A 115,343-nucleotide genomic window follows, 5' to 3' on the forward strand; every position below is an offset into this window, starting at 1 on the left:
TGCCCAGCGCCCCGCTGACCATCCGTCCGTCGAAGGCCAGACAGCCGCCCTGCGGCATTTCCTGCTCGATGAACTGCGGGAAGTCGATCACGCCTTCCTGCCCCATCTTATATAAAGTAATCCCCGAACCGGCCAGCTGCCGTTCCGCCTGAATAAAGTAACGGCCGTCAGTCCACAATCCCGCCTGATCGCGCGTGACGACCAATGTCCCCGCCGAACCGGTAAAGCCCGACATCCACGCCCGGGCCTTGAAATAATCGCCGATGTATTCGCTGCCGTGAAAATCAGACGACGGAATCAGCACGATATCCACATGTTTCTGTTCCATCACCTGCCGCAGCTGTATTAATGTTTCTCTCATATCCACCCTCCTAGACGTCCCTTATTGTAGCTCAAATAGCGGAAAAATACAGCCTTCTTCCAACAACTTCACCGCTTTTGCGATAACTTTGAGCCTTTCATCCTCTCTGTTCGAGGATCCTCCTTGAAAATCCTATTTCTATCCAAACGCTGCATCCGCCTCGTTTTCCATACCTGCAGTATTCCTGCTTTGACATTCGCAGACTTTCGGGAAGCGCAGCTTTTCATGATCTTCCAGCAAGCCGGCATTTTCTCGCTTTGTGAATTATGGTATAGTGATGATAACAATTTCGGAGGTTTTCATGAAAAAAATCATACTTGGATTGGTTATCAGCGGCCTGATCTTAGGCGGCTGTTCATCGAAAATGGATCAGTTTGTCGAACCGCAGGGTACGCCGCGGCCGAGCATTGAACCGCTGCCGACCGACGCTTCGTTTGCGGGCGAGGAATGGTACGATCAGATGGAGGTCTGGCAGCTTCACCGGGAACCGGCCCGGGCTGCCCTGACGCCTTATCCTTCATCCCAGCAGGCGCTTCTGGCAGAGACCAGCGCTCTGGATGAAATCAATGCCGCCTCGTCCTCGCGGATTCAGTCGCTCAATGGCCGCTGGGCGTTTTACTATGCCGCCAAACCGACGGACCGTTTAAAAAACCTGGCGGGCTACGACGCGCAATGGTATTGGGAAGATTGGGACACGTCGGATTGGGATCAGATCGACGTACCGTCCAATATTCAGACTCAGTGGAAGGAAGACGGCAGCTTCCGCTATGAGCCTCCGATTTACATCAATCAGATTTATCCGTGGCTGAACTATGAAGCGATCCAATACGGCGCACAGGGGCAGCCCGTCGCCGCGACCGCCGTCAACAGCGTCGGTCACTACAAGCGCGAGTTTACGCTGGATGAAGGGCTGCAGAACAAGCATGTCTTCCTGCGCTTTGAAGGTGTGGAGTCGGCGTTTTATGTTTATATCAATGGTCAGCCGATCGGCTACAGCGAAGACAGCTACACACCCGCGGAGTTCAATATCACGCCTTACTTAAAGGAAGGCGTCAATACGATCGCAGTCGAGGTCTACCGCTGGTCGGACGGCAGCTACTTTGAAAATCAGGATTTTATCCGGCTGTCCGGAATTTTCCGCGATGTAACCTTGATCGGGCGGGAAGCGGTGGAAATCCGCGATCTGTTTGTACAGAGCGATCTCGCTGAGGACTACGCCCAGGCGCAGGTTCAGGTTGACGTCGATCTGCGTAATCTTTCGCAGCAGCCGCAGGCAGGCTGGACGCTGGAAATGGAGCTGGTCGATCAGGGCCACGCCGTGTTCAATCAGCCCCTGAACCTCGAAAGTCCGGAATTACCCGTACTGGAAACAACTGAAAATCAGACGGGAACTACGCTGAGCGCTCATTTCACGATTGATCAGCCGAAGCTGTGGACACCCGATCAGCCGCATCTTTACTCGCTTGTCCTCACGCTGAAAAACGCAGCGGGCGAGGTTATGGAAAGCGTTTGCCAGCGGATCGGGCTGCGCGGAATCGAAGTTCAGACCGTCGACGGTGTCCAGCAGATGCTTCTCAACGGGAAACCCTTGATGCTCAAAGGCGTCAACCGCCATGAAACCGATCCAGTCAAGGGCCGGGCCTTGGGCGCGCAGGAAATCATCACCGATCTGAAGCTGATGAAGGCCTACAACATCAACGCCTTCCGCACCTCGCATTATCCGAATCATCCGCTGACCTGCGACGTTGCGGATGAGCTGGGGCTGATCGTCGTGGATGAAGCCAACATTGAATCGCATATCGGAGAGAAGGAGCTGGGCGTTCCCGGCAACAATCCGCTCTACAACGGATTGATCATGGACCGGACCGTCAGCATGGTCGAACGGGATAAAAACCACGCCAGCGTGCTGTTCTGGTCGCTGGGCAACGAAGCGACGTATCACGAATATGAAATGAATGAAAATTATCCGTTTTACAACACTTCGATGTGGATCCTTCAGCGGGATCCGAAGCGTCTGCGTGTGTATGAGCGCGACAACCGGATCGGCGATACCCGCGAAACGTCGATGGTCGATGTGGCCAGCAGTCAGTATTGGACGCTGGATCAGCTCAAAGATTACGCTAAGAAAAACAAGCACGCGTTTTTCCAGTCTGAATATATTCACGCGATGGGCAACGGCGTCGCGAATTTAGCGGAGTATTTCGCGTTGTTTAAAACCTATCCGCAGCTGCAGGGGGGCTTCATCTGGGATTTCATCGACCAGACGATTCTGACCGGCGATCCGGTCACAGGCCAATTCTATTACGGCTACGGCAGCGACTGGGGAACGCCGCTCAACGACGGTGATTTCTGCGGCAATGGCTTAGTCAATGCCGACCGCACCCCGAGCGCAGAGCTGGAGGAAGTGAAGAAGGTCCAGCAGGACGTCAGCTTCACCTATGATTCCAAAAAGCGCCGGTTAACGATAACCAACGAATTCCTGGCGACCGATCTGAATGCTTTTGCGGTCGAGCTGAACTTCTACCAGAACGGTACGCTGTTCCATACGGCAGCCTTAAGCGAAGCAGAAAAAGCACTGCCGCCCGGGATGTCCAAAACGATCGACGTCGCGCTGCCGGATTATGATTCCGACGCGGAAGTGATTCTGGAGATCGACGTGAAATACAGCCAGGATCAAAGCTGGGCCAATGCTTATGGCGGAAAACAGGGCGATATCCTGGCGTTTGAACAGTTTGTTCTGCAGGAAGGCAAGCCAGCGGCATTCGTGTCCCCGGATCTTTCGCTGACCGTAAGCGAGCAGGAGGGCAAATGGACGATTCAGGGCCGGACTGAACAAAATGAGGACTTTGAAATGATTCTGAATCCCGCAAAAATGGAAATTGAAGCTTACCGGCTCGGCGATCAGACCTTCCTGACCGGCGGTCCGCAGCCGTCGTTCTACCGTGCCGAAACCTCCGGCGATCCGCAGTTCTCCGAAGCTGTCCGGCAGGCTGGCAAAGCGGTTGAGTACAAATCGCCTTCAATTCAGCGCAAAGAAGAAAACGGTGAAGTAAAACAGCTGACGATCAAGGCTTCCGGGACGATCAACGAATTCAACACCAGTCTGGAAACGGAGATTACCATTCAAGGCAATGGTCAGGTCGCGGTGGCGATGACGATGAAAGTGCCGTCGAAAGAGAAGGTCGGTCCACTCGCCCGGGCAGGGCTGACGCTCAGTCTGGACGCTTCGTTAAACGAGATCCGCTACAATGGCCGCGGACCCGAAGAGAATTACATCGACCGCCATACCGGTTCCCGGTTGGGACAATGGACGGCAAAGATTAATGATTTCTATAACGATCAGCTGCTGAAACCGCAGGACAGCGGCAACCGGACAGAGGTCCGCAGCCTGACGCTCAACGGTGAAACGAACGCGCTGACCCTGACGTTTGACGAACCTGTCGGCATGAACATCATGACCTGGGATGAACTTTCACTCGCCTCCGCCGCGCATATGAAGGACGCGCAAAAGTTAGATCAGCCGCTGCTGCATCTGGACGCTGCCCAGCGTGGATTGGGCAACGGCAGCTGGGGCGCAGAGCCGTTAAAAGAATATCAGATTAAGCAGAATCAAACCTATACGGTTTCGTTTCAAATCAAACCCGGTCAATAATCCCAATCGCAGGATTTCAGTCTGAAACACCCCGGCCGCCAGCTCTGTGGAAAACAGACCGGCGCCTGATGGATCGTTCAGGCAATCCGGTCTTGCGAAAGAAAAGATAGGGAATCCCGGTTTACAATCGGATTTCCCTGTGAGTTCAATAAATCTTGCGAAAAGCCGCCCGATTTCGATTGTGAAATCCGACGGCTTTTCTTTCTTCATATCTGCGTAAGCAAGCTAAAGTTTCTGATAAAACACCAACGTCATCCGGGGATTCACCGCCGCGGTTTTTCCTGTCTTCCGATATCCCATTTTCTCATAGAGATGGACCAGACGTTCCTCCTGTAAAATCGTATCCAGCTCCCATCCTCGCTCGCCATGGATTTTCTCAGCCTGTCGAATCGCTTCCTGCGCATAGCCCCGGCCCTGAAACTGCGGGAGAATGAACATCGGGGAAAGGCGCTTACGACTTCCATCCTGCTTGTCGGTGACGCTCAGTGCGCCAACCGGATTCCCATCTACGTCAATGAAATAATAATAACGGTCTTTTTGCGAACAGCGAAGCCGCAGTTGGTCCAGCGATTGATTGGCGGGACTGGTATCGTAATCCTGATATCGTTCCAACAGCTCGAGAAAAGCAATTTTCTGCATTTCCCAGATGACCGGCGCATCCTCCGCGGACGCTAAGCGTAACAGCAGCCGCATGATCAAGCCTCGCGCTTGGCCGCGGATTTCCAGCACAGCCAGCCTGAGCCGCACGAATAGGCGATCAACAGCATCCCCGCCGGCCACTCCTTCACGATCTGCCCGGTTTCCCGCAGCCCCATTCCGATCAACAGAGCACCGACCGCAATCCCAAACAGACAACCCAACGCGATTTTCCTGGCCATCAGGACAGCGCCAGCCGCCAGAAGTGCGGTACACACCCAAGCCAGGGGATTGATCGCTCCAAAATCACCGAGCACTCCTCCGCAAAAACCGTAGAACAAGCCGGCCAGCACAGCCGGGATAAAATAGAAAAGCTTCGCCATCCGCCGATCCTCCATTTTTAAATAACGTAAATCATTCCCTGCATCATTGGTCTTATTCTATCATAAATTCCAGAGCTGCCGGAGGATTCCTGTACAAAAAGCGCTGAGGAGCGGAATTTTCCGTTTCTCAGCGCTTTACTTTCGCTTATTTATTGCCAGCGCCCGCGCGGATCGTAATCCTGCGGATCCTTGCTTGACGCGTTGACGCATTCTTTTTTGTTTACCTTGTACTCCGGCTTCATTTCCAGCTCACCGTGAAGGATCGGATCCTGCGTCCGGATCTGGAATGCTCTGAGTTTTTCACGCAGGTCTTCCAGAATTTCCTGATAGCGCGGATCCTGCGCCAGATTCTTCCGCTCGTCCGGATCGTAGTAACAATCGTACAACGCTTCCGTATCTTTTGTCTGCGTAGCTAAATCGTTGCGCATGTAGAAATCCTTGGATGCCGACGAGTCCATATTCGACAGGTTCAGCTTCGTCCAGCTTTCGTCATAGTAGCGGATATATTTATACCGGCGTGTGCGCACACAGCGGATCGGTTCATAGCTGGTATGGAAATTCACCTCGGCAAAGATCTCAGAAACCGGCTCCGCGCTGATGTTCTCGAAGACTTCCGCAAACGAGGTGCCTTCCAGATAGTCTGGTTTTTCCAGCTGAAGCAGATCGCACAGCGTCGGCATCACGTCGACATGCGAAACCAAAGCGTCGATGACCTGACCGTTGGCCTTCGCCCCCGGCACCCGCATGATCAGCGATACGCCGATCCCGCTGTCGGTCAGATTGCATTTATTAAACGGCAGCGCTACGCCGTGATCGGTCGTGAACATCACGATTGTCTTCTCCATCAGTCCCGTTTCCTTCAGCTTGGCGATGACCTTGCCGAAATTCTGATCCATGTAATAGGCTGAAGTCAGAAACTGCGCCTGATCGTGCCGGGTTTCCCCATTGTCGTCGATCGGAAACGGCGGGCGTACATAGCGCTCGTCCACCGCCTCGCAGATCTCAACCGGATAAGGCCGGTGCGTGCTGTGCATGCCATAGCTGAGGAAAAACGGTTCGTCCGCTTTCGCCTGATCCAGCCACTGACAGACATGATCGGCATTGACGGCGTCCCACAGATGCAGGTCTTCCTTTTTATAAGGATCTGCGGAAGCGGTCAGCACCTCATTGTAGCCCAGCTTGCCGGGGGCGTCGGCGTCCAGATACCAGCCAGATTCGTGCTGGATGCCGCACAGGACAGTATGATAGCCATGACGCCCCAGAAACTGCGCCAGATGGCGGCGGTAGTCGGTCAGTCCAAACCCCCGCTGAGCCAGACCAAGCATCCCGTTTTGATGCGGATAGGTCCCTGTCAGCAGCGCCGCGCGGCTGGGCGAACAGGTCGGCCCCGCGCAGTATGCCTGGGTGAACACAGCGGCATCCCGGGCAAACGCCAACAGATTGTCCGTCGGTGCGTTCACGCCGTAGGGGCTTACCATCCGCCCGCTGTCATGGGTGTGAATATACAGAATATTCATGGTTATTCCCCTTTCTTTTCAACAAAGACCGGGCTTGTCCAGGCGCATCCTCCGTTTCTTTCCCAGATTCGTAAGCGCAGATGCTTGACGTCGCTCAGATCCAGCGTTCTTTCCAGCTGGACATGATAGCCGTTTTCCACAACGGCCTGGCCGATTTTGAATTTATACGCGTTATGCCACCACGGATCAGTCCGGTAATAATCTGTGAAGTTAAAGCGATCTTTCACCAGCTGACGCGCTTCCTCTTCCAGCTCCACGACCCGCGAGGTCTTTAACAGATCCCCGACTGCCAGCGGATATTCAACGCCGTCGACGCTCAGCAGCACCGTGCCTTCCCGATCGGTTTCCACTTCAAAGATAAAGCCTTCCGTCGTGACAGCCGACGGTCCCATCCACTTGCCAGTGGCCGTTGTCTTGTACGTTGTCAGATCAAATTCGCAGCGGTTATCCGTCACGTCGTGCAGATCCTGTCCGAAGTTGCTCCAGCATTTTTCGATGCTGAGGAGTTTTCCACCTGGAACTTCCAGCGCGCCTTTCCATTGACGCGAAGCGATGTCCGGGAAAATCCGGCGGTCCGGTCCCCAGCCGAATTCCACTTTAAATTTGAAACGGATCGTCTCACCCAGCGGCTTGCGCTCCCAGGTGGAGGTATGCGGAATCATCTCCACAACCTGATTGTCTTCAATGACTTCAATCCGGTCGATCGCGTCGCTGCCGATCACGTCCAGCGTCAGTTTCGCTTTCGGATTTGGTTCGATGACATCGCCCATCAGCTTGCCGTCGACCTGCATCCTGACCTGAATCCGATCCTTCGATACGCCGTAGGTATGACGCTTCTGCATCGCGTCCCAGATCGCTTCCTTCGTGTTGCCCTCGGCTAAGCAGGCCATGTAGCCAAAGCCATAGACGCAAGGAGCGGAATGGTTGTCGCCCGAGGCGATGACGCCGAATTTGTAGCCATCTTCCCACCCCCGTTCAACACAGGTTTCGCCCGTCCGCGGTCCCATGTGGACATGGCGCGTCATTTCAATCGGGCCGTTGTCGTTTTCACTGCTGCCGTGGGAAGAATAGATTTCCACAAACGGCGAGAAGGCTTCGTTATGCGTGGCCCAGTTCTTGCCGCGGTTTTCCAGCTGATAAGCCAGATGATGCGGAATCCCGATCACGTCCTTACCCGCATAGGCTTGGACCAGATCCGCATAGCGCAGCGGATATTCCATCTTCTGCCGGTTATCCTTGCAGAAAACATTGTGATCGCCATCCTGTCCGGCGCCCTGCCACTCGTAGCCCATAAACATCGGGAATCCGGCGGCGTTGACTTTCTCCGTAAACTCGCGCAGTGCTTCCCAGTCTTTTTCAATTACGTCTAATGGATAACGGTCTTCCACGCCCAGCCCCGTTTCATCCTTGCGCATGGTATAAGGATAATAGGCGATTGGCCAGAAATCCATCATCTTCTGTACCTGGTCAAACCATTGCGGCAGTTCGTTCATCTGTTCGTGGTGGATGTTGCTGTGCATATCCGTCCAAAGAATTTTATAATCCATACGTCTATTTCCTCCCTTTATCGTTATTGTTTACACTCATTTCTGTTTCATCAGAGAATGAAGATTCATTTTCTGATGAAACAGACAGGCGCAATCAGCGCCTGACTGTCGTGAATTACATAATGCCTAACAGAACCATGACGGCAGCCAGACCCAGGATGCCAAGGATCAGCTTGTTGCTGTTCCAGCCCTTTTTGTCCGCCAGCAGCCAGCAGCCCACGGTGACTAACATCGGGACCAAAGTCGGCATGATCTTGTTCAGGATTTCCTGAATCGAAACGGTCATTTCTCCTGCCGTGAAGACAAACTTGATCGGCGCAGCCACGGTCGTCGAAGCGACGCCGCCGATAACGATCAGACCGACCATCGTCAGTGCAGTCGTGATCTTGTCTTTGATTTCCTTGTTCATCAACAGCTTGACGGCATCCATGCCTAAATCATAGCCCTTCATGAACATGAAGTATTTTAACGGAATGACGGTACCCAGCCAGGCGATCACAAAAAAGATCGCGCCGATCGGCGAACCGCCGGCAGACAAACCGATCGCGATCGAAAGCAGGATCGGGCTGTAGGTTCCCATTAAGATGGAATCGCCGATGCCGGCAAACGGACCCATCAGGGCGTTCTTGGTGCCCATGATCAGTTCCGCGTCGACTTCGCCGCCGTTGGCCCGCGCTTCTTCCAGAGCGATCGTGATGCCCGGGATGACGCTGCCCAACTGCGGTTCCGTATTGAAGAACTGCATGTGGCGGGTCAGCGCCGCTTCCAGTTCCTCCGGATTATCGCCGTATAACTTTTCCAGAGGTTTCGACATCGTATGACAGAAGGCCAAACCCTGCATACGTTCAAAGTTCTGCGCGCAGTGGTGGAAGAACATCCAAGTCCATGCGGCGTTCTTAACGTCCTTGCGGTCCAGTTTCTTACTCATCGTAATCTCCTCCTTCATCAGCGGCAGCCGCGTTGCCGGCGCCGTTATATTTCGCCATAACGAACAGCAGCGCGACGCCGACGGCCATAATGGTTAACGCGGTAGTCGTCATGCCGGTCGCCTGAGTGATGATCCAGCCCATTAAGAACAGCACGATCATCCACTTTTCGGCAACGATCTGCTTCAGCAGCAGCGCGAAGCCCAGCGCCGGAAGCATCTTGCCGGCAACCTGCAAAAACTGTAAGACGATCGGCGGCAGCGCGTGCAGAATCGCTTCCGCAGCCGGAGCGCCGAAGTAGCAGGCGATCGTTACGACGCTGACGCGTTCAACTAAATGCAGAATTGTGCCGCACAGGTTGTTGCGGGCGATTCCCGAAACATTGCCCTGTTCCGCACATTTATCGCCCCGGTGAACCCAATACGAGTTGACCGTCATCGTGAAGTTGTGCATCGCGGTGCCTAACGCGCCTAACGGAATGGCTAACGCGATCGCTGCTTCCGCGCCGCCGCCCGCAACCATCGCTAACGGAATACCGATGAACGCCGCGTAGTTCACGTCAGACGGCATTGCGCCGCCCGCGACGATCTGGCCCAGATACATGGCCTGAACCGCCACGCCGCACAATACGCCGGTGGTGACGTCCCCCAGAATCAAACCGACGATAGCGCCCGCTACCAACGGTCTGCCGACACAGTAGAATCCGCCAGTCGTACCAAACAGCCATGGTACCTGGTTTCGGCCGAGATAAGCGAATACGCCTATCAGGAGTGCCTGAATTAAAGACATAAAGTTTTTCCTCCCTATTTCTCATAAACCCCTCAAGGTTTATCTCCGAGTCCATTGTATTATCAATATCATAATTTATCAATACAAATTTTGTAATTTATTGTCAATTCAAGTCACATTTTCTCAATTTGTATTACTATTAACCCCTTTCTTTCTTGTCATAATAATACAAATATGCTATGATTGGCACAGAAGGTGAAACCATGGCAAGCTCAAAGCAAGCGCGGATTCCGCGATATAAACAAATTGAAAATGATCTGATTGATAAAATCAACAGCGGCGTATACGTCACGGACGACCTGCTTCCCACCGAGGCTGAGCTGTCCAGGGAATACGGCGTCTCGCGCGTAACCGTCCGTCAGGCCCTGGGCAATCTGACCACCCGGGGCTACATCTACCGCAATCAGGGCAGCGGCTCGTTCGTCGCCAAGCCCAACGTCATCCAACGCACCCCGCTGATCAAAAGCTTCAGCGACGATATGCGGGACATGGGAAAAGTGCCGACCTCCATCGTCAATACCTTTTCCGTGACCACCGCCGGCAAGACCGTCGCGCGGATTCTCGGCATCCGGCCGGAGGATCGGATTTACTACATCGAGCGGACGCGGATGGCCGACGACGTACCGATCATGTTTGAACGTACCTACATGGCCGTCGATCTGCATCCCGACATGTCGATTAAAATTCTGGAATCCTCAAAATACGACTATGCCGAAAAAAACGGCTACGACATCGACTGTGACTATCAGAATATCTCGGCGATTTTCCCGCCCGAATACATTGCGGAAATCCTGCGCTGCGATCCCAAGATGCCGATCATCAAGATCGCAAATACAGTTTATATGAAAAACGGGAAGATTTTCGATTTCGACGAATTGTATATGCATCCCGAATTGTACCAGCTGAATATCGTCAAACGCCGGGAATAATCCCGGTTTTCTTTTGGCGTTCCCGCTTTTTGTCTTCGCAGAAAGTAACGCAGGCCAGCCATCAGGCTGAACAATACCCTCGGATTCAGACTTGATCAGAACAAGGAAACAACCAACGCTTTCCTTCAACGGTCTTGTAAAACGGTCAGACTGTTTTCAATGCTTCAGAATTGTTTTTTTGAATAAGGGGAGAGGGACGATCCGTATTTGGAGGTTTGAAGGAAGTTGCAAACAGAAATCAGTCTGGAACAGGGAAATCGTCCCTCTAGTATTAATATTGCGCAAAATTGAAAAAAGCCCCTCTTTTTTTTGATTTTTTTAAAATTTTTACTATTTCGATGATTTCGCCCCTGTTTTTCATTCAATTCGATGATTTTCCTCGCGCGATCCTTTACAATAGGATCAAGGTCCCAATTCAGATTTGACACTGGAAAAAGAACGCAAAAAGGAGGTTCAATCATGGAATTGGAAGAAGTAATCGCACAGCGGCGAAGTATCCGCAAGTTTGAAACAAAACCTGTGGAAAAAGCCAAACTGGAAAAGCTGATCGAAGCCGCGCGGCTGTGTCAGTCGGCGAAAAACCGCCAGCCCTGGCAATTTATGATTTTAGAGGATGGCCGGAAAGATCAGGTCGCCGGGATTATGCTTCAGCTGTTTGAAAGTCACGATGAAGAACTGCCCGGCTATGTCAACAGTTCCAGGCACACCGCTCAGATTATACAAAACGCGCCTGTCCTGATGCTTGTCTTCAGAGAACCGGACGAGCTGTGGATCCCCGGTGATCTGTTATCCATCGGCGCCGCAATCGAGCATGTTTGTCTGGAAGCGGTGAACCTCGGCTTAGGCGCTTTGTGGATCCGCGATACCGAATATACGGAAAAGGAAATCTGCGCCTATGTAGGTTATCCTCAGCTGCAGTTAGTCTCCGCTATTGCGCTGGGCTACCCGGCCGAACAGCCCGCTCCGCGCCCGCGGAAAACTCCCGAAGCGCTTCTGCTTCCATTTCAGGGACGTTAACGCGTCCTTTTTCTTTTTCTCATCCTGACCGGGTATGATTTGACCCGGCCGGTTTATCCTATATAAAGGATCGGGGACCGCAAAGGAATTTAAGTTATGAAAAAGCAAGGAATTTAAGTCCTGAAAAGATAAGGAATTCGAGTCTTGAAAAAGCATTGCGATTGACAGAAAAAACGATGTGCGTTATGCTACTTCCATACACCCCCTAGGGGTGGGGTACTCGAGGTGATGAAATGAAGAAAACTTATGATGTTACAGGCATGAGCTGCTCCGCCTGCAGCGCTGCGATCGAGCGCGGCGTGCGCAAGCTGGACGGCGTCGAACAATGCGACGTCAATCTGTTGGCGAACAAGATGACCGTCAGCTTCGATGAAAATCAGCTGACCAGCGATAAGATTCTGCAGGCTGTCGAACAGGCCGGCTATCACGCCGAGGAGCACGGCGCACCCGCGGCGGCTTCCAAAGCGTCAGCCGCGGAAAATCCGATGGAGAAGCAGATCAAAACGATGAAGACCCATTTTATCATCTCCGTCGTCTTCATGCTTCCGCTGTTCTATCTGTCGATGGGCCACATGATGGGCTGGCCGCTTCCGGCGTTTTTCCTCGGTCATGAAAACACGATGAACTTTGCGCTGACGCAGTTTCTGTTGTGTCTGCCGGTTGTGATCGTCAACGGCCACTACTTTACCAACGGTTTCAAGAACCTGTTCCGGCGCTCGCCGAACATGGATTCGCTGATCGCCATCGGTTCCGCCGCCGCGATCGTCTACGGCGTGATCGCGCTGTATGAAATCGGCATGGGACTGGGCGCGCAGGATATGGTCAAGGTTCACAGCTGGGCGATGGACATGTATTTTGAGACTTCGGCGATGATTCTGACCTTGATCACGCTGGGCAAATATCTGGAAACCCGCTCCAAGGGCAAAACCTCGGAAGCGATCGCCAAGCTGATGGATCTCGCGCCGAAAACTGCCTGGGTCCGCCGCGGTGAAGAGTTCGTGGAAATTCCCGTCGAGGATGTCCGCCCGGGCGACCGCCTCCGCGTCAAGCCGGGCCAGAGCGTACCGGTCGACGGCGTGATCGTACAGGGCAGCGCGGCCTTTGACGAATCGGCGATCACCGGCGAAAGCATTCCGGTCGAACGCACCGTCGGTGAAAAGATCATCGGCGCAACCGTCAACAAAAGCGGCGCGGTGGAAATGGAAGCGACGCTGGTCGGTGAGGACACCACGCTCTCGCAGATCATCCGGCTGGTAGAAGAAGCGTCAGCCTCCAAAGCGCCGATCGCCAAGCTGGCCGACAAGGTCAGCGGCGTCTTCGTTCCCGTTGTAATCACGATCGCCCTGGCGGCCGCCGTCATCTGGCTGCTTCTGGGCGAATCAATCAGCTTCGCGGTATCGATCGGAATCGCCGTCCTGGTCATTTCCTGTCCGTGCGCGCTGGGGCTGGCAACACCGACCGCGATCATGGTCGGCACCGGCAAGGGTGCGGAGAACGGTATTCTGATTAAATCCGGCGAAGCGCTGGAAACAGCGCATTCCTTACAAACCGTCATTCTGGATAAAACCGGCACGGTCACAACCGGCAAGCCGGAAGTCACCGAGGTCACGGTTCTGGGCGAAAGCGAAGCCGCGCTGCTGGACGCCGCCGTTTCCTTGGAAGCGGTGTCCGAGCATCCGCTGGCGGAAGCGATCGTGCGCTATGGTCAGAAACAAAATGCCAAGATCCAATCCGTTGATCAATTCGAGAACATCGCCGGCCAGGGTGTTCGGGCGTTGATCGACGGCCAGCCGACCGCTGCCGGCAATCTCAGAATGATGCAGGCGATGGGACTGGCGGACAAGCAGATCGAACAGCTGCATCACAACGCCGCATCGCAGGGCCGCACGCCGTTGTTCATCGCCCAGAGCGGAGTGGTTCTGGGAATGATCGCCGTCGCTGATACGATCAAACCGACCAGCCGCGCCGCGGTCGCTGAATTCAAACGGATGGGAATCGACGTGATCCTGCTGACCGGCGACAACCCGCAGGTGGCCCAGGCGATCGCCGCCCAGGCCGGGATCGACAACGTGATCGCCGAGGTTCTGCCGTCCGATAAGCAGCGGGTCGTCAGCCAGGTTCAGGCCGAAGGCCGCAAGGTCGCCATGATTGGCGACGGCATCAACGACGCCCCGGCGCTGGCCCAGGCGGACGTCGGCATCGCGATCGGCGCGGGAACAGACGTGGCGATTGAATCCGCCGATATCGTCTTGATGAAAAGCGATCTGTGGGACGCCGTCACGGCCATCAAGCTCTCCAAAGCTGTCCTGCGCAACATCAAGCAGAATCTGTTCTGGGCTTTGATCTACAACAGCATCGGGATTCCGCTGGCCGCCGGCGTGTTCATTCCGCTGTTAGGCTGGAAGCTGAATCCGATGTTCGGCGCGGCGGCGATGAGCTTAAGCTCCGTCAGCGTCGTTTCCAACGCGCTGCGGCTGAAATTATTCTCCAGTCCGCGCCCGGCCGGACTCCCGGAGTCTTCCTCGGCGCCTGCCGCGCAGGTTGCCGTCCAGCATATTGAATTTAAAAATAAAGGAGAAAAGAACATGACAAAAACTATGATCGTAAACGGAATGGCCTGCGCTCATTGCAAGGCCCGCGTCGAAGCCGCGCTCAACGCCGTCGCCGGCGTCGAAAAAGCAGAGGTCACGCTGGACGAAAAGAAAGCGGTCGTCAGCTGCAGCCAGCCGGTGGAAGACAGCGCGCTGATCCAGGCCGTTACCGATGCGGGATACGAAGTCGTTTCCGTCGCGTAAATGAAAGCCGACGCCGCCCGCACCCTGCAGCTGTTAAAAACAGCGCGGGGACAGATCGACGGCGTGATCCGGATGGTCGAGGACGACCGCTACTGCATCGACATCTCCAACCAGATCCAGGCCGCCTCGGCGATTCTGGCAAAGGTCAATCAGGAGATTTTAAGCGCCCACATTCACGGCTGCGTGAAGGACGCGATGCATGGCCAACCGGAAGACGCCGAAGCGAAGATTGAAGAAGTGCTGGAGATTCTGGACCGCTGCTTATAGCGTCGGATCTCTTTACTTAGAAAGCCCGGAATTTTCCGGGTTTTTTTCTGCTTCTTAAGCGTTATCCCTGATCCATTCCGTTTTCATCCTTTTTCTACCACTTTCGTTTTCCCGAAATCAGAAACAGTCCGGTAGAGAACAGATCCGCATGCTATAATGAAGAAAAGAACAACCTCACGGACTGCCCGCCAGCTTGTCCGAAGCGGGAAGCCCTCCGATCAATCAGGAGGAACGCTTATGAATATCATTATTTCCGGCTGCGGCAACGTCGGCTATCATCTGGCCCGCACCTTGATGAAAGAAGGGCATAACGTCACCGTTATCGACGCGGATCCCGAAGTCTGCCAGCGCGTCAGCCGCCAGCTCGACGTTTTATGCCTGCAGGGATCCGCGCTGGACCTCGACGTTCAAAATGCCGCCGGGGCAGATCATGCCTATCTGTTTATCGCCGTAACCCGCGATGAAAAAGCCAACATGCTCAGCGCGTTAATGGCCCGGCATTCAGGCTGTCGGATCGCCTTAATCCGGATGCAGGAATCCACCGCTTTAAAATCTCTGTCCTTACTCAGTCAGGATTTAAACTTATCGCTGTCGCTGAATCCGGACGAACTGGCAGCCCGGGAGCTGGTCAGAATTCTGGAATTTCCGGCGTCGGTCAATGTCGACAGCTTTTCTGCCGGGCGCGTGGAACTGATGGAATTCGAGGTTCAGCCCGGTTCAGCGCTGATCGGAAAGAATCTGACGGCAATCCGCAAAGCCTATCCCGGCCGCTATTTGTTCAGCTTGTGTCTGCGCGGCGATCAGGCTTCGATCCCCCGCGGCGATTTCATCGTCCAGGCCCGGGATCATTTAACCCTGACCGCTTCGCGTTCCCAAGCGCTGGCATTGTTCAGCCGCTTAAAACTGCGGACAACCGGAATCCGGCAGCTTCTTATTCTGGGCGGCGGCGATCTCGGCTTATCCCTCTGCCAGCAGCTGGCGGATCAGCCGGTTCAGATCACGCTCGTGGAAAAGGATCCGGCCCGCTGCGCCCTCATCAGCACCTGGTTTCATAAAGTGGACGTCTGCCGGGGCGATGCGACCAATCATCCGTTTTTACAGACATTGAACTTTGATGCGATGGATGCTCTGATCGCCGTGATTGGCAGCGATGAAATCAACGCCATGCTTGCGCTGTATGGCAGAAGCCGGCAAATCGGCCTGGTCTTCTGCCGTCAGAATACGCATTCCTATCTGCCGATCCTGCACGAAGCCAAAATCCGTACCGTCATGCCCAAGGATCTGGCAACCGAACAGATTCTCGGCTATGTCCGTTCGATCGACAGCCGCGATGAAAATCCGATCATTACGCTGCACACGCTGGCCGGCGGTCAGATCGAAGCGCTTGAATTTGAAATCGGGCCGGATGCCCGGCGCATTGTCGCCGCGCCTTTACAGGCGCTGCCGTTGAAGAAAAACATTCTGATCACCGCGGTTCTGCGGCATGCCCAGATGATCATCCCGGGCGGCCGGGATCAGCTGCAAACCGGCGATTTCATCATTGTTTTAGCCCCGGCCGGGCAAGTTCACCGTCTCGCGGATCTGCTTGAAACTCCGCTGCGGTCGGTATGAACAGGAAGCTGGCCGGTTGGATCGCCGGCGCTTCACTGCTCGGATCCGCAGCCGCAATGGCCCTTCCCTTATGTTTCGCAGCAATTTCAGGGGAACGGCTCGACCTTTTTCTGATCCCGATGTTATGCTGCGCGCTGCCCGGCAGCCTGTTGCTTCGCTACGGCCGCGGCGAACGGGTGATTTCAGCCCGTGAGGGCTTGCTGAGCATCGGACTCTGCTGGCTGATTTTATCGCTGTGCTGAGCGCTGCCGCTGAGTTTGAGCGGACAGCTTTCGTTCATCGACAGCGTATTTGAAATTATTTCCGGCTATACGACCACCGGAGCGACAATCCTGACCGACGTGGAAGCGCTGCCCCGCTCACTTCTGTTGTGGCGGGCACTGACGCAGTGGATTGGAGGGGTGGGCTTCGTCGTATTTATGGTCATGCTTGTCCCCGCTTCCCAAGGCAGCACGATGAATCTGGCGGAAGCAGAAGCCAGTCCGGCGGCGGAGAAATTATTTCCCCGCTTCCGGCAGAGCGCGGCGGTCCTGTGTGGGGTATATGGCGGATTAACCCTTGTGGAAGCGATCCTCTTATGTTTTGCCAAAATGCCGTTGTGGGAAAGTGTCTGCCACGCTTTGGCAACCGCCGGCACCGGCGGATTTTCAACCCGGAATCTTGGGATTGCCGCCTATCAGTCCCCGGCCGTGGAATCCATCATCGCATTCTTCATGTTGATTTTCGGCGTCAATCTCAAGCTTGTGTGGCTGTTTGTCACCGGCCGGGCGGCGCAGGCTTTGAAAAACGAGGAGCTGCGCTGGTATGCCGGATTGTTTCTGGGATTCTGGCTGATCATTGCGGGCAGTCTGATTCTGGATGGAAAAGCGTTGGTGAATGCCTTGGGGCTGGCCTTCTTCCAAACCGCCAGCGCGATCAGCACCACCGGCTTCGCCAGCGCCGATTTTAACCGCTGGCCGCAGCTTTGCCGGCTGCTTCTGCCCTTGATCACAATGCTCGGCGCCTGCACCGGCTCCAGCGGCGGCGGTTTGAAGATCGCCCGGGTCATCGTGGCAGGAAAAGCCATGAAACGGGAGCTGCACCGCAGCCGTCAGCCGCAGATTGTCAAAATTGCGACGCTGGACGGACAGCCTGTTGCGGAAGCCACAATCCAGCGTACGTTAACGTTTATCCTCATTTATCTGTCGTTTTTCCTCGTCGGCTGGATTTTGTTAGCGGCGGCTGGCGCGGATCTGGAAACGGCCGGCAGCGCCGTGCTTACCTGCATGAATAATTCCGGCACCGGCTTGAACGGCGTTGGTCCGCTGGGCAGCTATGCCGCTTTCCCGCCGTTTTCCAAACTGGTATTGTGTCTGGTCATGTTAGCGGGAAGACTGGAATTCTATCCGCTGTTATTGATCTGCCTGCCTGAAACCTGGACCGCTCCGACGTTAAAAATCAACTCGGAAAAGCGCTCATCTTAGCATGATGCGTTTCCCCTTGGAAACACAGCGGCGCAAATCGCTGGTAAAAGACTTGAACAAACACGGAAAGTCGCATACAATTTTTCTATGAAACAGATTATTTTAGGCGCGCTGGCGCATGTCGACGCCGGCAAGACAACCTTGTCGGAAAGTCTTCTTTATCAATCCAATCAAATCCGGAAGCGCGGCCGCGTCGATCATCAGGATACCGTCCTCGATTATGACGATCAGGAACGCAGCCGGGGTATTACGATCTTTTTAAAGCAGGCGATGTTCCCGTGGAAGCAAACCGAATTCACACTGCTGGACACGCCCGGCCATATCGACTTCAGCGCGGAAATGGAGCGCACGCTGCAGGTGCTGGACTACGCGATCGTGCTGATCAGCGGCATCGACGGCGTGCAGGCGCATACGCATACGATCTGGAAGCTGTTGGAAACCTATCATGTCCCGGCGTTTGTGTTCGTCAACAAGATGGATATTGCTTACGATGACGCGGCGGCGCTGATGACTTCGCTGCAAACCCAGCTTGATCCGCGGATTATCGACTTTACGCAGGTGGACGGGCAGATGGAAAACATCGCGATGCAGCGCGACGATCTGCTGGAAAGCTATCTTAAGCAGGGGACGCTGACCCCTTCCCAGATCCAGAGCGCGGTCGCTGACCGCTCGCTTTTTCCCTGTTATTTCGGCTCCGCGCTGAAAGCGGACGGCGTGGAAGCGCTGTTGGACGGACTGGACGCCTACACCGCAATGAAAAGCTATCCGGAAACCTTCGGAGCCCGAGTTTACAAAGTTTCCCGCGACCGCCAGGGCACGCGCTTGACGCATGTCAAAGTTACCGGCGGTGTTTTAAAGGCCAAACAGGTGCTGGACAACGGTGAAAAGGTCGATCAGCTGCGGCTGTACTCCGGCGAGCAGTTCACCATGGTCAATGAGGTTCCGGCTGGTCAGGTTTGTTGCCTGAAAGGACCGATGAAATTAGGGATTCATGACGGATTGGGATTTGAGCAGCCCGCTCGGACGCCGGTGCTTTCCGCCTGTCTGAGCTACAGCCTGATCCCGCCGGCGGGCTGCGATCCGTTTGCGTTATATCGTCAGCTCAAGCAGCTAGAGGAAGAAGATCCCCAGCTGCATCTGCAATTTCACGCGCCGACGCAGGAAATCCGCATTCAGATCATGGGCAACGTTCAGATTGAGATCTTGAAACAGCTGATCGCCAGCCGGTTTCACCTGGACGTGGAGTTCGACGAAGGAAAAATCAATTACAAAGAAACGATCTGCACGCCGGTGGAAGGCGTCGGTCATTACGAGCCGCTGCGCCATTACGCCGAGGTGCATCTGTTGCTTGAACCGCTGCCGCCCGGCTCTGGGGTGCAGGTGACTTCCGACTGCCCGGTCGATTGGTTAGCGCTGCCGTGGCAGAAAATGGTGCTGAACTGTCTGGATGAAATCGAAGTTCCCGGCGTATTAACCGGCTCGCCGATCACCGATATCAAAATCACGCTGATCGCCGGGAAAGCGCACATCAAACATACCGAAGGCGGCGACTTCCGCCAGGCCACGCTTCGGGCGCTGCGTCAGGGTTTGCGCAGGACAACCTGCCAGCTGCTGGAGCCGGTCTATCAGTTCCGCATGGAGCTGCCCGCCGGTCAGCTGAGCCGTGCGCTGTTCGATCTGCAGCGGATGCAGGCGCAGTCGGCAATCACGCAGAATCAGACCGACACGGTAATTCTGGAAGGCACGGCCCCAGTTGCCAAAATGCGCAATTACCAAGCCGAGCTGACCGCTTATACCCATGGCTTAGGCCGGCTGGTCTGCACGTTTCAAGGTTATCAGCCCTGCGCCGATCAACAGGCACTGATCGAAGCGATCGGCTACGACTGCGACGGCGATCTCGACTTCCCTGCGGATTCCGTTTTCTGCAGCCACGGCGCAGGATTTCTTGTGCGCTACGACGAAGTTGAGGAACACATGCATATCGAAGCTCAATGGCATCCGCAGAAAGTGGAGACAGTCGATTCCGGTTATCATCATAACCGCTATACCGTCGACGACGCCGAGCTGAAACGTGTCATGGAACGTACGCACAAGCCGAAGGAAAAAGTGGCGGTACGCGCTCCGGTCAAGCGCAAGGAAATGCCGGAACATATTGAAATCCAGCGGCAGAAGCCCAAGACGAAATGTCTGTTAGTCGATGGTTACAATATGATTCATTCGTGGAGTGAGCTTGTTGTGCTGGCCCGGGAAGATCTGTCCGCAGCCCGCGATCAGCTGATCCAGCTGCTTTCCAGCTTCCAGGGAACCCGCACCGGAATTCTGATTCTGGTCTTCGACGCGTATCAGGTCAAGGATAATCCCGGCTCAATTCAGAAGCTGCATAACCTGTACGTCGTCTACACGAAAACCTCGCAGACGGCCGATTCCTACATCGAAAAAGCCACGCATCAGCTCGCCGACCAGTTTGAGGTTACCGTCGCAACTTCCGATGGGATGGAACAGCTGATCATCATGGGGCAGGGCGCGATGCGCCTCAGCTCACGCGAGCTGGAAGTCCAGGTCCAGCAGCTCCGTCATCAACATCGCAAACAGGAACGGGAAAATCTTGAACCCCACCGCCCGCTGAAAGAACTCAAAACCCTGCTTTCTGATCCCGAAGACGATCAGTAAACTCAATGTAAAAACTTCCGACACATAAAAAAAGCGCAGGCTCTAAAAGTCTGTGTTTTCTTTGTTTTTGATCGTTATTCCACGCTGTTCATCCAGTTCCTAAATTCTTCAATCCGAGCTTGTTCTTCGGCTTCCGTCAAAACAGCAGAGTTCTCATATTCTTCAATGTTATGCGATTTTATGAACTTCGCGCCTTTGTAATAGTGAATGGTTGGGATTTTTGTGATCGCATAACGATCCAGAAACGCCAGAAAATCCTGAATCGCCTGCTCAGCTGCCTTCGCGTCCTGCGTAGAACAGGCCGTGATGGAATCTTCAAGATCAAAGAAATAGTAAGCGGCCGGCTGACTCAGTTTCAGCTTTTGGGTATCTTCAACAATCGCCTGACAGGTAACATCCTTTCCCGCACAAAACAATATGAAATAGTTTTCTTCAGTATCCGCCAGACTTTCCAATTCTGCTTCTGTAATCGACTGGATCTTCGGACTGCGGCTGATCTGTGCGCCCAGGCTGGACTTTTTGTCAGAGGCACAGCCGCAAAGCAATAGACTTATGACAATAAAAGCTATTATTTTCTTCATCGTTAATTTCCTCTTTTCACACTACTCTTGCCGCTACGAAACTGTGCTGTTCACGAATGAAATAAAAGACGAAGCGTTTTCCCATTTTGGAATTCTTCGTCTTTTTCTCTTATTTTTACACCCTCGGTTAAGAATCAAGCTTTATCAATCGAAACTTCGTCTTTCGATTGGAAGCCTCGCTTCACTCTTCATTGACTATGGAATAAAAACCAAAGACTTAAATTATTGAATAAACTCTCCGTTATCCTTGTCCATTGGTATGCCCTCTCCAGACTCACTTTTTATTATTGATTCAAAGTCATCGTTTTCTTTTCAGTTTCCTCTCCCCGTTCTGGTAACGAAGAAGGAAACGGCTTAAAATTCGAGCAGCACCTGTTTCATGAGAACCTCCTGTGAGATCGTTGGATCTTTGTATTGATCCTCATCTCTTTCTTTATCTATATAATACAAGATATCCAAGAAGGAAACAGTCTGTTTTTTCACACTTTTTTCCTGTATAATTAAATTGTTGAGGGCAGCGATGAACGCTGCCCTTTATTGTTGGTTTTTCCGCAGCATTCTTCCCGCCGCGGCTTAGTTTTGACGCTTGTGCTCGATCGCCGTAACTATGAATCTGTGGTGGGCTTATCGCGATATTGTCTATCATTTTTTCAAACACACAGAAGTGTCAATCTATCCCTTTCTCGTCTTTGAACTACTGTACTTTATCCACATTGATTCTAAGAATCAGTCGTTCAATCAGAGCCTGGCTTATTCTCTGCTGAAGTCCGTTTTGCACTACTCTTTTTCAAACTCATAATTAAGTATCCGGTGAACGGCCTTAATTGTTTCTTCATCTGGTTGTGTAAATATAGTCGATGGATCTGAAAATAATCTCACGAGTTTATTATTCTGTCTTATATATATAGTATCAAATAGATTATAAACTTCCTCACATTGCCATAAATCCATATTGTCTAAAGGAAAATAGGATCTAATTTCTGATTCAGTCATCTCATGAGGCAAATAAATACAATCAACACAATTTGATTTTCTTTTAAACTCTGCTGTCTTTTCTAATAAATCAAGCATATTTTGGACGGCCGCCTCTTTAGAATCATAACTATATAAAGTTATAGAAACTGTTTTTTGAATAGTCTCTGTCTTTTGTGAAATAACATAAACATATCGATTCTCTTTCAAGCTGCATTCTTCCACTTTATAATCTTCCAGACCAAATACATCGCCATTAACAATCATAGGACCATCGACATCATATTTATTCAAACTACATGACACTAAGAAAAACAGTGTTAATATAAAAAATATCTTTCTGATAGTCTGCATAAAATCAGCGATGATCGCTGCCCTTTATTGTTGGTTTTTCCGCAGCATTCTTCCCGCGGCGGATTGGGTATGACGCTTGTGATCGATCGTCACAACGCCGTTGACCAGAACATAATCAATCCCTTCCGGATACTGGGACATGTTGGCATCACGGTCATAGCTGTGCAGGGCCTCCCGGTCGAAGACGACGATATCCGCGTAATTTCCAATCTGCAGCGAACCGCGTTTCTCGATGCCGAAGCGAACAGCCGGCTTCATCGTGACGTTATGAATCAATTCCTCCATTGCGATCTGGTTCTGATAGCGCGTCAGATAGCGGATGATAAAACTGTAATTCATCGGATTCGGCGTCATCTGAATATCCTCATTCAAGCCGAAATTCATTGATTTATCGCCGGTGAATCCGTCAGAGCATGGCATGGCCATGCGGTGAGTGCAGAGGATATCATTGGATTCGACCGCGCTGGGCATCGCCATATCCGCGCCCATGTCGCAATCCTCAGCAAACAGATCCATGACCAGATCAAGCGGATCTTTTTTCAGCTCCGTCGCGTAAGCATACAGATTTTTCCCAAGATGCGCCGGATTTTGATGGCGTGAAATGGTCAGGATCGGATACATGCTCATCATCAGATTCTTTTCATCGAGCAGCGGATACAGTCCCGCGTCGATCACCGCATGCACCATCTTGCGGAAATCCGGTACCTTGAAGCTCTCGGCAAGATGCTGACGGCTGCCGCACATCAAGACAAAGGGCCGCAGGAAGGTCGCAAAATACGGCACTGTCATATCCATGCTGTAAGGCGAAGGAATCACGTCGTAGCTCAGGTCGCAGCCCTGTTTTTCCATTTCTTCAAAATACGCCAGCGTCTTGCGTGCCGCTTCGGCGTTGGATTGTTCATCGACGCCCATTCCCAGCGTATGAACATGCGATACATTGGCCCGCACGCCCGCGGCCATCGCCTGTTTCAGCATATCCTGATAACCGCCCATCCGGTCCGGTTTGCCTTCCGCGTCATAATTCCGCGTATGCGAAGCAAATATCCCATCGTACTCCTTCACGATTTTCAACATCCGCACCGTTTCGTCAAAACTGGCAAACGGTCCCGGCACATATTGCGGATCGGTGCCTGTCGATAAGCCGAACGCGCCGTCTTCCAAACACTGCCGCGTCAGCTCTTCCATCTTCACGATTTCTTCTTCCGTGGCCGCCCGGCAGCAATCCATGCCCATGACCGTCCCGCGGATCGCGCTGTAGCCCGCCAATGAGGCGATATTGCCGTCTAACGGCTGTTGATCGCACTTGTCCAGATACTCTTTAAATGAATGCCAGTCCATATCAATTCCATACTGTTCCTTCAACGCTTTGACAGCTTTCTCTTTTGGCAAAAGCAACGATGTCATCGTAAAATAGGACGGATCGGCCTGAAACGCAACCTTCGGATCAATGATCGCGCTGCGGTACAATTCGTCGCCGACCGGACCGTAAGAATGACCACAGTTACCGCCGACCACCGTCGTCACGCCCTGCATCAGATAATTGGTCATCGACGGCTCGAACAAAACAGACAAATCTGAATGCGAATGCGGGTCGATGAATCCCGGAGTTACCACTTTCCCCCTGGCGTCGATCTCCTGCTTCGCGGATTCTCCGCTTAAATCGCCGATCGCGGCAATCTGATCGCCGACAATGCCCAGATCGGCCACCTTTCCCGGCGCAGCGGTCCCATCCAGAATCAAGCCCTGACGAATGATCATGTCAAACATAAATAAATCCTCCCTTTTGCCTTCATTATAGCCTCCATCCGGGGAAACAAGAATACCTTTCAGTCAAAAAAAGAGAACAGCCTGACCGCCATTCTCTTTGTTCCTACCTTATGTTTCTATAAACTCTAAGCTCTTTCCTTGGACATCGGACATGATCTTAAAGTGAAATCACGTTTACTTTCAGAATCTACAATTCTTTTTCATAGAAACAGCTTTGAATTTTTTTCATCTCTTTATTTTTCAAAATTCAGCTCATCACTTCTTTCTGAAATTCAAGTTATGAAATATTACTTTTCTCTGCCCATTGGTCTGTCCTCTCCAGACTCACTTTCTATTTTTGATTCTTTGTTTTCTGATATTTCAGATTCAGTTCCCTCTCCCTGTTCTGGTAACAAAGAAGGGAACGGCTTAATATTCGAGAAGTACCTTCTTCATGAGAACCTCCTTTAGAGATCATGGGATCTTTCTGCTTGATCCTCATCTCTTTCTACACCTATATAATACAAGATATAAAAGCAGGAAACAGTCTGTTTTTTTAATTTTTTTCGGAGTATAATTAAATTGTTGAGGGTTGGCATTTTGAGCCGCCCTTTTTCTGTGTTTTCACCACATTTTCCGCATAACAGGCATGGACAAGCAAAGCCTGTTCGTAAAGTGCTGAGGGCAAAAAAGCATTCCCAACAAAAAAGAGAACTGCCTGTTGTTTGCAGACAGTTCCCATTTCATTAAGCAGCTTAATCCAGATCAGCACCGTTGCTTCGGTAGATCTTTGCGATCCAGTCAAAGCTTTGTTTTTTCCAGCGCTGTAAGGTCCCCGATCCATCCTGATTGCGGTCGACATAGACGAAGCCATACCGCTTCGTCATTTCTGCCGATGCCGCGCTGACACAATCGATCGGCCCCCATGAAGTGTATCCGAACACCTCGACCCCATCGTCAATCGCCCGGGCCATCGCCTGAATATGTCCGCGGTGAAATTCGATCCGGGCCTGATCCTTAACCGTAAATCCGCCGTTTCCGTCAGGCGTCAGTTCTTCCTTCGACCCCAATCCATTCTCTGCGACAAACAACGGCTTGTGGAAATGATCGTATAAATAATTAAGAATGTAGCGCAGCCCTTCCGGATCGATCGGATAATCATAATCCGAGACCGGAACATAAGGATTTTTTAATCCCCGCATGATGTTACCGTTGGCCATCGCGTAGCGGCTTTCATCCGCCGCCACGACTTTGCTTGAATAATAGCTGAACGATATGAAATCCACGGTATGCTTCAACGCCTGCCGGTCTTCCTCCGTGATTTCCAGACACACGTTGTTTTCCCACCACAGCCGTTTTGCGTAATACGGATATTCGCCGGTGCAATGCACATGGATAAAATAATCCAGCTCCTGCTGACTGGTCATCATCGCGATCATATCCTGCGGATCGCAGGTCATCGGATACCGCGGTGCGGAAGCCGCCATGCAGCCGATCTGAATCGCAGGACAGAGCTGCTTCGCCAAGGCGGTCACTCTGGCGCTGGCGACCAGCTGGTGATGTGCCGTCTGGAAGCGGTCCTGCGCGCTCAGCTGGTCCTTGGGCGTCATCACCCCCGCGCCCAATAACGGTGAAATCAGTGTGACATTGATCTCGTTAAAGGTCAGCCAGTATTTTACCCGGTCATGATAACGGCGAAGCACGGTTTCCGCATAACGGAGGAAAAAGCCGATCATCTCCCGGCTGCGGAAGCCGTCGTAAGTCCGGCACAAATGCAGCGGTATCTCATAGTGCGACAGCGTGATCAGCGGCTCGATGCCATATTTCAGACATTCGTCAATCACCCGGTCATAGAACGCCAGTCCTGCTTCATTGGGTTCCACTTCATCACGCGGATAAATCCGGCTCCATGCGATCGAGAAACGAAATACCTTGAAGCCCATTTCCGCCATCAGCGCGATATCTTCCCGATAGCGGTGATAAAAATCCGTGCCGATCAGTTTCAAATTATCAGGAGTTGGCTGGTTGGTGACCGGTCCGCGCACGCCCTGCGGCATAACGTCCTGCTGGGACAGACCCTTACCATCCTCAAGATAAGCACCCTCGCACTGGTTGGCCGCCAGCGCGCCGCCCCATAAAAATCCTTTCGGAAAGGCCATCAGCGAATCACCGTTAAAATTTCATCGCCGGCTTCGACGTGTTCCCGGCTGTTTTCCACGACGTCCAGCACCTCTGCGGAATTTGTGATCAGCACTGGCGTTACCAGATCATAACCGGCATCCCGCACAGCTTTTAAATCCACCTGCACTAACGGCGTGCCGACTTCGACCGCATCACCGGTTTTGACCAGCGCCGTAAAATGTTCGCCGTTGAGCTTGACGGTATCCAGACCGATATGAATCAGCACTTCCGTGCCATCCTCGGCGACCAGTCCGATCGCATGCTTGGTTTCAAACAACATCGCAACCTTGCCTTTGACCGGCGAACCAAACTCGCCGCTTTCCGGAATCAAGGCGCAGCCCTGACCCAATGCGCCGCTGGCGAACGTATCATCCTTAACCTGTTCCAGCGGAATCAGCTGACCCGCGGCCGGAGAATGAATTACCAGCTTTTTATTCAGCACCGCCGGCTTGACTGCCGCTTCCGCCTTGCTGGAAGCCGGCGCCGGATCCTTATGCGTCAGATAGCTGAACACGAACGCCAATACCATCGAAATCGCGACGGCGATGCAGATATTGAGAAACGAGTTGTCGCTGCCCAAATAAACCGGGAGCGCAAAGATCGTCGACGTTCCGTAAGCCCACTGCTTAACCCCCGTCAGACCGGCATACAGACCGCCGATTGCACCAGCTGCCATCGCACTGTATAACGGCTGTTTCAATTTCATGCCAATGCCGTACAAGGTCGGTTCCGTAATGCCGCACAGCGCTGTGACGCCAACGGTGGACGCCAGTGATTTCAATTCCTTATCTTTCGTTTTCAGCGCCACGCCGAAGGTTGCCGCCGACTGCGCCATGTTGCTGCAAACCATTCCCGGCGCCAGAATTGTCGCATAGCCGACCGTCGCCCGCTGGATCGACTGCGCGCTGCCCAGCGCATAGTGCATCCCCGTCATGACTAACAGCGGACATAAGCCGCCCACCAGCATCGGAACCAGCCAGCCGACCTGAGTGTCCAGGAAGGTGAAGAACGATGCCAGATAATTACCGAAGATCGCGCCTAACGGCCCCAAAACGATAAATCCGACCGGAACGGTGACCAGGATCACAATCATCGGAACAAAGAAGGTTTTAATCGCTTTCGGCGTCCATTTCGTCACCCACTTTTCCACAATCGACTGGAAGTAGACGATCAGGATGATCGGAACGACGCTGGAGGTGTAGGTTGCCAGCGTGACCGGCAGGCCCAGCAGCGTCACCGGATCACCCGCGGTTTTTAAGCCCAGATAGGTCGGATGCACCAGCATCGCCGCAAAGATCAGCGATAAATAAGGGTTGCATTTGAATTTCTTTCCCGCTGAGAAGGCCAGGAAGAACGGCATATAATAGAAGACGCAGTCGGCGACCATATAGAAAATCTGATAAGTCTGCGTCGTGTTGTCGATCAGGCTGAACTGCACAAGAATGGACAGGATCGCTTTGATCATTCCAGCGCCGGCCAGCGGACCGATCATCGGCATGACGATGCTGGCCATCGTGTCAAATAAGGCGGAGATCAGGTTTTTCTTTTCCTTCTTCTCCTCCCCATCCGTCTGAATATGCGCAATCTGAATTAATTCATTGTAGACGTCGGCGACCTGCGTGCCGATGACGATCTGGAACTGACCGCCTTTGTTGACGCAGCCGACAACACCGGTAATGTTTTTCACATTTTCAATATTCGCTTTGGACTCATCCTTCAACGTAAACCGCAGCCGCGTCATGCAGTGGGTTACGGACGCGATGTTGTGTTCGCCGCCGATCTCATTGAGAATCGCGCGGACTAAGCTTTCGTATTTCATCTTCTCCTCCTTGGCCACAGGAAGCGGCCCTGTTTCTTCACTTTCTGAATCTGGTGAATTGTCCGGCATCGGGGTACAAAAAAGCCTGTCGCCGCTTCCTCCTTTTCGCTCCACGTTTAAAAACGGGATAGAAAGGGGAAAACGAACGGCAGGCTTTGCCCTTGCGGTTACAATCCTACGCTTGGCTCTTTTCTCTTTCTGTCAGTCTCCGGATGTGAAGCATGAAGTAGAGCATTTCCTCATGGGTCAGCTCCACGCCCAGCTTCGCATCCAGATACGTTTTAATCCGGCTTGCGCAGGCATACGCATCCGGGTATTTTTCTTTTACCTTCTCAAACAGATAATCGTCCTCGCTGACGTTCAGCGAGCCGCGGATTCGCTGCAGGAAGAACCGGATATGCGTGATAAACCGGCTGTAATTGATCGAATTCTCATTCAAATCGATCTTGTAATGAAACTTGATAATATTCAGGATGTCTTGAATAATCTGCGTGGCTTCTACCGTTTCGCGGATCGCTTCGCCGCTTTGCTGGCCATTGACAAAATGCATGGCGATGAAACTGGCCTCATCCTCCGTCAGCTGCAGTCCTTCGGAATACTCGATCAGCTCCAGCGCTTTCATCGAAGCGGCGAATTCGCGCGGATAGAATTTCTTGATTTCCCACAACAGCGCGTTTTTGAGCTGTTCATTTTGTTTTGCGCGCTTGATCACAAAATGAATGTGGTCGGTCAGGCCGATGTAAATTACGTCGTCAAATTGAACGTTCAACTCCTTCTGCGCCATTTCGACGATCTTTTTAGTCAGTTCCAGATGGTTGATCGGAATTTCCTTCATCAGCCTGACAAAATCCTCCTGCTGCTGATGCGCGGTAATTTTGAAAACCTTATCGATTTTGGATTCATCAGCCGGATCGCCCGGCTTCATGGCATAACCGATGCCGCGTCCCATCAGAATCACTTCCAGCAAGTTCTCGTCTTCGGCTAACAGAATATTGTTGTTGAACACTTTCTTTACTCGCAATTTCATCCCTCCTTTCCAAAATAAAAGCCTAAACTACACCCATAATATCAGATAAACTGATACAATGAAATCCAGTTTAGGCTTTGCCTTTTTCAAGTTACAACCCTAAATACATTTGTTATTCTAGCCAAATCCTCGAACTTTGTCAACGCTTTCTTTTTTTAAGAATGCCATTTTTTTACATTTTCCAAGTTCCAGTTCAATTCCAAAATCAGGATTTACCAGCCGAATTCCTTATAATGCGGATAAACTTCGGTATTGTTGTATTCCGGGCCGCCTGGGAAATTCGCGCTCTTTAACAACAGCGGCGTTTTTCCGCTCTTCATCATTTCTTCCAATGCAACCGCGGTCACTGACCAGAGAATGTAGGAGCTGGCGATGCCGCTGGCTGCCGCGAAGTTCGCTTCGATGCCGTCGATTTTCAGCATGGCTTCGGCTGCCGGAGCGCAGTTGTCGAGCGTCAGATCGACAAATTCATACAGTTTCTTGCCGGATGAATGCACGGCGTCCACGGTCTGCGCATAGCTCATCGAACTCATGGCAATGACCTTGATTCCCATTTTCTTGGCTTCCCAAGCCAGGTCGACGACACCTTTAGTCCGTCCGGAAACCGAACCGACAAACAGAATATCGCCCGGCCGGATCGTCGATGCCTTTAAGATATATTCGCCTAAGCCTTCCATATCCGTATCCAAATCGCTGCGGTCGCGCTCGCGGGCATCCGACTGCACGTCTAATTTATAATGAAATGTCCGGTAAAATGCCGGTCCGCCGCCGCGGTTGAACAGGTCCATTTCGATGGAATGGCAGATGCCGCTGAGATAAATATTCCCTCCCGCATCGATCGTTTCCGCAATCATTTTGCCTGCTGTGATGATGTTTTCCCGCTGTGTCGTTTTGATTTGTTCAAACAGTTGATCTACTCGTTTCTGATAATCGTCCAGTATCATTTTTCGTTCTCCTTTGTTCAGTCTTATCATAGCAAACACCCCGGTAAATTACCACAGGATTTGGTTAAAAAATTCAATTAAAACAAATTGTATTCGGGTTATAATTGCAGTTTTGATTTAACTTAATTATATTTCATACTTGATTATAAAAGTAATCTTCGATTTTCTATACTTAGTAAAGCATGACCAGCAGCAACAGAACAGACTGACCGGCTGTCAAAAAATCATAAGAAAAATTGTTCGCTAAGACGATTGCCTTGTAAAACAAGCTGCGATATTCAGTTCGAAACTGAATTTCGATAAGGAATAATAAAATCCTGATTTGCCTGCTGCTTAAATGACAATCCTCGACTTCGTAAATCGAATCAAAACAAACAGAATTGAAGCTTATTTCCGAAAAGTATCTTCAGCGCTCTTTTTTTACTTTGTGAACATGTTTTTCATCATTTTCTTAGGGGGTTATTTTTACTTTTCCGCAATATTAATAGTGTAGGGTTTTGTTGGACCGCGGATGCCCGTCCGGATAGAATCGCTTTTGGCCTTTTCAATTCGATTCAAGCAGACAGATTTTTGTCGTCTGTCATTAAAGGAGGGCAATTCTATGGAACATTTCCTGGAACTTTTTGTCAATGTAGTTTTGAAAGTTGGTTTGCCCCTGATCGAATGTTCGATCAAGGTGATTGAATGCCACTTAAAAATTATAGAAGCCAAAAAGAAAGGCGCTGTGTCAACTCCCAAGAAAACCCAGCGCTCATCTGTCCGCCGCCATTCTCGTAAGAGATAGCGCATGACGGGTGCCGCCTTTCAGCAACACCTTACACCTTTAGTATAGACATTCCGGATGGAATTTCAACCTTTTTCTTTCATTCCTGAGTTAATTTTACTCAATTCGTCCTCGCTCGTTCTGGAACCTGATGCTTCTATTTTAAAAGAATCTTAAATCCTGAAATCCGCAAAAACATCTCTTCGCAATCAACCGGGCTTGCCGTTCACCAGCTGTATCCTTCGACCATCCCGGGCGTCACCGGCCCAGAATCGTCCGGTCGGACAAAACCGCGTGTTCGCTTTCATACAACGCCATGACGTCTTTGACGCTCAGCCGGCGGCGTTCTTCCCCGCTATAAATATGCAGGATCCGCCCCTCGTTCATAACGATTGTTTTATTGCCATACGCCAGCGCGTTTTCGATATTGTGCGTGATCATCAGCGTCGTGATCTGATCCCGTTCGATAATCCGCTGCGTCAGGTCCATGATCGCCCGGGCTGTGCGCGGATCCAGCGCCGCCGTGTGTTCGTCCAAAAGCAGCAGTTTCGGCGTGACGACCGTCGCCATCAACAGCGTCAGCGCCTGCCGCTGGCCGCCCGATAAATGGCCGGCCGGGGTTTTCATCCGTTCCTCCAGCCCGAGATTCAGCGATTTCAACAAATCATAAAAGAACCGCTCGTCCTTCCGGCTGACGCCCAGCTGCAGCGACCGCCGCTTTCCCCGGCTGTACGCCAGTCCCAGGTTTTCTTCAATCGTCATTGACGGCGCTGTGCCTTTCAGGGGATCCTGAAACAGCCTGCCGATCGCATGGCTGCGGCGGTGTTCCTTCATCCGCGTCATGTCCTGCCCCTGCAGCGTGATCTGTCCCGAAGTTAAAGGCAGACTTCCGGCAATCGCGCTCAGCAGCGTGCTTTTCCCCGCGCCGTTGGAACCGATCACCGTGGCAAAGTCGCCCGCTTCCAGCGTCAGACTGACATGATCCAGCGCCGTTTTCTCATTGACCGTTCCACCGTTAAAGACGACGGTCGCCTCCCGTACCTCAAGCATGACGTTTCCGCCTCCTTTTCAGCCGCCCCTGCATCTGCGGCACAGCCAGCGCCAGGACGACCAGCGCCGAAGAAAACAATTTCAGATCGCTCGCCGCCAGTCCCAGCGACAGCGCGAAGGTCAGCACGAAGCGATAGACGATCGTACCTGCGCAGACAGAACTCAGATGATGCGCCAGTCCGCCTTTGCCAAATAAGGTTTCGCCGATGATGATCGACGCCAAACCCAGCACCAGCATCCCCAAGCCGCCGTTATTGTCTGCGAATTGCTGCTGCTGCGCCAACAGACCGCCGGATAAGGCGACGAAGCCGTTAGCCAGCGCCAGCCCCAGAATCTTCATCGAATCGGTGTTGATTGACGATGCCCGGACCATCTCCTCATTGTCGCCTGTCGCTCGTAACGACAAGCCCAGCTGTGTCTTTAAGAACAACGTCAGCAGTGCGGCCAACAAAACAACGATCAGAAACAAAAGCAGAGTAGGGGTCTGCACCGCTTTCCCTTGAAACAGGGAAAACAGCGTTTCCTTTTTATATAACGACAGGTTCGGCTTGCCGCCCATGATCCTCAGATTCACGGAATACAGCGCCGTCATCGTCAGAATACCCGCCAGAATCGGCTGGATTTTCAATCGGGTATGAAGCAGACCGGTGACGCTCCCCGCGCCCAAACCGCCCGCAAAGGCCGCCGCCAGTCCCAGAATCGGATGTCCTGCCAGCGTCAGCACCGCGCTGATCGCCATTCCGGTCACAAAGCTGCCGTCGACGGTTAAGTCCGGCGTGTTCAGAATCCTGAACGAAAGAAACAACCCCAGCCCCAGCACGGAATACACCAAGCCCAGCTGCAGGGTCGATAAAACGGTATCCAGCGACATTATCAGCGCCTCCTTTCTTTATTGCGGATCTTGAATCATAACCAGCTGCTCATCTTGCGCCAGACTTTCCGGCAGCGTCAGATGCAGCGCTTCCAACGCGTCGGTATTGACGTAGACACTCAGATTTTCATTAAAGACCTTGACCGGAATCGCACTGACGTCGGTCCCCTGGAGCACCTGATCGACCATCCGGGCGGTTTCCTTGCCCAGATCAACATAATTGATGCCGATCGTCGCCGTGCCGCCGTCCATGACCATTGAATCCGCCCCGACGTAGACCGGAATCCCGGCAGACCGCGTGATCTGCGTAACGGTGCTCATTGCGGTTGCGACAGTATTGTCGTTGGGCGAGAACAGCGCGTCGCATTTTTCACTTAGAACCTGCGCCGCCTGGGCGACTTCCGAGGTATTGGCCACCGGCGCCTCGATTACCGTTAAGCCCAGCGCTTTGGCCGCTTCTCTGGCCTTGGCGATGTTGGTTTGGGAATTCACTTCCCCAACGTTGTAAATCATCCCCAGTGTTTTCAGTTCCGGCTGCAGCTGCAGCGCCAGATCCAGAATCTGCGCGACCGCGATTTCGTCGCTGGTGCCGGTGATGTTCTGATCCGGATGTTCCAGACTGGACGTCAGCCCGGACGCGATCGGATCCGTGACGGCCGAGAAGATAACCGGCGTCGTTTCCGCCAGCTGCGCCGCGGACTGGGCGGTCGGCGTCGCAATCGCCACCACGACGTCCAGCTTCTCCGACTGGAACGAGGAAACGATGGAGCCAATGTTGCTTTGCTCCCCCTGCGCGTTTTTGAAGAGGATCGTACAGTTTACTCCATCCTGATAACCAAGCTCGGCCAGCTCTTCTTCAAAGCTGTCGTAAATCATGTTTAACGAAGTATGCTCCATCAGCTGAATCACGCCGATCCGCGGACCATCCGCCGCTTTTCCAGAACAACCGGAGAGCACGAAGCTCAGCCCCAGCACTATGATACTCAATAATCTTTTAAACTTTTTCATTTTTCTTTTCTCCTCATAATTTTCACCCTGACTTGTTGAAAATCGGCTGTCCCCATCGTTCTTTCCCACGCCGCGGACTTCCGATTTTTCTGTTCTTGAGCGCAGCGGCTTACGGCCGCCGCGCCTCAAACCACATGCGGATGTTTTTTCCCATCCTCATCGCCTCCTGTTCTTTCTGGCTTTATAGCGAGAGGACGCCGGAGAATGTAAAAAGCCCGCCCTCATGGAAAGTTTAAAACTCTCCTTCAAGGGCAGGCTGAATTTCCTGCGGTACCACCTTGTTTGAAAAAAGACTGCGTCTCTTATCTTTTCTCCACTCACCAAAAATGCCAACACATTTTCTGCCTTTTAACGTCGGCTCACGTCCTCAGCTACTCGGCTTCCCTTTCGCCTGGCCCTCCGGGGTCCATTTACACAGCGGCTTCTCTGTCTGGCTTCCACCTTGCCCAAACTCTCTTTAAGCGCCTGTCCGTGCTTGATCTCCCCATCACCGGTTTAATTTCATTCTACTCGCATGAAGGGAAATGTCAATGGGAATTTCACCCGGCAATTCCCGGAATTCTTCTGTTTTTCGTTTTTTCCTTCGGAATTCTGCGCTTTTTGCCACTTTTTATCCTCTCTTTTTTGCCAATCGAATAGATTGTGGTAAAATAAAGAATGATTCATCAAAATGGATTTCCGCGGAAATCCCCCACAGAGTAAGGAGAATCAAAACGCATGTCAGAACAAAACAAATCCATGGATCCCCAAGAATCCCAAAATAAACCCGGGAAGAAAAAACGCAAGGTATCGCTGGGTAAGAAAATCGCGATCTTCTTCGTCTATTTTCTTCTGATCGTCGGATTGATCGTCGGATGCGGAGGTTTGTATATCGCTTCAGATATGATCAAGGACGCACCTGCGATCAGCCTGTCGGACTTTGAAGGTCTGGAATCTTCTCAGGTTTATGATCAAGACGGCAACCTGATCACCGAACTGGGCGCTTACCTGCGCGAAAACATCACCTACGACGAGATGCCGGCCTCGCTGGTCGACGCCTTTGTCGCCATTGAAGACTCGCGTTTCTTCGAACATCCCGGCTTCGACGTTCCCCGTTTCGCCAAAGCGGCGCTGGAGAATCTGAAGTCCAAGAGCTTCGGTCAGGGTGGTTCGACGTTTACGATGCAGTTAGTGAAAAACACCTACTTCCAGGTCGACGATCTGGAGAATTCGACGATTGCGGAAAAATCGGTCGACCGCAAGGTTCAGGAAATCTGGACGGCATTGAAGCTGGAAAAGCTGATTGATAAGAAACAGATCTTCCAGCTGTATTTAAACAAGCTGAACTTCGGCGGCAACATCCGCGGCGTGCAGAAAGCGGCGCAGTATTACTTTGGTAAGGACGCCAAAGACTTGAGCCTGAGCGAGAGCGCGCTGCTGGCGGGTATCATCAACCGGCCGAACGCCTACAATCCTTACGAAAATCTTGATTATGCCACCAACCGGCGCAACACTGTGCTGGATATGATGGTTTATCATGGCTATATCAGCGAACAGGAAGCCGATCTGGCCAAGTCGATCCGCGTGGAGGATCTGTTAGTCGGCGAGGATTACACGATCTCCGAAAGCGGCGGGCCATATCAGGCTTATGTCGACGCGGTGATCGAAGAAGTCAAGCAGATCACAGGCAAGGATCCGGCCCTGACGCCGATGAAGGTCTACACCAACATGGACCGGACGGTTCAGGAACAGATCGACGCCATTCAGAAAGGCGAAAATATCGAGTATCCGGACGAGCTGATGCAGATCGCGATCGTGTCGATGAACAACCAGACCGGCGAGATCCGCGGCTTAGGCGGCGGACGGAATTATTCCGGAGCGCGCTTGTTGAACCGGGCGACCAGCCAGTTTAAACAGCCAGGCTCGGCGGTCAAGCCGTTCTTGTCCTATGCCCTGGCGTTTGAACATCTGGGCTGGGCGACCGATCACGTCATCACCGACCGGCCGATCGTTTACCGCGGCACCAAGAAAGTCATCAACAACTTCGACGGCCAGTACCGCGGCGACGTCACGCTGCAGCAGGCTGTCGGACAGTCGCTGAATACCCCGGCGATTCAGACACTGCAGGAAGTCATCGACACGATCGGACGTTCCAAGGTCATCGACTATCTGCAAAGTCTGGGCTTCTCGCGTGTCGATAACGATCATTTCGACACCGGCTACGCAATCGGCGGTTCTTCCTTCGAAGCCAGCGCCACGGAAATGGCGAGCGCGCATGCCGCGATGGTCAACGGCGGCCGGTATGTGAAGCCGCATACCGTCGCACGGATTGAGTTTGGCGACGGCAGCGCGGATTATGTCGCGGATCACGAAGGCAGGCAGGTTATCAGCGAGGAAGCGGCCTACATGGCCAGCACCTTGATGCAGTATTGCGTTGAAGGTCCGTATTTCAACTACATGCAGGTCTTAAAGCGCAGCTATCCAGTCTATGCCAAGACCGGCACGACCGACTGGGGCAAGGATGGCCTGCGGTTTGGTATTCCGGAAGGCGCGGCCAAGGATAAATGGATGATCGCCTCCACGAGCCAGACGACCAACGTCGTGTGGGTCGGCTACGACAAGGGCGTTAAAGATGAAAAAACTTACTTTGACAACAGGAAAAGCCAGAAAAATATCCCGGGCCAGATCTGCGAGCTTCTGCTGGACGCCAACTATGATGAAAAGAATCCGCCGAAGGCGCTGGTTCAGCCGGACGGCGTGGAAAGCATCACCCACATTATCGGTACCTTCCCATATGCCGCAGTGGACGGCGTGGATCCGAATCTGTCCACAACCGGTTTGATCAAGAAGGAATACAACACGCTGGTTTCGCCATGGGGCAATTCCGAACAGAAGCTGGAAAGCACGGTCAGCGGTTATATCGACGAATGGGGCGGCCTGACGATCAACTGGGGCGGCTACCGCGGCGATCTGCCGGAAAACCAGAAAGAAATCAGCCTGTCTCAAGGCGATATCTACGTTTATGCCGTCGGTCAGAAGCTGTTCGACTGGAACTGGATCCTCGGCAATCCTTACTATTACGCCAAAGTTTATCTCAATGGCAATCTGTACCACGAAGTTACCTCAGATCAGCCGACCTATTACGATTGGGTGGAAGGCGGCGGCAGCGTCAAGGTCTGCGGTTATTACGTTTACAGTACAGGATTGCACAGCGAGGAACAGTGCGTTACCGTCCGATAAGCATGGCCAGCCGCATCCTCTTCAGGGATGCGGTTTTCTTTATCATGCGCTCAAGGAAGGCTTCAATGCGGTTTCATTTTACCTGTGATTCCCTTCGCCTGCACACTTTCACAGATTTTCTTTTCTTTACTTTGCGATCTCATTCATACAAAAAGAACGTCGGTCAATTCCGGCGTTCCTTTCCAATTTACCCCATTTCAAAGTTTGTGATCCGCAATCATTTTCTGCTTCAATTCAGTTCATCATCAGAAAATACGTTATTCCGGCGCAGACTGCCTCTGGCGGACAAGTTCTTTCCCTGCGCCTTTCAGCGCCCGGCCTGGCTGTCAGAGAGTTCAGGCATGCAGTGCGCGGCCGACGGCGGCGTTGACCGATTTTCCATCCGTTTTTCCTTTGTAGCGCGCCATCATTTCCTTGATCAACATCCCTTTGTTTTTCATTACCGGTTCCAGCTGAAGCTCCGTAATTACAGCCTGAACCGCTTCATCCAGCTCTGCTTCGCTCATCTGCGCGGGCAGATAGGCTTCGATAATTTCAATTTTACGCTGCGTTTCCGCGATCAGATCCGCGCGGCTGGCCGGCGTCTGCGCCAGCGCGTCCTTTGTCTGCTTCAGTTCTTTCTGAACATAGGCCAGCTCTTCTTCTTCGCTTAACGGCTGGCCGGCCTCCTTTTCCGCCAGCGCGATCGCCGAGATCAACAAGCTGCATACGCCGTTTTTCACGTGATCCTTCGCTTTTAAAGCTTCCATTTTATCTTTTCTTAACGTTGTTAATAATGCCATTCTTCATCCTTCTTTCTAATGTTTATTATACCTTTTTTCACCGCAGCATTTCAATCCGCGGTCTTTATTTATCATGCTGCAGAGCAGCCTGCGGATTATTCTGTTCAATTTTCTGAACATGGTAATAAACCCGAACCTGCGCCGCCGGATACTTGCGGTTTAAGCGCTGGCTGAGCCGGCTGACAACTTTATGCACGTCATTTTCGGCTTTCATCATCAACATCACAGCCAGCTGACAGTTTGCCGTGCGGGTGAATATGTCGCAGGAGCGCAGCTGCGTCTTGACAATCTGAATCAGCGCGTCGGTTGCCCGCGTTCCCAGTTCCATGGCCTCGCTTTGTACGTCCAGCACCAGTAAGTAGGAGTTGATATCCAGTCGTTTGCTTTCCCGCATTCGGGCCTGATACAATTTGCGGAAAACCGGCTGTTCACAATAAAAAGCGCTGCCGTCTTCCTTAGTGTTCATTTCCTCAATCAATTCCTGAATTGAATGCGAAGGCTCGCGGTCTGAACTTAAAAAGTAGATCAGCGATTTTGAACGGCCCTCAAACTCAACGCCGAACTCATGATAAAACTGTTCGGAAATTTGATCGAAATGTTTCAATGCCCGATTGTATTCCCTGGCTTTTACCAGCTCGGATAAATAACAATAATTCAGATCATCTGAATATGGATCCAGCGTCAGCGCCCAGTGCGTCAGCCGCAGCGCCGCTTCCGCCTGTCCTTTCTGATCCAGCATGGCGGCAGCTTCCTGTGTCAGTGTTTTGACTTTTTCCTTCCAGAATTCCCGAATCGGCAGGATCCACATCGAAGAATACCCTTCCATCAGTTCGCCGCGGACCAGCGCTTCAATCTGCCGCGGTTGTTCCGCAAGAAGCGCAGGCGTCAGTCCGGAAAGCTGATCCAGATCGGTATCCACAGGCGCCTGCGGCGAGAATAGATAGCCCCGTTTTCCAGTCACAATCCATTCCTGATCCTTGGTTTGAGCATACGGCTGCGTCAATTTCCGCAGCCGGTGAATCGCAAATTTTAAAGCATTTTGCGGATTGACAGATTCCGGCCAGAACAATTCGATCAACCGTTCATGACTGACCAGCTCGCCGCGGTGAATGAGAAAATAGCACAGCAATTCCGTCAGCTGCTTCCCCAGGCTTTCGTTCAGCGCCTGAGATCGCTCTTCTTCCTGCAGCGTTGGAGCGCCCCAAAGTCTTATAAAATATTTTTTCACTTTGAACTCCTCCCTTCTGGTTCAAAAATCTCATCCGGCCATTTTAGATTAATTCAATTTTATCAGATCGGCTGCCGAACCACAAGCCCGCCTTGCCTTGATCGCTTCAGCGTTGTATGCCTGTCAAACAGGATGGGAAATCAGACGAAAAGCGACGCGTCCCCGCTGCGCTTGCCCGGTTCAGCCGGACGGCGTTAAAGGCAGGTGGAAACCTGCCTGACGATTTTTCTGCAGCGCTTTTCGGCTCGCTTTCACCCATTCCTTTTCAGCGTGCCCCTCCATGGTTTTCTGAAGTGTTGAAGATTGCCTTTCGATCAGTGAAATTCATTCGGATGGCGTTGTAAAAAACGCTGTTCCAGCAGATCTTCCATCGAAAACAGGCCGGGCTTTAAACCGGGAATCGCCTCGACCGCTTCCAGAATTCCGCGTATGAAGATCTCCCGACTGTCGGCGGTGTGCGTGATTGTAATCTGTTCGTGATCTCCGCACAGAATCACGGTGTGCTCGCCGGCAATCTGACGGTGCCGCAGGGAAGTAACGGAAATCGGTTTCTGATAGCCATACCGGTCCTTCGCCGGCCCCTGCAATGTTTTTTTCAACATCAGCGCGCTGCCGCTGGGTTTGTCTTTTTTCTGTTCATGATGAATTTCCAGGATATCGCAGTCAAAATACTGCCCGATCTCCCGCTGACAACATTTCAGCATTTTGTTAACGATCGTCATCCCGATCGAAAAATTGCTTGTCATGACGATGGGGACGCGCCGGGCCCAACTCTCAATGATCTTTTTCTGATCATCGCTGTATCCTGTCGTCGCCAGCACCAGCGGAATGGGCTGGCGTTCCATCGCCCGCTGGATCCGGACGAAATTGTCCGGGTGACTGACGTCGACGATCACCTCGGGATGCTGCGGCAGCTCGGAAATCTCCTGATAATAGGAGGAAGCGATCAAACCGACGCACTGCAGGTCTTCCTTTTCTTCAATCCGGCTTAATAACAAATGTCCCATCGTTCCATATCCGACAATTACGATTTTCATGGCCATCCTCCCTTGACCAGTGTATGCCGCCCGGAAATTTTCATAACTCAGGGGCATTGGCCCGGGTTCTTTCGCCCGGGTCGAATAGGATGTCAGTGTAAGGAGGAATTAACTTATGGGAATGCCTGAAATCAGAAGCAGCAACGTCACCCGTTCACAAGCCATTACCGATATTCTGCAGTCGATCGCTTTGGAGGAAGCCGCGCTCGCGCATATCCTCAACGCTGAGGGAGAAAAGTTACAATGCGCCATTTCGATGGACTGCATTACAATCGACAAATTGATCGAGGTCAACGAAACGGTTCAGTGCACGATGGAAGCCGCAGCGAAATTTGAACAGGCGCTGCAGGCGAAGCTGGCCAGTTTGTTCCAGGATTGCTACAAATAACGGAATTCGACTAAGGATAGTGAAAAGCGGCTCCGGGCCTTGAACCGGAGTCGTTTTTCGACTGTCCGCCATCATGGCTTTCCCTGCCTTGCCCTGATGTCTTAGCCCTGCAGCGAAACCTGGAATATACCGCCTTGTCTGCCGTGCGGCTTAATATGAGCCGCAGCACAGGCACCATGGTCCTGCAAGTTATCCGTTTCTGACATCACCATCGAGGAATTCTACCAAAATGATCAGCGGGGACAGCCTTTTACGGAACTGCGAACCTCAGGAAGCAAAGCCAGTCCCTTTACGCCGCCGCTGATTCCAAAAAAGTATCGGAAAAGGTTGGAATGATTGAAGTTTCCATCAATTTGGGCTACACTTATGTCTAACTAAAAGGGGGAATTGTGTTGCTTAACGCCAGAGGTAAAAAGTTTCTTTCGTATTACCGGCCTTATTTAAAGCTGTTTATCGCAGATATGATCTGTGCTTTCATCGTCGCGGCGATCTCGCTGATCTTTCCGCTGTTAACGCGCTACATCACCAATACCGTGCTCGTCTCGTCGCAATCCGTCCAGCTGGACCTGATTTTCAAGATCGGCCTGGTCATGGTCGGCTTGATCATCATCGAGCTGCTCTGCAACTTCTTCATCACCTATAAGGGACATTATATGGGCGTCATGATGGAACATGATATGCGCAACGAGCTGTTCAGTCATTATCAGAAATTGTCGTTCAGCTTCTATGACGAACAGAAAACCGGGCAGCTGATGTCACGGCTGACTAACGATCTGTTTTCCTTAACCGAGCTGTACCACCACGGCCCGGAGGATGTCGTCATTTCGATCATCAAGTTTTTCGGCGCGTTCTTCATCTTACTTTCCATCAACGTGCCGCTGACATTGATCATCTTCTCAATCCTGCCGATCATGCTTGTCTTCGCCTTGTATTTTAATAAGAAAATGGGCAAAGCTTTTAAGCAGAATAAAGAACGGGTCGGCGATATCAATGCCCGGATCGAGGACAATCTCTCCGGTATCCGCGTCGTTAAATCGTTTACCAGCGAAGGCAGCGAACTGGAAAAATTCGGGGTGGAAAACAATCGCTATGTCAAGTCGCGTAAAAACAGCTATCGGATCATGGCTTATTATCATTCCGGTCTTAACGCATTCACCACGATGATCACCGTTGTCGTCATTCTTGCCGGTTCAACGTTTATCTCCCTGAAATGGATTCTGTTAGGCGATTTGTTAACCTATCTGCTTTATATCAACAACCTGACCGAGCCGGTCAAGAAGCTGATCAACTTTACCGAACAATTTCAGGAAGGCATTACCGGCTTCCAGCGGTTTATGGAAATCATGGAAGTCGAGCCGGACATCAAGGATCAGCCGCACGCGGCAGTGCTGGCGAACGTTAAAGGCGCGGTGGATTTCGAAAATGTCGGATTTCAATACGCCTCTTCCAAGGATTATGTCCTCAAGCACATTGATCTGCATGTCGAACCGGGCGAGTATCTGGCGCTGGTCGGCTCCTCCGGCGCGGGCAAAACAACGTTGTGTTCCCTGATTCCGCGATTTTACGAGGTCAGCGAAGGCCGGATTCTGGTCGATGGTCAGGATATCCGCAGCGTGACAATGAAATCGCTGCGTTCCTGCATCGGCATCGTCCAGCAGGATGTCTATCTGTTCGCCGGCAACGTCATGGACAACATCCGCTACGGCCGGCCGGAGGCAAGCGAGGAAGAAGTGATCGCCGCCGCCAAGGCCGCCAATGCGCATGATTTCATTATGGAGCTGCCAAACGGGTATAATACAGATATCGGGCAGCGCGGCGTTAAATTATCCGGCGGTCAGAAACAGCGCTTATCCATTGCGCGCGTCTTCCTGAAGAATCCGCCGATTCTGATTTTTGACGAAGCGACCAGCGCGCTGGACAACGAAAGTGAAAAGGTCGTTCAGGATTCGCTGGAACGGCTGGCCCGCAACCGCACGACATTTGTCATCGCACACCGCCTGTCCACCATCCGCAACGCCAGACGCATCGTCGTGCTGGGCGAGGAAGGTATTCTGGAACAAGGCAATCATGCCGAGCTGATGGCTGCGGACGGGGCTTACGCGCATCTGTACCGCATGCAATTTGAACATTGACCTGAAGGGGGTTTTACTATCTCGCAATTCTTCTGCTTCTGGGATGAGGTACTTCCCGGCACGGCTTATGGTTTTCTAAGTCCGCTGCACATTCTGGAAATTCTAATGATTCCGCTGAGCTGCTTCTGGCTGATTCGCTGGACGCGCACCCATTCCCGCCAGTTCGGCCGGCGGCTGCTTCATGGATTTGCGATTGCGATTCCTCTGCTGGAACTGACGCGCATTCTATGGCTGTACCGCTTGGGCGAGGGATATTGGGTAAAACTGCTGCCGCTGCATTTATGCGGCCTGCAGATCTTCTTTATCCCGCTGGCGGTCTTTACGCGCCATCCGGCGCTGCGCAGTTATGTCTGGGCGACGTCTATTCTGGGCGGAATCACGGCGATTGTCTATCCGGCGGGGATTGTCGGCACTTATCCGTTTTTCCACTTTCAAACCCTCCAAAGCTTCGCCCTGCATCTACTTCTAATCCTGGCGCCCCTTCTGATGTTTCTGACTGACGATGACTCGCCGCGCTTAAATCAACTGCCTTCCGTCATCCTGATTCTGAGCGGCAGCGCACTGTGCGCCTTTGCCGTGGACTGGATCTGGGGGCAGAATTACATGTTCTTACGGGAAGTCCCCCAGATCGCCTTCCTGCAGGCGATCAAGAACTGGGGCGGCTATCCGGCTTACTGGCTGACGCTGGCAGCAGCGGTCATCGCCGGATGCGCTCTTCTGCTTGTTCTGGGCGAACAATGGCATAGAAAAAAACTGGAATCTTCTGCGGATTGAGAAAATTCCAGCTTTTTTCTGCTCTGTAACAACGATTCCCAATTCTCAGTTCTGGATTGAACTGTCAAATTTCCCGTGATTTTTCCCAGGCTTCGTCCAGCAGCGTTTTCTGATAGCGGCGGGATAATTCCATCTGTTTCACTAATAACTCCTCATAATACGGTTTTAACACGGGATCCTGAATCCGGGCGCACCCCTTTTCAATAACGGCCTGTTCCCGGGCGGCATCCAGAATCGGCAGGTTGTGTTCCTTCTTATACGCGAGCACCTGACGAACAGCTTCCATTCGTTTTTCAAACAATTCCGCCATCTGTGCATCGACTTCATTAATCGTTTTTCGTGCCCGTTGTAAACAATCTTGCATAACTTCCTCCTTATAAGATCTTGACAATTCGAAAAATGGTGGTAAACTTAATATCGTGTCTGGGGCCGTAGCTCAGCTGGGAGAGCGTTGCGTTCGCAATGCAAAGGTCGCGAGTTCGATCCTCGTCGGCTCCACCAGATTTCCAATTCGACAGGAACAATCGTTCCTGTCTTTTATTTTGTATTATACACGAGTTGGCGGATAAAAAAAAGATTTTCTGTCCTTCCCGTTCTATAAAACAAAGTTCGACGCTGAAATCAGCCTGACGCGCATCATCCCCCCTCGCCATCATCCTGAAACTGTCTGTGTCTAAACTGAATCCCGGTCAATTTTCAAAGCTTCAATTAAAAGAAGCCCAGAGAATCAGCATGATCTCTGGGCTTGATTTGAAACCTGTCTGTCTGGCCAGCAGCCGGAAATTAAGCAACCTCCACGCCGGCTTTTTCCGCCATGAAGTTCAGCCATTTATCCCGCTTCATCAAGGATATCCGGTCGGTAGTCATATTCCCGGTTTCCGGATCCTCATGCGTAATCGTAATTCCAATCGGCATCAAACTCTGAGAACATTTTCCAAGCTCCCGAATGGTTTTGTAGGGAATGACGATATTCTCTTCCAGCAACCCGGTAATGACGATCACCCGGTTTTCGGTGAAATACGCCCAGCCTTGCTTCCATTTGCCCATTTTCCCGATCAGCCGTTCAACATAACTGGCCTGCAGGAAATCAACGAGCGTATCCTCCGGTTCCATGACGCCCAATTCAATCAGTTTCTGTTTTTGCTTTTCCATTTTTGATAATCCCATATTAGCCTCCCTGCTTATTCAGATTTAATTATAAACCTTTCCTCCGCCTTTTTCTTGTAAGATATTCCACAAAAGCTGATGTTTTAATTTTTTCTGCAGCGAAAATTGCCAACTCCCGCCGTTCTGTGGATGTTCGCCATCCCGACATCACCTCGTTTATGAGCCCGTCGCAAAGGGACGTCTGCCTGATTCGCCAGGACGTCCCTTTCTGTTTGATTTTTGACTCAAGTCTAAGACTCGTCGTTTTTCTTTTTCACCGCGTTCCGCAAAGCTTCCATCGCTTCCGGACTTGGATCTGGCGGAATCAGTTCGCCTTTCCGGAAATAGAATCCCTGCATGTAATCCGTGCCGCAATCGACCAGCGCTTCCATTTCCTCGCGGGTTTCCACGCCTTCTGCCAGAATTTTTATCTTCCGGCTGCGGAAATAAACGACCAATCCTTCATAGAATTCGCGACGGTTGAGATCGCGGTCAAGACCGCGAATGATGCTCATATCGACTTTCACGTAGTTGGGCATCAGATCCAGCAGCGTCGCTTCGCCATTATAGCCGGTTCCGTAATCATCCAGCGCGATTTCCTGATGTTGATCAAGACAGCGCTGCCGCTTGTGGATCGTTGCCATTTCGCCCATTTTTTCGCTTTCCGTCAGCTCAATGACGACCTGCGAATTGTAGCGGCCGAACCGGCAATCCAGTTCTTCCAGATCCTGCGGCGTCAGGCGCAGGCTGGAAATCGAGTTGATGAACAATTTTTTCCCTTGCAGCCGCTGATGATACCGATCAATGGCCTCCATCGCTTTAAACCAGGTCAATCGTTCAATCTGATACAGCCGCGACTGGGCGCGGGCAATCCGCAGCACTTCGGACGGCGTCTTCAGCTTTTCCATCTTTGGCCGCATCAGCATTTCATAACCATAGACGGTCTGCGACTGGACGTCGATAATCGGCTGGAATACAAAATCGATCAGTTCGTTTTCAATCAGCCGGTTGAGATCTTCGCTGCTGTGCAGCATAAACGAATCCTTACGGTAGCTTTCAATCTCAAAATCCTTTATTCCGCCCTTGACGGAATTTTTAATCTCATACATCGCGAAATCAGCGTATTTGATCAACTCTTCCAGATTGCGGCTGTCCTTCGGATACCACGATACGCCGAAGGAAGCGCGGATCCGGATACTCTTGCCATCCGGCAGCTCCATTTCATAAGCAGCCATGGCCTTCCGGATCTGTTCAATCTTCTGACGAATCTGGAAGTCTGTCTCATAACCATAAAACAGAACATAGAACTCATCGCCCGACATCCGCGCCGCAATTTCATGCGGACCGGCGTTATTGCGCAGCACATCCGCAGCGCTGCGGATATAACCATCGCCGCAATCGTGACCATAGGTATCATTGATATATTTCAGATTATCCAGATCCATCATCATAAACGCCGTAATCTTCAGCCGTTCCGGATGCTCGAAGCGTTCCTGAGCAAAGCGCTGGAATGCCCGCCGGTTCAGCAGGTTGGTCAGCACGTCGTAATCGCGTTCATATTCTATGCGGTGCCGCTCGACCATTTCCGCCGTTATATCCTGCACCACGCCCAGAATCGTGTGCGCCCGCGCCGCGGTTTTCAACCGCATCCAGCGAGCTCCGCCGCCGTCCTGTTCCAATTTGACGGTCTTTTCCCGCAGCCGGCCCAGTTCATCCAGATCCAGATCCAATAAGCGCAGCTGTCTGGAAAATTCATCCAGCGTCAGCATCTGATCTTCATGGTCAGCCTGCGGGTCCAGCACATCGAAGAAACCGGAAGTACAGAAGACGGAATTCTTTTCAAGCTCAATCTCAAACGCACCGATCTGAATTGAAAGCATGCCGATGATCTGTGAGAGCCGCGAACTGTTCTCCGCCACGCTCTTGCTTAATTCCTCAATCGCCTGGCTTAACTGATCGATTTCCGTAATCCGGATCGGATCCAGATGGATCGGTTTGTTCGGATTGGAATTGCGCACCTTGCGGGCCAGCGCGCCGATCTGCCGGGATGGGCGGTAGCTGGCATACATCGTCGCCGCCAGTCCCACCAGCATGGATAAAATCATAAAGGTCAGAATGCTGTTCTGCATTTTACCCGAGAACCCGTACAACGCTTCCTGCGATTCCAGACCGACCAGAACCCAGCGCTGATGGGAAAACGGCGCATTGGAATTGTAGAGATCCAGCGGCTGCAGACTGCCGTAAATTTTCTGCTTCAGTTTTAAAGCGGATGTATGGATTAAAGCGCCGTCGCCGGAGACGTCGGCATCCTTTTGAAAGATGAGCTCTTCCGCTTCTCCGAACATCGCGATGAACACGCCGCCGCTGTGCGTCACCTTCTGCAAGGTCAATCCATCCGTCTGCGGCTGCGTCTCGTCAAGAATCGCAAGCATGTAGGAACCGGATTGATCCGCCAGCAACTCCTTCGACGGCAAGATGGTTTTCAGATAATCCTCCGCCAGCGAAACGCCCAGCACGCCTAACACCGTTCCCTCGCTGTCTGCCAGCGGCTGCGTATAGGTAATCGTTTTGATCAGGTCTTCGTTCAACATGGAGCCATAGCCCCAATACCCGGCGTCTTCACTGGACAGATCCGGATTGGAGCGAATCGCCTGCACCGGGTTGTTATAAAAATAACTCTCGCCGCCGATCTTAAAACGTGGACTCCAACTGACGTCCATCGCAATGTCCAGACTCTGCGCCACATCGGTCGGCGAACGTTCCATCAACAAGTCCGAATTGTCGTAAGGGTTATTGATCGGATCCAGATCCCGCAGATAAATACCACTTTTCTCCTTTTCCTCAGCCCTGTCGTTCAGAGGACCTTCAAAAACGAGAAAAACGCCGGTTACCGTATTTCTGCGCATCAGCGCAATCAGATCCGGACCGATTTTTTTCAAAATTTCGCTGGTCACAGCCGCCCCCGGCACCAGGTCGGCGACGGTCATGCCCGCTTCGCTCAGCTGCTGCTCAATTTCTTCTTCGATCTTCGTCTGATAGATGGAGAAATTACTCCAGCGCTGAATCATTTCATTCTCTAAATAATTCTTCCGATTGATGACCCGTTCGTTCAGGATTTCCTCAGCGTTGCGGTCAAGCTTGGTAATAACGCCGCCGCTGAAAACCAACATCCCAAACAGACTGATCTGAAAAATTTGAACGACGATCAAAGGGATCAGAATACGATTGAAAACACTTCTTTTTTTCAGCATATTCCGGTTACTCCTTTTCTTAAAAACGTTATTCCTGGACGATTTTTTGCATCTGTTGACTCAACGCCGCGAACCAGGCGTCGAAATAGGCTTCCGTTTCAAATTCAGCAGTTGCTTCATCAAGGCTCTGCCCCTGCGCCAGACGTTCAACGACCTGCTCGCGATCCGCCTTCGCCAGATCCTGCATCGAAGTATCCAGCAGAGACCGCGCGTCGCTGCCGCCTTCAAAAGCCTTTGTCGTATACAGCTGAACTTCACTCAGCTGTTTCTCGGCCACTTCAACAACGTCAATCATTTCTGCCGAGTCCAGCTCCGCATTGTTTTCAATAACTTTTTTGATCGTCTCAAAATCATTCGCGGCTTTCTTTACCGGCAGATATCCGGAAGCCAGTGAGAACTGAATATTCCGACGTTCCTCTGTGAACCATTTTAAGAAAAGAACCGATGCGTATTCATGCTGGGTATCCGAAGCGGTCACAACCATGCCCGCCCCCTGCTGAACGGCAATTTTCTCACCCTGTTCAAACATCGGAGCCGGCGCCACGATCGATTCAATCGGATAACTTTCAACGTCGCTGACCGCCACTTCCTTCGGAAAATAAGCCGCCCCGCTGCTGGATCCGACCAGCGCGATCAAATCGCCGGTCTTCGCGTCGTCGGAACGGAAACGGCCCTGCGCCGTGAAGTAACCCCGGATATATGGCACATAATAATTATCCCACAGTTTTTTAAAGACATCGCGGTCCAGATTCAGCGTCACCTGATTTCCTTCCACCGCAAAGATTTCCTGCCCCAGCTGACGGCTGCCGATGATCATGTAATTCGCCATCGCATCCCGGCCGAAGAACGCCTTGCCATCATTCGGCTGCGGCGTCAGGCTGTCGGTCCATTCATAGTACGTCCGCGCGGTCTTCGTCACGCCTTCAAGCGTCTTCAGATCGTCCAGCGTGACGCCGCAGGCTTCCGCGAACCGATCCCAGTCTGTTTTGTTCAACATCATCAATTCCGTCGACTTGGCGATCGGAAAAATTTTCAGGCTGCCGTCCTCTCCGATCTGACCTTCGTTTAAATATTCGTCGCGATAGGACGCCAGTTCCTCCTTGCTCATATACTTGTCAATCGAAGCGACCAGTCCCAATTTATCGACTTTGTACGCGGTATCGGCATAAGCCGCGAAAATATCGGGAATTTCACCGGCGCCGACTTTCTTCTCCGCCGCTTCCTCAACCTTGGTGATCAGATCGTTGACATTGCCCTGACTGTACGCTTCAACAACAATGCCTTTCTCCGCGCCCACCGTGTCGTTGAATTCTGTAACCAGTTCGTCAAACGCCGCTTTCTGCGTACCGTTGTAATAAGTCCAAATCTCCAGCGTAACCGGTTTATTCGGATCGAGCAGTTTGTCATAATTCTCCTTTTCAGCGGCGCAGCCCTGCATCATAAGCATGGCCGCAGCAGCTAAAACCCCAAGTTTTGTTATTTTTTTCATCTTCCTGCACCTTTTCTTTATTAGTTTTATTATAGTAGCTTTCCGTTTAAATTACCACGTTTTTACAGGTATGAAGATCGTTCTTACCTAACCCTAAATTGTTCTGAATATCACGTTTTCCCATTCCTGCCCCGGTTCGCAAATCACATTCAGGTTCCGTGCGTTTCCCCGCCAAAAACTTTCCGGCTTATTTCGATTCGATGTAGCGGCGGGAAAATCCCGCCGGTTTCGCTTTTGATCAGCGGTCAAAAGCTGGATTGTAACGATAGAAGTTGCGGCAGTCCAGATCCTTGCGGACGAATTCCAGAGCTTCGCCGAAACGCTGGAAGTGAACGATCTCGCGCTGGCGTAAAAATACCAGCGGTCCATAGACTTCCGGATCCTTCGCTAAACGCATCAGGTTCTCATACGTTGTACGGGCTTTCTGTTCCGCCGCCATATCCTCGGACAGATCGGTAATCGGATCGCCCTTGGACTGGATATACGCCGTCGTGTACGGCATGCCGCTGGCGCCTTGCGGATAAACGCCGGCAGTATGATCGACGTAATAGTCCGCCGCATTGGCAGCCTTGATCTGCTGCGCTGAACAGCCCTTGAGCAGCTGGTAAACCATCGTGGCGATCATTTCCTCATGCGCCATTTCTTCCGTTCCAATGTCCGTCAATAACGCGCGGATTTCCGGATACGGCATCGCGTAGCGTTGGTTCAGATACCGATCAGACGCACCCTTTTCGCCATCCGGGCCGCCCAGCTGCGTGATGATCAGCTTGGCCATCGCCGGGTCCGGCTTCCGGATATTCACAGGATACTGCAATTTTTTCTCATAGATCCACATGGTTTATCCCTCCCTTTCCCACGGCCATGGACTATTGATCCAATCCCAGCGGCGTCCGCGGCTGTCGCGGTTGGTCAGCGGACCGCAGACGCGATTGTATTCCTCCGCCGCTTTGCGGCGCAGGCCGGTAACATAACGGTAATAGCTCAGCGCGACTTCGTTTTGCGGATGGGTGTCCAGAAATAAGACCGCTTCCTGAATCGCGAAATCCAGTTCCTGCAGCTCCCGCAGCATTTCATTTCTATTCATCCTGACAGCCTCCCTTTCCCGTAAACGGCAAGTCCAGCTCAACAAACAGCGTTCCTCTTAACAAGGCGCGCGGGCGGCTGTAGATTTCCCGTTTTCCAGTCCAGCGCTGGCGGGCGACATACGCCATTGCCAGGCTCATATCCGGGCAGCGGTGATGATTACCGCAGCCCGGACGGCCATCGTCATCCTGATCATCGGTATCATTGCCGCAGCCACAGCCGCAGCCATCACCCGGACGGTTGCCATGGTCATGATCGCCGCAGCCGCAGCCCGGACGGCCATCGTCATCCTGATCATCCGTATCGTTGCCGCAGCCACAGCCGCAGCCATCACCCGGACGGTTGCCATGGTCATGATCGCCGCAGCCGCAGCCTGGACGGCCATCGTCATCCTGATCGTCGGTATCGTTGCCGCAGCCACAGCCGCAGCCGTTGCCCGGACGGTTGCCGTGGTCATGATCGCCGCAGCCGCAGCCCGGACGGCCATCGTCATCCTGATCGTCGGTATCGTTGCCGCAGCCACAGCCGTTGCCCGGACGGTTGCCATGGTCATGATCGCCGCAGCCGCAGTCTGGCGGACATACCGGAGGCTTCGGACGGCAGCCGCAGCCCGCAGACAGGTTCACGGCCTCCTCCACAAACATTTCATCCTCCATAAAATCGGCTTCGTCAAAACGCGTGCGGAAATCATCGCTCCACCCTGCGCAATGCGGTCTGCGCGGCGGGGTCGGACGGTGTGGACGGCCGCATTCCATAGCGAAATCTTCGTCCGTTTCCATCCAGCTGCGAGGAATCCGCGGTTCTCTTCCTACGTTTTCCATCGACATTCTCCTTTCCGGTCAAAATCTCGTTGACCCACTGTATACTATTGTTCCTGTATGCCGGGATCTGGGAGATCGCCAAGAAAGAAACAATAAAAAAGCACAGAGTTTTCCTCCATGCTTGTTAAAAACCACGCTACAACGCAAACAGATGCGTCGCAATCGCAAAATAAATCATGATCGAGCAGGTGTCGACAATCGTCGTGATTAACGGAGCGGCCATGATCGCCGGATCCAGATGTACCTTTTTCGCCAATAACGGAAGCAGACAGCCAATCAGTTCCGCCAGAAAAACCGTACACATTAACGAAACACCCAGCAGGATCGCCAGCCGCGGATCCTGATACATAACAACGATCCGCAGACCGTTGACCGCCGCCAGCGCCGCGCCGACAAGCAGCGCGATCCGGCTTTCCTTAAACGCAACTTTGAACAGATCGCCAAAGCGGATCTCATCGGTGGCGATGCCGCGGATGACCAGCGTCGAGCTTTGGGTGCCGCAGTTGCCGCCGGTATCCATCAACATGGGAATAAACGAAACCAGCAGCGGAATCGCGGAAATTGTTTCTTCATAGCGGGAGATGATCGTACCGGTGATCGTTGCCGAAAGCATTAAAAACAACAGCCACAGAATCCGGTGTTTGGCGTGATTGAATACCGAAGTTCCAAAATAGGAATCATCACCGGGCTGCACCGCCGCCATCAATGCGATATCCTCCGCCATTTCTTCCTGATAAACTTCCATCGCATCGTCAAAGGTAACGATCCCGACCATGCAGTTTTCCGTGTCCACGACCGGAATGGAAATCAGCCGGTATTTCTGGAACAGCTTGGAGACTTCTTCCTGATCGTCATGGGTGCGCACGGCAATGACGTGTGTTTCCATCAAATCGCCGATCAAGACGTTTTCGTCGTTGAGAAGCAGACTTTTCGCCGTGACGATGCCCAGCAGTTTTTTGTTTTCAATGACATAACACGTGTAAATCGTTTCCTGATCAATACCGACCCGTTTGATCTTCGCGATCGCTTCACGCACGCTCATGGTCTTTTTCAGATCGACATATTCCGTCGTCATGATGCTGCCGGCGCTGTCTTGCGGATATTGAAGCAGCTCGTTAATGCGCGAGCGGGTTTCCTTATCGGTAACGTCGAGAATCCGTTCAACCACATTGGCCGGCATTTCTTCCAGAATATCGACGGTATCATCCAGAAACATATCCTCGAAGATATCTTTCAGTTCTTTCTCGGTAAATGTGCTGATCAAAGCCTGCTGCATCTCCGTATTCATGTTGGTGAAGACTTCCGCGGCCGTCTCTTTGGCGATCAGGCGGAAAAGGACGACCATGTTTTCCTGCGGGAATTGTTCCAGCAATTCCGCCAGGTCCACGCTGTTCATCTCGTTGAGTTCTTTTTTGATCTGAGCGTATTTTTTCGCATGCAAAAGCTCAGTGATGTTTTTAACCGTCATACTTTGCCCTCCTTCAAGTTTGTTCTTCAAGTTCGCAAAGCATGAATAAAACGTCCTGAAGCTTTAATTTCGGGCAGACTCGCCCTCCAGGAGAGGAAAGAATGAACTTCCCGTTTTATTGATGCCTTGCCTGCAACTACCGCCCGGGTTATCCATGCTTTCCACCTCCCTCTTTCGCCGGTTTATCTTCCGGCTGCCGTTTTTAGTGTATTTCCAATTTGTTAGGTTGTCAATGTTTTTAACAAAGAATTTTATCCCGGGACGACTGTCGTTTTACCGCTTCCTCCTCCCGTTCAACGCTTATGCATGGGTCAGAGGCAGGTGAGCGCTCAGCGCGGTCCATCCTGATCGTTCTTCTGGAATAAGAAGCGGTAAAAAAACATCGCCGCCCCTGTCTTTTTTCATCTGTTGCTTTATAATAAAAAAAAGAGGATACAAAAGATGAAAAGACTTCATTGGAAAGCGCTGTTACGGGTCGAAGAAATTCCCGCCGTGTTTTTATTGATTCAGCTGGGCCTTGGAATTTGGGAAAAACGAGGCTGGCCGATCCCGGTCCTCCTGTGTCCCATTACAGCCGCAGGTACGTGCCCGGATATCGACCTGATCACGCCTTATTGTACTGACATCACGGTCTATGATTACGCTTTTCTATTCACCGTCTTCTTTCTCATCACGCTTATTCTGTTCTGGAAAACCCGGAAGAAGTCCCTGCTTCCGGATATCGTCTACTGGCTGGGAGTCAGTCTTTATGCTTGGAGCGCCTGGGTTAGTGAATTTTATCTTACAGCCCAAACTTCGCTGCTTTACCTGGCGTTTCTGCGTTGGATCACGCTGACGTTTTTCCTTGATCCGATCAATTTCAGCGGCTTTCTGCTGCTGGTTGGAGTCAGCTTAAAATCGTTGTTCACATCGCTTCGCGCGGTGGCAGGAGGGTAAATTTATGCGTCAGGAAGTTGTTTGTTCCCATTGTCAGAAAAGTTTTCATATCCGTCCCGGATCGCTTTTGTCGATGCGGCTGGAATGTCCGCATTGTCATGCCCGTTACAAATTATCGCTTTCCTGGATTGGCTGTGTTCTAGTGGCAATTCTCGCTGTTCTGTTTTCTGACAAGTCGCTTTGGGAAGGAATGATTTGTTTTCTGATTGCGCTTTTCGCCGTCTTCTATCTGTTTCTGCCATTTTGGCTGCAAAACGATCTGATTCGGATCAAACCGGTGAAGAATAAAACCGATCCCACCATAAAACAAGAATCTTAAAAAAGCCGCTGGCATGTCAGCGGTTTTTTTTATTTATTCAATTCGCACCGGTCAATCAACTCCCGGCTGTCAACGGCATAGGTTTCCAGGACCAGCTGATTCCCGGAAATGGTAATCAGCGAAACTGTCGCTTCCTGTTTAAGAATGCGGTAAGCGAGATACGCGGCCGGATTATCCTTAAGCTCATAGAACTTGCTTCCGGATGGGGTGCCGCCGGAAACATAGAGCGTTTCGCCGCTGCGTTTGTCCCCATCCGCCCGGCCGGTGGCCGTTTCGCCCTGCATCAGCAAAGAGCGGCAGTACACATGATCGTGTCCTGAAAGCACGACGTCGACGTTCAGGTCAGAAAAAGCCTGCGCATAGGCCTCGCGGGCAGCCATGACCTTTTCATCCGCAGAGCGATCCTTGCCGCCAAAGAGCGAATAGTGCATCGTGACGATGACCCAACGCGGTTTGTGCCGCGTGATCGTCTGGCTGAGTTTATCCAGATGTGCCTGCGTATCCGTGTTCATACAGTTCAAGGAGTAGAACAAGATATCGCCGTAATCATAATAGAAATCTGATCCGTTCTTCAGCCGGTCAAACTGGCTGTCGAGCAGGTCGGTATTGCTCTCGTGGTTGCCGATGTTGATCGTAACCGGAATTTGTCTCAACGCGGCCGGACTGCGGAAGGCGTTATATTCCTCCAGCGCTTTCTCGTTGTCGCTGCTGTTGACCTGATCGCCGGCAGTCAAAATAAAGCTGAGGTCCGGCTGCAGCTGCAAGAGTGTATTGACCGCTTTCTCCCATCCAGCCTGATTCTCCTTAAGATGCTCCGTCCGGATCTGAACGTCGCCGACAAACCCGAAAGTAAGCGGCGCGGCCGGCCGGACTTCAAACGAGAAGACTTCCGAGCTGAGATTGTGCTGCAAATCGACGATTTGATACACCAGCGGCTGGCCCGGAGGCAGGTTGCTCAGCTTGCCATGATAGCTGAACGCGCCGCCGACGCCGGTTTTCCGGCCACCCATCAGCTTCCGGCCATCCGGGGTGCGCAGCGCGCTTTTATCCGTGCCCTGCGCCCAGATCAGCTCGTAGGTTCCTTTTTTATCCGTCAGCCAGTTGACGATGACCTCGTCGTTCTTTGAACCCTGTTCCAGAATCAGTCCGGACAGATCGAGCGTCTGACTGAGCGAGGTTTCGCTGGAGGTTTCCAGACTTTTCAGATCGAAATAAATATCCGAACTGGTCTGGTCGCGCTGATGCAGCTCAACCGCCAGAACGTTGCGTCCCGGCTTCAGCGAATTCAGATTGCTGATAACAAAAATATCGTTTTCTACTTCACCGACGCGGGCGGAAGAACCATACGGATTTTCCGCGGTATACCCGCCGTCCGGAATATTCGAGGCATAGATCAGCTCGCCGTTAAGATACATCATCACGGCGTCGTCATAACGAAGCTTACCGGTCAGGCACCGGACATTCCCCAGATCTCCGACTTCAAATTCCGTGCGGAAATAATAAACCGGAATCGCCCGCTGATCCGCTAAAGCATAGTTCAGCAGATTGCGCGGCGCTTTTCGGTCAACCATTTTTTTCAACTGACCATAATAGGAACCGAATGTACCGGTCCCGCTCTTCCAGGCGGAATCGTCGTAATCCGGCTCAGTCCACCGCAGACTTGCCGAAGGATCGGGATTTTCTCCCTCATCCCAATAGCGCCAGGATGTTCGGCCGCTTTCCACCAGCGTGACCGTGCGTTCCTGCGCGATCGTTTTCAGCGTGCCGTTGCGTTCCTTGTCCGTATAGCTCTGCCGCGTCAAAACGCCATAGACCAGAACAAAACCGATCAGAAACAAAGCGAGCAGCGTACCGAAAATCAGCTTGCGCTCTTCCCGGCGCGAATTGTTGTTCATCCTTCACTCCCTCCTTCCTGCGTTTCCCGGCGGTTATGTGTATACCGCTTCAGATCGCCCCAGACGTTCTTCTTGCGGCGATAGCCGATCAGCGCGTTCATCCGCACCAGCATCAGAATAAACCGGAGGCCGACCAGCTCAAAGCCGCTTAAGAGAATTGTGCGGACAACGTCGAGAAAGGTCAGCCGGATATGCCGGGTATGGATCTGCGTAAAGAACGCGATGACCGTCAGTAGACAGCCGAAACCGGCATACACCGCGAAGAATAAAAGCATAAACGGAACGTTGATGAGATTGACGAAATACGATAAAACAATCGTAAACAAACCGAAGACTTCAATATACGGCGACATCAGCTCATACAGCCAGAAATACAGAAACGAAATCGTTCCCATCAGACCGTATTCCTTCTTGCCGATCGCATACCGGTAACGCGTCAGACTTTCAAACAAGCCGATATGCCAGCGCCGCCGCTGCTTCATCAGATCGAGCAGATTCCCCGGTCCCTGCGTCCAGCAGATCGCATCCGGGGCATAGCGGATGCTGTAATCAAGATGATTCGCACGGCAGAAAACATGCAGCTTGACGACCAGCTCCATATCCTCGCCCATCGTCGAAGGATCGTAGCCGCCAGCCAGAATCACCATCTTTTTCTGAAACAGACCGAATGCGCCGGAAATGATCAGATTACCGTTGAAGTGATCCATAAAAATCCGCGAAGCCAGAAACGAACGATCGTATTCCAGCACCTGCATCGCGACGATGATCCGCTTCGGCAGGGTATATTTTGTGACCTCGCCGTCGACCATTTCAATGCCGTTGGAGATTCGCACCTGGCCGCCGCAGGCTACGACCTTATCGTTTTCCAGCACCGGCTTGGCGATCTCAAACAACGAATCCTTTTGAAGCATCGAATCGGCGTCCATGCAGATAAAGTACGGAAAGCGGGATACGTTGATGCCCATGTTCAGCGTATCCCCCTTGCCGCCGTTTTCTTTCAGGATCAGCGTCAGCTGAATCTTGTTGGATTTCGCTTCGTAAATCGCGGTTTCCGGCTTGCAGCGAAGCTGACGGCGGATCGGCCGCTCGATCTTGCGCATCTGGAAATAGTCGATCATCCGCTGCGCGGTTTCATCGGTGGATCCGTCGTCGATCACCACGATTTCAAACAGCGGATAATCCTGTCTCAGCAGCGTGCAGACGGTGTCCACAATCGTGGTTTCCTCGTTGTGGGCGGGAACCAGAATGCTGATCGGGATAAAAAACTTCCGCTTGAGGTTATTTTTCAGCTCGTCGTCGCGGCGTTTCTGATACAAATCCACCGAGCCGACAATCACTGACAAAAATAAAAACGTACTGTATCCGAATAAATAGAGAACGAAGAAAACATCGACGCAGAACAGAAAGGTTTTTACAAATTCAATCATTCTGCATTCCCCCATTTCTGCAAGGCTGGAAGCGCTTCTTCCGATGAATCCGCTTCAATGACTGCGCTTAGAATTTCATTCGATGACCCCCTCGGACTTTTCGCCATTCGATTTTCTGCGACCCTCAGTTCGCCCTTTTCATCCAGCTGAAGCAGTCCGGCGCTCAGCGCCTTGTAGCGCAGCATGTCCCGGCCGTAAGAATCCTTCAGCTGCCGGATCATTTCCAGAATGGCCAGCGGCTTCGTCAGCTGCAGCAGCGAATCGGAAGCATTGTCGCGGACATACCAGTTATCGCTCTGCACGCCGACCAGCAGCGCCTTGACGGTTTCCATCTCGGGATAACTCTCCAGGGAAGCCGCCGCGATCGCCGCATATTCCCAATCCTGTTTTTCCCAGTCGATGACAGTCTGACGCAGCACCGTTCCGGCCGGACGGTAAGGATATTTGCGGAAATAGCGCATGACGGCAAAGGTCACTTCCCGATCCAGCTCCGTTTGACTCAGCAGCGGAAATAAGGTTTCCCGAAAATTCCCGGAAACCATCCGGATAAAATCAATGAACGCAACCTGATAATGCGGTGTGAATTCATCCCAGTTTTGCCACAAAGCCTGCGCCAGCTGCTCCCGGTCGCCATGAAATTCCAGCAATCCGTCGGTCACCAGCTTGCGGCTGTGTTCGATTTCATGGCGTCCCATGACGCGATACGCTTTGACAATGTGATCAATACTTCCGCACTGATACAAGGCGCCCAACGCATTCTCCCGGCAATAAATCGAAGCTTGCGCCGTCAGCTGGATCATCGCCGTCGCGATCGGATCATTGCGGCTTTGTCCGCACAGTCTAAAACGTGTAACAAGATAGGCAAAGTAGGAACGTTCCATTACGCTTTTTTTCATCGTCCCGTCAATCAGCTCCGCAAACACCGGCTTCAGCGTCGGCAGCCAGGCCTGCAGCAGTTTTACCGTCAGTGGATTCTGTTCCAGCACGTCGACGGTTCCTTCCAGCACAACCAGATGATGTGTGTTCTTCAGATCTTTCTTTATTTTCTCATCCACGTTGGCGGCCGTCTTCTCGGGAAATAACAACAAGCGTTGTAAGCGGCGGGCCTGGTTTTGGATTTGTTTCTCCGTCCGCCGCTGCATCCACTTGTTTTTTCCCAGATAAAACAGATTGTACGCCAGCATGCACAAACACAGCGTCATGTAAACGTAAATCAGATAGTCAATCCGGATTACCATGCATGCCGCCTCACTTTCCCGCCCAGATATCCTGCATCGCGTAATAGCCTTGTTTCAGACGTTCATGCGAAGTCGGATGCCGGCCCCAGCCTTGAAGCGGAAGATCGGTCATCGGAATCGGCGTTGCTTCATCAGCGGCCAGTCCGACTCCGGCATAAATCTCATGGATCTTCAGCCCTTCGATCCCGTAATGCTCATAGTAATCGTCGTGAATCATCATTTCCGACGGATTGAGGAAATTCAGCAGCGACCAGGGCAGACGGATTTCAATCGCATCGCCCCGGATCATAAAATCGGCCAGCGAATCAAAGTCCGGATTCTCCGGATTCGCGTTGCCATGGCGAAGCTGACCGGTATTGTAGGTTTCCGCCTTATCCGCTTTCGTATTGGCCAGCTCGTCATGCGGATCGTCAGGAATCTGCAGCACCAGATTGATGTCGACAAATTCCGAGGTATCCTTTGCCGGGGCGTTGAGATAAGCGTCTTCGAAATATACGCGATGGGAATAGATCGCCCGCAGCGCTTCGTAGCGCTTCTGCACGATCAGCTTACTGTTTTCCTTCCCGTCCAGGATCAGCACAAAGTCGGCCGGCCGCTCAAACGACCGCGGGATTCCATCGCAGTGGGTACTGCCGGTCTTCGGCGTCGTATCAAATGGAATCCAGAGCTTCTCTGTCTGCGGATCATAATTTTCTTTGTTGACGTACAGATACAGATATTTTTCATCGTATTTATAAGCCAGCGAAAGTTGTCCGGTGGGCGTGTCCGTCAGCTGGACTTGATCGTCCGCGGTCCATTCGCTCACGTCGCCGTCGACATAACAGACACTTTTCTCCTCGCCCGGATCGAAGGCGAGCACGCCGAAGAATTGTTCGTTGGTCTGAACGTCGCTCCAATACGGTGTTTTCGTCAAATCGGTATAGGCCATCGTGTTCCACGTCCGCTTAAACCATTCATCCTGCCACGTGAAGACGATCGATCCCGCACAGCCGGCGCTCATGATATCCTGATAACAGGTTTTCAGCGCTTCTGCCTGATCCGCTTCGGACATGCCGCCCTGGGCGCGGTGGGTGTTGCGGTCGCTCTGCGCCCGCCCGCGTGAGCTCGGCACCCCGAATTCCGCGATGACAACCGGCATCGTGTGATACGCGTTGAGCGTCGTCAGATAAGCCTGATAGGAATTGAAGACGCCGTCAGCGTCGACAAACTGCCGCTTGTTTTCAACATCAATGTCCATGACGTCCATAAAGCCATAGTAATCGGGATAGTAGGGATAGACGTGGTAGGAAGCAAACTGCCCCGACAGAAACCGGTCGGTTGTCTGGATATGCTCGACGTCGACCTGTTCAAATTTACGGAAGTAGTATTCGACCAGCGAATCCCATTCAAGCGGGTCCGTCGTCGGCCAGTTGGCAAACGCGATCAGCCGCTGGGCTTTGTAGGTCTGCGTCTCATATTCGATGATTTTATCGCCGACCTGCGCCAGCATCGCCTCAAACGGCGACGCATCGTCAGTGGTCGTCATGTACTTCCCATGATATTGATTCTTTTTGTCCTGCATGTGATCCGTGAAGGCGACCGTCGTGTCTTCCCATTCCACACCCAGAATATACCCCAGAACCCATTGCGAAATATCATGGTTGTAAGAGCCGCTGCCCAGACCCTCGCCTAAGGAAAACCGTTTGTTTCCATGGATGATATCGACTAACGTCCGGCTGTCCTGGATCATCGTGTTCATGAAGTCCGGATCGTAGGCGTCGCGGTGGGAGAACAGCGTGTAATCATTCACCCACAAGCCGTGGATCAAATAGAGCGGTTGTTCGCGGTCCTTGTTGTATTCCCAAAACGCATTGTAGAAATCATCCTGAAGCAGCGTGTAGACACGGATGCAATTCGCGCCCATCGCCTGAATTTCGGCGAACCACCGCAGATAGGTTTCCTTATCAATCGCGTAATCCGTCGCAAAATGGCCCGGAATCCCGCTGCCCAGATTGGCGCCGCGGATCTCGAAAGGTTCCATGCCCTGCCCCTGATCGACAAGAATCGTCTTGCCCTCAACTTTTGTAAACGTCTCCACCGACGTTTTCCGCAGGCTTTCCCATTGAAAGGTCAGTCCGATGCGGGAAGACAGAAACAACCCGCCGGCGGCGAGCATCACGATCACGGCGCAGGCGATAATAAATTTTTTCATGCAGGCTCTCCTCCTTCCGGCTTAATGGTTATACTTCTTGACCGCGGATTCATGACAATACTGCCTGAGCACTTCGATATGCTCATCCAGCCAGGCCAGCCGCTGCAGATACGCGTCATGAAACTGTTTCACCGCCGCTTCATAGGACCGCAGATTCTTTTCATCCGGCAACAATTTATTGCGTTTGTCCAGATTTTCCGGATCAAAGCTGTAGCCCCAGACCGCAAAATTCCGGTCGACGGCCGGTCCCAGATAATCGACGACTTCCTGGATATAGGCGGATACCTGTTCATCGCTCAGAATCCCTGCGCGCAGCTGGCGATACCGGTAGATGACCTGATTGATAAAGTCCTCGTCCTTGATCAGCATCGTGAACCACGGCGCCTGTACGGAGACGAATTGGCGGATCAGAAAGTCATCGTCGGAGCTGTCGGAAACATTGCCCAGACTGTTGTTGAAATCCCAGACGACCGGTTTGAATTTCCCGTTGACGTCTTTGTAGAAGAAGGTCGAAAGGTTGCCGGTGTCATGTTGCACAAAGACTTCCATAAGAATGAAGTAATCAACGAATTCGTCGATGTCGATGAAATTTTTATAACCGTAGCGCGAGCTGTCGTAATCGAAAGAATACAGCGCTTTTTCAAACCGGCTGAGATCGCGTTCAATAAAGTCCTTCAACGGAGGCGTCAGCGCTTCGCTGCCCGGATAGCGGATATCGAAGAACGCACTTTTACGCAGAATCTGCACGTATTTTGTAAAATTATCCGCTTTGCTGCGCGGGTCCGGCTGGGCCGCATTGTCCAGCTCCACGATATAACCGGTAACGTTGCGGGTATTATTCGGCTTTTCGATTTCGATCCGGCCCTTGCCGGTGCTGACGGTTTCCATCATCACGTACACGCCGCGGTATTCACCGTTGATCACCACTTCGCAAAACCGCACGTCCGGCGCATAGTCCATCAGCTCGCCCGCCAGGTTCATCGCGACATAGTTGCGCATTAACGTCTTGTCCAGAAACGGCCCATGCAGCGCCCAGTCATGATCCGCTTCCATGCCCATGATTGATACATTTTTATTTTCTCCGTCGTGGTGGATTGTCTTGATCGCAAAAGACTGTTTATCAAACCAGCGCGAAGTGTTGCCGCGCACGCGGATCCGAATCTGTGTCTTCAGCGACGACGGATCCTGAAGCGTGTTCAGCTTATCATCCTGATTGATAATTTTCATATTTGCGACCAGAAACTCCTCGCCGGTTGACGTCATCGTCATCTTGCGGTGGGAGCGATCGTCGCCATAATAAGGCACGCCGGGAATTGCTTCGTCCGTTTCGATCACCACCAACGGCAGATGCGTGCTCAGCTGGTCCACGTCGACGGCCGCTTCATCATATTGATATTTCGAGATTTCCGTCTCCCGAATGCAGTCCAGCGCCGCGGATGGATCGTAGGCGGGCGCCGCTTCCCGGTGCTGATGAATCCGTGTCTGCATTTTTCCAAAGGTCAGCTGGGCTGTACCGCTGACCACGACCACAGCCGCCAGCGTCAGCCAGGCCATTGTCCGTTTACGCATGGATCAGACCTCTAGCTGCTGATATCATCGTCCTGGGCGACGATATTCACATACTGGACATGTTCGATCTGATATAATTCCTCGTCAATGCTCGAGGTCTTCCTGAGGTTCTTTTCATAGGTTTTCCGCGGAATTTCATAGATCAGTTCGATCGTTTCGCGGGTTGTGTTCTTGACGCGCAGATCCAGGCGGCCGTCAAAATAATGCGTGATAACCGACATGATCCGCTCCTCCGTACTGCGTGCGCCGCGCACGATCAATAGCATCCTGTTTTCATTCTTGATCCGCCCCAGCACCAACAGCACCAGAAAAACCCCGGCGGAACCCAGCCCCGCCGTCATATAATCGCCGACGCCGCAGGACAGACCGGCGACGATCGCCCAGAAGATATAAACGGTGTCGCGGGAATCCTTGATCGCCGTTCTGAAACGCACGATCGACAGCGCGCCGACCATGCCCAGCGACAGCGCGACGTTGTTGCCGATCGCCGTCATGACGACTGTCGTCAGCACGGTCAAAACGACCAGACTGACGTTGAATTTGCGGCTGTAAACGGTTCCGGCATGCGCCAGATAATAAGAAAGATAAATGACGAAGCCCAGCACGATCGCGATCAGAATCTGCGCCAGAATCTGCCCGGCGTTCAGCGCCTCGATCTGCTGCATTAAATTCGATAAATAAGAACTCACTCGATGTTACCCCCTTTTTAATAAAATTCAGTGTATCGCAGCCCGATCCGCCGCGCCATGCAATACTTGCTCGCGGACAGTTCGCTCTGATTGCAGCTGCGGAGAATGTCGCGCACATACGTCAGCAGGAAATGATTGTATTTCACTTCCAGAATGGTTTTCCACGGGTCCAGCATCGGCGCCATCGCCAGCTCCCCGTCAAAAATATCATAATGAAACTCGTTGGCCCGGATCTCACTGTCCAGCGTGATGCGGATGCTGTTCTCCGGCAGCACATACGCCTTGCGGCGATATTCGACCACCGTTTTCGGCCGGTAATGCTCACGGTTTAAAATGGCGTAACATTCCGCCGCGAACGCTTCCTTGTATTTTAACAGCGGACTGAAATCCCCTGCGATCAGCCGCACGGCGTCTTCGCACCTGATGGGCAGCGAACGCTTGAGCTGATTGGAACCCTGTTTCTGCTTCATTTCCAGAAAGGCAGTTTTATCCTGAGGATGATACACACGCAGACGCATTTTCCGCCGTTCCTCCACGCCGTCCATCTTTGCGTTGAAATCCCGGTCGCTCAGCGTATCGAAATATAACGATCGCACCCGATATCCCCCCTGCACAAGATCGCCGTTATGGGTATCCTGATGCAGCAGCGCGTCCAGCTGGCCCTCGAAACGAGCCCGCTGCGTCGCTGAAATCAGAAATTTCCGTTCCTGCCGCAGTACCTCGTTCATTGACTCTCCTCCATCATTTCAATCAGCGGCTTCGACCAGTGATAATCATGAACGATGCTGATCAATGGAAATGCCTGATCGACTTGTTTCCAGGCCGCCTCTGCCGCGGCCAGCCCCTTGTTGCGGTAAGTCTTGTCTTCCGTCAGACCGTGCTTGCCCACCTGCTGAAATTCCAGGATGCAGTGCAGAACCTTCCCATATTTCTTTGTAAGCTGGGCTTCCGTTTCCAGTTTCTCGACTTCCGCCCCGCAGTCATAATCCATGACCGCCACCTCATCGCAGCCGTCCCGGATCAGGATTTCCAGAAGCTCCGTCAGGCCCTGGTCATCATAATGGCGGGGAATGCAGGCGATGAAGATCAGATCGTGCTTCTGCGCGTAGCGGTAAGCTGCGATCATCCCGGAAACATAGGTTTCCATGTGTCCGGCAGGATCTTCCTTCCAGCGCGAACGAGTGTACGGCTCCACGTCGACCATCACGCCGACAAGCTGTTCCGCCGGTGTGACCTGATCGTTATACCGGACGAGTTCTTCCAGATATGCAATCAGGGATGCACCGTCGGCCTCATAGCCCCAATCGGTTTCGCCAACCAGCGCGTAAGTTTTCACCTTTGCCTGATGCAGATGACGGACAAAAGCGGCTGTCGTTTTGCGGTCAACCGGAACGCTCAGTTCCTGAACCCAGTCGGTAATCTGAAATCTGCCGATCAGCTCGTCAACGTCTTTTCGATCAACCACCCGCTCCTCCTGCCATTCAAACATTCCCCGGCGCAGCGGCGGGCTTTTGCTTTCCATCGGGCGAACAACGAGGAATGAGGCCGCAGCGCCGATCCCCAGAATCACGAATGCCGCGATTTTCCATGTCTGTTTTTTCATCAAATTCCCCCTCCCTCACTTATCAAAGATGCTATCTGCGTTTCTTCTTTCATCATTTCAGTCAAATTAACGGAAATTTGCCAGTCTTTTTATGATGATCCGGACCACGGTCGCTGTCACAAAATGGCAGCCCTATGCCAAAGATGGCCGCGTTAGTTTCTATTTACAGTATGATCTGGCTGATTCCCTCATACCTGCAATATGCCCTCTCCTTTTGAACCTTGTCTTTTTTCCTGCGTCCGCCATCCACCGCTTTCGCATCTTTCCTTTTACGCAGAATGCGAATCACCGCAGTCTCACCGAACGAAGGACTTATAACCGTCAGGTTTTTAAATAGATCAAATACCCCCTATATCTGATTATGGATACAAAAGATTGACCGCTGCTTTGAGGCCGCTGACGCAAAACAGTTTTTTCAGCTTTGCTTCTAAGGATTTAAGATGCCGCGCCGACTTTTACGCCGGGATGCTTTAGCGGCGTGAAGCCGCATTTTCTTCATTTCTCCGGTGCACTTCGACGCGAGTCGGCTGCAGCGGATAGCTGTAACGCAACAGGATGTGCGGACAACCGTTTGTATGTTTCTGATAAAAAGTCCGGGTGATCCGATCCGCGAGCTTATCTGCGTTATCAAGGGTTATATCAGAAACCATAACCAGATACTGACAACTGCTGTACTGCGTAAAAACATCGCTCATCCGCAGATGATCATGAATAATCACCCCCAGAATATCCATTTCCTCATCGCGGCGCACCAATGCCGGAAAGTCGCCCTTGTTGTCCGTCAGAGTGAATAAAAGAAGAAAGGCCGATTCCTGAGAACGGCACATTTTCCGTTCGGCAAAGCGGTAAATTGCTTTAAACGTTTCATAATCCTGACAGAAGGAACCCGGGCGGGCGTGACTTTCGTGCATTTGTGAAGCGATTAACTTCATATCGAGCGTCACTCCGCCGTTTTCTTCCTGCCGCTTTAACTCCATCTTGCGGATATTGCGGACATGTTTTTTCTGTATGATCTGCTGATCCGCCCGATCGTACATTCTCTGATACGTATCGCCAGGCATGGAAGCCGTTTGAAAAATCGTGACGTCCAATCGCAGATTCGGGCATTCGCGAAGACGTATATGCCGCAGTCGCTGGCGAAGCTGCGTGCACAGCTGCTCAGCTTTCTTTTCATCCTGTCCTCTGAGCAATACTGTGAATTCATCGCCGCCCACACGGCTGATCAGACTGTCGGGCGGCAGCATTTTTATCAACACATAACCAACGTTCTGCAGGACCTGATCGCCGGTGATATGACCATACCGGTCGTTCACCTGCTTGAAATAATCCAGATCCATCATGATTAAAATTCCTGTATTTTTATCAAGCAGCCATTCATTGCACAGCCGTTCCATGGCTTTGCGATTATACAGACCCGTCAGCCAGTCATGTTCCGCGTCGTATTGCAGCGCCTGATTTTCCTCTTCAAGCTGTTCCCGGGACTTGACGTTGCGTTTCACAGTCCGGATTTTTTGATCAGATTCCTGTACTGTTGGATTCATATTTATTTTTCTCCTTCTTTTCTTTCTGCGGTTGGAAAACGATGACCTCTTTAAGCTCAACGTCAAAACTAAATGCTCAACTCAAAACCACCGGTCGGGCCTGAGCCTCGCTGTAAACTCCAATCGGCAATTTTATCCTGCCTGCACCTTCAGGAACTCGGCGTATTGCGGCTTTAAATAACCATGCCGGTCTTCAAGCTCGCCTTACGCCGGCCCACGACTAAAATCCCCATCGTGATCACCTCAATTTTAATAATGTTACCACACGTCCCGTTACAAATCCGTTACAAACCGGCTATGCATTTCACGCAAAAAAAAGACTCCCATGAGGAAGCCGGATATGCTGATGATGAAAGTTCTGCGTTTATTCCAGGCGGAATTCCGCCCATTCATAGCAGCAGAGATAATCGTGACGATAACTGTTGACAGCTTGCGGATCGCCGTCCAGGAAGTGATAACTGTCGCAATCCAGCCGTTCCGGAAGGATCGCGAGGCTGTTCCATGAGCGCAGCAGAATTTCTTCGATGCCCGCCGCCTGCAGCGCTTCCCGCAATCCCTTGACAACAATCCGGAAGTACCCTTTTTTACTGGCCTTAATCGAAGCATCGCCCCACAATGCGGCACAGGCGTCCGCCGCCGTCACGCTGACGCCGCGCCGGTCGATCAGATAAGCCAGCAGTTCTTTGGATTTTGCGCGTTTAAACGTGACAGGACGGCCATCCACAAAAATATCAAAGCCGCCGAAGGTCTGCACCCGCACCCGCTTTTGCCGCAGCGCTTCGCCATAGGCAAAGGTCAGTTCCCGGCGCAGAGCCTCCGCTGTGACCGGCTTTAACAAATAACCTGTCGCATGCATCTGAATCGCGCCCAGCGCGTATTGTTTATAGCTCGTGACAAAAATGATATGCGCCTGCGGACAAAGATCTTTCAATTTTTTTGCCAGCACCAATCCGTTCATACTTCCCAATTCGATGTCCAGAAACGCGGCGTCGAAAGGATGATCACGAACATAAGCCAGCGCCTCGCTGGGAACGCCGAACGTTCGTAAGACACTGTCCGGCGCCGCTTCCGCCAGCGCTTCCTCCAGATCTTTCAGCGCGAAAGGTTCGTCGTCGACTGCGATATAATTCATAACGTTGCTCCTTCCTTGGGAATCATGATGGTCGCCACAGTCCCTTTGCCCGGCGTACTTTGCAAGGTCAGCGTTCCGCCGCATAACATCCCCAGCCGCTCCCTTACATTTTTAATTCCGATATGAGATTGATTGTCTTCTTCAAATTTATCAGAGAAACCCAAACCATCGTCAGCGACGATGACAAGGTAAGCGTCTGGCGTTTCCTCAGTCCGGATCGTAACGGTGCCTCCTTCTTCCCTTCTCAATACGCCATGGCGCACGGCGTTTTCCACAATCGGCTGCAGCGTGAGCGAGGGAATCGAAAAATCCCGCGCTGTAATTTCATAAACCACTTTAAGCCGGTTCTGAAAGCGCTGACGTTCCAGTGACAGATAATTTTCCGCATGGAGAAGCTCCTGTTCAAAAGGAATCGGCGCCTTGCTTTCCAGCGAATCCATATTTCCGCGCAAAAACAATGAAAAATCCCGGATTGCCGCTTTCGCTTGATGGGGATCCACATCGCAAAGCTGGCAGATTGTTGTCAACGTGTTGTATAGAAAGTGCGGCTGGATTTGCGAAAGCATGATTTCAACCCGGGATTCCGCCAATTCTTTTTCCTGCTGCCGGATCAGCAGATCACGCTCGGACTGAATATTGACAAAGATAAACAACAGCGCCAGCGTTACGCCGACATTCACCACCGCGATCCCGCGAAGAAACATCTGCGACGCCCCGGCGCCAAGCGGAATAAAGATATACAACAAAAAGAAGATCACTTCACGGCGGATGAGCTTTTTTCGATTCAGTACGACCAGCCAGGTAAACGACAAATAACAGAACAGCGGAACCAGCTGGGATATCAAAAACAGCGAACCCCGCTGATAGCCGGCGGCGGTAATGGTAAAAATCGCTCCGGTCAGCGGACTGATCAGCGCGAAGAAAATCTGTACGCCGCACAACAGCGTGATACTCCGCAAAAAGATCGTTCTTACAGGATGCGTCAGTTTCAAATATTCATCGATGTAACGGGCAAAAAAATACAGGACAAAGGCGGAGCTGACATAATACAGGACAACCAGCAAGATTGCCGCTGTCATCATCAACGGAGTTGTGATATCCCGGAAGCACCAGTCGCCCAGATCACCGATAATCATCAATCCGTTGGAAACGCTGACCCCCAGAAAATAGCGGTTTAATTTCTGATGCCAACGATGATCGTTTCCAAGATAGATGATCGGGATGAGCGATAAGATCAGGCAGAAAATGTCCAGCGCAATATTGGCAATCAAGAAGTTATCCACAGCCACTCCCCCTGTCTCTTCTATTGAATTGAGACCATTATAACAGAGTGCGCCAAAAAAGAAAATGCAGATATTCTGACCTGAGAAAGCGGTTTCACGCTGCGTCGTCTCCGTGAAAGGCCGCGGCTGTCCGGCTGCTTGATCGCCGCCAAAAAAGCGAGACGATTTTCATCCTCTCGCTGTAAGCTCTCACTGCAGGTTCTGCCGCTGATTCCGCTTGTCCTGCGCGCCGGGTTCACCCGGTTTGCGCCTCGTCAAGGAGCGTGTGACCGATGTCTTTCCCCGTGGTTTTGATCAGCCCTGAGACTGATCAATCTGCCGCTTCAAGAACACGGCGCCGCCGATCAGTACGACCGCCGCAAAGACCAGAATCCCAATCGCAAACGGAACGATGCTTCCGGTTTTCTTTACTTCCGGTTCAGGTTCCGCCGCTTTCTCTGCGACTTGAACTTTCAGACTGAACCGCTCGCCGCCCGCTGAATAGGTAATCGTCGTTTCACCGGTCTTCAGCGCTTTTACAGTATAGCTGTCCTGTCCTGTGATTTCCAGAACTGAGGGATCGTATTCCCAACTGCCGCCCTCCGGCTGCGGTTTCAGCGTCGTTTGTTCGCCGACCGTTAAATTCAGGGAACCTGGAAGTCCGCTGATCACAACCGGTACTTCAGAGAATCCAATATAATCAGGCCAGCTGTCCATAGTGAGGGTTATCGTTTTGGACGTCACTTTTTTCGTATCTTTCACCCATGTTTTATTCTGACAAATCCATACGTTTAATTCCGTTCCGTCTTTTTGATCCACCGGAATTTCAATCGTCAGCGAGCCGCGGTATTTTCCCGCCTTCAGCTGCAGCCGATAGCCAGACAGCCAGCCGTCCTTCTTCTGCTGCTCACGAATTGCGTCGCATGCATCGCAAGACCCTTCCTTATGCGGCAGTTCCGCGGAGGCCGCCAGCGCCGAGTTAAAGCTGAACTCGCCGTGAATCTGAATCCCGTTCTCTTTGGACTTCAATGTTTTCTGCGCATATTCCGGACCGGTGGCCGGGATTTCCTGCCACTCCAGTTGTCTTCCGCAAACGGTGCAGACTTTCTTTTTGCTTCCCGGTTTCGTCGCGGTGGCCTTTTCAATGATGATCCAGTCGCCCGGCGTGTGCTCCGCGATTTCCGCCTTGGCGCCGTCGCCGTCAAGGCATTCGCGGTAATGCCAGGTCGGATCGGACTGCATCGGCCCATAATTGTGTTCGTGCACCGGCTGCGGTTTCGGGGTCGGGGTCGGCGTTGGCGTCGGGGTTGGCGTTGGTATGATTTCCGTCACTTTTACCGTCTTTTCCGCCCGCTGAACAAAAGGTCCCCAAATCACGTCGCACTGATAGACGCCGCTGTGGCTGGCCAGCGCCTGATCAATTTTCAAAGTCGGATTTGTCTGCGCACTCAGCGGAGTTCCGTTAAAGCTCCATTGATATGTGACGTTCACGTTGATCTGCGGTTTTATCGTCAATTCCAGCGTTTCCCCGGCCTGGATATCCTTTCCTTCGATGACCGGAACGGAAGAACCGGAAGGAAATACAGATAAATCCGCATACGTCTGACTGTTTTCAAACAGCAGTAAGACGGCCGGCACATTCTCAAACGGAGTAGTTTGCCAGTTCGGCTTGTTCGCCGGCATTCCCAGCACGCTCAAGCCTGTGCAGTTTTTAAAGGCTCCGGCGCCCAGCGTCGTCGTTTTGATCAGATTGGCTTCGCTGATCGAAGCGCAATGAGCGAAAGCTTCCTCACCGATCGTTTCGACATGTGACAAATCAATCTGCGTCAGGGCTGAACATTGGCTGAACGCCCGGTTGCCGATGACGCTTAATCCCGGATTCAAATTCGTCGAGGCCTTGAGCTTTAATTGATGACAGTCTTCAAACGCAGAGTCCTGCAGCAGGGTAACCTGCGATAAATTCACTTCGCCCAGACGACCGCAGTTCTTAAACGCACTGCCGCCGATCATGGCGACATGCGATAAATCGACGGCCGTCAGATAAGTGCAGCTGGTGAAGGTGAACGGATGAATTATCGTTACTTTCTCATTCAGATTGGTTCCAGCTTTCAGCGTCAGCTTTTCGCAGTTTTTGAAAGCGGCGGTCCCGATCGCCTCAACTTGGGACAGATCCACACCCGTCAGTTTTCCGCAATTCTCAAAAGCAGATTCGCCGATCGTTTTCAGCGCCTGGCTTAAATTGGTATCCGCCGCCAGCGTCAGATTGGAACAGCCGGCAAAGGCTTTTTCTCCCAAGGTCTGAACCTGGGAGAGATTAACGGCTCCCAGACTGGCGCAGCCTTCAAACGCACTGTCGCCAACGACATTGACCCCCGCCAGATTCACCGCGGTCAAATGCGTGCAGTCCTTCAACGCCTGTTCACCGATCGTCTTCACTGACGTGGGCAAAACGAGGTTTTCCAGGGAAGTCATGCTTGAGAAAGCCGCGTTGGGAATGGTAATCAGCGCTGTTTTTTCCAAATCCAATGTTTTTAAATTCGTCAAGGTTCCGCGAATGTACTTCATATCCTGTTCATTCAGCGTACCTTCGATAAACAAGGCCGCGATCTTCTGCGGCAAGACCGGTCCCTTTTCCACCTTGGTCTTCAGCTCGCCCGCCCTCACCGTGACGCGCACATAGTTTTCAGGCAGCGTCGTCGGCTCGAAGCCGGTCACCGTGACCACAATTTCCGGCAGCGCCGCAGCCGGCGCCAGAACATAGCCTGAGCCAGGTTCAGCGATAAATATATAATCCTGCGGTTTTGACGGATCGTAAGCCGCGTCCTTCGTTTTCCATGTGACCGGAATGTCTGGCAGCGGATTCTTTTCCAAATCCGTCCCGGACAATGATTCCGGAAGGTTCAATTTTGACAGAGCCGTGCCCACCGCTACGGTTTGTTCGGCAACGTTCGGTTCCAACGGGTCAAAGGAGGCGATCGTCACTTCGCCAGCCTGTCTGGCCGTCCGTTTCCCGGTCCGGTTCATGCCGGTATCCAGGACAAGCCGTCCCGGGGCGGCCGCAGGCAAAACCTCGCCTGTTCGCTCTTCCGCAAGCGTCTGAGCTGCAGCCGGCTGCAGCGAGAAGAACAATCCCAGCGACAATCCGCCGATCATGATCAGATGTCTTAATCTTTTCTTCATGATATCCCTCCTTTTTTGTCCAGGCAATTCATTACAATCTTTCAGCAGAAGCTTAAAAACCTGTATTCTGTCATCCTGAGGCTGCGCAAAAACACCCGGGCTGAATCCGTTTTCGCAGAGATCTTCAAGCTGTCGAATTCTGTTTTTCTGAAATCTGCTTCTTCGGTGCGCTTCAACCGTCACTTTCGCCTGCAGGATAACATCGTTTCTTTTCTGATTTTATTATACACGGAATTTTTCCGGTTTCTCCTGCCGCCTGTTCAAAGTCATGGAAATGTAAGACTCTCATTCGAATTTCGCAATGATTGAAAGCAAAATCCCGTCTTTCCCCCTGCTTTCACGCAGTCAGGGGAACCGCCGGCAGCAGTCTTGATCATGGATCAAAGCATGGCTTTGATGATTTGTGAGCGGTCTTCCTGCCCTGCGGCCTTTTCCAAAGAAGCCGCAATTTCACACGTTGCAATCCCTGCTGTCTGATCGGTGATCATGACTGTTTTTTATCATTTTGAATGATCACAAGCGATAGTGGCGTATTGTAGGCGTTCAGATTGCATTGGCAGCGCATCCGCGATGCCGCTCCCCTGCAATTCCTCCATTGAATCCGGCTTCACCCTGCACTTTAAAAATCCGCTGCTTTATTGCTTCCACTCTGGCAGCACTTTTATCCATCGCCGCACTAAAAAAGGAAAAGGAAGAAATTTATCCAGACGAGCTGCAGCCCAACACTGGCCCGCAATCCGCTGACGATAAATATCAAAATTCCTTTTCCATAAACCATCCTGCTTAACGAAAACAATCATCGCTGCAGCGATCCAAACCGCAGTTGCCTGTTCTCAGACTGAATATAGATTCTTTTATTCACAATCCTCAAACTGTGAGTTATACAGGGAAGCGTAGAAGCCGTTATCCGCCATCAGCGAATCATGCGTGCCCGCTTCGACGATGTCGCCGTCCTTCATGACCAGAATCAGATCGGCGTCGCGGATCGTGGACAGACGGTGCGCGATGATGAAGCTTGTGCGGCCTTTCATCAACGTTTCCATGCCCTTCTGAATCAGGACCTCCGTCCGCGTATCGACCGAGGACGTCGCTTCGTCCAGAATCAGAATCTTCGGATCCGCCAGGAACGCCCGCGCAATCGTTAACAACTGCTTCTGCCCTTGCGAAATATTGCCGGAATCCTCGTCGATCATCGTTTGATAGCCATGATCAAGCGTGCGGATAAAGTGGTCCACATGCGCCGCCCTGGCCGCCGCGATGACTTCCTGATCCGTCGCGTCCAGCCGTCCGTAACGCAGGTTCTCCATGACCGTGCCGTCAAACAGCCACGCGTCCTGAAGCACCATGCCAAACAGCGAGCGCAGATCTGACCGCTTGTAATTTCTGATATCCTGTCCATCGACATAAATCGTTCCGCCGTTGAGCTCATAGAACCGCATAAGCAGCTTGACGATCGTCGTTTTACCCGCGCCGGTTGGCCCGACGATGGCAACCCGCTTGCCGGCGTTGATGAACATCGAGAAATCATTGATGATGATCTTGTCCGGATTGTAGCCGAAATGAACGTTTTCAAACGTCACCTGTCCCTGAATCAGGGATTTGCCGTGCCGGTCGCGAACTGGCGCCGGCGTTGTGGTTTCAGCGACTTCTTCTTCCTCGTTTAAGAATTCGAAGACCCGCTCTGCCGCCGCCGCTGTCGACTGCAGGACGTTCATCGACTGAGACAGCTGGTTGATCGGCTGATTAAAGTTGCGGACATAGGCGATAAAAGCCTGAATGTCGCCGATTTCAATCGCGCCCCTGATCGCCAGCCAGCCGCCCAGGATACAGACGCCGACATAGCCGAGGTTGCCGATCAGCGTTGTTAACGGCTGCATCATGCCGCTTAAGAACTGCGATTTCCACGCGGAATCGTACAGCCGCTGGTTATTCTCACTGAATTCCGCGATCGAACGTTCCTCGCCGTTGAACGCTTTCATGACGATATGCCCGGAATACATTTCTTCAATATGGCCGTTGACTGCGCCCAAAGCTTCCTGCTGACGGGCGAAGAACCGCTGCGAACGCTTGACGATCTGCATGACCAGGATCGCTGAAAGCGGCAGAACACAGAAGGCCATCAGCGTCATTTCCCAGCTGATGGACAACATCACAATCGTGAAGCCGAACAGCTGGACAAGCGCCGTGATGATATTCGCCAGCGACTGATTCAGCGTCTGCGAGACCGTGTCGACGTCGTTGGTCGCCCGCGACAGAAGATCTCCATGCGAATGCGTGTCAAAATATTTAAACGGCAGCCGGTCGATCTTCTCGGCCAGCGCTTTGCGCAGGTTGTAGGAAACCTTCTGCGCGACACTGGCCATCAGCCAGTTCTGGAAATAATGAAACAGGGCTGATAAACCGAACAAACATAATAAGAAAATCAGAATTTCAGCGATCCTGCCGAAATTAATGCCTCCGGTTCCCATCGCTTTCGCACTCAGTCCAACAGCCAGTTCCGTCGTCGCTTTGCCTAAAATTTTCGGACCGACAACCGTCATGACGGTCGCGACGGCCGCAAACAGAATTCCAAACACCATGGATAAAGAATATGGCTTGATGTAGCGCAGCAGCTGCTTCATCGTGCCCTTGAAATCTTTGGCCTTTTCGCCGGCGCCGCGCATTCCATGTCCCCGTCCCATCGGACCGCGCATCATCGGTTTCGGATTATGCTTCGTGTTCGTCATGATCCAATTCCTCCTTTGACAGCTGCGAATACGCAATTTCCTGATACACCTCGCAGGTCTTCATCAGCTCATCATGCGTTCCGATTCCGGCAATACGGCCTTTATCCAGCACAACAATCTGATCGGCATGCATGATCGACGAAATTCGCTGCGCGACCAACAGCACCGTGCTGCCGGTCCGCTGGCACAGCTCGTTGAGGGCTTTGCGCAGCGCCGCATCGGTCTTGAAGTCCAGCGCGGAGAACGAATCGTCGAAAATATAGATTTCCGGATTGCGGACCAGAGCGCGGGCAATCGACAGCCGCTGCTTCTGTCCGCCGGAAACGTTGGTGCCGCCCTGTGCGATCGGCGCGTCGTAGCCTTCCGGTTTGGCGTTGATGAACTCGCTCGCCTGAGCAATTTCCGCTGCCTGCTTAAGCTGATGCCAGTCGGCATCGGCGTCGGCATAGCGCAGGTTGGATTCGATGGTGCCGGAGAACAACACGCCCTTCTGCGGTACATAACCGATCTTATGGCGCAGTTCCTGCTGACTGACCTCGCGGATATCCACGCCGTCAACCTCGATCGAGCCCGCCGTGACATCAAAGAAGCGCGGTACCAGATTGACGATCGTGGATTTGCCGGAACCGGTCGAACCGATAAAGGCCGTCGTCTGTCCCGGACGGGCCAGGAACGAAATGTTTTCCAGAACGTTTTCCTCAGCGCCCGGATAGCGAAACGCCACGTCTTTAAACTCAACGTAGCCATGCTGCTGAGGATCAAACGACTTCGGCTGCTGCGGATCGGCGATCGACAGCGGGCAATTCAGCACTTCCAGCACACGCTTGATCGAAACCACCGCCCGCGGCAGCATGATCGAAACCATCGTAATCATTAAGAACGCCATGATGATCTGCATGCTGTACTGAATAAACGCCATCATGTCGCCGACCTGCAGCGTGCCCAGATTGATCTGATGGCCGCCGACCCAGACGATCAGGATGCCGACGCAGTTCATCACCAGCATCATCATCGGCATTAACAGCGCCAGTGTGCGGTTGACAAACAGGTTGGTTTTCGTCACATCGGTATTGACCTGATCAAATTTCTTTTCTTCATACCCCTGGGTATTGAACGCCCGGATAACCGGCAGGCCGTCCAGAAATTCGCGCAGGACGGAGTTCATCTTATCCAGCAGTTTCTGGATGATTGAGAACTTCGGCATGACGACCGCAAACGCCACGCCCATGATCGCCATGATGACCACGACGACCAGGGCGATGATCCAGGTCATCGACGCGTTGGTGTTCAGCACCTTGATGATCGCGCCGACGCCGATGATCGGCGCATACACGACAATCCGCATAAACATGACCAGCACCTGCTGAATCTGCTGAACGTCGTTGGTCGTCCGGGTGATCAGCGTGCCGGTGGAAAACTGATTGAATTCCGCAGATGAGAAATTTTCAACCTTGCTGAAAACCGCCAGCCGCAGATTGCGGGAAACGCCGGCCGCAATCCGCGAAGCCAGAAACGTTACGATGATCGCGCAGATCGTTCCAAACAACGCGATTCCCAACATCCGCAAGCCGCTGCTGAAAATGTAATTGAGCTGAATTGAATCGGTATTGATGCCGATTGCCCGATACTCCATTTTAATAAACTGGGCTGACGCTACCGGTGACGCATTTTCACCAGCCACTTCCAGACTGGCGTCGATCCTGGCAACGATGTCGTCAATGACTTCCTGCGGCAGCTGCCTCAGCAGGGAAAACAGATCGACGTCCTCCGGCAGATTTAATTCTTTGAATTCCTCGCTATTCTTTAAGCCGGGGAGACTGACGACGATCATTTCCGCCCGCGCCAACATCGAATTGAGCGAGGCACGTGCCTCGTCAGTCAGCGAATTCAGGAAATATACCGGTTCCTGTTCGACTAACGGAGCTTGTTTGATCTGTTTTGCGCTGGCCTGTCCGGCGTCCACCAGCGTATAGCTTGAAAGAAACAGCTGCTGCTGTTCGTCATTAAGAAACATTGCCAGTTTTTCCGCTTCGCTTTTCCGGATCACTTCCGGAACCGCGCTGCGAATGCCGCCGGATTGAATCCCGACGTCGACGATGTCGGCCATGTAATCCGGCAGCGCCAGCTCGCATTGAGCCTGGGCAAACAACAGCACGATAACCGCCGCGATGGAGAGCGCGAACGGTTTCAAATACTGGGTGATTCTCACCTTTTTGATCCTGACCATAAAAAAACTCCTTTCTTACTTTTCCTGCGAATCCCGGCTTGCCAGACTCTGACAATATTCAATCGTCCGTTCCAGCGTGCGGATTAAAGCCAGGCTGTCGGATTCGCCCAGATAGCGGAAATAGGCGGTCAGCTGATCACAGAATTCCTGTTCTCTTTTCTGCATCAGCTCGCGGCCTTTCTCCGTCACCCGAATGTAGACGCTGCGCCGGTCGTTGTCCAGGAGTACCCGCTCGACCCATCCCTGCTGCTCAAAGGAACGGATTCCCTGCGATACCGCTGCCGGACTGACGTGGAAATAGTCCTTGATCTGGCTCATTTTGATCATTCCTTCGGGGTTGAGATGAAGAATTCCGTGCAGAATCATCATATCCCGGGAATTCATCGTTTTCTTCTTGCGTCCGCGAGATTCGCTGCGCTGGCGCATGTCGTAAATCAGCCGCATCAGTTTTTGAGCAATTTCCTGTTCATCCATACCGGTCACCTCTTTTGTCTGGATAGTTAAGTTACTTAATATTTAACTATGTTAACCAATTATACTCTACTCTTTATAAAATGCAATATGGTTTGCAGAGTTTCCTACAAACTGCCTAAATTGTCTTTTTTGCTTGCGTGCCGGGATATCGTTATGAATGCTTCTTTATCCTGATTTTCGCTCTCAAACACCGGCGGTGAAGTCGAAAAGAGAAAAAATTCAGTTTAACCGGTTAGAAAAAATAAAAAAACTCTTGCACTGCGCAGCGTTTTAGTGTAATATATAAAAGCAGTCGGAAAAATGACTGTTTAACGATCATGCGGTAGTGGCGAAATCGGCAGACGCGCACGTTTCAGGGGCGTGTGGGTAAAACCATGTGGGTTCAAGTCCCACCTACCGCACCAGATAAAAACAAACAGCTGAACGCGAAAGCGGGCAGCTTTTTTTATGTCTGCCGCGGAATTAACCGCAGATTGTGCATTTGAAATCCCGTTGTCCACCACTCTTCTTCCCTCAGCCTTTCCTGTGGAATCCCGGACACTCTGGAAATTCCGCAATCGGGCAAGGATGTAAAATGATTTATTTTGACATACAAACTAAATTCTGCTATACTGTTTCCTCGTTCAGGTTCTCAACGAACCGACCTGAAAAGAGGATGAATCCGCATGAAGAAAAAAACGAAAATTTTCATATCGGTGCTCGTCGTCATGATTGCCGCCTTGACTGCAGGCAGCTTCTGGGCCGGCAATTATCTGGTCGATTACGCGCTCTACCGCGCCGATCAGGCACCGCAATCCGCCAATGACGGCAAAGCGCCGGTCAATGAAACCTATGGCAACGAGGAAGCGAACAAAGCCGAGGAACAGCGGCTGACCGACCTCTGGCTGAAAACCGTCTCCATGGAAAAGAAAGAAATCGTCAGTCAGGATGGGCTGACACTGCGCGCGCTGCAATACACCGCGGATCCTGCGTCGCATCGCTACGCTCTGGTCATCCACGGTTATACCTCGAATAAAGAAGCGATGCAGACGGAAGCCCGGCATTTTTCCCAGCTGGGCTACACGGTCATCACACCGGATAACCGCGCGCATGGCGAAAGCAACGGATCCTATATCGGGATGGGCTGGCTGGACCGCAAGGACCTTTTACTCTGGATCGATCAGGTTGTAAGCCAGGATCCGGATGCGGAAATCGTATTGTACAGCGTTTCGATGGGCGGGGCGGCCGTGATGATGACCGCAGGGGAAGCCTTGCCTTCCCAAGTCAAAGCGATCATTGAAGACTGCGGCTACACTTCGGTATATGATATGTTTAAAAATCAGCTGGATTACCGCTTCGGCTTGCCGGAATTTCCGTTTCTGGCAACCGCGGATATCATGACCGGGATTCGCGCCGGCTATCACTTCAAAGAAGCGTCAGCTGTAGAACAGCTGAAAAAGGCAGCAGTGCCGATGATGTTCATTCACGGAAGCAACGATACCTATGTGCCGACAGAGATGGTTTATCAGGTCTATGAAGCCTGCCCGACGGAGAAAGAGCTGCTGATCATTGAAGGCGCGGCCCACGCGGCCAGCGCGGATGTAGACCCGACATTGTATTGGGATTCAGTCACCACGTTTCTGAACCGGTTTTTAAGTTAATGATGATTCCATCTGTCTGAGCCGCAATGCAAACTGACTCAATAAAAACATGTCTGCTTCAGAATTCTGTTTGCTTTTCTGAAAAGACATGTTTTTTTGTTTGTTTTTTGTACTCTAATTGATCAGTTCAATCCAGATCTTCCCCATTAGACGCAATGACTTTTTTATACCAGTCTGATTGTTCTGCGCATTCCAAGATATAAATATTGAAAAAGGAACGCCGCAGTTTTTTTTGCGAATTGGATTGTATGGGAATGAAGAAATTTCCTTCTTCTCGCTGATGCTTGAGTCATCTAGTAAAATTGACGAAACTGGCTGGCCTGATCCGCCGCCTGCCGCAGTCCTTTGATCATCTCCTGCAGCGAGCGGTCGTCGACATGGAAATCAAAGCGCAGACGCACCCGCTCGCGCAGCGTTTCAAAGTCAGGCACTTCCCCCGATTGAAGCTGCACGCCCAGATATTCGATCACTTCGTTCATCTGCTTTTCACTTGGCATCCACTGCGCCTGCTTCAGGCAGAACTCTTTTTCATTCTCCGCGATCTCAAAGCCCGCCTTGCAGCGCGAGCACGCGATGCCCCAATGCTTGCCCCAGCGCACGACCGGCACGAAAAATACCGATACCTGCTGCGCCTGCTCAACTAAATAAAAATGGCTCAGTTTTCCGCAATGCGGACAAACCCGAACTCCCAGATAAGCTTTTTTGCGATGCCCCGAACCGGCGCCGATCATGATGAACATGGCGTCCCTCCTTATCAGTCCCCAAATCTTTTCATTTTATTGATGGCGATGCTGCTTCTGCCAGGCTTCGATCTGTTCCATCCGCTCCTGAATCCGACCTTCCCGGCCCTGCCGCGTCGGCACATAATACTTCCGGTTCAGCAAAGCGTCCGGCAGGCATTGCAGCGTCGTTAGTTTTTCCTCGGTATCGTGGGCGTATTGATACCCTTCGCCATAATGCAGCTCCTTCATCAAGGCGGTCGGCGCGTTGCGGATCGCTAACGGCACCGGCTCCGCGAGATGTTCCAGCGCATCCTTCTTCGCCGCTTCATATGCCATATACAAAGCGTTGGACTTCGGCGAGAGCGCCATATAAACGACGGCCTGCGTCAGATTGACGCTGCACTCCGGCATTCCGTTGAAATGACATGCCTGATAGGCCGCCACCGCGACCTCCATTGCCCGGCTGTCCGCCATGCCGATATCCTCGCTCGCAAACCGCACGACCCGCCGCGCGATATACAGCGGATCCTCGCCCGCTTCCAGCATCCGTGCCAGCCAGTACACCGATGCCTGGACGTCGCTGTTGCGCATCGACTTGTGCAGAGCGGAGATTAAATTGTAATGTTCCTCCCCTTTTTTATCATACAACAACGATTTGCGGTTGATGCACTGTTCCAGATGCTCTTTGGTCACGACGATATCCTCGCCGTTCTTATCGCCGTTGAGCACGACCATTTCCAAAGTGTTCAGTGCGGTGCGTGCGTCGCCGTTGGCAAAATTGGCGATCATCCACAACAGATCGTCGTTCAGATCCACATGATAATTGCCAAAGCCCCGCGGATCCTTCAGCGCCCGCGCCAACAGCTCCAATAAATCCTCCGTTGCCAGCGCCTGCAGCACAAACACCTTACACCGGGAAAGCAGAGCGGCGTTGATCTCAAACGACGGATTTTCCGTTGTCGCGCCGATCAGAATGATACTGCCCTTCTCTACAAAGGGAAGGAAAGCATCCTGCTGAGCCTTATTAAAGCGATGGATTTCATCGACGAACAGAATTGTCTTCTCGCCCATCTGGCGGTTCAGCTCCGCTTTATTCATGACTTCTTTGATTTCCTTAATCCCGCTGGTCACCGCACTGAAATCCACGAAATGCGACTGCGTGCGCTCAGCGATGATCCGGGCCAGCGTCGTTTTGCCCACGCCCGGCGGCCCCCAGAAAATCATCGAGGACACCTGATCCTGTTCGATCAGCTGCCGCAGGATCTTTCCCTCGCCTAAAAGATGTTTCTGACCTGCGACTTCCTCCAGCGTTTTCGGCCGCAGCCGGCTGGCCAGCGGACTGTTCAGATCGCGATCATCAAACAACGATTTCTGTTCCATGAACATCGCCTCCTGCGCTTATTATACAACATTTTCAATCGTTTCCACGCTTGAGTTTGAATTTTATTCAACTTTGCAAGTTAGAAGACAATCCGATCCTTTCCCTGACGTTTTCCCTGATACATCCGTTGATCTGCCAGCTCGACTACGGCTTCAAAGTCCGCGCCGATCCTTCCGTAAGTCAGACCAAAGGTCATGGTGACCCGGATCAGATGCCCGTCGTAAGAAAATGGATAACTGCGGATTTTCTCTGCCAGTGTTGCCAGTTTTCTCTCTGCCTCCGCCTGCGGCAGATCCGCCATCAGAATCAGAAACTCCTCGCCGCCCCAGCGGCAGACAAGCGCCGATTCCGTTTCCCGCATCAGCCGGGCAGTCGTTGCCAGCACATAATCGCCGCAGATATGGCCATAGGTATCGTTAACCTGTTTGAAATCATCCAGATCTCCCAATGCCACAGCCATCCATTTCCCCTGACTGGTTCTGAGCTGTTCCTGTAAGCCATACCGGGTCAGCGTCCCGGTCAGACGATCCATGAAGGCCGCTTCCTGCAGCTCTTTGTTCTTGCGCCGCAGCCGGCCCTGCGCCAGCGCCGATGATACGTTGAAGATCGAGGAAGACACAAGAATAATCGTAAAACACATGGCAGCGTTAAACAGGTAAATGCCGTTTACCAGACTGCCGGGAAGCGCTTGCGGCAGCCATATTTCCTGATCCGAGGTCAGCTTCAAAAACGCGAACACGCCGATTTCCAGCAGCGAAAAGAGAAACGGAACCGTGCTGTGGCGGTAAGGACAGATATAAATCAGCGAAGCCATCGCGATCAACAACAGCGGCAGGCCGGTTTCCCACCCCAGCGCGTGCGTTCCCACAACAACGAAAACGCAGACTTCCAGGTGAATCAGGGCTACCGCCAGACGATAGCGGCCATAGAATACCAGTACAAGCATCGTCAGATAAAACACTGTGCTGCCAACGTTGTAAAACACCATTTCCGTCATGGTCAGCCAACCGCCCAGCGCGATGTAGAGCACGTGCACAAGCATCCCCAAAAGGATAATCCGCTGATAAACGCGGCGAATCATGCCTTGATTTTCAACTTTATTTTTTGCCATCCCGCCTCCGCTCCTTTCCCCTTTGCCTCCAACCGCAGGCGTTTCCGCTCATTCAGCCCGGAAACAATCCGCTTCATGTCCGTCGATAAATCCGGCAGCCTCCAGAAAAGCCTGCACGGTCACCGACCCGAGAAACCGCATCCCCTGTTGTTTCATCTGCTTCGCCAACGCATCCGACCAGACGGTTGTCGCCGGATGCGGACAAGTCCGCAGCTGGATCGGTTCCGGCGGCAGAATCGTCTGGATGAAAGTGAGGAACGTTCCATATTCCTGCTGGATCGCCAGAAAGCAGCGGGCGTTGGTGATCGCTGCCTGAAACTTGCCGCGATGCCGGATCAGCCGCGCATTTTGCATCAGGGCATCCAGTCTGGCTGAATCATACGCCGCGATTAAAACCGGATCGAACTGATCCATCGCTGCGCGGAAAGCTTCGCGTTTATGCAGCACAATCTGCCAGGATAAACCGGAATGGAATGATTCCAGAATTAACAATTCAAACAATTCCCGCTCGCCGCGGACCGGCTTTCCCCATTCCTCATCATGATAGGTTTTCAACTGAGCGGAGCCGTTTTCCGCCCAGCCGCATCGTTTGTGTTCCATGGGCTTTCCTCACCCGGCAGCTGACGCCTGCCGTTTCTTCATCTTCTTTTATTATATCAGAAATGTTAATTCTGCCTTCTGACAATCGCTGATCTTACTTTCCTGATTCTTTTTTTTCTGAAATTTTGTTCGCCGCGCAAAAAAGGACAGCCGGTTGCGGACTGTCCAGAACTCTTACTTATCGCAGCGGGTCAGCACTGAGGTTACCTGATAGCCATGGTCGTTCAACAGCTTTTTCATCACCTCCGGCGCTACGCCGCGGGCACGGATGACGACGTCAGTCTGCGCGTCTTTGCGATAGACGGCCAGGTTGGTGATCTGCGCCATTTCATCAAAAAACAATCCGGTCAGATCGGCCAGCACGCCCGGCTTGTCTTCGACCGCGATCACATAGCGGCTGCCTTCCTCATAATACCCCAACAGGTCGATAAACGCCTCGAAAATATCGTTCTGTGTGATGATGCCGACGACTTTGCGGCCTTCGGTCACAACCAGACAGCCGATGTCGTGCTGCCGCATCAACACCGCGGCTTCTTCCAGCAGCGCGTCGGGATGAATCGTCACGACGTCTTTGATCATGACGGACTCAACGGTACTTTTTGCCAGAAGATAATTCAGCTCATAGACCGACAGGCTGGTCGCCTTGCTCGGGGTGTTCTCCGCGATGGTACCCTCGGTGACCAGACCGACTAACTCCTGGCCGGCGGCGACCGGAATGCGGTGAAAATCCCGCTCCGCCATCAGATCCAGCGCCGCGCTGATCGAGGTATCCTTACTGATGCAGTAGGGATTGGCTGTCATACGATCTTTCACCAACATAATGTTATCCTCCTAAATAGGCTTTCTTAATGTCTTCGCTGGCGGCTAATTCCGCGCCGGTGCCGCTCAGCACGACGCTGCCGGTTTCCAGTACATACGCCCGGTTGGCAATGCCCAGCGCCATCCTGGCGTTTTGTTCGACGAGCAGGACGGTCGTTCCCTGGGCGTTGATATCCTGAATGATTGAGAAAATTTCCTTGACCAGCAGCGGGGAGAGGCCCATGCTCGGCTCATCCAGAAGCAAAAGCTTCGGTCGGGCCATCAGCGCCCGGCCCATCGCCAGCATCTGCTGCTCGCCGCCCGACAGCGTGCCGGCCAGCTGCTTCATGCGCTCTGCCAGCCGCGGGAAGCGCTGGCATACACTTTCCAGATCACTTTGGATTCCGGCTTTATCCTTGCGCAGATACGCGCCCATCCAGAGGTTTTCCGCAACGCTCATATCGGGGAAAATCCTCCGCCCTTCCGGCACCTGCGTTATGCCTGCCTTGACGATATCGCGGGCATTCTTCTTTGTTATGGACTGGCCGAGAAATTCAATCTCGCCGCCGCTTTTTTTCAACAATCCGCTGATCGCGTGCAGCAGCGTCGTTTTGCCCGCGCCGTTCGCGCCGATTAAAGCCACGATTTCCTTTTCCTTCACTTCCAGGGAAACACCCTTCAAAGCTTGAATTACGCCGTAATGAACGCTTAAATCCGTAATTTTCAGCATCTTAATCCTCCCCCAGATACGCCTCGATGACGCGGCGGTTGTTTTTGATCGCATCCGGTGTCCCATCGGCGATGCACTTGCCGTAGTCCAGCACGTAGATCCGTTCGCAGATCTTCATGACCAGCGACATATCATGTTCGATCAGCACGACCGTTAAATTGAATTGTTCCTTGATCTGATGGATCAGCTCCGTCAGCTCGGTGGTTTCCTGCGGATTCATCCCGGCGGCGGGTTCGTCGAGGAACAGAATCTTCGGCTTCGCCGCCAGTGCCCGGGCAATCTCCAGCTTGCGCTGCTGCCCATACGGCAGATTCTTCGCCAGCGTCGTCTGTTTTTCCGCCAAGCCGACAACTTCCAGCAGTTTCACCGCTTCCTCCAGCACGCGCTGTTCCTCGCGGTAATAGGAAGGCAAACGCAGAATTGCCGCCAAGGTGGAATACTTCACCGACTTGTTCATCGCCAGCTTGACGTTGTCCAGCACGGTCATGTTTTTAAACAGCCGGATATTCTGAAACGTCCGCGCCAGCCCCAGGCCGGTGATCACATACGGCTTTAAGCCGCCGATGCTTTTCATCGTCCCCTCAACATTCAGTTCGATTTTGCCCTCGCTGGGATCATAGACCCCGGTCAGCAGGTTGAACAGCGTCGTTTTGCCCGCGCCGTTAGGTCCGATCAGTCCGATCAGCTCGCGTTCCTCAATTTCCAGATTAACGTTGGACACCGCGGCCAGACCGCCGAAGTTTTTCGTCAGGCCGCTGACTTTTAAGACCGTCATCCGCGTGCCTCCTTTCGTTTCCCAAACCGCTCAAACAGACTGGAGAACGTGAATTCCTTCGTGCCTAACAGACCGCTTGGACGGAAGATCATGATGCCGACCAGCATTAAGCCATACAGGATCATCCGGATATCGGAGAACTGCTGCAGGACCGTATTGAGTACGCCGATCACACCGGCCGCGATAAACGAGCCGGTAAAGCTGCCCATGCCGCCGAAGACGACGAGCACAAGAATATCAATCGACTTGTTAAAGGTGAACATCTCCGGTTTGATGACGTAGAACGCCCCGGCATACAGCGCACCGGCCACACTGGCGATCATCGCGCCCAAGACAAACGCCATGATTTTATACTTCGTCGTATTGATGCCCATCGCTTCCGCCGCAATTTCATCCTCGCGCACGGAGATGCACGCGCGGCCCTGGGCAGACCGGCAGAAGTTCAGGATGATGATCGTGCAGATCACCACTGCCGCAAAGATCACCTGCCAGCCGATCAGTTTCGGCAGGATCAACCCTGCCGCGCCGTTGGTAATCTTCATATTCAAGATAAGGATGCGGATGATTTCGCCAAAGCCCAGTGTGGCAATCGCCAGATAATCCCCGCGCAGGCGCAGCGTCGGAATCGCAACGACTAACGCCACCGCGCCGCTGATCACAATGCCGATTCCCATGCCGAGCAGAATCCCGCCCAGACTGGCGGAGAACTGCTTGACCGCAACCCCGGCACAATACGCGCCGATGATCATAAACCCGGCATGACCAAGCGAGAACTGACCAGTCACGCCGATGATCAGGTTCAGGCTGATCGCCAGAATGATATTGATGCCGATCGTCATCAGTACGGTCAGGTAAACGTTGTTGATCACCCCGGCGCTGATTAACAATGAGATTAAGCCGTAGCTGCCCGCAATCAAAACGAGCCAGCAGGCATTCTTTTTATTCAACAGGTTCTTCATGCGCTTACACCTTTTCCTTTATATTTTTACCGAGCAGTCCGGCCGGTTTGACGACCAGAATGATGATCAGGATGATGTAAACGACGGCATCCTTATATAAAGAACTGCCGTAGCCGCTGACCAGCGTCTCGACAATGCCGATGAAGAAGCCGCCGAACATCGCCCCGGGAATAATGCCGATCCCGCCGAAAACCGCGGCGATAAACGCCTTGACGCCCGGAAGCATACCCATCAGCGGATTGATGGAATTATAATACAGACCAACCAGCACGCCGGCCGCCCCGGCTAATGCCGAACCGATCGCAAACGTATAGGAAATCGTCATGTCGACGTTGACGCCCATCAGCCGCGCCGCGTCCGCGTCCACCGACACCGCCCGCATCGCCCGGCCGACCTTCGTCTTGCGCACGATGAATTGAAGCAGAAGCATCAAACCGATCGTCGTCGCGAAGATCGCGATCTGCTGGGTTGTGATCATCACATCGCCGATCATGATCTTCTGATTGGCCAGCACCTGCGGGAAGGTTTTAACGCCGGTGCCCATGACCTTCTGCGTGCTCGCCTCGAGAAAATAGCTGACGCCGATCGCCGTGATCAGCGCTGTAATCCGCGTCGCGTTGCGCAGCGGCTTATACGCGATCCGTTCGATGACGACGCCGATTAAAGCGCAGACCGCCATCGCGGCCACCAGCGCCGGAAAAAAGCTCATGCCTAACTGCGCCGTGCAGATAAATCCGATATACGCCCCCAGCATATAAATATCCCCATGGGCAAAGTTGATCAATTTAATGATGCCGTACACCATCGTATACCCCAACGCGATCAGGGCGTAGATGCTGCCCAGCGACAGCCCGTTGATCAGCTGCTGCAAAAACTGGGTCATAGTCCTCTCCTCCTTTTCTCAATGGGAAAAAATAGGAGAACTGCTTCCCCTATTTCTATCCGTTGTTTGCTTTGCCCGTTAATCCAACTTTGGCGTGACCGCGACCGCGTCCGTCTGAACGCCGTCGACCAGATTGACGACCAGCACCGGTTTGATCGGCGTGTGCGTCGGATCAAAGGTAAACGAACCCGTAACGCCGTCAAAGCTGATCTTTGCCAGCGCCGCCTGCACCGCCGCGCCGTCCGTGGATCCGGCTTCTTCCATGGCCTGAATCAGAACGTTCGTCGCATCATAGGCCAACGCTGCGAACATATTCGGCTCTTCATTATATTCCGCTTTGTACGCGTCGATAAATGCCTGCAGCTTGTCCGAAGCGCCAACCGTCGTGTAAGCGGTCGTGAAATAAACATCGTTCAGGTTCGTTGCGCCGCCCAGTTCCACCAGCGTCGTGGAATCGAAACCGTCAGAGCCGACCACCGTCTGGTTCAGCCCCATTTCCCGCGCCTGCTTGATGATCAGGCCCGCTTCGTTGTAATAGCCCGGGATATACAGGACGTCGAAGTCCATTCCCTTGATCTTGGTCAGGACGGAGGAGAAATCCGTATCCTTGCTGACATAGTTTTCCTTGCCGACGATCGTTCCGCCCAGCTTGGTAAACTGCTTTTCAAAGGCTTCCGTCAATCCCTTGGCATAATCGGTTGTGGAATCACCGTAAATGACGGCTTTGGTCTTGCCCAGCGTATCATAAGCATACTGCGCCATCGCCGCGCCCTGATAGGAATCTTCAAAGCAGACACGGTAAACATAATCGTACGGCGCGCTGGACGCATCGTCCGGGTTGGTCAACGTGACGTTATTCTGCGTCGCAGAGGGGGAAAGCACCGGAATCTTCGCATCGTTTAAGATCTGGTAGGAAGCCGCGCTGGCACCTGAGGTTGCCGGACCAACAACACCCGCCACGCCGTCGTTAACCAGCTGCGCCGCTAAGGTTACCGCTTCTGTTGGATCCGATTTATCATCATATTTGACATAGCCATATTTTTCACTCCCGGCTGCCGCGTTGGCCTGCTTAATCGCCAACAATGAGCCGTTGAGCTCCGCTTTGCCATAATCCGCCACTTCGCCGGTCAGTTCATAGTGCAGACCAATCTTCACAGCCCCCGCTGTATCTGTACTACCCGCTTCCGGTGTTGTTGTACCGCTGTTTCCGGATCCGGAATTTCCGCATCCGCTCATGGAAGCCGCCATCATCAAGGCAACGGCGCCCATGAATACTTTCTTCATCGTATTCATCATTTCATCTCCCGTTTCTTTCTAAAACCGTCTGGTAAAAGGTTATAGTGGTTTTATTATAGCGCCGGCCCGGTCTGATTACAACCTCTTTTTTCATTTTTACAATTTGTTTTCATGTAAGTATTTTCAGTTTTGTTAAGAATTTGAATCTTTTTTCTTTTTCTACTTCCGACTTCCTCCTTATCGCTTATAATGAAGGAAAGGGAAGGAGTGAGTTTCGATGATTCCGGATGTACAATTAATAAGGAAAGAATTAATCCTGCGGAAAGAATCCGAGGCGTTACAAAAAGAAGTTGAAACTTTACGGACCGAACTGTTGGCCGCTGAATATGAGGCAGATCATGCTTCCAGCTGGTTTACGGCGAAAAAGAAACAAGCTTTGATCCAGAAACGGGATATCGTACAAAATCAGTTAACACTTAAAGAAGAAAAGCTATTGCACTTTTCCACCGCTTCGCTGCGCTGCCTTGCCGACCAATGTCAACTATTGAACGATAAACATCATTCCACGACTTCTAAGAGATTGGTGGAAATTCTCAATTTCGCTGTCAGAACTGAGCTTTATCTCACAGCGTTAACTGAACTGGACAATGCTTTGAACGAATGTTTTGTGGAACAGATCAATGTCCGCGATCAGGCTGCCATCACGAATAAAACGATTAATCTGTCGCCAGTGCTGCCGCTTCTGCCGGGTTTTCTCGATCATGACGCGCGCTACCGGAATCAACTGCACGAGTTCAATCAGAAATCATTACTGTCTCAGCCTCTGCGTCTGCGCCGCCTGGATTTTACGCGGCTGTCAGCAATGGATAAACAGAGCGAGCTGCGTTTTTTCGGCAAACAGTGCCAGCCTTTAAAAGCAGACCTGCAAACCATTCTGCGAAAGCTGGAAGACCAGGCGATTTGTTTCACTTCCGAACTAGCAAAAAACTTGGAGTCCTGTTCAAAATGCGCTGGATCCCAGAATTAAATTTCAGCATACGCCGCCGGGATTAAGGTTATCCGGGCCTGTCCTTCGCCGCTTTTCTCATTTTTTCAATACGATTTGAGCTATCCAGATTCTTGTCAAAAATCAGAAGTCTTGGTATAATATCCGGGTATGCGCGTGTGGCGAAATTGGTAGACGCACCAGACTTAGGATCTGGCGGTTCATCCATGGGGGTTCGAGTCCCTTCACGCGCACCAGATATGAAAAAAGGGCTGTAACGTCAAGAAAAATTCTGAAAGTTACAGCCTTTTGATTTGCAAAGAGGCTTTTTCCGCATCAACTAAAGATAATAATCAAGTTGCCATTCATAAATCCATTTGTTTCTATTTTATTTTTTAACTAAAGAATCAATAACCAGTTTATTTAAAAAGAATTATTTTTTGACTTATTTGTTAAAGAGGAACAATAAAAATTTTGCTCACCTTAAACTTGAAGTTCCATTCTATCAATGTCCTATATTCAAGACCTTTTCTAAAACTCATTTCCAGTTTCAAATATCATTAAAGATGCAAGAGTCCGCCTGATTTTCCTGATTTCTCCCTATCCTTATTTAAGTACTTTTGACTTTTATCACCTATTGCTCTGCTGAAGAAACTTTACAACATAATATCAAGATAATACAATTACAAAAAGGGAGTTGGAAGAATTTCTATGGCCAGGCGAAAAAATATCACCAAAAAACAAAATTATTTTTTCTTTTTGTTTTATTTAGTTTTCTAATTTATTATCTTACTTCATCACCTGTAGATGTAGCAAAGCATATTGAAATTCGAGTATATGACGAAGGAATCACTGCAATATTTGATTATAGACTGCCTATTACTTATAAAAATTTTAGTTATAACGATACAAATTTTAATTATGACGGCAGTACCATCTATGTAATTAGATTAGAAAATGCAAAACAAAACTTTGATATCAACAAATTTAATATCTCCTATTCTGAAAATTTTTATTCATTGAAGCGCCATCAACGTTTCTACAATTCTAAATCATATAAAATTAATTATCAAGATCAATCATTTAAGGACTATCTCCATTACACAGGAATTAGAGTGCCTTATGATAATATGAATAGAGCTAATCCCTAATTAATAACTTATGCGAAACACAAAATTCAATTTTAGATCAGCAGCGGAAGCAGCGGATTTTTCATAATTTGAATACCGGTTTTCTCATCTGACAATCAGGACAAAAGAAACTGACTGCGCAGCGTTTTGCACCCGCCTTTTTATTGCTGAAGATCAGCGAAGAATTCGAAAATTTATTTCTTTCCGAACTTCTTTGCAGGATCTCCTGTACATTGACGATCTCCCTGTCTCATCCTGTTTGTCGGAATTTCCCAGGAAATAAATTTGATCGTTTCCAGCTTGAAATTCCTACCCGGGAGCGTATAATACTTAAATGACTTAAGGGGGAACTTTTTACTGTGAAAAAATCTTACGCCGTGGATATGGTCAACGGTCCGCTGTTGAGCCGCATCCTCATCTACGCCTTTCCTTTGATTTTGTCCGGCGTCCTGCAGCTGTTATTTAATGCCGCGGATATCGTTGTCGTCGGAAAATTCACCGGCAGCCACGCTCTGGCCGCCGTCGGCTCCACCAGCGCTTTGATCAATCTGTTAGTCAATTTATTCATCGGGATATCCATCGGCACCAACGTCATGGTCGCCCGCTATTGCGGAGCACGGGACTGGCAAAACTGCGAGGACACCGTGCATACCTCAATCGCCATTTCCATCATCGGCGGCATTCTGATGATCTTTGTCGGCGTTTTGTTCGCTCGGCCGTTATTGGAATTAATGGGTACGCCAGCCGACGTCATCACGCACTCCGTGCTGTATATGCGGATCTATTTTCTCGGCATGCCGGCATTTATGATCTATAACTTCGGCGCGGCGATTCTGCGTGCAATCGGCGATACCAAACGGCCGCTGTACTTCCTGACGATTGCCGGCGTTGTCAACGTCATCTTTAATTTGTTTTTTGTCGTTGTCTTCAACATGGGCGTCGCCGGGGTCGCGATTGCGACGGTAATCTCGCAGGCGATCTCTGCGGTTTTAATCCTGATGTGTCTGTTGAAAATGGACGGCATGTGTCAGCTGCATAAAGAAAAGATCAAGCTGCACGGCGCGAAAGTGAAGGAAATGCTGCGGATCGGCATTCCGGCCGGTTTGCAGGGAATTGTATTCAGCATTTCCAACGTGCTGATCCAGTCGTCGGTCAACTCCTTCGGCTCCATCGTCATGGCCGGCAACACCGCCGCCAGCAATATCGAGGGCTTCGTCTATACCGCAATGAACGCGATCTATCAGACCTCGTTAAGCTTCACCAGTCAGAATCTGGGCGCCGGCAATACCGCGCGGATTAAGAAAATTCTGTGGTGCTGCCTGGGCATTGTCACGGTGATCGGGCTTGTGCTGGGCCAGGGGGCATACCTGCTTGGCCGGCCGCTGCTTTCGATTTACTCCTCCGATCCGGCCGTCGTCGATTTCGGTCTGGTCCGGCTTTCGATCGTCAGCGCTTCCTATTTCCTGTGCGGTTTGATGGACGTCTGCTGCGGAAGCATTCGCGGTTTAGGCTATTCGATCATGCCGATGCTTGTGTCGCTGACCGGAGCGTGCGCCTTCCGCGTGCTGTGGATTTTTACGATTTTCCAGGTTGAACATACGCTGTTCAGTCTGTATATCTCCTATCCGATTTCGTGGATTCTGACGTTTGCGGTGCATATTCTCTGCTTCGTTTACGCTTACCGCAAATTGATGAAATCGAAGCTGGATCTTCAATCCGCCGAAGCCTGAGGCATGCCCCTGAGCTGATGATTGAACCCGCTTTCGATCCGGCGCTTCCAAAAATTTTCATGATTTGATCACGATCTTAGACTACACAATTTTCAAAATGTGTGGTCTTTTCTTTTCCGGCGAATCATCTTTTTATTTTTTTCCAAAAGAAGACTTTACTTGACACGAGGTTCACGGTAAAGTAGTAGCGTCTGGTTTTTCTTAATGAGATGTACTGACATCATAAACTAGAAGAATCAGAGTTAAAAATAAGTGGGGGACTTGGTTATGAAAACAATCATTACAACTGAAAGCTGTTCCGACATCCCGGCTTCCATGCTGGAAAAATTAAATGTTCCCATGGTGCCTTTCAGCGTCAACTTCCCGGACCGGACAGTCCTTGACGGCGAACTTCCAATTCAGGAAATTTACGACTTTTACGAATCCACACGGCAGATCCCGAAAACATGCGCGGTCAGTCCGTATCAATACAGTGAGTTCTTCAATCGACTGCTGGAAGATCCGGAAGTGGAAATCGTCCACATCGGGTATTCCTCGGCATGCTCGTGTTCTTTCCAGAACGCCCTGATCAGCCTGCAGGACTGCGACGAATCGCGCATTCATTTAGTCGACTGCCTGAACGTTTCCGGCGGGTTCGGCTTGTTGACGCTCAAAGCAGTGGAGCTGCATACGCGCAATCCGCAATGGAGCGCCGCGGAGCTGGCGGAGGAAGTTCGCAAATGGGTGCCGCGGATCAAGACATTGTTCATTCCGGAAAAGCTCGATTTCCTGGCGGCCGGCGGCCGCGTCAGCAACGCTGCAGCGCTGGGTGCTTCCCTGCTGCGGATTAAGCCGCGCATCGACATCCTCAAGGGCGAGCTGATCAACACGAAGAAGTATTACGGTACGATGAAAAAAGCGGCGTCCCAGATGGTGGAGGATTTCCTCAGCGAAGAACCGCTGGACCGCACGATGGCGCTGATCATCTATGCCAAAGGCGCCGACCCGGATTTGTTGGAACGGCTGCGTCAGCGCGTGCTGAACGACGGTTTCCAGGAAGTGCTGGTGTTTGAGCTGGGCGCGGTGATGACCGTGCACGGCGGCAAGGGTGCGATGGGCATTACCGGATTCCGCAGCGAAGCGGCAAACTAAAGATCGCCCTGCATTCGCAGAGAATGGCAGACGAAGGGGCAGATGTACCGATGGTTCCAATCCTTGCGGACAGTTTGTTTTCCGATATGCCTGGATCTGCCTCTTACAATATAAACAACACGATTCTTATCCGGCGGACAAAGCTTCCAAAGCAATCGCCTTTACGACCGAACGTCAACGTTCGGTTTTTTTGACAACGTCCGCTGAACCCTTCCTTTCGTCTTCCGGTTGTTTCCTTTTTGACCTGTATTTTACTTTATACCCTGAAATTATCGAATTTAATTAAAATTATTGATCATTTTCCGATCAATTTTCATTCTACGGATTTCCACGATCCGTTTACCGGAATTAAGCTTTTATTCCTTATAAATTGCAGTATAATAAAAGTAACATCCTTTGTGTCCGGTAAGACTGAATCGGGCAAACGCCGCGCAGGCACCCGATTGATGGAAGAAAGCGGTATTGTTATGAAAAACAATAAGATTTCGTATTCCACCCGTTTTTTGCTCATTCCTTTAATCCTCTCTTTAATCCTGACCGGGATTCTTTCGTTGTTCACGATCCGCAATCTTCAAGGCAACGCCCGTGTCATTAACTATACCGGCATTGTGCGCGGCGCAACGCAGCGGCTGGTCAAACAGGAACTGAATCACCAGGCGGACGACGCGATGATTGAGAAAATCGACGGGCTGCTGAACGAACTGGAAACCGGCGAAGGTCCCGACGCTTTAATCCGTCTGGATGACAAAGCGTTCCAGGCTCAGATCAAACAGATGCGCAACGCCTGGGCGCAGATGAAAACCGCCATTTATGATTTCCGCAAAGGAGGTTCCGCCAGCGAACTTTATGCTCTGAGCGAAACCTATTTCGATCTGGCCAACGACGCTGTCAGCTATGCTGAAGCTTATACCGAGGCCAGCGTTCACAACGCCCAGATTTCTCTGCTTTTAGTCAATGTTTTTTTCCTGCTGATCACGCTTGTCTTGTTATATTTCAGTCATCTTCAGCACAAGCGGCAGAAACGTCTGGAACTGGAGGAACTGGAAACTCGCCGCAAACAGGAGGAACTGGATCAGCTCAACCGGGAGCTGCAGGCTCCGATGAATGAAATCAGCGAGCTTATTTACATTTCCGATCCTGAAACCTATGAATTGTTATTTATCAATGAAAGCGGCCGCAAAGCCTTCAACATTGATTCGATCGAAGGAAAAAAATGTTACAAGGTCTTGCAGGGATTAGATCAGCCCTGCTCCTTCTGCACCAACGCCGTCCTGAAAGAGAACGAAACATACAGCTGGGAAATCAATAATGCCCTGACCCATTGTCACTATCTGCTTAAAGACCGGCTCATCACCTGGAACGGCCGGCGGGCACGGCTGGAAATCGCGTTTGACACGACCAAAAGCGAAGAAGAAAAACAACGCTTAAAAACGATGCTTGATAATGAAAAACTGATCGTGGACTGCGTTCGCGAGCTTTACGAGGATGAAATGCTCGAATCGGCGATTCCGGAAATGCTGCGCCGGCTGGGTGAATTCATGGAAGCGGAACGAATTACACTGTTCTCCCTCAGTCCGGTCCGGCTGACGATTACCTCGCGCTGGTCCGCTGAGGGCGCTTCTGAAATTGAAATGCTTTCCGACCTGAAAGTCCGGCCGTTTTACAACCGCTGGCTGAAACGGCTGCGCGAGGATGAATCGTATGTCGTCGAAGATGTGGAGCAATTAAAAACACCGTTCCCAGAAGAATACAAGCTGCTTCACGCTTACGGCGTCCAGCAGCTGATCATTCTCTCCCTTGAGGTGCGCGGCGAAGTCGTCGACTGCATCTGCATCGACAATCCGGCTTCGGGCAAGCTGCAGAACTCGATCATCGTCTTGCAGACGCTGCGTTACTTCCTGCTTCTGGCCCGTCATCGCGCCATTGATAAAGCCAAGCTGGCGCAGCTCAGCTACACGGACAGCCTGACCGGCCTGTTCAACCGCAACCGTTATATTCAGGACCTGGATAAAAAGATTTCAGCTCCGCAGCCGGTCGGCGTTCTGTTTGTCGATCTGAACGGATTAAAAGAAATCAACGATCAGTTCGGGCATGACCGCGGCGATGAAGTCTGCGGACCTGTTCCGATCACCTGCGGGCCTGCTTCGCTCCGGATTCCTGCTACCGCATCGGCGGTGATGAATTCGTCGTTCTGACGCACGATTTATCCGAAGAAGAATTCTTCGATCAGGTGCATCATCTGCGGCTGCGGCTGCAGGACAATACCAGGCTGCACTTGGCCGTCGGTACCCATTGGGCGCTCAGCGGTTCTCAGCTTCCTTCCGCCATCAAAGCCGCGGATGAAAAGATGTATAAAGATAAAAAGGCTTATTATTACCATGCCTCGCAAACAGGACGCTACCGTCACCATACGGATGAAGTTCTGCCGTTAGCCAATTTGAATATCTTGCGTCAAAAGATCAATGAAAGTCGCTTTCTCGTATACTTCCAGCCAAAAATTGCGATTGACTCCGGGCTTTTGGTCGGCGCTGAAGCGTTGGTCAGATATCAGCTGGACGATAATTTAATCCTGGCTCCCAACGCCTTCATTCCGCTGCTGGAAGAAACGCAGACAATCAGTCAGATCGACTTCTTCGTCTTTGAGTTTGTGTGTCTGCGGCTGCAAAAATGGATTCATGAAGGTCGGGCAATATCGCCGGTTTCCGTTAACTTCTCACGCTACACCGTTCTGGAAGAGACGTTTTGCCAACGTCTGGCCGAGCTCAGCGATCACTATCAAATTGAACGGAATCTGTTGGAAATTGAAATCACTGAAAACGCGCTGGATGTTCGCGAAGAAGATCTGCGCAGGATCATTGATACTGTGCGGCGCTTTGGATTCAGTGTGTCGATCGACGATTTCGGCGTTGAATTCTCCAATCTCTCGCTGTTTTCCGGGGCAGACTTCGACATTCTCAAGCTGGATCGCAGCTTGATTCAGGACATCGCCGTCAACGAAAAAGCGCGGGCACTCATCCAGGCGATGAGCGACGTCTGCCTGAAAATGAATATCAAGCTGGTAGCGGAAGGCGTAGAAACGGAAGAACAACTGAACATCTTGAATCAGTGTCATGTCAATATTGCGCAGGGCTTCCTGTTCTCCAAACCGATTCCCGTCGCCGATTATGAAACGAAATATTTGCCGCTTCCCGATGCAGATCTCAACGGCGGACAGGACAAATGTTAATTTTTTTAAACACGCTCCCTCGGAATGAACAGCCAGGCTATGGGCTTCGCCCACGCTGTTTTCAAGGGAGCTTTTTCATCCGTCAACGATACGCAAAAACGCAGCGTTTCCGCTGCGTCGGACTTGCTTTTTCAGCTGTTCTGCGGGATCTGACGTCTTTGCTTTCCGGTGGTTTCCGCAGCGCGATTTCAGCGCCGGAGTTCGTTCATAATTTGAACTTATCGGAAATAAATTCGCCGTTCATCCCCGGATGCAGGTACTCGTAGTGAATCAGTCGATCTTCTTTTCGATCATTTCCAATTCCCGTTCGTGCTGTTCCTGTTTCATTTCCCAATGGATCAGGATGGACAACGCGACGCGCATCACAATGACGCCGCCGACCATCATCAGCTCGCTGACTTCTTCCAGAGCGATGGTCTTGAGAATCTCCGCGCCTAACAGAAAGGAAAGACCGGTTGAAAATCCCTTCAACAGATCCAACGCAACGTTGTCGTCTTTTTTGAACAGAGAAATTGCACCCTTGCATCCAGCGTAGATGATCATGACTAACGCCAGCAGTTCAAAAAATAAGACCGCGACTTCGCCGCCTTTTAAAATAAATTCTTTTAATTGCAACATCTTCCTCAACTCCATCTTTTAGTTTACCATGACCAGCTTCGGATTCCAAGCGAAAGCGCTTAGATTCGAACATTATTTTACGCAGGTAAAGTGAAGAAATGGATGATTCAGTCCTTATTGGTCGAAAACCCAACAAGGAAAAGGCTGTGCGCCAAGGGAATAGATTGAGGTAAACTCGCTTTAAAGCTTAGTTCTGCACACAATTCCAGATTAAAAAGAATGCACGGCTCATGCAAAGCTTCCATTCAAAAAAACTGAGGCTTTTTTCTTTGCAAATAAAATAACTTTTGATCATTTTCTTAAGAAATAATTTCCCCTTTTGCGCCATGGTAACGCGGGTCAGGCTTTGAGAACTGCGGATGTCCCTGCGAAGAGAAGCAAACCTTCATTGCAGCTCCAGTTCAAATAGATATCCGGTCAACAGGGACAAGATTGTACGTTATTTACAGAATTTATGTTGTATTTTTTCAATGAGTTGAATATAATTTTCATAGTTAAGCCGGAGAACTTCTTTTCCCCTCACAAATCCAATCTATTTCAATCATAAGAACGGATGTGAACAATATGCAGAGAAAAAGCTGGAAGAACAGCTCGCTGCTGCTTCTTGGAACCGCAGTATTCGCAGGTCTTGTTTTCATACTATTCAGCACTTATCAAAGCTGGCTGAACGTCAAGTTTGAGCAGCAGATCATGGAAAACTACACCGCCTACATTGAGAGCGAAGGCGCGCAGTTTTCAGGAGCGCTCAGCGATATCGAGGGAACGCTTCAAACGCTGGCCGCATTGCTTTCCCAACAGCCGCAAACTCCGGATCAGGCGGAACTTGAGCCGGCGCTGAGGTTGTTGTCCGCGCAAAATGCTCATTTTAATGTTCAGATGCGAACACCTTCAGAAATGTCGTTAACTCCAATCCAAAGGAAACTGCTGGAACACAACGAGACAGTTGTCACTTCAATGGAAACGTCCAATTCCGGAGGTTCCTTTCTGCGCGTTCTGATCCCCATACTTCATCATTCGCAAATCGACGGCATCCTTGAGGCCTCGGTCGATGTGACTCAGCTGCTTCAGAAAAGTCAGTCGCAGCGGATTCAGACGCCGTTAAACAGCTGGATCGTGGAATCCGACGGTTCCAGCGTCTATACCAGAAACGCAAACGAGAGCGCTTATGTCAATCTCTACGCGCTGATCGAAGGCAATCCCAATTCGGAAACCACGCGGCAGCAGGTCCGCGCCTGCCTGCAGGCAGGCAATTCCGGTACGTTCCGGGTTCAAACACGGCAGGAAGGGACGCTGTACGTATCGCTGACCCCGCTGAAGACCGGCGGCTGGACGCTGGTAAATTTCACCCAGGCTAATGAAGCCTCTGAGAACTCGCAGATGATTCTGCTTTTCACAATGCGGATCGGGTTATTCCTGATTCTGACAACCGCCGCCATGGCTTATCTGGTTTACGTGCTCCTCGCACGCCAGCGCCGTCAGATCAATCTCGAACAACGCCGCTACACCTTCCTCTCACGGTTTTCCGACACGTTGATTTTTGAGTATGACGTCTTGGAGGATATGCTGGAACTGACCGGCAACGCTCAGAAAATTCTGCCGGTCAAAGAACTCTCGGCCAGACATGTGAAAAAGAACCATGCGTTGACGCCGTTTATTCATGCCGAAGATTTTTACAAGATTGAGGAAGCCTTCAAGACTGTCCACCGCTTTCAGGAATTCGGTTCCGTTGAGCTGCGGATCAAAACCCGCGACGGCAGCTATCATTGGTTCAACTGTCAATTTCAGGCCGTTTATGAACGTTATCACCGCGATCCGGTGATGATCATCGGCAAGCTGACTGATATTCAGGAACAGAAGCATATTGAGCGTCAGCTGATCGAGGAATCAAGCTGCGATGGCCTGACCTCCGTTTTAAACAAGAAAGCCGTTGAACGCCGGATTCGTGAAGAACTGAGCGAGAAGACGGAAGGTTGTCTGCTCATGATCGATCTCGACGATTTTAAAATCATCAACGACGAACTGGGACATGTTGCCGGGGATCAGGTATTGGCAGCCATCGGCGTTTTATTAAAAACCTGCTTCCGCCAGAATGATTTGATCGGCAGGATCGGCGGCGATGAATTCGTCGTCTTCCTTCATTCCATTAATCCGACGGTGATCCATCAAAAAGTAAAACAAATCAACAAGACCTTGCCCAAGCTGCTGCATCGGGAACAGATTCCGGCCGTGGTTACGCTGAGTATCGGCGCGGCCATCAGCCGTCCGGGCGATACCTATCGGCAACTGTTCAGCCGGGCTGATCAGGCGATGTACTGCGCCAAGCAGCGGGGGAAGAATCAATTTCATCTGGAAGTTTCGTCCGCCGAAAGTGCTCGGGAAAAAGAGCCGGCGGAAATAAAAACTCCCCGATAAAAACAGCCGCGGCTGCTTTTATCGGGTCTTTTATAAAGCTTCAATTTTGCATGGCTGAAAATACATACTCCGCAATGATCCGCTTTATCGGATGGCGGCTGTTATACAGTCATGCCCAGACGTTCGATTTCCCGGCGCAATTCCTGAATCCAGCGCTGGCGCTGCTGGGAAGAAATTTGTGCCTGCGGGCCATGCAGAACCGCTTTTGGCGTCAGCCAGATCGGTCCGGGCTGCGGCGTATCGCCGGTGCGGCGAGGGAACAGATGCCAGTGCATGTGGACGCTTTTGCCGATACCCAACAACTCGTAATTCATTTTCTCCGCATGAAAAACCGTCGCCACCGCCTGCGCTGTCAACGCCATTTCATTAAGAAACTGAGTCCTAAAACCCGGCTCGAGATCAAACAGTTCCACAGCGTGGATTTTGCACAAAAATAAGGTATAGCCCCGAATGTATTGATCGTCGCCCAACACGACATAGCCGGTCGGCAGCTCCGCGACCAGATTGGGATTCTCTCCCCGGGCGCTCAAACGCAGACGGGCGCAGACATCGCACTCCTCGTCGTTCAGCCAGGTTGTGGAAAATGCTTGTTTTAATTCCATCTTCTAAGTTTCGCTCCTTTGCCATAAACTGTCCTGGAAAGCAGATATTAAAAAATCCGCAGCGGCGACCTGCACGCCTGTTCCGGCAGTCTGTTCCTTTCCGCAGGCTGATGCGCCGCTGTTCACGCTTTCCACACTTGTTTTCAGGATAGCGGATTCCCGCAGGGAAGACAAGCTCAGCCCGAAAATCGTCAGATATTTGTCAGAAATTAAAAAGTCAGGCTTCACAACGGCAAACCTGACTTTTAATCTCATCCTTATTTCGCAATATAAACCGTAACGCCTTCCTTGATCGTTTCCAGCACCGCAATCGCGCCGATTTCCTCAACCGGACAGCTCAGCGGGTTCTCCTTTAGAATCACCAGATCGGCCAGCTTGCCTTCCTCCAGCGTTCCCTTACGCGCTTCCTCATGGTATTGCCAGGCTGCGTTGATCGTGACGGCCTTTAACGCTTCCAGCGGCGTGATTCGTAATTGAGGATTGAGCTGCTTTCCGCCTCTGGTCACCCGACGGCAGGCACATTCGACGCTTTCCAGCATATTGGGCATGATGACCGGCGTATCCTGATGCATCGTCACATTCAGCCCCTCGTCGATCGCCCAGCGCATCGGACTGATGTTGCCACCGCGTTGGAGCCCGAAGTTGCGCAGATGGATATCACCCCAGTACCAGCAATGCGCGGTGAAGAACGACGCCGTCATGTTCAGCGCCTTCATTCGCGCCAGCTGATCAGCCCGGACCAGCTGCGCATGGATCATCACCGGCCGCAAAGCTTCCGCTCCCGGATGCCGGGCCTGTTGGCGCTGCGTGCAGCGGATCAGCTGTTCCGCGGCCGCATCCCCGTTGCAATGGGTCAGCAGCTGCCAGCGATGGCTCATGGCCTCGTCGATCATCGCATCGACCTGTTCGTCGGTATACACCGGGTAACCGCAATATTGCGAATCTGTGTCAAGGTAAGGTTCGCTCATCCAGGCCGTCCGCCCTTGCGGGGAACCATCCAGGAATATCTTGACGCCGCCGATCCGCAGCCGGTTCTGATATCCTTGGGCATAATCCGGATGCTCGCTGATCAGCGCTTCATTCTCCTTAAGATCCACATAGCTGACGACATCGACCTTCAGCCGTTTCCGTTCGGCCATCGCCTGCAGCATCGCCCAGTCCGGACGCTTTGTGATCCCATCCTGCACCGTAGTGACGCCGCAGGATAAATACTTTTTTTGCGCCTGATCCAGCTGATCCAGCAGCTGATCAATATCCGGAGCCGCCATTCCCCGCGACAGCTGCGTAAATGCCGTTTCTTCCAGATATCCATCAGGCTTCCGGCTGCCCGCTTCCCGGCCGATCCGTCCGCCTTCCGGATCCGGCGTGGACGCGTCAATCCCCAGCTGTTTCAGCGCCGCGGAGTTCACGACGCCCATGTGGCCGGAAGCATGCGCGATTAAGATCGGATGCGACTCGCTCACCGCGTCAAGTTCTGCCCGGGTCGGATGCCGTTTCTCCCTCAGAAAATTATGATCATAACCAAATCCCTGAATCCACGCGCCCTCCGGCAGCTGCCGCTCGATGAGAAAATCCCGGATTTTCTTCTGCAGCTCGCCGATGGACGCCACATCGTCAAAATGCACGAGATTGACGGTCTGGGCCAGCGCCGTGATGTGGCTGTGGGGATCAATGAAGCCCGGCAGCATCGTATGCCCCGCCAGATCTCTTTCTTCCAGCTTCTCCTGCGGATGCGCCGCCTGCCAGTTCCGCGCCTGATCCAGCGAACCGACCAGCACGATCCGCCCCTCCTTCTCAATTAACGCCTCTGCCATCAGATCTTTCGCCATCGTCACAATCACACCGTTCTTATACAACACTGCCATACCGCAACCTTCTTTCTTTTGTCTTTATTATACCCGTCCCCCGCTCATCCTCGATAGTCATTTTCAGGCTTTTGTCAATCGTTTGGTGATTTGCTTTCTTTCATTCCTTATTTGTTCTATAATAGGTAAGAATTCAAGCGCAGGGAAGGGAGCGGGTCAAATGCTTACCAATAAATTCAGCAGTGCTTCTTCCTTATTAACGGGGATCTTTTTTATTATATTGGGCGCGTTGTTTTTTACGGAGTATTCCAAAATCTGGGCGTTGATCTATATTCTGTTTATGATCGGCTTTCTGTGGATCGGCCTCAACCAGATCCTGCGGGCGCTCAATAACAAGCAAAACGCCAGCCTGAACCTGCCGAAAGTTTTGACCAGTCTGTTATGCGTCGGTCTGGCGATCTACACCTTTTTCAATCCCGGCCTGTTCTTCAAGTTTATCCATTACGTCATCGGCTGGTGGGCTTTACTGAACGCCGCGATTCAGTTTATTAACTTCTACGTCTACCGCCGCGATTGCCTGAAAGGCACTTACGTTCTGTTCTTAAAAGGACTGGCGGACGCGATCTTCGCAGCGATGTTGATGCTCAAGCCGATCAACAAGCTGTGGATCGTCGCCTACATCGCCGGAGCTTATCTGATCTTCTACGGCGGCGTCACGGTTTTGGAAGCGTTGAAGGATTTATTAAGCGCCGGGATGAGCGTGAAAATCCGCGAGCATCTGCGCATCTCCATTCCAGTTTTAATCTCGGCGATCATTCCGCAGCGCTTCTTCCTGTCGATCAACGCGCTGATCAAAACCAACAAGCTGAATCCGGACGCGCACGTTGCGCCGCAGGCCAGCACGGATCTGGAAGTGTTCATCTACCTGAAAGAATCCGGTCCGGAATCGCTGGGACATGTTGATATCAGCTTTCAGGGTAACATCTATTCCTACGGCTGTCACGATCCGCATCACCGGGGGCTGTTCGGGACTCTGGGCGACGGCGTGCTGATCGTCTCCAAGCGTGAAGCCTTTCTGAAGCATGCGCTGAAATCTGAGGATAAGACGATCATCAGCTATGGTCTGGCGTTAAGCGAAGGCCAGAAAGCGATGCTTCAAAAACGGATTGACGCGATGCTGGAGCGTGCCTATCTCTGGCGGCCGGATGCTCAGTTAATCGCCGAGGGCGAAACGGCTGAAGGCGAAGCCCGGGATTACGCCTCGCGCGTCTGGAACGCGACGCACGCGCACATGTACAAGTTTGCCAACGGCAAATTCAAGACCTATTTTGTTTTCAGCACCAACTGCGTCCTGTTGGCGGATGAACTGCTTCATTGCAAGGAACTGGATCTGATCCCGATCGGCGGCATCGTTACGCCGGGCACGTATCTGGAGTTTCTCAACACGGAATATCTGCGGCCGGGCGGGATGGTCGTCGAGCGGACGATTTACAAGCGCACCCATGGCAAGGGCGGCGAACATGGCGGCTCGTTTGGTTCCTCGCTTTCTTCCTCTTCCTGATTTCAGCAAGATCTGCGTTACGGAAATTCGATTTGGATTTCCGTTTTTTTATTTTTTTACTTCCTTGACTTCCGGTTTGGGAAAACCGTGACGGATTCTGTTTTCGTCTGCCTGTTCCCTTTCCTTTTTCCGCTTTGACAAACGCCGTCCGCCAGGCGTCCTTATATGTTATAAGATATGTCATTTTCTGAACCAAATATGTTTGTTTAATACCAACATAAGTATTTATTCCGCGACTTTAATGTTATACTTTATTCTTGTATAGAACTAATTATTGATTCATCCCTCCTGCGGTTATTTTCATCAAAGCGCGCAGGTCAATGAATTGCGGGCTTCGCCTCACCGTCAGATCTGTCCGTTATTGTTTTACCGCCTTGCCCGCTCCTTTTCACCGTCTTAACACCCGCTATTGAAAATGAAGGTAAATCATATGAAAGTTAAAAAACAATCCGTCGCTTTCATCCTGGGGATGATCGTGCTGCTGGCAGGGACCGGCACGCTGATGATCACGGCGATGCGCGAAATCAAGGTTAAAATGAACGTCAGCGCCAACACGACGCTGCTCAACACCACGCGGATGATCTCCGACAGCCTGCTCAATAATTTTTCAAGCGATCAGCAGCAGCTGGAAACCTGCGCAAATCTGTTCAGCCGGATCGATCTTGAACAGCCGGAAGACGTCGTTCGGGCATTGGCGGAATATACCGAAGCAACGTCCTTTTTCCGTTTTTATTTCGTCAATGACGAAGGTGTGGGCTGGGATTCGACCGGCGCAAAGCTGACGCTTGAGGAAATGAGCTTTGACGATACCGCGCTGAGCGAGGGGAAAGCGGGTTATTCCGACGCTTATCTCGGCGCCAGCGGCCGTTTGCAGATCACATTCCAGACGCCGCTGCGGATCAACGGCCAACTTGCGGGCGCCTTGTATGCGGATAAAACAATGTCGAATTATCACAGTCCGTCGTTGTTCACATTCAACGGCGTGGCCGGCAGCGCCTACGTCGTTCAGGGTGAGGACGGAGCGTGGATCATCGACAGCTCCGCAAGCAATACAGACAACCTGTACGTTTTTCTTGGCAAGCAAAACAACGAACCGGCCGTCCTGGACAAGCTGAGAACGCTGATAGCGGACAACCGGTCGGGAACGATCCGGATTCAATACCATCAACAGAACAGCTTTCTCTGCTTCATCCCGCTGAACGCCAGTCATCACTGGTACTTAATTTCGATTCTGCCGCAGAATATCCTGCAGCAGGAGTCGGCGGAAGTTCTGCAGGTGATCTCCTTTGCCCTGGCCGGGTTGTTAGTCGCGCTGGTTTTAATCACGCTGCTCTTACTGAGCCGCCAGGCCTCCAGCAGCCGCGAACAGGAGCGCAAACGCCGCGAACAACTGTTCCAGATCATTTCTGAAAATGTCGACTTTGCCTTTCTCTTATATACGCCGTCCAGGCGGAAAGTGGAAATGCTTTCGGAGAATGTCCGCTTTTTATTCAACATTGAAACAAAAGAAGCCGTTGACCATCCGGAACGTTTGTTTCTGAGCTGCGGGATGCCGCCGCAGGATCCGGCCGGTCATGCGTTTCTCAACGGCGAGCTGACCCAGCGGCTGCGTTATGAATATCAGACCGGTACTGAAAACAAGCTTCAGCGCTGGATTGAGATTTATTTCATTCCCGTTCACAGCGATCAATATCTCGCCGTCCTGCACGAAACGACGGCTGAGCATCACATGCGTCAGGATCTGGCCGACGCCCTGCAGCAGTCGCAGGAAAGCAATCAGGCCCGAACTGTCTTTTTCTCCTCGATGTCGCACGATATCCGTACGCCGATGAACGGAATTATCGGCATGACGACCATCGCTCAGTCGCACCTGGACGAACCGGAAAAAGTCGCGCATTGTCTGGATAAAATCAGTCTCGCTTCGCAGCATCTGCTCGATCTGATCAACGAAGTCCTCGACATGTCGCGGATTGAAAGCGGCAAGATCAGTTTAAAAAAAGAACCCGTCAATCTGTCCCGGCTGATCTCCGACGTGCTGGTTCTGGTCAAGCCGGACCTGACGAAGAAACGCCAGACGCTGCATATCCGCTCAAGCGCGCTGGATTATGACACGGTGATCGGCGATACGCTGCACCTGCAGAAAATCTTATTGAACCTGTTGTCCAACGCCGTCAAATACACTCCGCCGCAGCAAGATATCACCATCGGGATCCATGAAGAAGCCGGCGTTGACGATAAAATCAACGTGATTTTCACCGTAGAAGACACCGGGATCGGCATGACGCCGGAATTCCTCAATCGGATCTTCACCCCGTTTGAGCGGGCGCAGGACAGCCGCATCAGTCAGATCACCGGCACCGGTTTAGGCATGGCGATCACCAAGAACATCGTCGACATGATGGCGGGAACCATTCAGGTGGAAAGCCAGGTTGGCGTAGGTTCCAAATTCACGGTAACGCTGCCGTTTACGACCACACAGACAACGCAGACAAAAAAAGTTCCGCTGGCCGGCTGTTCCGTGCTGGTAGTGGACGATGATCCCGACACCTGCGAAGGTCTGCGGATGATGCTGGAACGTGAAAATGTCCAGGTCCGCTGCGCCTACACCGGCCAGCAGGGAATTGACGCCGCGCTGCTGGCACATCAGGAAGGCCATGATTATCTGGGAATCATCATGGATTGGAGAATGGAAGGTCTTAACGGGATTGAGGCTGCGCGTCAAATCCGCGCCCGGATTCCTTCAGAGATTCCGATCATTCTGCTTTCCGCTTACAACTGGGAAGACGTCGAACAGGAAGCGCTGGATGCCGGCATTAACGGATTTTTAACGAAGCCGATTTTCCGGAGCGAATTGATTGAAAAACTCTCCGACGCTCTCATTCAGGTCAAAGAGGGAACGCCGGCGCTCAGCGATACCGCCCTCAGCTGGCCGGCTGAGGATTTCAGCGGGATGCGTGTTCTCTTAGCGGAAGATAACGAGCTGAACCGCGAAATTGTCATCGAACTGTTAAACGGCTGCGGAATTCAGGTGATCTGCGCGCATAATGGACAACAGGCGCTCGATCTTGTCCGCCAACAGCCGGAAGACGCTTTCGATCTCATCCTGATGGATATCCACATGCCGGAAATGAATGGCTATCAGGCTACCGCGGCCATCCGTTCGCTGCCGGATGCGGCGAAGGCCGGACTGCCGATCATCGCGATGACGGCCGACGCTTTTGACGAAGACGTCCAGAAATGCATGGCTGCCGGCATGAATGGACACATTGCCAAGCCGATTCAGTATCCATTACTTTTTGAAACGCTCCGCCGCTACCAGCCCTTTGAACAAAGACCTGCGACATCAAGAAACGAGGAGAACAACCATGACCATCAAAACTAAATTACGCAAAGCGGCGGCCGCGCTGACGGCCCTCTGCCTGATCGCCGGCTGTACCACCAAACCGAAAGACCCGGAAGTTTACATCGACGATAAAAATGAAGAAATCGTGCTCACCCTGTTCGCTCAGGGAGAGGTCGTTGCCAACCTGATTCAGCAATGCTTCAATGAAGTGATCAACCGCAAGCAGGAAAAAACATTTATTCTTTACAGCGACAGCGCCTCCTTTTACGCAGACGAAGGACTCTCTTACCGCGAGCTACTGTTAAAAAGACTGGAAAGCGGCGAAGCGGACGATCTGTTTATCATTCCCGCCGAAGACGTGCTGGAATTTGACCGTAAAGGTTATCTCTATGATCTTTCCGATATGGATTTCATCCACAATCTGTCCGCCGATGCGCTGCAGCAAAGCACCTATGACAACAAGGTATTCTCACTGCCGCTGTCTTATACGGCGTTCGGCTTGTTATGGAATGTCGATCTGCTTCATCAGTACGATCTGGAAGTTCCGCAGACACTATCTGAATTTCTGACTGTCTGCGAAACACTGAAACAAAACGGCATCGTCCCTTATGGCGCAAACATGGATTACGGCCTCAGCATTCTGGCGATGTGCACCGGGCTGGCGCCGTTGTACAGAGACGCGGACAAAACACAGAAACTGGCGCAGCTGGCTGAAGGAACATTGCCGATCAGCCATTATCTGCGCGACGGATTCACATTCTTAAAAATGATGATTGATCAAGGTTATCTGGACATTGAGCAGGCACTGAACACACAGCCCAACAGCGAGGAAGAAGCCGGCCGGTTCCGCGATGGTCAATGCGCGTTCATCAGCGCCTTTTGCCGGGCCGCCACTTTCTCCAGCGATTACCATTTCGAAGTCGTCATGACCGCATTGCCGGTTCTGGAAGAAGGCTCAATCTGCGTTGTCGGCGCGGATCAGCGGCTGGCTGTCAATCCCAATTCAAAACATTTAAAAGAAGCGCTGATCACAGTTGAAACGCTGGGTACTGTTGAAACGCTCAATGAATTCGCGAAGATGCTGGGCAAAACCTCACCAGCCCGCGGCAACGAAGCTTCGACTTTGCCGCAGGCCGCGCCGCTGGTTGCCAGTCTGGCAGAAGCCGAACAAATTCCCAATCAGGATTTCTCGCTGCATTTCAACACCTGGAATACAATTAAGGAATTGTGCGTTAAGCTGGGACAAGGGGAAAGTATTGACGCCCTGTGCGATGAATATGACAAGATTCAGCTTGAGGAAATTGAAACCTATCAAGGACAGTAACCGAAACGGCATTCCGGATGAGCTGGAAACAGCACGATTAAAAAAGACCTGGATATCCCGACGCTTCATTCAACGTCGCTGGATCCAGGTCTTTTCTAGTTCTCTTCCGCTTGCGTGTATCTTCAGTTTTTAGCTTTCGCCTTCAGGTTCAGTTCAGCCTGTTCCTGTTCATAACGCGTCAGCATCGCTTCCACCGCATCCCGCTGCGCCGTTGAAAAGTAAACGAAGCGGCTGACCTTCTTCACCGTAAACTCCACCTTGATCTCCCTGGTTTCCTCTGCCTCCGTGACGTCGGCCTGCGTAATCCGATCCCAGGTATAAAGATTTCCCAGCAGTACGATTCCCTGATCGCTGAAACCGCTGCGCATCTGGCTGTAAAGAACCCCCAGCAAGACGATCAGCACCGTCTGAACGATCGAGAATAACGAATGGTTTTGAAACAGCCGGATTATGCCGATAACGACGAAAAATGCCGTAATGATCCAGGTCGGCCCCAGCTTGCCCGGCACTTGAACCTGTCGGGAATGCATCGCCATCCGGGTAAAATAAAAGAGTAAAATCAGATTGACTATGACAATCGCGATTTCCATGAATTCTCACCTCATGGTGAACATTATACCATGATCTTAGCGCTTTAGAAAGAGCGAGGGCGCCGGTTGACAAGTGTCTTAAATCAAGCTACGATAAAACCAGCCAAGGAGGAATTTTCATGAAACTACATTTTTTCACCGGAAAACAATCTGGTTTCGAACAGGCCGCCGCGATTCGTCAGGCGGTGTTTGTCGAAGAACAAGGGTTTCATAATGAATTTGACGAAACTGACGAAACCTGTCTGCATTGCGTGATCTGCGATGGAGAACAGCCGGTCGCCACCTGCCGGGCGTTTGCCAAGGGCGACGAAAGCGGCCGCTGGATCATCGGCCGGGTTGCCGTCAGCCTGAACTACCGCGGCCAACATCAGGGAAACGCGGTGATGAACGCCATGTTGAAGCATCTGTCAGAACAGGGGGTGCGGGAAGTGGAAATTTCCGCTCAATGCCGCGCCGCCGGCTTCTATGAAAAGCTGGGGTTTCGTTCTACCGGAGAAACCCACATGGACGAATATTGCCCGCATGTGACAATGCTCAAGACGCTTTGACCGCTGATGACCGTCACCATCGTCCCACAGCGCTGAATCTTAATACGGCTGCAATCATAAAAGGAATTCCCTTATAAGTCCCGGGAATTCCTTTTTTGTTTTCTTGATAGCTATCGTTCGGCTACCAGCGCCAGATTTTCCTCGAGCATTTGCCTGATCATCACTTCCCAGGCTGTGCCCTTCAATTTTTCCATAGCTTCCTTCAGCATCTTGCGGCAGTTTTCTTCATCATTCTTATAATAGTAGAGCTTCGCCGCACGGTACAGGAAAATTCCCTGATAAAACGGATTGGTCATTTTCGACGCCAGATCCAGCAGCTCGTCCAGAATCTCCGTGTTGTGATGAATATAAATTTCAACTAAAAAGGTACATTCCTTGAGGATACTTTCCACCTGCGAATTGTTGAATTTCGCGGCGATGGCCTTCAAGGTGTCATACGCCTTCAGGGCTTTATCGAACTGCCGGGTATCAATATAAAAGGACACTTCCTTCTGCGCTAACCCCAGCTTGTTGGCCGGATTCATTTTAACGGCGTCCAGCTGTTCGAAAATCTCCTCGATCTTCGCCGTTTCATTCTGCATCAACAGTGCGTCGATCGCCATCAGCGAACGGTTTTTTTTCGAAAAGAACATCTTCCCTTTCCAACTGTTGAGGACCTCGAGATATTTCTCCGGATTGACCTCCTTATACAAAATTTCCGACAGCTCGACCATCAGCTTCTGCATCATCCGGTTCAACAGGAAGTACAGGATCAGACCGACGGCGAGAATCAGGACAAACTGAATGATTTTATTCATGACTTTCCCTCGACTTTACTTTGTTAACTATATCATAAAATTTGAACAGCTTACAGACAGGCACGATAGATTTCCAGAATATCCTCGCGGGTTAACGGCACAAAGGCGCGGCTGAAATCATTTTTCGCCGCCTGATCCGCCATTTCTTCCAGCCGGCTTTCGTCAATGCCGACCTCGCGCAGCGTCATCGGCAGCCCCATGGAAGCAAAGAACGCCGACAATCTATCTATCCCCTGCTGAGCCGCTGTCCAGCAGTCCAGCTGCGGATCGACGCCCCAAACATTCAGCGCAAACCGGGCGAAGACGTCGACGGTCTGTTCGTTAAGCACATGCTTCATCCAGCGCGGCGTTATGATTGCCAGACCAACGCCGTGGGTGATGTCATAATAGGCGCTCAATACATGCTCAAGCGGATGACATGTCCAGGCTCTGTTTTTCCCCAGCGAATTCAGACCGTTGATCGCCAGCGAGGCCGCCCACATCAGATTGGCGCGGGCGGCGTAATCGTCCGGCCGGGCCAGCGCCGCCGGCCCCGACTGAATACAGGTTTTTAACAAGGCTTCCGACAAGCCGTCCTGCACGGAAGCATCGCGGACCTGATCAAAATAAGATTCCATAATGTGCGACATGATGTCCGCCGTCCCCGCCGCGGTCTGACCCTGGGGAACGGTATAGGTATAGGTCGGATCGAGAATACTGAAGCGCGGATACATGCCATAGCTGCTGAAACCGCGCTTGTCGTGGGTTTCCGGATTGGAAATCACCGCAATGTTGTCCATTTCCGAACCGGTCGCCGCCATCGTCAGCACGGTGATCAACGGCAGGCATTCCTTCACCTTCGTGCGGTCGAGCACCAGCTCCCAGGGATCTCCCTCGTATGCCGCCCCGGCACAGATGGCTTTCGAACAATCCAATGTGCTGCCCCCGCCGACCGCCAGCACGCAATCCAGCTGATGTTCGCGGACTAACCGGACACCTTCGCGCACCGATCCGATTTTCGGATTGGCCTGCACGCCGGACAGTTCCTGCCACGCGATCTCATTTTCTTTCAACAAGTTTGTAATCGTATCGTACAATCCCGTTTTTTTCACGCTGCCCCCGCCATAAACCAACAGCACCCGCGTACCGCAGGTCTGAATCAGTTCTGGCAGATGAACGATCTGACCTTGTCCGAAATAGACTTTTGTCGGAATATCATAAATAAAATTATTCATCCTTTTTCCCTGACCTTTCTTAATGAACCCTTGCCGGACTTTTGCCAAACAAACGCCGCGCGCTGATTCCCGCCTCCGGCTGCTTTGCCAAAATGCAGTGATGTCTGCGGCTCAGGAAATTATGGAAAAACCACTGTCAGCAGCATTTTAAACGCCATCTCGGCATAGACGGCATGCGGCTTGCCCGCCGGCATGATGATCGTTTCTCCAGCCTTGCAGAAATGGACATGACCTGCGATCGTAAAGCGGCCGATGCCTTCCAGCACCAGGACCATCGCGTCGCCTTCGGATTCATGCGTACTGATTTCCTCGCCCTGATCAAACGCAAACAGCGTCAGGCTGACCGCGTCGTTCTGGGCCAGCGTCTTACTGACGATCTGCCCCGGCAGCACAGCGACCTGATCGGCTAATTTTAAACTGGTTTCCGGATTCATGTTTTTAATATAACTCATAAGTTTTCCTTTCCAGAGGTCTGGCCTCAGCCAGCCGGCACCTTGCGAAATCCGGCTGTCATTATGATTATTTTACCATGGTTTCCTGCGTTCTGCGCACTATTCCTGTCGATGTGGAAGAAAGCTGGAATTTCTGATGGAACGGGATTCCATCTTTGCTTCAATGTGAAAAACTGCCGGCGTGTTTTCACACCGGCAGTCTGAGAAGATTCTCTGTTTTTCCCCCATGGGAAATTGAAACCAGACGACGCTAATCGGAGATCGTGATCGTAAAGGTTGTCTGCGGATCGCCGGCCAGTCCCAAATAACCTCCCTCCGGCAGCGTCAGCGTCTGATCGCCGTCAGTGACGCGGTTATACTGGCAGATCATCGAAGAATTGTACATGAAGACTCCGTCGGATTCGGAGGTCACCGTCAGCGTCTTGCCTTCCTGCAATGCGGGAATAAACAACCATTGGGTATTGCCGGCTTCGCCGATCGTGACGGTCATTCCGTCTTCAAGAAGATCCGCTGCTTCTTCGCTGACGTACAGATCGCCGCCTGCCTGCAGATATTCGACGCCGTCTTTCGTGAAGAACTGGTAATCAAACTGATCGCGGCTGCCGCTGCCTGGAATCTGAACGAAAGCTTCGGCCCGGTTTTCATCCATGATTTTATGAGCGTTGACATAGCCTTGTGCAAATGTGCTGAGCGGCGCCGGAGCGACCGGCAGAATCATTTCATAAATCTGTGATTGGGAACTCTCGCTCAACAGGAAGTAGAGCTTTCCGCTGCGCTGCTGCCAGGCGGATTTTACGGCATAGGATAACGGATTTTCTTCCACCTTCATGGCGTAGTACACCGTTGCCGCCGTGTAGCCCAAACCCGGAATTTCCGTCACGGCTTCGACTTTCAGATAGGTGTGTCCGCCGTTTTCCTCGAAGCTGAACAGCTGGTTGGTCGTCGGCGAAGGCAGCAGGAACTTGCCATCCCCGACATGCGTCAGCGGCGTCGGGGTATCCGGCGCCTGTTCCATCGTGAAGTTGAGCATACCCTCGTCGGTGAAGTCGATCCGATACAGCGAGGTGGAATCTGCGTACAATCCGGCATAGTCCTTGACTCCATCCGGAATCGCCGGAATTGTTTCCGGCACCGACGGCAGCTGATAACGCGGCAGCGCTTCGCTGATCGCGCCTTTTTCCAGCAGCGCCTGTTCCAATAGCGTTGCGGCCATCATCTGATTATACGAGCTCAATCCGCCCGAGCTCAGAACGACGCAGGTCAGGCCATATTCCGGAATGACTGTGAAATTGGCGTGCGAATACATCGTATCGCCGCCTTTGGTCAGCGCCTGGATGCCGCCCTGGGCAAATGGGGCCAACGCGACGCTGTCCCAGCCTAAGCCATAATCCAGACTGTTGGCTTCCTCGCTTGGCCAGATCCCTTTTGCGGCTTCGTTTTCACTCATCGCGCTTAAAGAATCCGCGCTGAGCACCGGGGAACCCGGCATGAACGCCTGACCCCAGCGGCATAAATCCTCCGCGGTGGAGAAGAGGCCGCCGGTACCGATCACCGACACGATATCCGCCGGAATCTCCCGTTCCGGCTGACTTGCGGAATAGACTTTCGGCATCGCGCTGAAATCGACGTTTTCCACCGGCGTCTGCGTCCGGCCCATGTCCAGCGGTTCTAAAAACTGCGAGCGGAGGTAGCTGGTAAAATCCTGACCGCTAACCTTTTCCACAACCAGCTCCGCCAGCACATAACAATCGTTGGAATACACGGAATATGCGCCCGGATCCGCCTGCAGCCGCATCGTTTTCAAGGTTTCCAGGAATGTATCGTGAGCGGTCGTGCTCGGTGCGAACACAAAACCCTCGTCAAAGGTTGAACCCGGCAGGCCCGCGCTGTGGTTCAGCAGCATCCGCACGGTGATCTCAGAATAACGCTCGTCCGCCATCGTGAATTCCGGAAGCAGCTCCGCGACCGGCTGATCAAGTTTCAGCTTGCCCTCTTCCTGCAGCTTCATGACGGCTGCGGCCGTAAACATCTTCGACACGGAACCGATCGCATATTGATCGTCCGCGCTTAACGCCTGATCGGAGCCCTTGGCAAACACGCCCCGCTGACCCGAGACGACGATTTGATCGCCGTCCATCAGCGCATACTGAACGCTTGTGGCGCCCAGCTGACTGACTAACATTTCCGCCAGCTGATCGGCGGTTTGCGTCAAGCCTGCGGTTTCCATCGTCGGCTCACTGCTTGGCGTTGGCGTCGGCTGCGCCGTGCAGCCGGACGTCGCAAGCAACAATGCCAACAAACATGTCCATCGTTTCATTTAGTATCCCCCTTCAAATTTCTGATCGTTTTGTTTGATCTGACTGTAATTAAAACACAGCTGACCGGCAAAAACAAGCCGTCGGCGATCAGCGGAGAAAATCAGACCCTGACCGGAAGCCTGATTCGGGCAGCGGCCGGAGTTCCGTTTAGAATTGAACAAATTGAAAGAAACAGATTGAAAGACACAGATTTTCTATTCTTTCCGGACCGGATTGACATGAATAGCGCAGTGCTTCACTCGCGGGAATGTTCCCTCTACCGCCTGATGCACATTTTCAGCGATCGCGTGAGCTTCGACTAACGGCAGGTGGGCGTCGACGCCGATCTCCAGTTCGACATAAATCCGATTTCCAAAAATCCGGGTGCGCAGTGTATCAATCGTGACCACGCCGTGCTGGCTGAGAATCGTCTCGGCTATCGCATGCAGCGCTTTTGTGTCGCAGGACTGGTCGATCATCTTGTTTAACGATTGCCAGAACAGCTTGACAGCCACGGCCAGAATCAAGACGCAGATGATCAGGCCGACGGCCGGATCCATCCACAGCCAGCCCTTCCGCGCACCGCCGATCCCGATCAAGGCGCCCACCGACGACAAGGCATCGGAGCGATGATGCCAGGCATCTGCCATCAGAGCATCAGAATCCACGGTGAGCGCAGCCCAGCGTGTCCACCAGTACTGGCCTTCCTTGACCAGAATTGAGACCACCGCCATCATCAGCGCGGCCCGGCCCGGAACTTGTAATGCCGCCGGATGGCAAAGTGTCCTGATTGCGCTGATCCCGACGCCGACCCCCGTAATTCCCAACATGACGGCCAGGATCAGGGACGCAGCACTTTCCAGACGTTCATGGCCAAACGGATGATTGGCATCTGCCTGGCGATGTCCGCAATGCACGCCGATCATCACGACGACAGTGCTTGCGCAATCGGATGCAGAATGAACGGCATCGGAAATCATCGCCTGCGAATGTCCGGTAATCCCGGCAAACAACTTGAAAACGGAAAGCAGTAAATTCAGAATCAGGCTGGTCAGGCTGACGTTCAGCGCCAGCTTTTCAGCGGAATCGGAAAAAGAAGATTTCTCAGTCATGCTTTAATCCCTCGCATTCCTCTTATCTTATGAAGTCCGCAATCTTTCTGTGATCTGATTCCTGATTTTCCAACGCTTAGAACTTGGATAGAATCCGATTTCATTGCTTTTCGCTGCCTTTAGAAAAACAAGCGTCGCTGAAAACAGGCGTAGAGAAATTTCCTCCAATGCGGGAATAACAATTTCTCTGACTTATCACAAATTAGGTCAAACATTAAGAAATGATCAGGTACTTAGATCGTCTTCTACTTATTCGGCGTACCATTTTACCCCATCGTTATCACCTCATCGTTAATTAATCATTAAAAAAACAGTATTTGAATTTGCCATATCAAAAAGTCTTGAACTGTGAAAAGCCTTGCAAGCACTGAACTTTCGCAAATTAAAAGACTAAAAACAATAATGATTTTTGATGCTTTAGTGCCCAAATGGTACCCGGATTTCCTGCGTGATGTAAGACGATACGGGCAGATATAACAAAGAAGCTTGCTATTCATGGGTAAAACCCGTTCATCTGGACCGTTG

General features: G+C 51.9%; 93 protein-coding genes and 3 tRNA genes (1 of these 96 only partly in view). 31 read left to right on the forward strand and 65 right to left on the reverse strand.

Going from position 1 to position 115,343, the window contains the following annotated elements:
* Positions 1–361, reverse strand: the 5' end (the start) of a protein-coding gene (locus BQ7364_RS05515; protein ID WP_072683790.1) for an aminopeptidase P family protein. 1,424 nt of this gene lie to the left of the window's left edge; the window shows 361 of its 1,785 coding nt (coding positions 1–361); it begins with the start codon at positions 359–361; its stop codon lies off the left edge, out of view.
* A gap of 301 nt (positions 362–662) precedes the next feature.
* On the opposite strand from BQ7364_RS05515, the gene BQ7364_RS05520 reads away from it, so the two are divergent.
* Positions 663–4,013 carry a glycoside hydrolase family 2 gene (locus BQ7364_RS05520; protein ID WP_072683791.1) on the forward strand — a complete coding sequence of 1,117 codons (3,351 nt, stop codon included), beginning with the start codon at positions 663–665 and terminating at the stop codon, positions 4,011–4,013.
* Between the two features lie 225 nt (positions 4,014–4,238).
* On the opposite strand, the gene BQ7364_RS05525 is transcribed toward BQ7364_RS05520, so the two are convergent.
* The 6 genes from BQ7364_RS05525 to BQ7364_RS05550 form a co-directional block, all read right to left on the reverse strand.
* Complete coding sequence (locus BQ7364_RS05525) at positions 4,239–4,706, reverse strand: GNAT family N-acetyltransferase (RefSeq protein WP_072683792.1); 468 nt, start codon at positions 4,704–4,706, stop codon at positions 4,239–4,241.
* Between the two features lie 2 nt (positions 4,707–4,708).
* Positions 4,709–5,032, reverse strand: a complete 324-nt coding sequence (locus BQ7364_RS05530; protein WP_072683793.1) for a hypothetical protein — start codon at positions 5,030–5,032, stop codon at positions 4,709–4,711.
* Positions 5,033–5,181: 149 nt separating this feature from the next.
* A complete protein-coding gene (locus tag BQ7364_RS05535; RefSeq protein WP_072683794.1) occupies positions 5,182–6,549 on the reverse strand; it encodes a sulfatase family protein in 1,368 nt (455 codons plus the stop codon).
* A gap of 2 nt (positions 6,550–6,551) precedes the next feature.
* Positions 6,552–8,096 (reverse strand): DUF3604 domain-containing protein, encoded by a 1,545-nt coding sequence (locus tag BQ7364_RS05540; RefSeq protein WP_200798766.1) that lies wholly within the window; start codon positions 8,094–8,096, stop codon positions 6,552–6,554.
* Between the two features lie 115 nt (positions 8,097–8,211).
* Positions 8,212–9,024 (reverse strand): PTS system mannose/fructose/sorbose family transporter subunit IID, encoded by an 813-nt coding sequence (locus tag BQ7364_RS05545; protein WP_229100679.1) that lies wholly within the window; start codon positions 9,022–9,024, stop codon positions 8,212–8,214.
* Entirely contained in the window at positions 9,017–9,811 is a 795-nt protein-coding gene (locus tag BQ7364_RS05550; protein ID WP_072683796.1) for a PTS mannose/fructose/sorbose/N-acetylgalactosamine transporter subunit IIC, read from the reverse strand. The genes BQ7364_RS05545 and BQ7364_RS05550 overlap by 8 nt, the downstream gene beginning before the upstream one ends.
* A 203-nt stretch (positions 9,812–10,014) precedes the next feature.
* On the opposite strand from BQ7364_RS05550, the gene BQ7364_RS05555 reads away from it, so the two are divergent.
* From BQ7364_RS05555 to BQ7364_RS05590, 8 genes are all read left to right on the forward strand, one after another.
* The gene (locus tag BQ7364_RS05555; RefSeq protein ID WP_072683797.1) at positions 10,015–10,740 is read left to right on the forward strand and encodes a GntR family transcriptional regulator; all 726 of its coding nucleotides are present in this window, start codon (positions 10,015–10,017) and stop codon (positions 10,738–10,740) included.
* Positions 10,741–11,199: 459 nt separating this feature from the next.
* The gene (locus tag BQ7364_RS05560) at positions 11,200–11,757 is read left to right on the forward strand and encodes a nitroreductase family protein (RefSeq protein ID WP_072683798.1); all 558 of its coding nucleotides are present in this window, start codon (positions 11,200–11,202) and stop codon (positions 11,755–11,757) included.
* Between the two features lie 233 nt (positions 11,758–11,990).
* Positions 11,991–14,552, forward strand: a complete 2,562-nt coding sequence (locus BQ7364_RS05565) for a heavy metal translocating P-type ATPase (RefSeq protein ID WP_072683799.1) — start codon at positions 11,991–11,993, stop codon at positions 14,550–14,552.
* Positions 14,553–14,819, forward strand: coding sequence for a metal-sensing transcriptional repressor (locus tag BQ7364_RS05570; RefSeq protein ID WP_006059334.1), 267 nt, complete (start codon positions 14,553–14,555; stop codon positions 14,817–14,819). It abuts the gene before it with no gap.
* 237 nt (positions 14,820–15,056) lie between these two features.
* The gene (trkA, locus tag BQ7364_RS05575) at positions 15,057–16,430 is read left to right on the forward strand and encodes a Trk system potassium transporter TrkA (protein WP_072683800.1); all 1,374 of its coding nucleotides are present in this window, start codon (positions 15,057–15,059) and stop codon (positions 16,428–16,430) included.
* Positions 16,427–16,672, forward strand: a complete 246-nt coding sequence (locus BQ7364_RS05580; RefSeq protein ID WP_072683801.1) for a hypothetical protein — start codon at positions 16,427–16,429, stop codon at positions 16,670–16,672. The genes trkA and BQ7364_RS05580 overlap by 4 nt, the downstream gene beginning before the upstream one ends.
* Before the next feature lie 15 nt (positions 16,673–16,687).
* Entirely contained in the window at positions 16,688–17,893 is a 1,206-nt protein-coding gene (locus tag BQ7364_RS05585; protein WP_072683802.1) for a TrkH family potassium uptake protein, read from the forward strand.
* Between the two features lie 87 nt (positions 17,894–17,980).
* Positions 17,981–20,563 (forward strand): translation factor GTPase family protein, encoded by a 2,583-nt coding sequence (locus BQ7364_RS05590; protein ID WP_072683803.1) that lies wholly within the window; start codon positions 17,981–17,983, stop codon positions 20,561–20,563.
* Positions 20,564–20,637: 74 nt separating this feature from the next.
* On the opposite strand, the gene BQ7364_RS05595 is transcribed toward BQ7364_RS05590, so the two are convergent.
* The 8 genes from BQ7364_RS05595 to BQ7364_RS05625 form a co-directional block, all read right to left on the reverse strand.
* Positions 20,638–21,144, reverse strand: a complete 507-nt coding sequence (locus BQ7364_RS05595) for a hypothetical protein (protein ID WP_072683804.1) — start codon at positions 21,142–21,144, stop codon at positions 20,638–20,640.
* A gap of 777 nt (positions 21,145–21,921) precedes the next feature.
* Entirely contained in the window at positions 21,922–22,410 is a 489-nt protein-coding gene (locus BQ7364_RS05600; protein WP_139248571.1) for a hypothetical protein, read from the reverse strand.
* 84 nt (positions 22,411–22,494) lie between these two features.
* Positions 22,495–24,237, reverse strand: coding sequence for an N-acyl-D-amino-acid deacylase family protein (locus BQ7364_RS05605; protein WP_072683806.1), 1,743 nt, complete (start codon positions 24,235–24,237; stop codon positions 22,495–22,497).
* Between the two features lie 556 nt (positions 24,238–24,793).
* The gene (locus tag BQ7364_RS17720; RefSeq protein ID WP_139248572.1) at positions 24,794–24,988 is read right to left on the reverse strand and encodes a hypothetical protein; all 195 of its coding nucleotides are present in this window, start codon (positions 24,986–24,988) and stop codon (positions 24,794–24,796) included.
* Positions 24,972–26,375, reverse strand: a complete 1,404-nt coding sequence (locus BQ7364_RS05610; protein ID WP_072683807.1) for a glycoside hydrolase family 1 protein — start codon at positions 26,373–26,375, stop codon at positions 24,972–24,974. Before BQ7364_RS05610 ends, BQ7364_RS17720 begins: the two co-directional genes overlap by 17 nt.
* Entirely contained in the window at positions 26,375–28,216 is a 1,842-nt protein-coding gene (locus tag BQ7364_RS05615) for a beta-glucoside-specific PTS transporter subunit IIABC (RefSeq protein ID WP_072683968.1), read from the reverse strand. The genes BQ7364_RS05610 and BQ7364_RS05615 overlap by 1 nt, the downstream gene beginning before the upstream one ends.
* Before the next feature lie 175 nt (positions 28,217–28,391).
* Entirely contained in the window at positions 28,392–29,243 is an 852-nt protein-coding gene (licT, locus tag BQ7364_RS05620) for a BglG family transcription antiterminator LicT (protein WP_083538452.1), read from the reverse strand.
* A gap of 212 nt (positions 29,244–29,455) precedes the next feature.
* A complete protein-coding gene (locus tag BQ7364_RS05625) occupies positions 29,456–30,187 on the reverse strand; it encodes a sugar isomerase domain-containing protein (protein WP_039864589.1) in 732 nt (243 codons plus the stop codon).
* Between the two features lie 601 nt (positions 30,188–30,788).
* On the opposite strand from BQ7364_RS05625, the gene BQ7364_RS05630 reads away from it, so the two are divergent.
* Complete coding sequence (locus BQ7364_RS05630) at positions 30,789–30,971, forward strand: hypothetical protein (protein ID WP_072683808.1); 183 nt, start codon at positions 30,789–30,791, stop codon at positions 30,969–30,971.
* A gap of 237 nt (positions 30,972–31,208) precedes the next feature.
* On the opposite strand, the gene BQ7364_RS05635 is transcribed toward BQ7364_RS05630, so the two are convergent.
* The 3 genes from BQ7364_RS05635 to BQ7364_RS05645 are packed head-to-tail and all read right to left on the reverse strand — an operon-like array spanning position 31,209 to position 33,879.
* Complete coding sequence (locus tag BQ7364_RS05635) at positions 31,209–32,000, reverse strand: ABC transporter ATP-binding protein (RefSeq protein ID WP_072683809.1); 792 nt, start codon at positions 31,998–32,000, stop codon at positions 31,209–31,211.
* Positions 31,993–32,871: an ABC transporter permease gene (locus BQ7364_RS05640; protein WP_072683810.1), complete on the reverse strand. Its 879-nt coding sequence runs from the start codon at positions 32,869–32,871 to the stop codon at positions 31,993–31,995. Before BQ7364_RS05640 ends, BQ7364_RS05635 begins: the two co-directional genes overlap by 8 nt.
* Before the next feature lie 18 nt (positions 32,872–32,889).
* On the reverse strand, positions 32,890–33,879 hold the full coding sequence (locus BQ7364_RS05645) for an ABC transporter substrate-binding protein (protein ID WP_072683970.1): 990 nt from the start codon (positions 33,877–33,879) through the stop codon (positions 32,890–32,892).
* A gap of 717 nt (positions 33,880–34,596) precedes the next feature.
* Here BQ7364_RS05645 and BQ7364_RS05650 point away from each other — a divergent pair.
* Positions 34,597–37,098, forward strand: a complete 2,502-nt coding sequence (locus tag BQ7364_RS05650) for a transglycosylase domain-containing protein (protein ID WP_083538454.1) — start codon at positions 34,597–34,599, stop codon at positions 37,096–37,098.
* 335 nt (positions 37,099–37,433) lie between these two features.
* On the opposite strand, the gene BQ7364_RS05655 is transcribed toward BQ7364_RS05650, so the two are convergent.
* From BQ7364_RS05655 to dapB, 3 genes are all read right to left on the reverse strand, one after another.
* Positions 37,434–37,880, reverse strand: coding sequence for a GatB/YqeY domain-containing protein (locus tag BQ7364_RS05655; protein ID WP_072683811.1), 447 nt, complete (start codon positions 37,878–37,880; stop codon positions 37,434–37,436).
* Positions 37,881–37,944: 64 nt separating this feature from the next.
* Positions 37,945–39,108: an AfsR/SARP family transcriptional regulator gene (locus BQ7364_RS05660; protein WP_072683812.1), complete on the reverse strand. Its 1,164-nt coding sequence runs from the start codon at positions 39,106–39,108 to the stop codon at positions 37,945–37,947.
* Positions 39,109–39,422: 314 nt separating this feature from the next.
* The gene (gene dapB / locus BQ7364_RS05665; protein ID WP_072683813.1) at positions 39,423–40,145 is read right to left on the reverse strand and encodes a 4-hydroxy-tetrahydrodipicolinate reductase; all 723 of its coding nucleotides are present in this window, start codon (positions 40,143–40,145) and stop codon (positions 39,423–39,425) included.
* Between the two features lie 115 nt (positions 40,146–40,260).
* On the opposite strand from dapB, the gene BQ7364_RS05670 reads away from it, so the two are divergent.
* The 3 genes from BQ7364_RS05670 to BQ7364_RS05680 all read left to right on the forward strand — a co-directional run bounded on the left by BQ7364_RS05670 (position 40,261) and on the right by BQ7364_RS05680 (position 43,439).
* Positions 40,261–40,533, forward strand: coding sequence for an alpha-helical endospore appendage domain-containing protein (locus tag BQ7364_RS05670; RefSeq protein ID WP_072683814.1), 273 nt, complete (start codon positions 40,261–40,263; stop codon positions 40,531–40,533).
* A 389-nt stretch (positions 40,534–40,922) separates the two neighbouring features.
* The gene (locus BQ7364_RS05675) at positions 40,923–42,665 is read left to right on the forward strand and encodes an ABC transporter ATP-binding protein (RefSeq protein WP_072683815.1); all 1,743 of its coding nucleotides are present in this window, start codon (positions 40,923–40,925) and stop codon (positions 42,663–42,665) included.
* An 84-nt stretch (positions 42,666–42,749) separates the two neighbouring features.
* Entirely contained in the window at positions 42,750–43,439 is a 690-nt protein-coding gene (locus BQ7364_RS05680) for a YwaF family protein (protein WP_255370391.1), read from the forward strand.
* A 64-nt stretch (positions 43,440–43,503) separates the two neighbouring features.
* Here BQ7364_RS05680 and BQ7364_RS05685 read toward each other — a convergent pair whose 3' ends face one another.
* The gene (locus BQ7364_RS05685) at positions 43,504–43,803 is read right to left on the reverse strand and encodes a chorismate mutase (protein ID WP_072683817.1); all 300 of its coding nucleotides are present in this window, start codon (positions 43,801–43,803) and stop codon (positions 43,504–43,506) included.
* A 61-nt stretch (positions 43,804–43,864) separates the two neighbouring features.
* On the opposite strand from BQ7364_RS05685, the gene BQ7364_RS05690 reads away from it, so the two are divergent.
* Positions 43,865–43,940 (forward strand) — tRNA-Ala (locus BQ7364_RS05690).
* A gap of 282 nt (positions 43,941–44,222) precedes the next feature.
* On the opposite strand, the gene BQ7364_RS05695 is transcribed toward BQ7364_RS05690, so the two are convergent.
* The 7 genes from BQ7364_RS05695 to mgtE all read right to left on the reverse strand — a co-directional run bounded on the left by BQ7364_RS05695 (position 44,223) and on the right by mgtE (position 52,697).
* Positions 44,223–44,606, reverse strand: a complete 384-nt coding sequence (locus tag BQ7364_RS05695; protein ID WP_072683818.1) for a PH domain-containing protein — start codon at positions 44,604–44,606, stop codon at positions 44,223–44,225.
* A gap of 230 nt (positions 44,607–44,836) precedes the next feature.
* Entirely contained in the window at positions 44,837–47,836 is a 3,000-nt protein-coding gene (locus BQ7364_RS05700; RefSeq protein ID WP_072683819.1) for a bifunctional diguanylate cyclase/phosphodiesterase, read from the reverse strand.
* Positions 47,837–47,864: 28 nt separating this feature from the next.
* A complete protein-coding gene (locus tag BQ7364_RS05705) occupies positions 47,865–49,325 on the reverse strand; it encodes an extracellular solute-binding protein (protein ID WP_072683820.1) in 1,461 nt (486 codons plus the stop codon).
* 238 nt (positions 49,326–49,563) lie between these two features.
* Positions 49,564–50,160, reverse strand: a complete 597-nt coding sequence (locus tag BQ7364_RS05710) for a manganese catalase family protein (RefSeq protein ID WP_072683821.1) — start codon at positions 50,158–50,160, stop codon at positions 49,564–49,566.
* 3 nt (positions 50,161–50,163) lie between these two features.
* On the reverse strand, positions 50,164–50,409 hold the full coding sequence (locus BQ7364_RS05715; RefSeq protein WP_072683822.1) for a spore coat protein CotJB: 246 nt from the start codon (positions 50,407–50,409) through the stop codon (positions 50,164–50,166).
* The gene (locus BQ7364_RS05720) at positions 50,402–51,229 is read right to left on the reverse strand and encodes a spore coat associated protein CotJA (RefSeq protein ID WP_072683823.1); all 828 of its coding nucleotides are present in this window, start codon (positions 51,227–51,229) and stop codon (positions 50,402–50,404) included. Before BQ7364_RS05720 ends, BQ7364_RS05715 begins: the two co-directional genes overlap by 8 nt.
* A 136-nt stretch (positions 51,230–51,365) precedes the next feature.
* Positions 51,366–52,697, reverse strand: coding sequence for a magnesium transporter (gene mgtE / locus BQ7364_RS05725; protein ID WP_072683824.1), 1,332 nt, complete (start codon positions 52,695–52,697; stop codon positions 51,366–51,368).
* 441 nt (positions 52,698–53,138) lie between these two features.
* Here mgtE and BQ7364_RS05730 point away from each other — a divergent pair, with 441 nt between their 5' ends.
* Complete coding sequence (locus BQ7364_RS05730; RefSeq protein ID WP_072683825.1) at positions 53,139–53,633, forward strand: hypothetical protein; 495 nt, start codon at positions 53,139–53,141, stop codon at positions 53,631–53,633.
* A gap of 4 nt (positions 53,634–53,637) precedes the next feature.
* Positions 53,638–53,952: an MJ0042-type zinc finger domain-containing protein gene (locus tag BQ7364_RS05735; protein WP_072683826.1), complete on the forward strand. Its 315-nt coding sequence runs from the start codon at positions 53,638–53,640 to the stop codon at positions 53,950–53,952.
* A gap of 29 nt (positions 53,953–53,981) precedes the next feature.
* Here the strand turns inward: BQ7364_RS05735 and BQ7364_RS05740 are convergent, their stop codons facing one another.
* From BQ7364_RS05740 to BQ7364_RS05815, 16 genes are all read right to left on the reverse strand, one after another.
* Entirely contained in the window at positions 53,982–55,847 is a 1,866-nt protein-coding gene (locus BQ7364_RS05740) for a metallophosphoesterase family protein (protein WP_072683827.1), read from the reverse strand.
* Entirely contained in the window at positions 55,844–57,274 is a 1,431-nt protein-coding gene (locus BQ7364_RS05745) for a glycosyltransferase family 2 protein (protein ID WP_072683828.1), read from the reverse strand. The genes BQ7364_RS05740 and BQ7364_RS05745 overlap by 4 nt, the downstream gene beginning before the upstream one ends.
* Positions 57,271–58,512: a hypothetical protein gene (locus BQ7364_RS05750; protein WP_072683829.1), complete on the reverse strand. Its 1,242-nt coding sequence runs from the start codon at positions 58,510–58,512 to the stop codon at positions 57,271–57,273. The genes BQ7364_RS05745 and BQ7364_RS05750 overlap by 4 nt, the downstream gene beginning before the upstream one ends.
* Positions 58,513–58,522: 10 nt before the next feature.
* On the reverse strand, positions 58,523–60,703 hold the full coding sequence (locus tag BQ7364_RS05755) for a hypothetical protein (protein ID WP_072683830.1): 2,181 nt from the start codon (positions 60,701–60,703) through the stop codon (positions 58,523–58,525).
* Between the two features lie 21 nt (positions 60,704–60,724).
* Positions 60,725–62,272: a CotH kinase family protein gene (locus BQ7364_RS05760; protein WP_072683831.1), complete on the reverse strand. Its 1,548-nt coding sequence runs from the start codon at positions 62,270–62,272 to the stop codon at positions 60,725–60,727.
* Positions 62,273–62,283: 11 nt separating this feature from the next.
* Entirely contained in the window at positions 62,284–62,961 is a 678-nt protein-coding gene (locus BQ7364_RS05765) for a DUF4956 domain-containing protein (RefSeq protein ID WP_200798767.1), read from the reverse strand.
* Between the two features lie 17 nt (positions 62,962–62,978).
* A complete protein-coding gene (locus BQ7364_RS05770) occupies positions 62,979–63,689 on the reverse strand; it encodes a polyphosphate polymerase domain-containing protein (protein ID WP_072683833.1) in 711 nt (236 codons plus the stop codon).
* Positions 63,686–64,564, reverse strand: coding sequence for a hypothetical protein (locus tag BQ7364_RS05775; RefSeq protein WP_072683834.1), 879 nt, complete (start codon positions 64,562–64,564; stop codon positions 63,686–63,688). Before BQ7364_RS05775 ends, BQ7364_RS05770 begins: the two co-directional genes overlap by 4 nt.
* A gap of 470 nt (positions 64,565–65,034) precedes the next feature.
* Positions 65,035–66,105 carry a GGDEF domain-containing protein gene (locus BQ7364_RS05780; RefSeq protein ID WP_072683835.1) on the reverse strand — a complete coding sequence of 357 codons (1,071 nt, stop codon included), beginning with the start codon at positions 66,103–66,105 and terminating at the stop codon, positions 65,035–65,037.
* A 364-nt stretch (positions 66,106–66,469) separates the two neighbouring features.
* The gene (locus BQ7364_RS05785) at positions 66,470–67,237 is read right to left on the reverse strand and encodes a response regulator (RefSeq protein ID WP_072683836.1); all 768 of its coding nucleotides are present in this window, start codon (positions 67,235–67,237) and stop codon (positions 66,470–66,472) included.
* The gene (locus tag BQ7364_RS05790; RefSeq protein WP_083538456.1) at positions 67,234–68,520 is read right to left on the reverse strand and encodes a sensor histidine kinase; all 1,287 of its coding nucleotides are present in this window, start codon (positions 68,518–68,520) and stop codon (positions 67,234–67,236) included. Before BQ7364_RS05790 ends, BQ7364_RS05785 begins: the two co-directional genes overlap by 4 nt.
* Before the next feature lie 294 nt (positions 68,521–68,814).
* A complete protein-coding gene (locus BQ7364_RS05795; protein WP_072683837.1) occupies positions 68,815–71,679 on the reverse strand; it encodes a leucine-rich repeat protein in 2,865 nt (954 codons plus the stop codon).
* A gap of 543 nt (positions 71,680–72,222) precedes the next feature.
* Positions 72,223–72,348: a hypothetical protein gene (locus tag BQ7364_RS18495; protein ID WP_255370387.1), complete on the reverse strand. Its 126-nt coding sequence runs from the start codon at positions 72,346–72,348 to the stop codon at positions 72,223–72,225.
* A 185-nt stretch (positions 72,349–72,533) separates the two neighbouring features.
* Positions 72,534–74,405, reverse strand: a complete 1,872-nt coding sequence (locus BQ7364_RS05805) for an ABC transporter ATP-binding protein (protein ID WP_072683839.1) — start codon at positions 74,403–74,405, stop codon at positions 72,534–72,536.
* Positions 74,386–76,632 carry an ABC transporter ATP-binding protein gene (locus tag BQ7364_RS05810; protein ID WP_072683840.1) on the reverse strand — a complete coding sequence of 749 codons (2,247 nt, stop codon included), beginning with the start codon at positions 76,630–76,632 and terminating at the stop codon, positions 74,386–74,388. Before BQ7364_RS05810 ends, BQ7364_RS05805 begins: the two co-directional genes overlap by 20 nt.
* A gap of 15 nt (positions 76,633–76,647) precedes the next feature.
* On the reverse strand, positions 76,648–77,106 hold the full coding sequence (locus BQ7364_RS05815) for a MarR family winged helix-turn-helix transcriptional regulator (RefSeq protein ID WP_072683841.1): 459 nt from the start codon (positions 77,104–77,106) through the stop codon (positions 76,648–76,650).
* A 319-nt stretch (positions 77,107–77,425) separates the two neighbouring features.
* Here BQ7364_RS05815 and BQ7364_RS05820 point away from each other — a divergent pair.
* A tRNA-Leu gene (locus BQ7364_RS05820) sits at positions 77,426–77,510 on the forward strand.
* Positions 77,511–77,771: 261 nt separating this feature from the next.
* Entirely contained in the window at positions 77,772–78,746 is a 975-nt protein-coding gene (locus tag BQ7364_RS05825; RefSeq protein ID WP_072683842.1) for an alpha/beta hydrolase, read from the forward strand.
* A 293-nt stretch (positions 78,747–79,039) separates the two neighbouring features.
* On the opposite strand, the gene BQ7364_RS05830 is transcribed toward BQ7364_RS05825, so the two are convergent.
* The 10 genes from BQ7364_RS05830 to BQ7364_RS05875 all read right to left on the reverse strand — a co-directional run bounded on the left by BQ7364_RS05830 (position 79,040) and on the right by BQ7364_RS05875 (position 87,998).
* Positions 79,040–79,486, reverse strand: coding sequence for a zinc ribbon domain-containing protein (locus tag BQ7364_RS05830; RefSeq protein WP_072683843.1), 447 nt, complete (start codon positions 79,484–79,486; stop codon positions 79,040–79,042).
* Positions 79,487–79,522: 36 nt separating this feature from the next.
* A complete protein-coding gene (locus tag BQ7364_RS05835; protein ID WP_072683844.1) occupies positions 79,523–80,848 on the reverse strand; it encodes a replication-associated recombination protein A in 1,326 nt (441 codons plus the stop codon).
* Positions 80,849–80,928: 80 nt separating this feature from the next.
* Entirely contained in the window at positions 80,929–81,960 is a 1,032-nt protein-coding gene (locus tag BQ7364_RS05840; RefSeq protein ID WP_072683845.1) for a GGDEF domain-containing protein, read from the reverse strand.
* Between the two features lie 48 nt (positions 81,961–82,008).
* Entirely contained in the window at positions 82,009–82,560 is a 552-nt protein-coding gene (locus BQ7364_RS05845) for a DNA-3-methyladenine glycosylase I (protein ID WP_072683846.1), read from the reverse strand.
* A 174-nt stretch (positions 82,561–82,734) separates the two neighbouring features.
* Positions 82,735–83,379, reverse strand: coding sequence for a CBS and ACT domain-containing protein (locus BQ7364_RS05850; protein WP_072683847.1), 645 nt, complete (start codon positions 83,377–83,379; stop codon positions 82,735–82,737).
* Between the two features lie 4 nt (positions 83,380–83,383).
* On the reverse strand, positions 83,384–84,088 hold the full coding sequence (locus BQ7364_RS05855) for an ABC transporter ATP-binding protein (protein WP_072683848.1): 705 nt from the start codon (positions 84,086–84,088) through the stop codon (positions 83,384–83,386).
* Position 84,089: 1 nt separating this feature from the next.
* Entirely contained in the window at positions 84,090–84,863 is a 774-nt protein-coding gene (locus tag BQ7364_RS05860) for an ABC transporter ATP-binding protein (RefSeq protein ID WP_072683849.1), read from the reverse strand.
* The gene (locus BQ7364_RS05865; protein WP_072683850.1) at positions 84,860–85,822 is read right to left on the reverse strand and encodes a branched-chain amino acid ABC transporter permease; all 963 of its coding nucleotides are present in this window, start codon (positions 85,820–85,822) and stop codon (positions 84,860–84,862) included. Before BQ7364_RS05865 ends, BQ7364_RS05860 begins: the two co-directional genes overlap by 4 nt.
* A gap of 4 nt (positions 85,823–85,826) precedes the next feature.
* Entirely contained in the window at positions 85,827–86,705 is an 879-nt protein-coding gene (locus BQ7364_RS05870) for a branched-chain amino acid ABC transporter permease (RefSeq protein ID WP_072683851.1), read from the reverse strand.
* Between the two features lie 78 nt (positions 86,706–86,783).
* On the reverse strand, positions 86,784–87,998 hold the full coding sequence (locus BQ7364_RS05875) for an ABC transporter substrate-binding protein (RefSeq protein WP_229100680.1): 1,215 nt from the start codon (positions 87,996–87,998) through the stop codon (positions 86,784–86,786).
* A gap of 220 nt (positions 87,999–88,218) precedes the next feature.
* On the opposite strand from BQ7364_RS05875, the gene BQ7364_RS05880 reads away from it, so the two are divergent.
* From BQ7364_RS05880 to BQ7364_RS17515, 7 genes are all read left to right on the forward strand, one after another.
* A complete protein-coding gene (locus BQ7364_RS05880) occupies positions 88,219–88,968 on the forward strand; it encodes a hypothetical protein (protein ID WP_072683853.1) in 750 nt (249 codons plus the stop codon).
* 131 nt (positions 88,969–89,099) lie between these two features.
* Positions 89,100–89,183, forward strand: a tRNA-Leu gene (locus BQ7364_RS05885).
* A gap of 363 nt (positions 89,184–89,546) precedes the next feature.
* On the forward strand, positions 89,547–90,077 hold the full coding sequence (locus tag BQ7364_RS17725) for a hypothetical protein (RefSeq protein ID WP_139248573.1): 531 nt from the start codon (positions 89,547–89,549) through the stop codon (positions 90,075–90,077).
* A gap of 338 nt (positions 90,078–90,415) precedes the next feature.
* Positions 90,416–91,786: an MATE family efflux transporter gene (locus BQ7364_RS05890; protein ID WP_072683854.1), complete on the forward strand. Its 1,371-nt coding sequence runs from the start codon at positions 90,416–90,418 to the stop codon at positions 91,784–91,786.
* Between the two features lie 267 nt (positions 91,787–92,053).
* Positions 92,054–92,917: a DegV family protein gene (locus BQ7364_RS05895; RefSeq protein WP_072683855.1), complete on the forward strand. Its 864-nt coding sequence runs from the start codon at positions 92,054–92,056 to the stop codon at positions 92,915–92,917.
* 467 nt (positions 92,918–93,384) lie between these two features.
* On the forward strand, positions 93,385–95,112 hold the full coding sequence (locus tag BQ7364_RS17510) for a sensor domain-containing diguanylate cyclase (RefSeq protein WP_159432756.1): 1,728 nt from the start codon (positions 93,385–93,387) through the stop codon (positions 95,110–95,112).
* A 35-nt stretch (positions 95,113–95,147) separates the two neighbouring features.
* A complete protein-coding gene (locus BQ7364_RS17515; protein ID WP_083538458.1) occupies positions 95,148–96,143 on the forward strand; it encodes an EAL domain-containing protein in 996 nt (331 codons plus the stop codon).
* A 270-nt stretch (positions 96,144–96,413) separates the two neighbouring features.
* On the opposite strand, the gene BQ7364_RS05905 is transcribed toward BQ7364_RS17515, so the two are convergent.
* Positions 96,414–96,761, reverse strand: coding sequence for a DUF1622 domain-containing protein (locus BQ7364_RS05905; RefSeq protein ID WP_072683856.1), 348 nt, complete (start codon positions 96,759–96,761; stop codon positions 96,414–96,416).
* A gap of 564 nt (positions 96,762–97,325) precedes the next feature.
* Between BQ7364_RS05905 and BQ7364_RS05910 the strand changes: the two genes are divergently transcribed.
* Entirely contained in the window at positions 97,326–99,173 is a 1,848-nt protein-coding gene (locus BQ7364_RS05910) for a GGDEF domain-containing protein (RefSeq protein WP_072683857.1), read from the forward strand.
* A gap of 101 nt (positions 99,174–99,274) precedes the next feature.
* On the opposite strand, the gene BQ7364_RS05915 is transcribed toward BQ7364_RS05910, so the two are convergent.
* Together BQ7364_RS05915 and BQ7364_RS05925 are read right to left on the reverse strand one after the other, a co-directional pair.
* The gene (locus BQ7364_RS05915; RefSeq protein ID WP_072683858.1) at positions 99,275–99,775 is read right to left on the reverse strand and encodes an HIT family protein; all 501 of its coding nucleotides are present in this window, start codon (positions 99,773–99,775) and stop codon (positions 99,275–99,277) included.
* A 257-nt stretch (positions 99,776–100,032) separates the two neighbouring features.
* Entirely contained in the window at positions 100,033–101,640 is a 1,608-nt protein-coding gene (locus tag BQ7364_RS05925; protein WP_072683860.1) for an amidohydrolase, read from the reverse strand.
* Positions 101,641–101,800: 160 nt separating this feature from the next.
* On the opposite strand from BQ7364_RS05925, the gene BQ7364_RS05930 reads away from it, so the two are divergent.
* The 3 genes from BQ7364_RS05930 to BQ7364_RS05940 all read left to right on the forward strand — a co-directional run bounded on the left by BQ7364_RS05930 (position 101,801) and on the right by BQ7364_RS05940 (position 107,808).
* A complete protein-coding gene (locus BQ7364_RS05930; RefSeq protein WP_072683861.1) occupies positions 101,801–103,141 on the forward strand; it encodes an HdeD family acid-resistance protein in 1,341 nt (446 codons plus the stop codon).
* A 430-nt stretch (positions 103,142–103,571) separates the two neighbouring features.
* Positions 103,572–106,523: an ATP-binding response regulator gene (locus tag BQ7364_RS05935; protein ID WP_072683862.1), complete on the forward strand. Its 2,952-nt coding sequence runs from the start codon at positions 103,572–103,574 to the stop codon at positions 106,521–106,523.
* Positions 106,507–107,808 carry an ABC transporter substrate-binding protein gene (locus BQ7364_RS05940; RefSeq protein ID WP_072683863.1) on the forward strand — a complete coding sequence of 434 codons (1,302 nt, stop codon included), beginning with the start codon at positions 106,507–106,509 and terminating at the stop codon, positions 107,806–107,808. Before BQ7364_RS05935 ends, BQ7364_RS05940 begins: the two co-directional genes overlap by 17 nt.
* A 122-nt stretch (positions 107,809–107,930) precedes the next feature.
* Here BQ7364_RS05940 and BQ7364_RS05945 read toward each other — a convergent pair whose 3' ends face one another.
* Positions 107,931–108,398 (reverse strand): hypothetical protein, encoded by a 468-nt coding sequence (locus BQ7364_RS05945; protein ID WP_072683864.1) that lies wholly within the window; start codon positions 108,396–108,398, stop codon positions 107,931–107,933.
* Between the two features lie 119 nt (positions 108,399–108,517).
* Here BQ7364_RS05945 and BQ7364_RS05950 point away from each other — a divergent pair, with 119 nt between their 5' ends.
* The gene (locus BQ7364_RS05950) at positions 108,518–108,946 is read left to right on the forward strand and encodes a GNAT family N-acetyltransferase (protein ID WP_072683865.1); all 429 of its coding nucleotides are present in this window, start codon (positions 108,518–108,520) and stop codon (positions 108,944–108,946) included.
* A 110-nt stretch (positions 108,947–109,056) separates the two neighbouring features.
* Here BQ7364_RS05950 and BQ7364_RS05955 read toward each other — a convergent pair whose 3' ends face one another.
* From BQ7364_RS05955 to BQ7364_RS05975, 6 genes are all read right to left on the reverse strand, one after another.
* Complete coding sequence (locus BQ7364_RS05955) at positions 109,057–109,743, reverse strand: hypothetical protein (protein WP_072683866.1); 687 nt, start codon at positions 109,741–109,743, stop codon at positions 109,057–109,059.
* 50 nt (positions 109,744–109,793) lie between these two features.
* Positions 109,794–110,957, reverse strand: a complete 1,164-nt coding sequence (locus tag BQ7364_RS05960; protein ID WP_072683867.1) for an iron-containing alcohol dehydrogenase — start codon at positions 110,955–110,957, stop codon at positions 109,794–109,796.
* Positions 110,958–111,076: 119 nt separating this feature from the next.
* Positions 111,077–111,409, reverse strand: a complete 333-nt coding sequence (locus BQ7364_RS05965) for a cupin domain-containing protein (RefSeq protein ID WP_072683868.1) — start codon at positions 111,407–111,409, stop codon at positions 111,077–111,079.
* 250 nt (positions 111,410–111,659) lie between these two features.
* On the reverse strand, positions 111,660–113,726 hold the full coding sequence (locus tag BQ7364_RS05970; protein WP_072683869.1) for a serine hydrolase domain-containing protein: 2,067 nt from the start codon (positions 113,724–113,726) through the stop codon (positions 111,660–111,662).
* The gene (locus BQ7364_RS17930) at positions 113,727–113,888 is read right to left on the reverse strand and encodes a hypothetical protein (protein WP_159432757.1); all 162 of its coding nucleotides are present in this window, start codon (positions 113,886–113,888) and stop codon (positions 113,727–113,729) included. It abuts the gene before it with no gap.
* Positions 113,889–113,921: 33 nt separating this feature from the next.
* The gene (locus BQ7364_RS05975; protein ID WP_072683870.1) at positions 113,922–114,818 is read right to left on the reverse strand and encodes a cation diffusion facilitator family transporter; all 897 of its coding nucleotides are present in this window, start codon (positions 114,816–114,818) and stop codon (positions 113,922–113,924) included.
* Between the last annotated feature and the right edge of the window lie 525 nt (positions 114,819–115,343).

The sequence above is a fragment of the Holdemania sp. Marseille-P2844 genome, from assembly GCF_900120005.1.
In the GTDB taxonomy this organism is placed as follows: Bacteria; Bacillota_I; Bacilli_A; order Erysipelotrichales; family Erysipelotrichaceae; genus Holdemania.

Excerpts from the sequence above, each read along its gene's own strand:
- BQ7364_RS05670 (WP_072683814.1), top strand. The coding sequence starts at position 40,261 with ATGGGAATGCCTGAAATCAGAAGCAGCAACGTCACCCGTTCACAAGCC.
- BQ7364_RS05645 (WP_072683970.1), bottom strand. The coding sequence starts at position 33,879 with ATGAAAAAGTTTAAAAGATTATTGAGTATCATAGTGCTGGGGCTGAGC.
- BQ7364_RS05970 (WP_072683869.1), bottom strand. The coding sequence starts at position 113,726 with ATGAAACGATGGACATGTTTGTTGGCATTGTTGCTTGCGACGTCCGGC.
- BQ7364_RS05930 (WP_072683861.1), top strand. The coding sequence starts at position 101,801 with ATGCTTACCAATAAATTCAGCAGTGCTTCTTCCTTATTAACGGGGATC.
- BQ7364_RS05870 (WP_072683851.1), bottom strand. The coding sequence starts at position 86,705 with ATGACCCAGTTTTTGCAGCAGCTGATCAACGGGCTGTCGCTGGGCAGC.
- BQ7364_RS05905 (WP_072683856.1), bottom strand. The coding sequence starts at position 96,761 with ATGTTGCAATTAAAAGAATTTATTTTAAAAGGCGGCGAAGTCGCGGTC.
- BQ7364_RS05965 (WP_072683868.1), bottom strand. The coding sequence starts at position 111,409 with ATGAGTTATATTAAAAACATGAATCCGGAAACCAGTTTAAAATTAGCC.
- BQ7364_RS05855 (WP_072683848.1), bottom strand. The coding sequence starts at position 84,088 with ATGCTGAAAATTACGGATTTAAGCGTTCATTACGGCGTAATTCAAGCT.
- BQ7364_RS05750 (WP_072683829.1), bottom strand. The coding sequence starts at position 58,512 with ATGGTAATCCGGATTGACTATCTGATTTACGTTTACATGACGCTGTGT.
- BQ7364_RS05805 (WP_072683839.1), bottom strand. The coding sequence starts at position 74,405 with ATGACGAACACGAAGCATAATCCGAAACCGATGATGCGCGGTCCGATG.
- BQ7364_RS05835 (WP_072683844.1), bottom strand. The coding sequence starts at position 80,848 with ATGGAACAGAAATCGTTGTTTGATGATCGCGATCTGAACAGTCCGCTG.
- BQ7364_RS05555 (WP_072683797.1), top strand. The coding sequence starts at position 10,015 with ATGGCAAGCTCAAAGCAAGCGCGGATTCCGCGATATAAACAAATTGAA.
- BQ7364_RS05545 (WP_229100679.1), bottom strand. The coding sequence starts at position 9,024 with ATGAGTAAGAAACTGGACCGCAAGGACGTTAAGAACGCCGCATGGACT.
- BQ7364_RS05960 (WP_072683867.1), bottom strand. The coding sequence starts at position 110,957 with ATGAATAATTTTATTTATGATATTCCGACAAAAGTCTATTTCGGACAA.
- BQ7364_RS05740 (WP_072683827.1), bottom strand. The coding sequence starts at position 55,847 with ATGAACAACAATTCGCGCCGGGAAGAGCGCAAGCTGATTTTCGGTACG.
- BQ7364_RS05635 (WP_072683809.1), bottom strand. The coding sequence starts at position 32,000 with ATGCTTGAGGTACGGGAGGCGACCGTCGTCTTTAACGGTGGAACGGTC.
- BQ7364_RS05535 (WP_072683794.1), bottom strand. The coding sequence starts at position 6,549 with ATGAATATTCTGTATATTCACACCCATGACAGCGGGCGGATGGTAAGC.
- BQ7364_RS05955 (WP_072683866.1), bottom strand. The coding sequence starts at position 109,743 with ATGAATAAAATCATTCAGTTTGTCCTGATTCTCGCCGTCGGTCTGATC.
- BQ7364_RS05785 (WP_072683836.1), bottom strand. The coding sequence starts at position 67,237 with ATGAATTATATCGCAGTCGACGACGAACCTTTCGCGCTGAAAGATCTG.
- mgtE (WP_072683824.1), bottom strand. The coding sequence starts at position 52,697 with ATGACGGTTAAAAACATCACTGAGCTTTTGCATGCGAAAAAATACGCT.
- BQ7364_RS05715 (WP_072683822.1), bottom strand. The coding sequence starts at position 50,409 with ATGAATAGAAATGAAATGCTGCGGGAGCTGCAGGAACTGGATTTCGCG.
- BQ7364_RS05570 (WP_006059334.1), top strand. The coding sequence starts at position 14,553 with ATGAAAGCCGACGCCGCCCGCACCCTGCAGCTGTTAAAAACAGCGCGG.
- BQ7364_RS05625 (WP_039864589.1), bottom strand. The coding sequence starts at position 30,187 with ATGATACTGGACGATTATCAGAAACGAGTAGATCAACTGTTTGAACAA.
- BQ7364_RS05705 (WP_072683820.1), bottom strand. The coding sequence starts at position 49,325 with ATGAAAAAAATAACAAAACTTGGGGTTTTAGCTGCTGCGGCCATGCTT.
- BQ7364_RS05880 (WP_072683853.1), top strand. The coding sequence starts at position 88,219 with ATGATTCCGGATGTACAATTAATAAGGAAAGAATTAATCCTGCGGAAA.
- BQ7364_RS05810 (WP_072683840.1), bottom strand. The coding sequence starts at position 76,632 with ATGGTCAGGATCAAAAAGGTGAGAATCACCCAGTATTTGAAACCGTTC.
- BQ7364_RS05745 (WP_072683828.1), bottom strand. The coding sequence starts at position 57,274 with ATGATTGAATTTGTAAAAACCTTTCTGTTCTGCGTCGATGTTTTCTTC.
- BQ7364_RS05915 (WP_072683858.1), bottom strand. The coding sequence starts at position 99,775 with ATGGAATTAAAACAAGCATTTTCCACAACCTGGCTGAACGACGAGGAG.
- BQ7364_RS05735 (WP_072683826.1), top strand. The coding sequence starts at position 53,638 with ATGCGTCAGGAAGTTGTTTGTTCCCATTGTCAGAAAAGTTTTCATATC.
- BQ7364_RS05700 (WP_072683819.1), bottom strand. The coding sequence starts at position 47,836 with ATGCTGAAAAAAAGAAGTGTTTTCAATCGTATTCTGATCCCTTTGATC.
- BQ7364_RS05875 (WP_229100680.1), bottom strand. The coding sequence starts at position 87,998 with ATGAATACGATGAAGAAAGTATTCATGGGCGCCGTTGCCTTGATGATG.
- BQ7364_RS05830 (WP_072683843.1), bottom strand. The coding sequence starts at position 79,486 with ATGTTCATCATGATCGGCGCCGGTTCGGGGCATCGCAAAAAAGCTTAT.
- BQ7364_RS05860 (WP_072683849.1), bottom strand. The coding sequence starts at position 84,863 with ATGACGGTCTTAAAAGTCAGCGGCCTGACGAAAAACTTCGGCGGTCTG.
- BQ7364_RS05595 (WP_072683804.1), bottom strand. The coding sequence starts at position 21,144 with ATGAAGAAAATAATAGCTTTTATTGTCATAAGTCTATTGCTTTGCGGC.
- BQ7364_RS05775 (WP_072683834.1), bottom strand. The coding sequence starts at position 64,564 with ATGAAAAAACAGACATGGAAAATCGCGGCATTCGTGATTCTGGGGATC.
- BQ7364_RS05630 (WP_072683808.1), top strand. The coding sequence starts at position 30,789 with ATGGAACATTTCCTGGAACTTTTTGTCAATGTAGTTTTGAAAGTTGGT.
- trkA (WP_072683800.1), top strand. The coding sequence starts at position 15,057 with ATGAATATCATTATTTCCGGCTGCGGCAACGTCGGCTATCATCTGGCC.
- BQ7364_RS05605 (WP_072683806.1), bottom strand. The coding sequence starts at position 24,237 with ATGTTTGACATGATCATTCGTCAGGGCTTGATTCTGGATGGGACCGCT.
- BQ7364_RS05550 (WP_072683796.1), bottom strand. The coding sequence starts at position 9,811 with ATGTCTTTAATTCAGGCACTCCTGATAGGCGTATTCGCTTATCTCGGC.
- BQ7364_RS05865 (WP_072683850.1), bottom strand. The coding sequence starts at position 85,822 with ATGAAGAACCTGTTGAATAAAAAGAATGCCTGCTGGCTCGTTTTGATT.
- BQ7364_RS05730 (WP_072683825.1), top strand. The coding sequence starts at position 53,139 with ATGAAAAGACTTCATTGGAAAGCGCTGTTACGGGTCGAAGAAATTCCC.
- BQ7364_RS05615 (WP_072683968.1), bottom strand. The coding sequence starts at position 28,216 with ATGAAATACGAAAGCTTAGTCCGCGCGATTCTCAATGAGATCGGCGGC.
- BQ7364_RS05610 (WP_072683807.1), bottom strand. The coding sequence starts at position 26,375 with ATGGCCTTTCCGAAAGGATTTTTATGGGGCGGCGCGCTGGCGGCCAAC.
- BQ7364_RS05815 (WP_072683841.1), bottom strand. The coding sequence starts at position 77,106 with ATGGATGAACAGGAAATTGCTCAAAAACTGATGCGGCTGATTTACGAC.
- BQ7364_RS05845 (WP_072683846.1), bottom strand. The coding sequence starts at position 82,560 with ATGGAACACAAACGATGCGGCTGGGCGGAAAACGGCTCCGCTCAGTTG.
- BQ7364_RS05720 (WP_072683823.1), bottom strand. The coding sequence starts at position 51,229 with ATGGAAAACGTAGGAAGAGAACCGCGGATTCCTCGCAGCTGGATGGAA.
- BQ7364_RS05525 (WP_072683792.1), bottom strand. The coding sequence starts at position 4,706 with ATGCGGCTGCTGTTACGCTTAGCGTCCGCGGAGGATGCGCCGGTCATC.
- BQ7364_RS05655 (WP_072683811.1), bottom strand. The coding sequence starts at position 37,880 with ATGGCATTATTAACAACGTTAAGAAAAGATAAAATGGAAGCTTTAAAA.
- BQ7364_RS05565 (WP_072683799.1), top strand. The coding sequence starts at position 11,991 with ATGAAGAAAACTTATGATGTTACAGGCATGAGCTGCTCCGCCTGCAGC.
- BQ7364_RS05910 (WP_072683857.1), top strand. The coding sequence starts at position 97,326 with ATGCAGAGAAAAAGCTGGAAGAACAGCTCGCTGCTGCTTCTTGGAACC.
- BQ7364_RS05770 (WP_072683833.1), bottom strand. The coding sequence starts at position 63,689 with ATGAACGAGGTACTGCGGCAGGAACGGAAATTTCTGATTTCAGCGACG.
- BQ7364_RS05840 (WP_072683845.1), bottom strand. The coding sequence starts at position 81,960 with ATGGCAAAAAATAAAGTTGAAAATCAAGGCATGATTCGCCGCGTTTAT.
- BQ7364_RS05780 (WP_072683835.1), bottom strand. The coding sequence starts at position 66,105 with ATGAATCCAACAGTACAGGAATCTGATCAAAAAATCCGGACTGTGAAA.
- BQ7364_RS05590 (WP_072683803.1), top strand. The coding sequence starts at position 17,981 with ATGAAACAGATTATTTTAGGCGCGCTGGCGCATGTCGACGCCGGCAAG.
- BQ7364_RS05935 (WP_072683862.1), top strand. The coding sequence starts at position 103,572 with ATGAAAGTTAAAAAACAATCCGTCGCTTTCATCCTGGGGATGATCGTG.
- BQ7364_RS05760 (WP_072683831.1), bottom strand. The coding sequence starts at position 62,272 with ATGCGTAAACGGACAATGGCCTGGCTGACGCTGGCGGCTGTGGTCGTG.
- BQ7364_RS05710 (WP_072683821.1), bottom strand. The coding sequence starts at position 50,160 with ATGTGGATCTATGAGAAAAAATTGCAGTATCCTGTGAATATCCGGAAG.
- dapB (WP_072683813.1), bottom strand. The coding sequence starts at position 40,145 with ATGAAAATCGTAATTGTCGGATATGGAACGATGGGACATTTGTTATTA.
- BQ7364_RS05940 (WP_072683863.1), top strand. The coding sequence starts at position 106,507 with ATGACCATCAAAACTAAATTACGCAAAGCGGCGGCCGCGCTGACGGCC.
- BQ7364_RS05695 (WP_072683818.1), bottom strand. The coding sequence starts at position 44,606 with ATGGGATTATCAAAAATGGAAAAGCAAAAACAGAAACTGATTGAATTG.
- BQ7364_RS05580 (WP_072683801.1), top strand. The coding sequence starts at position 16,427 with ATGAACAGGAAGCTGGCCGGTTGGATCGCCGGCGCTTCACTGCTCGGA.
- BQ7364_RS05540 (WP_200798766.1), bottom strand. The coding sequence starts at position 8,096 with ATGGATTATAAAATTCTTTGGACGGATATGCACAGCAACATCCACCAC.
- BQ7364_RS05530 (WP_072683793.1), bottom strand. The coding sequence starts at position 5,032 with ATGGCGAAGCTTTTCTATTTTATCCCGGCTGTGCTGGCCGGCTTGTTC.
- BQ7364_RS05520 (WP_072683791.1), top strand. The coding sequence starts at position 663 with ATGAAAAAAATCATACTTGGATTGGTTATCAGCGGCCTGATCTTAGGC.
- BQ7364_RS05640 (WP_072683810.1), bottom strand. The coding sequence starts at position 32,871 with ATGTCGCTGGATACCGTTTTATCGACCCTGCAGCTGGGCTTGGTGTAT.
- BQ7364_RS05650 (WP_083538454.1), top strand. The coding sequence starts at position 34,597 with ATGTCAGAACAAAACAAATCCATGGATCCCCAAGAATCCCAAAATAAA.
- BQ7364_RS05975 (WP_072683870.1), bottom strand. The coding sequence starts at position 114,818 with ATGACTGAGAAATCTTCTTTTTCCGATTCCGCTGAAAAGCTGGCGCTG.
- BQ7364_RS05925 (WP_072683860.1), bottom strand. The coding sequence starts at position 101,640 with ATGGCAGTGTTGTATAAGAACGGTGTGATTGTGACGATGGCGAAAGAT.
- BQ7364_RS05755 (WP_072683830.1), bottom strand. The coding sequence starts at position 60,703 with ATGAAAAAATTTATTATCGCCTGCGCCGTGATCGTGATGCTCGCCGCC.
- BQ7364_RS05795 (WP_072683837.1), bottom strand. The coding sequence starts at position 71,679 with ATGAAGAAAAGATTAAGACATCTGATCATGATCGGCGGATTGTCGCTG.
- BQ7364_RS05950 (WP_072683865.1), top strand. The coding sequence starts at position 108,518 with ATGAAACTACATTTTTTCACCGGAAAACAATCTGGTTTCGAACAGGCC.
- BQ7364_RS17510 (WP_159432756.1), top strand. The coding sequence starts at position 93,385 with ATGAAAAACAATAAGATTTCGTATTCCACCCGTTTTTTGCTCATTCCT.
- BQ7364_RS05560 (WP_072683798.1), top strand. The coding sequence starts at position 11,200 with ATGGAATTGGAAGAAGTAATCGCACAGCGGCGAAGTATCCGCAAGTTT.
- BQ7364_RS05895 (WP_072683855.1), top strand. The coding sequence starts at position 92,054 with ATGAAAACAATCATTACAACTGAAAGCTGTTCCGACATCCCGGCTTCC.
- BQ7364_RS05685 (WP_072683817.1), bottom strand. The coding sequence starts at position 43,803 with ATGCAAGATTGTTTACAACGGGCACGAAAAACGATTAATGAAGTCGAT.
- BQ7364_RS18495 (WP_255370387.1), bottom strand. The coding sequence starts at position 72,348 with ATGGATAAAAGTGCTGCCAGAGTGGAAGCAATAAAGCAGCGGATTTTT.
- licT (WP_083538452.1), bottom strand. The coding sequence starts at position 29,243 with ATGAAATTGCGAGTAAAGAAAGTGTTCAACAACAATATTCTGTTAGCC.
- BQ7364_RS05945 (WP_072683864.1), bottom strand. The coding sequence starts at position 108,398 with ATGGAAATCGCGATTGTCATAGTCAATCTGATTTTACTCTTTTATTTT.
- BQ7364_RS05825 (WP_072683842.1), top strand. The coding sequence starts at position 77,772 with ATGAAGAAAAAAACGAAAATTTTCATATCGGTGCTCGTCGTCATGATT.
- BQ7364_RS05850 (WP_072683847.1), bottom strand. The coding sequence starts at position 83,379 with ATGTTGGTGAAAGATCGTATGACAGCCAATCCCTACTGCATCAGTAAG.